Source organism: Sanguibacteroides sp. AM78-02pH3A (genome assembly GCF_027666085.1).
Lineage (GTDB): Bacteria > Bacteroidota > Bacteroidia > Bacteroidales > Marinifilaceae > Gabonibacter > Gabonibacter massiliensis.
The window spans coordinates 1-115,343 of the sequence record NZ_JAQEHX010000006.1 but is presented as its reverse complement, the minus strand read 5'-3'; the positions used below and the strand labels follow the sequence as shown (position 1 = coordinate 115,343).

The following is a 115,343-nucleotide window of genomic DNA, read 5'->3' as shown; positions in this document are numbered from 1 at the left end:
GTAGTAGATATCCCCGGATCTAAAATGAAACGGGAGATGACCAAGATTTTGAAAGAGAAAGGATATATCCTGAACTACAAGTTTGAGCAGGATGGCGTAAGAAGCAACATCAAGATTGCTTTAAAGTATCATCCGGAAACGAAGATGCCCGCCATTAAAGCATTGACACGTGTTTCAAAACCGGGTCTTAGACGTTATACCAACGTGGAGGAAATGCCTCAGGTATTGAACGGATTGGGAATCGCGATTTTATCTACTTCATTAGGAATAATGACGGATAAAGAGGCTCGCCAAAAAAATGTAGGCGGGGAAGTATTGTGTTATGTTTATTAATAGAAAGGGCTTAAGATGTCACGAATAGGAAAATTACCAATAGATATACCACAAGGGGTTACCGTTACGGTAAACCCGGACAACACGGTGATTGTTAAAGGTCCGAAAGGAGAGCTTTCTCAAAATGTAGGAACCGATATTACCGTAAACGTGGGAGAGAATCAGGTGACTTTGGAACGTCACACCGAAGATAAAAGTCATAAGGCACAGCATGGTCTTTACCGTGCTTTGGTACATAATATGGTTGTTGGTGTTTCAGAAGGGTACACGATTAAACAAGAGTTGGTCGGAGTCGGTTACCGTGCGAACGCCGAAGGTCAGGTACTTGAACTTGGATTAGGTTATTCACATGGAATATTCTTGGTGTTACCGAAAGAAGTTAAGGTGAGTGTACTTGCTGAAAAGCGGTCTAATCCGATTATTACATTGGAGAGTTGTGATAAGCAACTTATCGGTCAGGTTGCGGCGAAAATTCGTTCATTCCGTAAACCGGAGCCTTACAAGGGTAAAGGTATTAAATTTGTGGGTGAAGTTCTTCGTCGTAAGGCTGGTAAGTCGGCTAAAGTTTAATCACCTGTAAAAAAGTAATGTTATGGCTTTAACGAAGGTAGAAAGAAGAATAAGAATAAAAAGAAGAATACGTAAAGTAGTCTTCGGAACAGCAGAGAGACCCCGGATGACGGTTTTCCGTTCCAACGCGCAGATCTCTGTTCAGTTGATTGATGACAATGTCGCCAAGACATTAGTATCGGCCTCCTCTCTTTGTAAGGAGATTGCAGAGAAGAAAATCACCAAAATCGAACAGGCTCAACTTTTGGGTGCCATGATTGCCGAAAAAGCGAAAGCAGCCGGAATCGAGAACGTGGTGTTTGATAGAAACGGATATTTATATCACGGAAGAGTAAAGGCATTAGCAGATGCGGCTCGTAACGGTGGTCTTAACTTTTAATCGTAAGCAAGAATGGAACAGAAGATAAATAATACGTCTGACTTGGAATTGAAGGACAGATTAGTTGCTATCAACCGTGTAACCAAGGTTACCAAAGGAGGTAGAACCTTTAGTTTCTCTGCTATTGTTGTAGTGGGCAATGAGAATGGTGTAGTTGGTTATGGATTAGGTAAGGCCAATGAAGTAACGACGGCTATCTCTAAAGGAATAGAGGCTGCTAAAAAGAATTTGGTAAAGGTTCCCGTGTATAAAGGAACGATTCCTCACGCTCAAGAGGCTAAATTCGGCGGAGCCGAGGTGTTTATGCGTCCTGCTTCTTCCGGTACCGGTCTTGTGGCGGGAGGTGCTATGCGTGCCGTGCTGGAGAGTGCCGGGGTAAAAGATGTGTTGGCTAAATGTAAAGGTTCTTCCAACCCGCATAACTTGGTCAAGGCTACTTTTGCCGCGTTGAAAGAGTTAAGAGACGCCCGAATGGTAGCTCAACAAAGAGGAGTCAATCTCGATAAAGTGTTTAACGGTTAATTTGAATGACGATGGCAAGGATTAAAATTACATTGGTAAAAAGTAAAATCGGCAGCGATAAACGTCAAGTTAGAACGTTAGATTCTCTGGGATTGGGGAAGATGAACAGTAGCGTGGAACACGAGGCTACTCCTCAGATCTTGGGTATGGTTGCGAAAGTAAAACATCTTCTCCGCGTGGAAGAGGTAAAGTGATTGTCAAACTATTTTAATGATAATAAAATGGATTTAAGTAACTTAAAACCGGCAGTCGGATCAACTCACAATACAAAGAGAATTGGTCGCGGACAAGGTTCGGGAAAAGGAGGTACTTCTACAAGAGGACATAAAGGTGCTAAATCAAGATCCGGTTATAAAAACAAGATCGGTTTTGAGGGAGGACAGATGCCTTTGCAGAGACGTGTGCCTAAGTTTGGCTTTAAAAATATAAACAGAGTAGAATATAAAGCTATCAATGTTGGTATGCTTCAGGCTTTGGCAGAAAGAGATAATCTTACTGTGATCGATAGGGAATACTTGATCAAAGCTAATTTAATGTCTAAGAACGAACTTCTTAAGGTGTTAGGTGATGGAGTATTGACTGCCAAATTGGAAGTAAAAGCTGACAAGTTCTCGGAGAAAGCAAAAGCTGCTATCGAGGCTGCCGGCGGTACGGTAGTTGAATTGTAAGATTAAAAATTTGGGAGTTTAAAGTTGTTTTTAGAATAGATTTACTATTTTTGAAGCAACTTTAACAAAATCCCAGATTGAATGCCTTAAAAGGAAGAACTTATGAAGTTATTTGATACATTAAAGAACATTTGGAAAATCGAGGAACTCAAGACTAGAATTTTGACTACGCTTGGGCTCATTCTCGTTTATAGATTAGGAACTGAGGTGGTACTGCCGGGTATCGACCCTCACATGTTGAATGCGTTGAAGGCACAGACACAAAGTGGTGTTCTGGGATTATTGGATATGTTCTCTGGAGGAGCGTTCTCTAATGCATCGGTTTTTGCATTGGGAATTATGCCGTATATCTCAGCGTCAATCGTCGTGCAATTATTGGGAATCGCTGTTCCTTATTTTCAACGTTTGCAAAAGGAAGGTGAGAGCGGTCGGCGTAAAATAAACCAGATTACCCGGTATTTGACCTTAGTTATCCTTGTTTTGCAAGGTTCAGCGTATCTTACCAACTTATATGCTCAAGTGCCTGCCGAGGCTTTTGTGTTAACAGGTGCTTTCTTTAAGATTTCGTCCATAGTTATTATGGCCGCGGGATCTATGTTCGTTCTATGGTTAGGTGAAAGAATAACGGATAAAGGTATTGGTAATGGTGTCTCTATCATTATCATGATCGGTATTATCGCTCGTTTGCCCTTCGCTTTTTTTGCGGAGTTAACCTCTCGGGTGACGCAGCAAGGTGGCGGTTTAGTCGCTTTGTTAATCGAGTTGATACTTCTTTTCTTGGTATTCTGCGGGACGATTATGTTAGTACAAGGTACGCGTAAAGTGCCTGTACAGTATGCTAAACGTATCGTGGGTAATAAGCAATACGGTGGTGTACGTCAATATATCCCGTTGAAGATCAATGCTGCCGGAGTTATGCCTATCATTTTTGCTCAGGCAATTATGCTTTTGCCTATCTCTTTGATCAACTATGCTAATTCAGAGTCTTTATCCGGTTTTGCTTCGGCCATGTCCAATTTTACCGGTTTCTGGTATAATGGAGTATTCTTCGTGATGATCGTAGCGTTTACTTATTTTTACACGGCTATCACGGTGAATCCGATGCAGATGTCTGAAGATATGAAAAAGAACGGCGGTTTTATTCCTGGTGTGAAACCGGGAAGGAAAACAATGGAGTTCCTTGATACGATTATGTCGAGAATCACTCTTCCCGGTTCTATATTCCTTGGGATTGTAGCTATTTTGCCTGCATTTGCTCAAATTTCCGGAGTAAATCATCAATTTGCGCAGTTCTATGGCGGTACATCCTTGCTGATTTTGGTCGGTGTCGTATTGGATACGTTACAGCAGATCGAATCTCATTTGTTGATGCGTCATTATGACGGGTTGATGAAATCGGGACGTATTAAAGGTAAGAATCCGGGCGGTCCTGCTGCTTATTAATTGAAAGTAAAGGAATAGGGAATTGAAAATGAAGAAGATTGTATATTAATTTTCCATTTTCAATTTTCCGTTTTCAATTAAAAAGTATTACTTTTGCGGCATGATTTTTTTTAAGACACAGGAGGAAATCGAGCTATTACGGGAAAGTAACCGTTTGGTTGGAAGGGCTTTAGGAGAGGTATCTAAATATATACGTCCTGGAATTTCAACGTTGGAATTGGATAAGATCGCGGAAGATTGCATCCGTTCAAATGGTGGGGTTCCCGGTTTTCTTGGATATGGAGGGTTTCCTAATACGCTTTGTATATCGATAAATGATGAAGTTGTTCACGGAATTCCATCTTCTCGATGTCTAAAAGAGGGTGATATCGTTTCCGTCGATTGTGGGGTCGTAAAGAATGGTTTTTATGGTGATAGTGCTTATTCTTTTGCCGTGGGAAAAGTCAGTGAAGAGGTCGATAAACTTTTGAGGGTGACTCAGGAGTGTTTGTACAAGGGAATGGAGCAGGCAATATCTGGAATGCGTATAGGCGATATCGGGTATGCCGTACAATCTCACGCGGAAGCGAACGGTTTTACTGTCGTGAGAGAGTTAGTCGGACACGGGGTTGGCCGAAATTTGCATGAAGAGCCCCAAGTGCCAAATTTTGGAAGAAGGGGACAGGGGTGCAAGTTGACGACGGGAATGGTTATAGCCATTGAACCGATGATAAATATGGGGAAACGTTATGTTTATCAGCTGTCCGATGGTTGGACGATTCGAACCAGAGATCATATGCCCTCAGCACATTTTGAACATACCGTTGCGGTGGGTAAAGGAAGTGCTGATATTTTGTCGACGTTTGAGTATATATAGAAATTGTAAATTGTAAATTTTGGATTGTAAATTAGAAGATAAAAGGTTTAATTTAAGATCTAAAATCTAACATCTAAAATTAAATTATGGCGAAACAGCCTTCAATAGAGCAGGATGGAGTAATAACGGAAGCATTGTCAAATGCTATGTTTCGTGTTGAACTGGAAAACGGGCATATTATAACGGCCCATATCTCCGGGAAGATGCGGATGCACTATATAAAAATACTTCCGGGAGATAGGGTACGGGTGGACATGTCTCCGTATGATCTCACGAAAGGTAGGATAACATTCAGATATAAAAATTAAATTGTTGAACCATGAAGGTAAGAGCATCTGTAAAAAAGCGTAGTGCTGATTGCAAGATTGTCAGGAGAAAAGGCGTTTTGTACGTCATTTGCAAAAAGAACCCGAAGTTTAAACAACGTCAGGGTTGATTATTAATTTAAGTAAAAAGAGTAAAGAAATTTATGGCAAGAATCGTTGGTGTAGATTTACCCTCGAACAAAAGAGGAGAAATAGCTCTAACCTATATCTTCGGAATAGGTAGAAGTAGTGCCCGGACCATACTTGAAAAGGCGGGCATCGATTTTGACACTAAGGTGAAGGATTGGAATGACGATCAATTAGCTGCTGTACGTAAAGTCATCAATGGTGAGTACAAGGTAGAAGGAGAATTGAGAACTTCAGTCCAGATGAACATTAAACGACTGATGGACATCGGTTGTTATCGCGGAATCAGGCATCGTATCGGTCTTCCGGTCAGAGGACAAAGTACGAAGAATAATGCCCGTACGAGAAAGGGTAAGAAGAAAACTGTTGCGAATAAGAAAAAAGCAACTAAATAATTGAATTGAGATTGAATTATGGCAAAGAAGTCTACATCAAACAAGAAACGGCTAGTTAAAGTAGAAGCCGTGGGACAAGCGCACGTTCATTCGTCTTTTAATAACATCATTATTTCTTTGACCAATTCCAACGGTCAGGTGATCTCTTGGTCATCCGCGGGTAAGATGGGTTTTAGAGGATCGAAGAAAAACACTCCATACGCGGCTCAAACAGCAGCTACCGATTGTGGGAAGGTTGCTTTTGATTTGGGTATGAGAAAAGTGAAAGTTTACGTAAAGGGACCAGGTAATGGTCGTGAATCGGCTATTCGCGCTATCCACGCTTGTGGAATAGAAGTGGCTGAAATTATCGATGTTACCCCGCTTCCGCACAATGGATGTCGTCCTCCTAAAAGACGTAGAGTATAAGCGTGGAGCTTAATCTAAGAATTTTAAAATACAGAATAAAATGGCTAGATATACAGGACCTAAGTCTAAGATAGCAAGAAAATTTGGTGAGCCCATTTTCGGACCGGATAAAGCGTTGGAACGTAGAAACTATCCTCCTGGACAACACGGTTTGGCTCATCGTAGAAAGAAAATCTCCGAGTATGGAATGCAGCTAAAGGAGAAACAAAAAGCAAAATATACTTATGGATTGTTGGAAAAGCAATTCCGTATTTTGTTTGAAAAAGCCGAGAGCAGTAAGGGTATTACCGGTGAGGTATTGCTTCAATTGTTGGAGTGCCGTTTGGACAATGTCGTGTACCGTTTAGGTATCGCTCCTACCCGCGCCGCTGCCCGTCAGTATGTATCGCACAGACATATCGTGATTAACGGCAAGGTATGTAATATTCCTTCTTGCCACGTACGCCCGGGAGATATCGTAGGTGTGAGAGAGAAATCCAAATCTTTGGAGGTGATCAATGAATCTTTAAGAGGTTCAAAGACCAGTAAGTATTCTTGGTTGGAGTGGGATGCTGCTTCTATGAGCGGTAAACTTCTCAACGTTCCGGAAAGAACGGACATTCCAGAGAACATCAAAGAGCAGTTAATCGTAGAATTATATTCTAAGTAGTAAAATAAAAATATATATGGCAATATTAGCTTTCCAGAAACCGGACAAAGTGATCATGCTCGAATCAACGGATAAATTCGGAAAATTCGAATTCCGTCCTTTGGAGCCTGGTTACGGTATCACTATTGGTAATCCACTACGCAGAATCTTGTTGTCTTCTTTGGAAGGCTATGCGATTACCGGTATTAAAATTCACGGTGTAGAACACGAATTCGCTACAATTCCCGGAGTTATCGAGGATGTAACCGAGATCATCTTGAATTTGAAACAGGTTCGGTTTAAAAGAAAAGTGGAGGACGTGGAGAATGAGAAGCTGACCGTTGTCGTTTCTGGACAAGAGACGTTTACTGCCGGTGATATGAACCAATTCCTGTCTGGGTTTGAGATCTTGAATCCGGGACTTGTAATCTGCAATATGGACTCTTCGACCACGTTGGAAATGGAGATTACCATACAGAAAGGACGGGGATATGTTCCTTCTGCTGAAAATATGCCGGCGGAGGTTGAAATCGGATTTATTCCGATCGATGCTATATACACGCCTATCCGGAACGTAAAATACGAGATTGAGAATTATCGTGTAGAAGGAAAGACCGACTACGAACGTCTCCTTTTCGAGATTGAAACCGATGGTTCGATTAATCCGACAGATGCGTTGAAAGAGGCAGCAAAAATTCTAATTCATCACTTCATGTTATTCTCGGATGAAAAGATTACTCTGGAAACCGAAGACAAGTATGGAAATGAAGAGTTTGATGAAGAGGTATTGCACATGCGTCAGTTGCTGAAGACAAAATTAGTGGACATGGATCTTTCTGTTCGTGCCTTGAATTGTTTGAAGTCAGCTGAGGTAGAGACTTTGGGTGAGTTGGTTCAATTCAATAAGAACGATTTGTTGAAGTTCAGAAACTTCGGAAAGAAATCTTTGACTGAATTGGAAGCTTTGCTTGAGAACAATAACCTCGAGTTCGGAATGGATGTTGCCAAGTATAAATTAGACAAAGAATAAGTAAAATGAGACATAAAAAGAAATTTAACCACTTAAGTAGAACGAGTGCTCACAGAAAAGCACTACTTTCTAATATGGCTTGTTCTTTGATTCTTCACAAGAGAATTAAAACGACAGTAGCTAAAGCTAAAGCCCTTAAGATGTATGTTGAGCCGCTTTTGACAAAGAGCAAGAACGATACGACTCACTCTCGCCGAATGACATTCTCCTACCTTCGTCAAAAAGAAGTAGTGTCCGAATTATTCGGGGATGTGGCTCAGAAGATAGCTAATCGTCCGGGAGGTTATACCCGTATTTTGAAATTGGGTGCTAACCGTATCGGTGATAATTCTGAAATGTGTATTATCGAGTTAGTTGATTATAACACCACTTACACGGAGGTGAAGAAAGAAGAGGTGAAGAAAACAACCACTCGCCGTCGTAGAAGTACGACGAAAAAGGAAGAGGCTCCCAAAGCTGAGGTTGCCGTTGAGGCTCCTAAAGTGGAAGAAGCTCCTGCGGAGGAGACTCCTAAAGCCGAGTAAGTAAATTTTTACTTCGAAATATAAAAGCCGCCGCGAAAGGCGGCTTTTTTATTATTTCAGGACAGATGGGCCATAGGTACTTTCGAAAAAGAGATAGGACAGGTCGAAGGAGACGTCTTTCTCGGGTATTTTCTTTGTTTGTTAGATTAGAAACAATTTGTAAGAAGTAATGCAGGTTATTTCTTTTGTTTTTCGTATCTTAGTATCCCTAATTTATTATGAACTTAAAAAGCACAAGAGATGTATATTACGGAAGTTGTAGGAAGAGAAATCTTAGATTCAAGAGGAAACCCCACGGTAGAAGTGGATGTTATGTTAGAATGTGGAGCTATGGGACGTGCTGCAGTGCCCTCCGGAGCCTCTACGGGAGAAAATGAAGCATTGGAGTTGCGGGATGGAGATAAGAAACGTTACGGAGGGAAAGGTGTTACCAAGGCCGTAAATAACGTGAACACGGTGATTGCCGATGCTTTATTGGGCATGAGTGTACTGGATCAGGTGGAAATAGATCGTGTTTTGATCGAGTTAGACGGAACCCCGACTAAAAGTAATTTAGGTGCCAATGCATTATTAGGGGTTTCTTTAGCCTGTGCTAAAGCTGCTGCCAATGCTTTGGAGATGCCTTTGTATCGTTATTTGGGAGGAGTGAATGCTAAGGTTTTGCCTGTGCCGATGATGAATATTATTAACGGAGGTTCTCATTCAGATGCTCCGATTGCTTTTCAGGAGTTTATGATCCGTCCGGTTGGGGCAGATTCTTTCCGGGAAGCATTGCGGATGGGAGCTGAAGTTTTCCATAGTTTGAAAAAAGTATTGCACGACCGGAACCTGAGTACGGCTGTCGGTGACGAAGGAGGTTTCGCTCCCGCTTTAAAAGGAACGGAAGATGCTTTGGAGTCTATCATTAGTGCTATTAAGGCCGCGGGTTATAAGCCGGGAGAAGATGTTATGATCGGTTTGGATTGTGCTTCTTCCGAGTTTTACAAAGACGGTATATATGATTATTCTAAATTTGAAGGGCCTCAGGGTGCCAAGAGGAATTCAGAACAGCAAGCCGCTTACCTGGAGGAATTGATTACGAAATACCCGATTGATTCCATTGAAGATGGTATGAGCGAGAATGATTGGGACGGTTGGCAATTGTTGACAAAGCGTATAGGTGATCGTTGCCAATTGGTGGGGGATGACCTTTTCGTTACGAACGTACAATACTTGAAAAAAGGAATCGAATTGGGATGTGCTAATTCCATTCTTATCAAAGTAAACCAGATCGGAACATTGACAGAGACGTTGGATGCGATAGAAATGGCTCAGCGTGCCGGGTATACGACAGTAACTTCTCATCGTTCAGGGGAGACTGAGGATGCTACGATTGCGGATATCGCCGTGGCAACGAATTCCGGTCAGATAAAAACGGGTTCTTTAAGTCGTTCCGATCGTATGGCCAAATACAATCAATTACTTCGTATAGAAGAAGAGTTAGGAAATAACGCTAAATTCTACGGTCGTAAATTTAGTAAGTAAGTATAATTTATACGCGAGAGAGCCGTTCGTCATTTTTCGAACGGCTTTTATTTTGGATATTTCTATCGTTTATTTGCCTATAAAGATATTTTTTAACAAAACGGTCTTTTTAAAAGATTTTATTATAACTTTCGGGGGATTTAATTTCTGGAATTTAAACAAGGAAGGTATGAAAAAATATGTGGCAGAGATGATTGGAACGATGGTTCTCGTCCTCATGGGGTGTGGCAGCGCTGTTATCGCCGGTAGTGAAATAGGTTTCTTGGGTATCGCTTTCGCGTTTGGTTTGTCTGTTTTGGCTATGGCATATACTATCGGGAGCATATCCGGGTGCCATATCAATCCTGCCATAACTTTAGGAGTGTGGTTATCCGGGAGGATGGGCGGTAGAGACGCGGGCATGTATATGTTGTTCCAGGTCATAGGGGCTTTTATGGGTTCCGCGATTCTTTATATGATCTCTTCCGAAATGGGGTTAGAAGGAACCGGGGCTAATGTATACGCGGACGGAGATGTTCTTCCCGCTTTTGTGGCGGAACTGGTATTTACCTTTATCTTTATTGTAATTGTACTTGGTTCTACCGGCAAGGGTGCTCCTGTGGGTTTTGCCGGTTTGGCAATCGGCTTGGCGTTGGTTTTGATTCATATTGTTTGTATCCCGGTGACGGGGACTTCCGTTAATCCTGCCAGAAGCATTGCTCCTGCTGTTTTTGCGGGAGGCGAGGCCTTGTCGCAACTTTGGCTGTTTATCGTCGCTCCTTTTTTGGGAGCTGTTTGTGCTGCCGGGTTATGGAAATATTTGGGAAAAACAAGTGATTAAATGATTTAGTGATTAAGAGATTAAAGAGATTTACGATTTCGGATTTTAGATTGATGATTTAAGGATGGCGGGACTGGAGACTCAATCTAAACCGTGATTATAAATCAAAAGATAGCACTTTACCCCCGTCCCCAAGTGCTACCCAAGTGCTATCTAATCTGTAAACTATAAATAAAAAAGGAAAAAGATAAAACGAGGGGGCATAAATAGTGAACGGCGAGTGTACGTGTTCGATTTTCGGAACGTCCGGACGACGGATTGTTCGAGCGTAGCGAGTCCCGGAGGGTTAGCCCGTAACGATTGTAGATTTTAGATTGACGATTATAGATTAAAGGAGATTTACGATGTCGGATTTCTGACGTTATAGGTTTTAATGTATTAATTTGTATGTATTTATTCTTCTTCTATGTCGTTTCCCGTATTTTCTTTTTTGGGTTTTCCTTCCACGATTAATACAATTTCTCCCTTTACTCCTGTTTCGGTAAAATGTTCGATCAGCTCTCTAAGGGTTCCCCGTTGAAAATCTTCGTGTAATTTACTGATCTCTCTTGCAACGCATGCTTTTCGATCCTCTCCGAATAATTCGGCCATTTGTTCCAAAGCTTTGACGATACGGAAAGGGGATTCGTAAAATATCATTGTTCTTTCTTCCTCTGCCATCTGGGTTAATTTTTTCAATCGTCCCTTTTTTTGAGGTAAAAAGCCTTCAAAACAAAAGCGATCGCAGGGAAAACCTGAATTGACCAAGGCCGGAATCAAGGCCGTTGCTCCTGGCAGACACTCTGTTTCTATGCCTTGTTCCACACAGGTACGTACCAGTAAAAAGCCGGGATCGGAAATCCCCGGAGTTCCGGCATCGCTAATGAGAGCTATATCTTCTCCCCGTTGGATCCGTTCCGCTACTCTTTTCACTTGCTGGTGTTCGTTGAACTTGTGATGCGAGAGTAGTGGCGTGTTGATATCATAATGTTTTAAAAGTTTTGCGGAAGTTCGAGTATCTTCCGCCAAAATGACGGAAACCTCTTTTAAAAGTCTTAAAGCTCTTAGCGTGATATCTTCGAGATTACCCACGGGGGTAGGGATCAGGTAAAGTTTGGCCATATGGATATTTGTAAAATTAACCTCAATCGATTGGAAAACAAAAGTAAGGTATTTATTTGAAAAGCGGTTGCATAAAGACTAAAATGTATTAGTCGGATATTTCGAACGGAGGGTTATTTAGATGGATTTTAAGGTTCTTGATCGCGTAAAATATTGGTATATATGTTTTTATGTTTTGTTTTTAGTGAAAATTGTCTGGGGATGGAAAAATATGCAAGGATTTTTTTGGTAGGAATGAAAATTGCCGTATATTTGCATCCGCTAAAGGCAAACGATGGTCCGTTCGTCTAGGGGCTAGGACGCAAGATTCTCATTCTTGTAACACGGGTTCGATTCCCGTACGGACTACAATTTTAGGATTATTACGATGGTCCGTTCGTCTAGGGGCTAGGACGCAAGATTTTCATTCTTGTAACACGGGTTCGATTCCCGTACGGACTACAATTTTAGGATTATTACGATGGTCCGTTCGTCTAGGGGCTAGGACGCAAGATTTTCATTCTTGTAACACGGGTTCGATTCCCGTACGGACTACAATTTTAGGATTATTATAATGGTCCGTTCGTCTAGGGGCTAGGACGCAAGATTTTCATTCTTGTAACACGGGTTCGATTCCCGTACGGACTACGAAAGTTGAATTAAATTTATTTGAAGAGATGGCAAATCATCAATCATCAGAGAAAAGAATAAGGCAGACTCAGAAAAGAAGATTGCACAATCGTTATTATGCAAAAACTGCGAGAAATGCTGTTAGAAAATTGCGTGCATTGAATGAAAAAGAAACTGCTCTGGATTTGTTTCCGAAGGTTGTGGCTATGTTGGATAAATTAGCGAAAAAAAATATTATCCACAAGAATAAAGCTGCAAACTTGAAATCCAAGTTGGCTTTGCACGTGAATAAACTATAATCTTCTATTTCGTTTTAAGATATTGAGGTAACGGATTTCCCGTTACCTTCGTTTCTTTATTTGTCTGATCTTGAGATTTCCGTCTCAGGATTTTTTTTATTTCTTGAAATGGATTAACTTACCATATCTAAAATTGATCGGGTATGGATGGTAAGTATATTCCAATATCTTCATGGGCAGAAGACGATAAACCTCGTGAGAAACTTTTATCTAAAGGGGTTTCGGCTCTTTCAACAAATGAACTGCTGGCGATTTTGCTGCGTTCCGGGAGCGACGGGGAATCTGCTTTGGATTTGGCACGCAGGATCCTTTCAGACCATAATAATGATTTGAATGTTGTTGCCCGGCTTGGCGTTCGTGATTTTATGAATGTTTATAAAGGGATAGGTGTTGCTAAAGCGGCTTCTGTAATTGCGGCTTTCGAGCTTGGTCGAAGAAGAGGGCTTGTCGGAAAAACTGATGTGATGACACTTGTTTCCAGCCGGGATATTTACGAGTTGCTTCAGCCTCGTATAGGCGATTTGGATCATGAAGAGTTTTGGGTTATTTTTCTGAATACAGGTTGTAGAGTGAAATCTTGTGAACGTTTGTTTTCCGGAGGAATGGAAGGAACTCTTGTCGACATGCGCATACTTTTTCGTAAAGCATTGGAGATGAAGGCCCGTTCTTTTGTCATTGCTCATAATCACCCGAGCGGAAATATAGAACCGAGTAATCAGGATATAGAGTTAACCCGGAAGATTCGAAAAGCGGGGGATACGTTAGATATAATTTTATTGGACCATTTGGTTATTACTTCTCATGGTTTTTATAGTTTTGCGGATTACGGTATTTTGTAAATAAGAGGCTGAAACGGAGGTTTTGGTAAGATTATTGTATGATCCGGGACAAAAAAGAGATCGGTATTTATTTGTCTGTCAATGAGCAAATCTCTACCTTTGTGTCTGACAGTTGTGCCATGTTGGCATTTCGTGTTATTGTCAATGTGGCATACCCTGTTATTGGCAAAGATTTTGTTTATTAATAAAAATCACAAGAATAGAACTAAAAAAAATTATAGATATGTCGGAAGAGAAGAAAAGAAAACAGGAAGAGGAGTTGATTGGGGCTCAACATGTATCAGAATCAAAAGGTGAGGGACATGAAGAATCTTCAAAAAAGAAGGATAAGTCTTGTAAAAAGGAAGAAAAGCAATTGGAGGAGATGGGACAGAAACTGATGGAGATGAATGATAAATATCTTCGTTTGTCAGCAGAGTTCGATAATTACCGTAAGAGGACTTTAAAAGAGAGAATGGAGCTGACGAAAACGGCCGGAGAGCAGGTGTTAACAGGAATATTACCCGTGGTCGATAATTTCGAGAGGGCTTTGGCAAGCATGGAGAAGGCCACGGATGTTCGTGCTTTAAAAGAGGGGGTTGATTTGATTTATGCTAATTTTAAGGATTTTCTGATGCGAAATGGCGTGAAGGTGATTGAGACAGAAAATGTGGATTTCAACACGGATTTGCACGAGGCTGTGACCACTATTCCCGCACCTACGGAGGAGCAAAAAGGTAAGGTCATCGATTGTATCGAAAAGGGATATACGTTGAACGATAAGGTAATTCGTTTTGCGAAGGTTGTTGTTGGAGAATAATTGATTTTAGATTGTAAATTGTAAATTTATAGTGATTTACGGTGTGTGCTAAATCTAAAATTTAAATCTAAAATTTAAAATGGAAAAGAGAGATTACTATGAAGTGTTGGGGGTATCTAAAAATGCGGATGCTGCTGCGATAAAAAAGGCATATAGAAAGTTAGCATTACAATACCATCCGGATAAAAATCCCGGGGACAAAGAGGCCGAGGAGAAATTTAAGGAAGCTGCAGAAGCCTATGATGTATTGAGTAACGAAGAGAAGAGACGCCGGTACGATCAATTCGGTCACGCGGGAATGGGAAGCGGGGCCGGTGGTTTCGGAGGCGGAATGAGTATGGACGATATATTTTCTCATTTCGGAGATATTTTCGGAAGTTTTGGCGGTTTCGGAGGTTTCGGCGGAGGGGGAAGAAGTGCTCGTCGGGTAAATCGGGGGACCAATTTACGGGTGAGAGTAAAGATGAGCCTAAAAGAGATTGCTACCGGTATAGAAAAAAAGATCAAGGTAAAGAAGTACGTGGCTTGTGAGCATTGTAAAGGGACGGGAGCAAAAAATGGCACCTCTTTTTCGACTTGCAGCACTTGTGGGGGAAGCGGACAGGTAACACGGGTACAGAATACTATTTTGGGAGCGATGCAGACAACTTCGACTTGTCCGACTTGTCAAGGAGAGGGGAAGATTATTAACGATAAATGTACGTATTGCAATGGTGAAGGAGTACAGATGTCTGAAGAAGTAATCACCATAAATATTCCCGCGGGAGTGGCAGACGGTATGCAATTGTCCCTGGGAGGTAGAGGGAACGCTGCCCGTCGGGGAGGTGTGAACGGGGATTTGATCGTGATGATAGAGGAGGAGGAGCATCCGGATTTGTTGCGTGACGGCAATGATTTGTTGTATAACGTATTTGTCGGTTATCCGGAAGTCGTGTTGGGGGAGACGGTCGAGATCCCGACGGTTGACGGCAAAGTGAAGGTGAAAATTGAGCCGGGAACCCAGCCTGGTAAGATTTTACGTTTACGCGGCAAAGGATTACCCGATGTCAACGGATACGGTAAAGGCGATCTATTAGCTAAAGTAAACGTGTGGATTCCGAAAAATTTATCGAAAGAAGACAAAAAATTGGTGGAAAAGATGAAAGAAGGAGAGGGTTTCCATCCGGGAGCCAGCGATAAGAAAAGTTTCTTTTCCAAGGTGAAAGATTTTTTTGAATAGTATATAAAGTATGATTACACTCACTCAATTAGAATATATTGTTGCGGTTGACGAGTACAGGCATTTCGCCACGGCTGCGGATAAGTGTTTCGTAACTCAACCGACATTGAGTATGCAGATAAAGAAATTAGAAGAGGATCTGGGTGTAATTATATTTGACAGAAGTCGTCAACCGGTTGTCCCGACTGATATTGGAAAGAAATTGATCGATCAGGCGAGGGACGTTTTAGCGGCGAATCAACGGATCAGGGAGATTATCAACGAGGAGAAAGAGGAGGTGTCAGGTTCGTTGAAGATAGGAATAATTCCAACCTTAGCTCCTTATTTATTACCTATTTTTATTGGTAATTATATTCGTAAATATCCCGCGGTAAAGGTGGAGGTGGAGGAGCTGGTTTCCGAAGAGATTATTTATCGATTGAAGCGTGATACGTTGGATGCGGGAATCTTCGTGACTCCTTACGGGGATGAAAAAATTATCGAATGTCCCGTGTTTTATGAAGAGATGATGATTTATGCTCATCCGGAACATGAATTGTTGAAGAAAGAGATCGTGGAGGTAAAGGATATAGCAACACCCGAGATATGGATGTTAGGGAGTGGGCATTGTTTTAGGGATCAGGTGATCAATTTATGCGAGATGAATGCTGTTCAGCATAAGAATTTGCCTTTTGAGTTTGAGAGTAATTCATTGGAGACCTTAATGAAGATTGTAGATCAGGAGGGAGGGTTTACCTTGATTCCGGAATTGGCGATCCGTGATATGAGCGAAAAGAAAAAAAGGCAGGTGAGATCTTTTTCTACACGTATTCCGTTAAGAGAAGTGAGTGTAATTTATTCAAGACATTACGCGAAGCAAAAGTTAATCGATTTGCTCTGTGAAAACATTAAAGAGGTCGTTCCTTCGATTATGTTGAAAAAAGACCGTGGAGAGGTTGTTGAGTGGAGAAAAATAAATAGTTGAGAAAGGATGAATGGAATAGAAAAAAGTTTTGAAGATGCCCGGCAGCTATTAGCTGATTTTGTAGCGGATGAAGAGAATATATGTCGAATTGAAAAGGCCGGGGAGATTCTTGTCGGTGCTTTACGGGAGGGGAAAAAAGCGTTGAGTTGTGGAAATGGAGGTTCTCTCTGTGATGCGATGCATTTTGCTGAAGAATTAACCGGTCGTTTTCGTGAAAATCGTAGAGCCTTGCCGGCAGTAGCTATTGCAGATCCTTCTCATTTGACATGCGTCGCCAATGATTTTGGGTTTGAATATGTTTTTTCTCGTTACGTGGAAGCTCACGGTATGAAAGGGGATGTATTGTTAGCGATAAGTACGTCCGGTAATTCGTTGAATATAGTTAAAGCTATTCAAGCGGCCAGGGAGAAAGGGATGAAGGTTATCGGATTGACAGGGAAAGACGGGGGGAAAATGAGAGAAATGTGCGATGTGAATATTTGTATTCCCTGGAATGGATATTCGGATCGAATACAGGAAATTCATATTAAGATCATCCATATTTTGATCGAGTTTATAGAGAATAAACTTTTTTCATAAAAAAATACACAAACAATAAAGGCTAAGGCGACGAGTCTTAGCTTGTAAAAATGCAATTATAAAAGTTATGGGAAACAAAATTAATGATCCGATTGCCCGATTGATGGGCTTGAGGTATAAATCACATCCTTGGCATGGTTTGGATATCGGAGAGGAATCTCCCGCGGTCGTAACGGCTTTTATCGAGATGGTTCCTACGGATACGGTGAAATACGAATTGGATAAAGTAAGCGGTTATATAAAGATAGATCGCCCTCAAAAATACTCTAATGTCGTTCCGGCTTTGTACGGTTTTTTACCTCAGACTTACTGTGGCGGATTGGTGGCGGAATATTGTATGATGCAGTCGCAGCGGACCGGGATTCATGGAGACTCGGATCCGTTGGATATTTGCGTGTTGACAGAGAAAACGATCTCGCATGGAGATATTATTGCCGATGTTCGTCCTTTAGGAGGATTTCGTATGTTGGACGGAAACGAGGCCGATGATAAGATTATAGCCGTGTTGAAACATGATGCCACTTATAGTGTGTATAATGATATCGCGGATTTGCCACATATTGTAGTCGATCGGTTGAGGCATTATTTTTTGACGTATAAGGATCTTCCGGGTGAAGAGAGGCATACGGAGATTATTGATGTATATGGGAAGGAAGAAGCCTATGAAGTGATTCGCCGTAGTGTTGAAGACTACAAAAACCATTTCCAAGGTCTGGAAGATATCCTGAGTAGAGTGTAGGAATTGTAGATTGATAATTGTAAATTAAAGGATTAAGTGATTGGAGGATTCTGTGATTAAAAAAACATTTCCTAATCTGTAATTTGCAATGTAATGCTTCTAGTTTCCCCATCCTTCCCGGTCTAAACTTCTGTATTGAATGGCTTCGGCGATGTGTCGGGGGGAGATGAGGTTTTGATGCTCCAGATCGGCAATCGTACGGGATAATTTGATAATACGGTCATAAGCTCGGGCGGAAAGTCCGAATCTTTGCATGGCGGTTTTTAATAAAGCTATGCATTTTTCATTTAGAGAGCAGTATTTTTTCAATAGAGGAGATGTCATTTGAGCGTTACAGTATACTCCGGGATATTTTTTGAAGCGAAAGTTCTGAATCCTTCTGGCTTCAATGACTCGTTTCCGGATCAGGATGCTGGACTCACTTTCTGTCCGGCTGGCCATTTTTTCCAATTCGACGGGAATCACTTCTATATGCATATCGATGCGGTCGAGTAGAGGACCGGATATCTTGGCAAGGTATTTCTGTACGCTTCCGGAAGGGCAGGTACAGCTCTTTGTCGGATGGTTGTAGAAACCGCAAGGACAGGGGTTCATGGAGGCGATCAACATGATGTTTGCAGGATATTCTACGCTGAATTTTGCCCGACTGATAGATATCGTACGATCTTCAAGCGGTTGACGCAAGACCTCTAATACGGATCGCTTGAATTCCGGTAATTCGTCTAAAAAAAGGACTCCGTTATGAGCAAGTGATATTTCTCCCGGTTGCGGCCAGCTTCCGCCTCCTACCAAAGCGACATCGGATATGGTGTGATGGGGCGATCTGAAAGGCCGGTAGGTAATAAGTGAGGTTTCGTGTTGTATCTTTCCGGCGACGGAGTGTATTTTGGTCGTCTCGAGTGACTCTTCGACGGTCATGGGCGGGAGAATGGACGGTAATCTACGGGCTAACATCGTTTTACCTGATCCGGGAGAACCGATCATGATCAGATTATGGCCTCCGGCAGCGGCGATTTCCAATGCTCTTTTTACATTTTCCTGTCCTTTTACATCTTTGAAATCCAGCATTTCCTTGTCGGTGTAATTGTTCTTTTCTGCGAATTGATAAGAAAACGGCTGGTAATCTTTTTCTTTTTTAAGGAATGTAATTACTTCTTTCAAATGGTGAAATCCGTATACTTCAAGTCCTTTTATTACGGCAGCTTCATTGGCGTTTTGAATGGGGACAATGATCCCTTTAAAATTTTCTTGTTTCGCGTTGATTGCAATGGGAAGCACGCCTTTCACGGGTTGTAGGCTCCCGTCGAGGGAAAGTTCTCCCATGATAACATAGTTTTTTAATTCTTCATGTGGGATTTGTTCGTTTGCAGCTAAGATTCCTAAAGCTAAGGGGAGATCGTACAATGATCCTTCTTTTTTCACATCTGCCGGGGCAAGGTTAATGATGACTCTTTTGCCCGGAATTTTAAGCCCGATTTCCCTTAAGGCAGAATCAATACGTTGCTGACTCTCCTTAACGGCATTATCGGGTAATCCCACGATTATGAATTTGGCTCCCCAAAGAATATTTACCTCTATTGTGATGGTGATGGCGTTTATTCCATAGACGGCACCTCCGAAAGTCTTTACTAACATGGTCAAATAGTTTTATAGTAGGGATATCATGTTGTAAGTTAAGACTTTTTTACACGAAAACAATGCAATATACTGAAAAAATGGAAGGAAAAGATTGTAAATCGATTTTTGATTTACGATTGATTCCAGATCACACATTCATTGCAAGTTTTAAATTGTAGATTGTAATGGGACGCTGAATTTTCTAATTTACAATATTGCATCTACGATTGTCAATCATTCTAATCACCTAACTATTTAATCGTCAATTGCAAAATTTTAGTTCGACTTTTTCTCCGTCGAAGACGGCGTAACTAAAATGTGAAATCCAATCTCCCGTATTGATGTAGCGGCTGCTTTCACACAACGGGAGATCGATGGGAATATGGCGATGTCCGAAAATGAAGTAGTCGAAATGCCGTTGTTGTAAAATTTGTTTACAATAGAGGATGATCTCTTCTTTGTCCTCTCCTAAGTATTCCAGAGCTTCTATTTTGCCATTGTCTTTCAAACGGGAATGAGAAGACCAGGCATGAGCCAATTTAATTCCCCAGTCTGGATGGATAAGCCGGAAGCATTTTTGTAAAAAACGGTTATGGAAAGCTCTTTTAAGGAATAGATAACCTTTATCTTTAGGATTTAATCCGTCTCCATGACCGATCATGAAACTTTTACCGTTGATTCGCGTCTCTTCAATGGCGGTATGTAAAATTACGCCGCACTCTTTGTTTAGGTAATCGAAGGCCCATATATCATGATTACCGGTAAAGAAATGTACTTTTATGCCGTTATCCGTATAGCGGGCCAATTCTGCGAGAAAACGGACATGTCCTTTAGGGACGGAGCGTTTGTATTCGAACCAGAAATCAAACATATCACCAAGCAGGTAAAGTTCAGCACATTCCGGCCTGATCTTTTCCAGGAATGAAACAAGCTTTCTCTCTCTCTCCCTGTTGTTGTCTAAGAGTTTGGCTCCCAGATGAGCATCGGAAAGGAAATACACTTTTTTGTGCTGCATGGTGAATATTTGTTTATTTTTTCAACAGATCATTCAGTCGGTCCTCCAATCGGCTTCCCCATAGATTTTTTCCGACGATTTCCATATTTTGATCGATAATATAATTGGCCGGTATTGTTTTGACGTTCCATGTTGCGGCAACCCGACTTTGTAACGCGTATTCATCGCGTACGCATTTCCAGGTGATATTGTTTTTCTTTACAAGGTCTTCCCATAGAAATTTATTTTTGTCTAAACAGACCTGATAAATTTCTACTCCTCTGTTTTTGAATTTCTGATATACCTTTTTGAGATCGTTGATATAAGTCTGGCTCTGTTGTGCGGTTAGTACCCCGAACTCGAGAACGACAAATTTACTTTTAATGGGAAGTAAAGACAGCGAGTCTCCTTTGGCATCGGGTAATTTTATATCAGGTAAGGATTTTTCCGAATTGTTGATCGCTTCCGCTAATTGTTGATTGCGTATGGCCTGCCCTATTTGTTTCAAGTGGTTCATAATAGCCTTGGTATACTGTGATTCCGGGTAAAGGGCACTTAAAGAAGAGGCAACAACCTTGAAATAATGTAAATCGTTGATCTCGTCTAATATGAACAGGTTATTGTTTATCTTTTGATAGAGGGCATAATAGGCGGCCAACGAGGTAGCGTGTTTGATGATGAAATCACGCGTGAAATTGACTTGTTTGGTTAGGGCTTCGCTCCATGCTTTAGAGTATTCTTCCCGTTGACTATCGTAACTCTTGTCCTCGGGAAGGGTTCGATACGCCTTTTGTAATGAATCCGTCAACGTCACGGTTCGTTGAAGTTGGAAATTCAATAATTTGATCCACAACGAATTTTCTGAACCCTCAACCCAATAATTGTTTTGAATGTCTTTTAAGGTTCCGCTGATTTCGATTTTCTCATCCGGGCTGGCAATAATAGTCACCTGTTCCTTGTTTGGAAATTTCAAGGAATAAAATGAGGGATAAGTAATGTTAAGCTTGAAATTAAAATGTCCTTGTTTATTCAATTTGGCTGAATCTATGATCTTTTTTCCGGCTACGTCAATTTGTTCTAAATACACTTTTGTTCCGGCAGTAACCTCTTTAATAGCACCTGTTATTTCCACGTTGGATTTTTTCCCGCAAGAGATAACAAGGAGAATGAATAATCCTGAAAGTAATAAATTTTTCATAGTTGACTGGAATGATATAAATAATCCGTTCGTACATGTTTGGCGTTCGAAAGTAATACTTTTTTCCGTTATTTAAATATAAATAGGTGGATATGATAGAAAAAAGAGTTAATAATTTTTTAACCCTTCTTTTTATTGTTCTGTTTTTTAGGAAAAAGAATTATTTTTGTTCCGATGAGAAAGGATAGAATGAACGTGCCGGCATTATTGCTTTTATTTGCATTTCTCCTTGCAACTGTCGGGATAAATGTAATTAAGGTACAATGTCTCGGTTGTCGGATGGCCTATGTGGAGGTACGGATGTTTCCGGGTGAAGAGGTCTCTTTATGTGGAAACGATTGTTGTTCTTCGTGCAAAAAACTTCAGAAGAGTGCTTGTAAGCAAGAGAGAGCCGAACATGACTTCTATAAGTTGCCTGGAGACTGGGCTGTTTCAACTGTCGTATTTTTATGTTTTGATATTCTGGATCGGAAAGACGAGGTATATTTTGTTCCTCCAATAACGAGTCTTGCTTCCTTTTCTTTCGATACGGATCTTTCTTTCATTGGAGACTTCCGGCCTCCGGAGTTGTTATGTATTTTCCGCTGTTGATTTACGTTTTTTTCTTAAGAGGATAAACGAGATTTATCTTTGATCTTTAGTGTATTCGTAATGGAGTGATAGGCCTTTTGGATAGGCGTATTTATTGGAAAATGCAAGTTAGAAATAATAGATGAAATATATAATGATTGTATTATTGATGCTCGGAACTTTTATGGTTCGGGCTGAAATAATTAAGGGCCGGGTTATGGAAGAGACGGCCGATGGTTTACAACCGATAGCAGGGGCTAATGTATACTGGTTGGGTACATCGAAAGGTGTGGTGGCTGACGAAAAGGGTGAGTTTAAAATTAAATGGGATGATAGTGGAAAATTAGTTGCCAGTTTTATAGGATTTCAATCGGATACGGTAGAAGTAAAATCTACGGATAAGTTTGTGGAGTTCGTATTGATCGAAGGGCGTCAATTGGATGAAGTGAGTGTTGTTTCCAGAAAAAGATCTACCGTCATGAGTACGAATCGTCCCGTGATTGAACAGGTCATTACCGGTACGGAACTTTTAAAAGCTGCCTGTTGTAATTTAGGCGAGAGTTTTGAGACGAATGCTTCTGTCGATGTTTCGTATGCCGATGCGGTGACCGGAGCTAAACAAATTCAATTATTAGGATTGACGGGAAAATACATCCAGTTGATGACAGAAAATTTCCCTAATTTTCGGGGACTTTCTTCTTTGTACGGATTAGGTTATATTCCGGGGCCTTGGATGGAGGCAATCTCCATTTCAAAAGGAACGGGATCGGTGGTAAACGGGTATGAATCGATTGTCGGACAAATTAGTGTCGATTATAAAAAACCGCAGAATAGTGAAAAGCTGTATTTGAATGCTTATTATAGTGATGACGGGATGTTTGAATTTAACTCTAATTTCGGAGTCAAATTTAATGATCGTTGGAGTACGATGTTTTTGATACATGGAGATTGGTTGGATAAAGTTCATGATGGAAATAAGGATGGTTTTTCGGATATGCCGGAGAAGACCCAATACAATGTCATGAATCGTTGGGCATATAAAGACGATAAGTGGTTTTTTCAATTCGGAGGAAAGTTTTTGGATGAGGAGCGGAAAGGTGGAGAGAGCAAGCATCACTCGGTCGGTGTGAATTCGGGTTCTTCGTATCGAATCGGAATAGACACGAGACGTTACGAGGGTTTCTTAAAATGGGGTTATCTTATGCCGCGGTACGACTATACGAGTATGGCCCTTATGATAAATTATACGGATCATGATCAGGATTCGTATTACGGATTAAAAAGATACGATGCCCGTCAGAGAAATCTTTACCTGAACTATATCTTTCAGTCTATATTCGGTTCCAATCCGGATCAACAGTACGCAACGGGAATTAGTTTCAATTACGATGATTATGATGAGTATTTTCAAGACCGTTACTTTACGGATGATATTGCTACGGTTACGAATCCGGTTAATTTTGAGCGTCAGGAAAAGGCCGTGGGTGCGTTTTTTCAATATACCGGAATGTTTTTTGATAAAAAAATTACTTTTATGGCGGGTTTAAGATATGACCATCATAATTTATACGGGAATTTTGTAACTCCCCGGCTTCATCTTATGTTCAGGCCGGACGAGATGACCAATTTGAAACTTACTGCCGGAAGAGGATTACGCATGTCTAATATTTTAGCGGAGAATAGCTATTTATTAGCGTCTTCGGCAGGTATCTCTGTTAATGGAAAATTGTTGGCGGAAAATCCGGGTGAATTAAAGCATTTAAAGATGGAAGATGCTTGGAATATTGGTGTAAATCTGAACCGTAAATTCTATTTGTTTAATCGAATTTTGTCGATTTCAGCTGATTATTATCATACGAAGTTTACGGATCAGGTGGTTGTTGATAACGAGACGGCTTTTGACCGGGTGAATTTTTATAATTTGGAGGGTAAGTCTTATTCCAATAGTTATCAAATCGAAATGCAATACGAGGTAATTCCCCGTCTGGATCTTTTAGCCGCTTATCGTTATAACGATGTTAAAACAACGCTTCATGGAAGAAGAATAGAAATGTTGCCTTTGGCCAGCCGTTACAAAGGACTGTTGAATTTATCGTATCACACTAATATGAGAAAATGGCAATTTGACTTTACGACTCAATTTAACGGGGGAGGAAGGATGCCTCGTCAGACAGGAATCCCTGAAACTTATCAGACGGGAAGTAATTTTAAGGCTTTTCAGTTGATGAATGCGCAGGTGACCAAGTTTTTCCGTCGATGGAGTGTATACGGGGGATGTGAGAATATGGGGGATTTTAAACAGAAACATCCGGTGATAGCTTCAGACGATCCATGGGGAAAATATTTTGACTCCTCGAAAATTTGGGGACCGGTTCACGGGAGAAAATTTTATATCGGAATACGTTTTGCCTTAGATCGGGAATCATAGATAATGATTTTTAAATTTAAAATAGAATACATATATTTGAAGTACTTCTATTAAATAATTAATAAACAATTTGATTATGAGAATTATACAAATAATTTGTGCGTTGGTATCGTTTATAACCGTCGGTTTGACGGTTGATGCCCAGACTAAAAAAGATACGACTGTAATTTTTAAAACGGATATTCATTGTCCTAAATGTAAGGCAAAAGTAGAAAAGAACATTCCTTTCGAGAAAGGAGTAAAAGATCTTAAAGTCAATCTGAAAGATTCTACTGTTTTATTGACCTTTAGAATGGATAAGAATTCCGTAAAGGGATTGTGTGCGGCTCTCGCGAAATGCGATGTAAAAGTTTTGGGAATGTATTCTAAGGACGGGAAATTATTGCGGTGTAAGGTTTGTAAACCGAATAACTGCGATAAAAATTGTACGGGGGACTGTAATGATTCGTGCGACCGGAAATGTGAGACATCGGAATGCAAAGGAGATAAAGCATGTTCCGTCGTCTGTACAAAAGAAGATCGCGATAAGGATAAAAAATGAAAACAGGAAGAAGGGCGGAGAAATTCTTTCGCTCTTCTTCCAGATTTCAATTCTCTAAAATAAATCGAGAGATTCGATCCGCTTGTTTGGTAATGTCTTTCAGTAGTTTTACCTGAACTCTTGTTCGTTGGAGATTTTGATCCGTGTAAGTTACGGGATAGTAGAGATCTCCTTGAAGATAGTCTGTTAAAAAGCGGATAGCCTGTAAATAAGTCATTAATTTGCAAGAAAAACCGAGTGTTTCTTTTTCTTTACGGGTTAACAGGTGCTTGGTTTTTTCCATGAATCCGGTACAAAAAGCTTTGAAATACTCTATATTGAAATAAACCAGGTTCAGGTTTGTCGTTTCTTCGCCGGCTGTATTACAACAAGATCTTGCCGCATCTCCGAAATCGTAATGTACAATGCCCGGCATGACGGTGTCCAAATCGATCATGCATAAAGGATGATTGTTTCCGTCGAATAAAAGGTTATTGACTTTAGTGTCGTTGTGAGTAACTCGTGAAGGAAAATAGTGTTCGTCCTTCATGGTTTGAAAATCAGTCATTTCCGGGTCTAAAGAGGAGAGGTAGGTTACCAACTCTCGGCTCTTTTCTATTTTTTCGTCTTCTGCTTTTAAAAGGGCGTCTTGTAATTCATTTTGCTTATGGACGACATGATGAAAATCGGGGATGGTCTCGATCAGAAGCGAAGCGTCGAAATCGGATATGCGATTTTCAAATTCCCCCAACCCTATTCCGAATTCGTAAGCCATGGGAGCCGAGGTGACTACTTCGTAGTTCCTTGATCCTTTGATAAATAATGCGAGCGTCCAATAATTACCGTCGTAATCTTTGTAATACGGTTTTCCCTTATTCGTGTAAAAATAAGTGATGTATTTTCTGGTAATATCGTTAATCTTGTGTTTGATCAAGCGGTTGCGAATATGTCCGCAAACCAGCTCTTTGTTTCGGACCAATTTCGGTATATCCGTGAAAATATTCCCGTTGATGCGTTGGAGAATGTATTCAGCCTCTTCATCTACTTTCACCAGATACGTATCGTTGATATGTCCCGAACCGTATGGAGTAGCGGAAATGAATTGTCCGCTACTCTTAAAGGCTTCGTATATCCGTTTGATTCTGTCCATTATATATTAAGCTCCCGTTTTTGATTTTATTTATTTGTTTATATCCGTGTATACGCCTTCCGTTTCAAAACGGTTTAATGCCTGATTGACGAAGTCGGTATCTTCTTTGTAAGTTACTCCAAACCATTTGGCGTTTGTTTTTAAAATCTTCACTTTTATTTCTTTCCGGTTGAGAAGTGTATCCACGACACTGGGAATATAAATTTCAGCCTTTGGGTTTGTCTTGTTTTGGCGGTAAAATTCGATGAATTGTTTTTCGATCTCTTCAAATAACATAGGCGTGAATCCCCAGAAATTCATTGAAACGATATCATCGCCTCGTAGTACTCTTCCGGTTGCGATGTCTTTGATGCCGTCATTGTCCTTGATGATTTTCGTACATTCTGTAATACTTGTCATGAAAAGGTCTCGGTCGAAAGTACAAATTCCTCTTGAAACGGAACCGTTTTCAGACAAGGTGGAATCCAAGCGGTATCCAGCAAGACTGAAACAGGTGTCATCCGGATTATAAGCGATGAATTCGTGCATTTTTTGAAATGCATCCCGACCGTAAAAATCATCGGCATTAATAGCGATAAAAGGTTCCTGAATCGCCTCTTTGGCGGACCATATGGCATGAGCCGTTCCCCACGGTTTTTCTCGTTCGACGGGAGGTAGATTGCCCGGTAAACGATCCATTTCCTGAAAACAGTAATAGGTCTCCGCGTGGTTTTCGGCGTATTTCCCTACTGCTTCCCTGAATTCTTTTTCGAAACTCTTTCGGATGATAAAAACGACTTTATCGAATCCAGAATGAAGAGCATCGTAAATGGAGTAGTGAAGTAATGTTTTTTGATGAGGTCCGAGTAATGCCAATTGTTTTAAACTTCCGAATCTCGATCCCATTCCGGCTGCCATAATAAGCAAAGTTGTTTTATTTTTTCTTGTTTCCATATTTTTATATATAAACCAAACTTCTATTCATACAAAACTAATAAAAACTTTACAATTGAATAATGAAACATCAATTTTGTTTTATATTGAAAATATCCTATCTTGCCGCACATAAATCAGAGGTGTACATGTTTTGGGATATTAATATCGAAAAACTTAAAAGGGATAATCATTCTCATGGTGAATGTGTTTTCAATGCATATTCAAAAGAGTTGTATGTATTTGCTTATAGCGTGGTGGGAGGTAAAGTGGAGTCAGAAGATAACGTTCAGGATTTTTGGGGGAAATTATGGCCGTTGATTCATTATTTCTGTCAAAGGTTTTCTTTTCGTTTTTATTGTCATACTTCAATTTATCGCATGTCATTAAATGTATTACGAACCAAGTAGCGATACACGGGATTGTCTGAAAATATGATTGGTTCTACTGATATTCAATTTGAGATGGAACGGGCGGATTTACGTTTTAAACTGGAACAAGCAATTGCAACTTTACCTGAAAGATGCAGAGAAATTTTTATCGAGATATGTGTTGAAGGAAATTCTTATGCGGCTATTGCAGAGAAATACAATTTGTCTGTAAATACGATAAAAGTGCAGGTTAGTAAAGCTTATCAGATATTGCGGGAAGAACTTTCTCATGAGGAGCGATTGATCTTTTTTCTTTGGTGTATGCAGCAAAATAGCTTTCGATTTAATTCGAGTTCGGAAAGGTAAGTCTTTCAAATTGCTTTATTGTTCATTTTCCTGATAATCAGGATTGTCAATCGTCAATTGTATTTGGGATTCGTCGGAAGGAAAAACTTCGACGGAGCGGAGTTGTCGTTGGATGGCCCGGGTACGTTTTCCCATAACTTCTTCTAATTGATTGTTGGCTGTCTGAATACTTTTTTGCGCTTTTTCAAGCATGCCTCCGAATTTGTCAAATTCGTTTTTCACGTTTCCGAGGATTCTCCATACCTCACTGCTTCTTTTTTGGATCGCTAACGTCCGGAATCCCATTTGGAGGCTGTTTAGGATAGCGGCGAAAGTGGTGGGGCCCGTGACAATTACCTGGTAGTTGCGTTGGAGTTGTTCCAACAGGGAGGCCCGGCGAACGACTTCGCTATATATACTTTCGAAGGGCAGAAACATAATTCCAAAGTCCGTTGTATGCGGGGGATCAAGGTACTTGTCATGAATATCTTTAGCCATGTTTCTGATGGTTTGTTCTATATTTTTGGATGCAACATCGATTCGTTGCGGATCTGCCGATTCATAAGCATCTAACAATTGCTCGTAAGCATCTTTGGGGAATTTGGCATCGACGGGCAAAAAAACATTCTCCCGGGAATCCTCCTTACCCGGAAGTCGTATGGCAAATTCGACGATGGCGTCCGAGTTTCTTTTGGTTTTTACATTGGCCGTGTATTGTTCAGGTGCCAAGAGTTGTTCCAAGAGCATTTCCAATTGGATTTCTCCGATAGAGCCTCTCATTTTCACATTGCTCAATACGCGTTTTAATCCGCCTACGTCATGAGCTAATGTCTGCATTTCTCCTAATCCTTTTTGCACGTGTTCCAATTGTCTGCTGACTAATTCGAAAGATTGACCTAATCTTTCATGCAATGTTTTTTGTAATTTTTCTTCTACCGTCTGCCGCATATCCTCGAGTTTTTTCTCTGTGGACTGTACCAGATTTTGTTGGCGAATGGTTAGTTCCTCCATTTTTTCTTTTAGCAGGTGTTGGAAAAATTCCATATGCTCGGAAAAGTTTTTTTGAAACGAGTGGATTACTTGAGTGTTTTGATCTGAGAGGTTTTTTAGAACATCTCGATGCTCTGTTCGAAAATCGGAGAGATTTCGGGATAGTTCTTCTCTGTTTTGACCGGATCGGGCAGTTTCACACTCTCTCGAATATCGGATCTCGTCCAGCATGTTTTTTTCTAATCTGGAAAGATGTTGTTGAAGTTGTTCTATCTGCTTTTGTGTCCCTTTATCTTTAAAACGGAAAATGAGAATGATATTGATAACCAGTATGATGATAGAAAGGATTAAAATAAGAATTTCCATATTCCTGATAATTATTTGTCAAAAATAAGGAAATAAAAAAGGAGGGTAAAAATTTTCGGTAGTTATTTTGAGATAATAAGCGAAATTATTGCCTGTCAGCTACCTCTTGCTCAATTCCTTTAAGTTTATGGGGGATGAATATAAGAGCTTGGGTATCGTAGCCTCTTTTTTTAGCTCGTTTTAATAAATCGTTTAGTTTTTTCTTCGAAATTTTGGGTGACCTACTTACGATCCAAAGATGATCGATTTCGGAACTTCCAATCAGGGCAGCACTATAATCGTCTTCTACTTCCAGAATATAATAATCCGCGCTGAAGATCAGAAAAAAAGTAACTTTTAAAATTCCCGGTTTGTCTTTATCCGGAATATGTACTTTCCCTACTATTTCCCGTTTTTCTCCGTTCAGGCTGTCCTGGAATCCGCAACCGATGACCTCAATGTTTCCGTTAGATTTGATGATGTATTCTGTTGTGACCCCTACCAAACCTCGCTCGAACGGGTGATCGAAGCGGGCGATTTCATACCATAGTCCGGCGTATCTATCCATGTCCAGACTGTCTATTGCCGTGTTGTCGACTTTCCCTTCGGTTTGCCCGATTCCTCCTGAGATGCTGATTCCCGTGAACAGCATCAAAAATAAAAATAACTTCATGACATAAGTGTTGATAATTAGATGTTTGATCTAATTTCTACGAGTGTCATGGGAAAAATGTTATTGGTTTTTATTCGCTAATTGACCGCAGGCGGCATCAATGTCTTTTCCTTTGCTATGTCGTAGATTGACAACGATATTTTTGCTTTCAAGAAAGCGAATAAAAGAATCTCTATTCTCTGCCGGGCTGTGTTGGTATTTTGCTCCTTCGACTTGATTGTACTCTATGATATTGATTTTAACCGGAAATTGCCGGCAAAATGAGGCGAGTGCTTTTGCGGCTTCCAAACTGTCGTTAATCCCTTTCAAAAGAAGGTACTCAAATGTCGGACGAGTCCCGGTTTTTTCCACGAAATATTTAATGGCTTCGGCCAGTTGCGGAAGAGGATATGCTTTATTGATCGGCATAATTTGATTTCTGGTCGAGTTAATGGCGGAATGTAAAGATATGGCTAAGTTAAAACGGACCTGATCATCCGCTAATCTTTTTATTCCTTCCGGAATGCCGGATGTCGAAAGGGTGATCCGGTAGGGAGACATGGCTAATCCCTCTTCGGAGGTTATTTTTTGGATGGCTTCCATTACATTATCGTAGTTCAGGAGAGGTTCTCCCATGCCCATAAAGACAATGTTGGAGAAAATCAATCCCCGTTCTTCAGCCATTTTCTTTACGGCTACTACCTGATCGAAAATTTCTTCGGGTTGTAAGTCTCGGGTGAAACCCAATCCGCCCGTGGCACAAAAACTGCATTTTAATTTGCATCCTGCCTGAGACGAAACACAGGCTGTGGCTTTATCCCGTGAGGGAATAAGTACGGACTCTATCAATTGCCCATCATCCAACGTGAAACCTAATTTGGTCGTTCCGTCGTTGCTTTTTTGGATGTGGGTTAAGGCTATGGTTTTGATAACAAAATATTTATCCAATAGTTCCCGTGTATTTTTGGATAAATTGGTCATGTCCTCGAATCGGGTTACACCTCGTTGCCAGAGCCATTGCCAGATTTGTTTCGTGCGAAACGCCTTTTCTCCCTGCTGTTCAAGGAAATCGGAGATCTCTTTCCCGGTACATTTCCTGATATTTCGTTTTTCTACCATAATCTCTTTTCTACGAAGGCAAAGATAGAAAGAAAACGATTTCTTTTGAAATCACGTTTTATTTTTCTGGTTTCCGGATAAAAAAATCTGCTTTTGACGGGTGTCGTTTCTGTCCGTTCGTTTTTAATAACAAGTTAAATAAAAGTGAATATGCTGGCTCTAATTGATTTTATTGTATATTTGCCGACGTTTGCCTGAAAGTGTGATTAATCGGGATTCGTGTACGTGTAAATTTAAAATTGGATTATATAAAATGAATGTTTAAATGAAGCAGATGAGAAAAATTTTTATTGTTGTTTTTGCTTTGCTTTCAGCGTCTATAGCTCGGGCGGATGAAGGCATGTGGTTGTTATCCTTGTTGAACAAGAATATCGACACGATGCAAGCCATGGGTTGTAAACTATCGGCTGAAGATATCTATTCAATAAATCAAGCGTGTTTAAAAGATGCAGTAGTGGGATTAGGACGGGAAGGTCGTCCTTTTAGTCATTTCTGTTCCGGCGAGATTATTTCTCCGAAGGGGTTGGTGATGACAAATCATCATTGTGGTTTTGGTGCGATTCAATCTCATTCTACAATAGAACATGATTATCTCTCCAATGGTTTCTGGGCATATAGTTTGAAAGAAGAATTGGCGAATCCGGGAATAACCGCTTCCATTCTTCAACGGATGGAAGACGTGACGGATCAGGTAAATGCCGTGTTGAGCGATGATATGACGGAATCGGAGAGAGCCGTGGCGATCGATAGCATATCTAAATTGATCGTGGAGAAAGTAACCAAGGGTACGAATTTAAGTGCTCAGGTACAGGATATGTTTGAAGGCAATCAATTCTTTTTGTTGGTATATAAGATTTATAGGGATGTTCGTTTGGTCGGAGCTCCTCCCCAAAGTATGGGTAAATTCGGGGGAGATACTGATAACTGGATGTGGCCTCGCCATACGGCGGACTTCTCCTTGTTCCGTATTTATACCGGTCCCGACGGAGAGCCGGCTTCATTCTCGGAAAAGAATATTCCGCTAAAACCCAAGCATCATTTTCCGGTTTCTGCTAAAGGAATTCAGGATGGAGATTTCGCTATGACTATGGGATTTCCCGGTTCCACGGATCGTTTTTTAACCTCGTTCGGATTAAAAGAGACCATGGATGTTACCAATGATATTCGTTACAAGGTGCGTACGGAGAAACTTCGGGTTATGAAAGAAGGAATGGATGCTTCCCCGAAAACCCGTATTCAATATGCTTCTAAATATGCCAGTTGTGCTAATTATTGGAAGTATTCCCATGAGCAGAATATAGCATTGAAGAAGTTGAACACGATGGCCAATAAGCTTGAGATTGAAAACGAATTTACTGCTTGGGTTAATGCGGATCCTGCACGTAAAGCTAAATACGGAAACGCTTTGAACCTGATTAAGAAGGGTTACGAGGATATGGCTGATTACTCTGTAGCTATGGCCTATTTGCAAGAAGCATTGGGAGGACCGGAACTTCATATGTTTGCTTTCCGTACGAGTAATTTGCTCGAGAAGTTATCTAAAAAAGATACGCTTTCCGATGATAAAAAAGAGAAGATAAGGGAAGTTTTGAAGAAATACGCGAAGGATTTTTACAAAGATTTTAATGCTGAGATAGATAAAAATTTAGTATCTACTTTATTTAAGATTTACAGCGAGTCGGTGGGAGAAGAGATGTATCCGGAGATTATTCAATTTATAAATAAAAAGTATAAAGGCAACTATGAAAAATTCGCTCAGGATATGTTCGATAAATCGATTTACGCGAGTGAAGAGTCCTTTACGGCGTTTTTGGAAAAACCGGACATGAAGAAATTGGAGAAAGATTTGGCATATAAAGCCGGGAAGTCTTTCTTTGAGTTTTATATCGGTATGAGTGCCAAGACGAGTGAGATGAATCAAAATATAGCCAAGGGCAATCGTTTGTTTGTAAACGGGTTGATGAAGATGAATCCGGATAAGGTATGGGCGCCGAATGCTAATTCCACGATCCGTTTGTCTTATGGTAAGGTCGGTAGTTACAAACCGAGAGATGCCGTATTTTACGATTATTACACGACTCTGACGGGAGTGATGGAAAAAGAGGGACCTAAAGGCGGTGAATTCGAAGTTCCTCAACAATTGAAGGATTTGTATGCTGCTAAGAATTTCGCTCCTTACGGAACGGATAATGTCGTGGCTTGTTTTATTACAAACAATGATATTACCGGAGGAAATTCCGGTTCTCCGGTAATCAATGCTAACGGAGAATTAATCGGAGCCGCGTTTGACGGAAACTCCGAAGCGATGTCCGGAGATATCGATTTTGAAGAGAATCTGCAACGTTGTATCAATGTGGATACCCGTTATGTTCTATTTATTATCGATAAAATGGCTAAAGCTAAAAATTTGATTGACGAGATGACAATCGTATATTAATAGAGAAGTTTTTATATGGGTAAAGAGCCGGCAGATTACTGCCGACTCTTTTTATTTGGGCATACAGCACTTTTGTTTTGCCGGAAGGTTATGCTTTTTTCGACCCAAGCGTTCTTGTAGGGATTGCATCATGTAATAAAAGTTAGGCATAAACAGCGTACCGACTAACGAGCTCATCAACATTCCGGCGAAGACGGCGATGCCGAGGGATATACGGCTGGCCGCACCTGCTCCGGTGGAGATAACCAAGGGGAAAGTACCGAGTATGAAAGCGAAGGAGGTCATTAATATCGGACGTAGACGAACTCTTCCTCCTTCCAATGCAGCTTCATAGATTGATTTTCCCTCGTTATGGTAATCCCGGGCAAACTCGACAATCAGTATGGCATTTTTAGCCGTTAGTGCGATTAGCAGAATAATGCCGATTTGCGTATATACACTGATAGGCAAATTCATGATCATAACGCCGATCACGACGCCTAAAAGAGCAATGGGGAGTCCCATGATTACCGCGAACGGGGTGGTCCAGCTCTCGTATTGAGCGGCCAAAATCAGAAAAACAACGATAATGGCTAAGGCGAAAATAAGAGAGGTGGTAGATCCGGCATTCTCTTCCTGATACGCCAAGGCTGTCCATTCATGGCCGAATGAAGTACCTAATTTTTCCTGCATAAGTTGTGCCATGATGTTTAGGGCTTGGCCGGAACTGTAACCGGGGGCGGCTTCTCCGGAAATCATGGCTGCCACGTAAGTATTGTATTTGGGTAGTAATTCGGCTCCGAGTTGTTGTTTTACGGTTGTAAATGCCGAAAGGGGAACCATATTACCCTCGGCATTTTGTACGTTTAAATAAAGAACATCGTGGATTAATCGACGACTGTCGGGAGCCCCTTCCAGTTTGACCTGGTAAGTACGTCCGTATTTAACGAAATTGTTCACGTAAACGGAGCCTAAGTAACTGGATAAGGCGTTGAATATGTTTCCGATGGGGATTTGCATGAGTTCGGCCTTATCCCGGTCTATATTTAGAAAATATTGGGGTACGTTGGCGCTGAACGTGGAACGCAGGGAAGATAATCCGGGATGGGCGTTCCCTGCCTGTACCAAAGCGTCTGTCGCTTGTTGTAACATTTGGGGACCGTAACTGTTGATATCTTCTATCATGACTTGGAAACCGCTGCTTTCACCCAATCCGGGAATGGGTGGAGGAGAAACGGCGTAAGCCTCGGCTTCCTTAATTTGTAAATAGGCCATTTCGTTGAAACGATTAACGATAGATCCGACACTAAGGCTTTTATTTTTGCGTTCGTCCCAATTTTTTAGCATCACGAAAATAGATGCGGCATTGGAACTTTCGGCATTGTCCATGATGGAAAAACCGTTGATGGTAATATAGGTCTCTACTCCATCCAGTTCATCTAATATTTTGCTGGCTTTCTCAACTGCTTTAGCCGTTTGGAAGTAGGAGGCTCCGTCCATCAATTGCATGGAGATGATAAAGTACCCTTGATCCTCATTGGGAATAAAGGTCTGGGGTTCTCTCGAGAATTGAACAAAAGCGATGACGGAGAGGAGGATAAAAACGATAAAAGTCAATACGGATTTTCGCATAAAGCCTTTTACTACCCATAAATAGCCGTTCGTGGTTTTTTCGAAGAAACGGTTGAAACCTTTAAATAAAAAGAACTTGGACGGTTGTTTGGGTTTAAGAAAAAGAGCACACAGAGCCGGACTTAAAGTTAAAGCGTTGAATCCGCTGATTACCGTGGCTACGGCAATCGTCAAGGCAAATTGTTTATAGAGCGATCCCGTAATTCCTCCAATGAATGCCGTCGGGATGAATACGGCCAACAGAACCAAAACGATACCGACGATGGCTCCGGATACTTCTTTCATAGCCTGTTTCACGGCCTCTTTCATGTTGTCGTATTTCCCGGTTTCAATCAATCGGTAACTGTTTTCTACGATTACGATGGCATCATCTACGACTAAGCCGATAGCTAAAACAAGACCGAAGAGGGTTAGGGTATTAATAGAAAAGCCTAATAGCCCCATGAAAGTAAAAGTACCGATCAGAGATACCGGGATAGTAATAAGAGGTATTAACATGGCCCTCCAGTTTTGCAGGAATAGCAGAATGACAATAAGTACCAGTATAAATGCAGAACCTAAGGTTTTGTATATCTCTTTAATAGATGCTTTAATAAATTCGGTCGTATCTAAGGTGATATTGTAATGAACACCTTCCGGAAAATAGGAACCCAGTTTTTCCATCTGGGCTTTTACCCGTTCAGCTACGTCGAGAGCATTTGCCCCCGGGAGTTGGTAGATGGCTATAGCGGCTACGTTTTGTCCCTTTAAAGTGGCTTCTACATTGTAGCTTTCATTGCCTAATTCGATGGTCGCTACATCTTTTATTCGTAAATATTTTCCTCCGGGTAAAGCTTTTATGATGATGTTTCCGAACTCCTCTTCGTTCAGTAATAAGCCTTGGGTTTCAAGAGTATATTTGAATGCTACTTTTTGATTTAATGGCATGGAGCCGACCGATCCTGCTGCTACTTGTATGTTCTGACTTTTAATAGCGGCAATAACTTCTTCCGGCGAAACTCCCCGAATCGTGAGCAAATCGGGGTTTAACCAAATACGCATGCTGTAATTCCCGGCTCCGAATAGTCCTACGTTTCCGACTCCTTTGACGCGTCCCAATTCGTTTACTAAATTCAGTTCCGCGTAATTGGAGAGATAAAGTGCGTTGTAATTCGGATTGTCGGAAGTAATGGAAAGAAACATAACCACGTTTGTCGATTCTTTTGTCGTCGTGACTCCGATTTGGGTCACTTCTTGAGGTAAGGTACTAAGAGCCATATTTACCCTGTTTTGTACCAATACGGTTGCCATATCAAGATCCGTTCCAACTTCGAATGTGATGGTTAATTTATAAACCCCCGCACTTGAAGAAGTAGATGACATATAAAGCATTCCCTCGACTCCGTTGATTTGTTGTTCGATGGGGGTGGCTACCATTTGAGAAATGGTTGTCGCGTTTGCTCCCGGATAACTCGCCTCTACAACTACGGTCGGGGGAGTAATAGTGGGGTATTGTTCCACGGGTAGACTGCGGAGGGTAACCAATCCGGCCACGACGATCAATATGGATAGTACGGTGGCAAAGATGGGTCTATTAATGAAAAATGTTGACATCATAGAATTTGAAGATTTAAATTAAAATGGATCATTGACAGCGTCCGTTACTTGGGTACGGAGAGTACAGGGGTTACTTTCATTCCGGGACGAACGTTTACGAGAGCTTCCACTACATATCGTTCTCCCATTTCGACTCCCTGTGTGATTTCCCGCATTCCGTCCGGAGTGAGTACTCCCACATCCACGTGTCTGAATTCTACCGTATTATCGGGATTGACAATATAAACGAATCTTCCGCTTTGGTTGGTTCCGATAGAACCTTCCGGAATAAGGATAGCTTTGGTAACCGTTTTATATGGGATGATCACTTTCACGTATTGTCCGCTAAGAAGCTCTCCGTTAGGATTTAGAATGGTGGCTCTGAGGGTAAGGCTTCCTGTCGTTAAATCTATATTGGGAGCGGTATAGTCTAATGTTCCCACCCATGTTTTTTCAGGAGTATTTACATCTTGGATGGTAATCTGTTTTGGCGCTTGGTTCGGGGCCGTTTGCGACATTTTTACGTAATCTTGGTAAGCCATATTGAAATAGAGAAACATCCTGCTGTCCTTATAAATGGTGGCTAACGTAGTCGTTTCCGTGCCGACGAGATTGGCTTGATCTATAAGATTCCGGGATATTCTGCCCGAGAAGGGTGCTTTTATGTAACAGTAGTTCAGGTTGATATGGGCTAAATCTAATTGACTGTGGGCTTCTTCGTAAGTGGCCATGGCTTCCCCGTAATTGGCTTCTGCTTGTAAATAATCAATTTCGCTGACTGCGTTTGTTTTTACGGCATCCTTCATCTTTAGGTAGGAAGCTTTGCTATAAGCTAATTGAGATTTAGTGCTCTCCAGGGTGGCTTCTGCTTGGCGTACCTTATCTTTATAAGGTTGGGGTTCGATGACGAAGAGTAGTTGTCCTTCATGCACGCGTTGACCCGGTTTGAAATGGATCTCTTCTAAAAAACCGGGAACTCGGGCAACTAAATCTACCGTTTGTTCTGCCTCCAGATAGCCGGGGTATTCAAACGTGTATACGACTGTCCGTTGCGTGGGATTACTTACTTCGATAGAGGGAGCAGGTGGAGCCTCTTGTGTTTTGGGTTTTCCACAACCTCCCGCGATGATGCTTATCGTTATAAATGATATTCCAAGAAGATGAGTCAGTCGTTTCATTGTATGTTGTTTTTATGGATTATTTCTTTATTTCTCGAGACGGTCTCCGATCGGCCATCCGCCTCCTAATGCCTGATATAATTGGATAAGGTACCGAAGCGATATGCTTTGGGCTTGAATCAGAGAGTTCTCGTAGTTTAACAAACTTACTTGCGAGCTGAGGACATTCTGGTAGTTCGTCAATCCGCTTTTATACAGGTTTATGGCCAATTCTAACGTGAGTTTGGATTGCTGGAAAGCCTCTTTCATAGCCGAAATTTGTTGCAATGACTTGTTATAGGTGACCATGGCATTGTCCACTTCTTGAATGGCGGTCAATAGGGTTTGATTATAATTGTTAATTTCTTCTTCCAGTTGTAATTGAGCTGTTTTTTCCGATTCGACGAGATTACGACCGCTAAAAATGGTCCACTTCATCGTGGGAGCGATTTGCCATATCATGTTGTCGCGGTCTGTGAAGTTTTCAAACTGTTCCGATGAATACCCGAAAAATCCGGTAAGTAGGAATTTTGGCCACCAGTCGGCGCGACTGGCTCCGACCGCGGCAGCTAAACCGTCAATGGTTCGTTCTGCGGAACGAACGTCCGGACGTTGCCGGATAAGATTTGCCGGAATACCGAGAGCTGCTTTTCTCGGATTGGTCGGGATCGGTTCGGCTTTTAGTAATTTCTCCCGCAGGAGGTCCGAGTGTTCCCCGATTAAAACACTGATTAGATTAATTTCTTCGTTTATGGAAGATTCTATTCCGGGAATACTGGCTTTTGTTTGTAGATACAGGCTTTTGGATTGTGCGACATCTAATTGTGATACTAATCCCACGTCAAACTTAGAGACGGTCAATTCCATGACCTTTTTTTGTGATTCCAAGTTTTCTTGTGTTACCTGAAGTTGTTTTTGTGCCGTGCGTAAATTGATGTAGGCCGTTGATAATTGGGCTGCCATGGAAACCATAACTCCCCGGTAATCTTCTTGGGCTGCCAGATAGAACTCTTTTTGGGAAGAGCTCTCTTTACGAATTCTTCCGAATATATCCAATTCCCAATTTAAATTTAGTGTTGCTGTTCCGTTCCGTTCGATTATGTTTTTTTTGTCTGCGCTCAGACTGCTTTTTTCAGGAGCATAATTTACGGTAAGATCGATAGAGGGGTAGTACGGACTACGGTCTACTCTTAATTTCGATTTTGCCATTTCGATTTTACGGATTGCAATCCGTACATCATAGTTTCTATTTACAGCTTTAATAATTAGCGAGTCAAGAATCGGATCCTTGAATAATTTCCACCACTCGTCTTGTGAGGGAAGGGGTTGTTGCAGATTAGAATTCTCATTTTCTTGCTTTGACCGGATCATTTTGTTTTGGCCAAAGCTCGGGTGAAGAATCATAAAGGTAATAATCAGAAGAAAAACTCCTGGCTTCATCGGTATTGCTGCTTGTCTCATAAACGTATTGTTGATCGTTTAATACAATTCACAGAAAGTCGTCCAGATGAAAGACGACTTTCTCTTTTGCAGCTATACGGTTTTTTATTGGAAAAGTTAGAAACCGAATATCATTTTATCGACAATGATAATGACCTGGGCAGACGGATATCCCAATATTTTACTCTCGATTTCGGTTATAGGACGGATTTGGATAATATCTGCCGGATCGATATCCAAATTTCTGGTTAATCGGTTATTAATGATTAAAATCGGCTCGTCCAGTTTATCTATGTTAAAAGTATAATCCTGATGCTCGTGATTGAATTTTAAAATACCGTCGGCGTAACTGATGAATCTGCCGGCTTTTTGTTTGGTATTGATCACGACATAGGACGTTTTGGGATCTTCGGGAGAACGAACCATATTAACGGTGGCGATTTCATCCGGAATACGATTACCTATACTGTCGGCAGAAAATTCTTTTCCGTCGATTAAATAGATGATCTTCGAATTTTGAGCATTGACTTTAATCTTGGTTTTTCCGTTTTCTTGGATGACCTCTAAGCCGTTGGACATAAACTCTTCTAAGCCGTTGTCTGAAGTCGTTCCTTGTCGATATTCAAATGAATTCCCCATGTTTTCCATCATTTCTTGCATTCGTGCAAACATTTCGTCCATGCTACCCAATCGCTCACGGTGATTTTTTAAAAATCCGTTTAGCGTGGTAGAGTCATTATGAAAGGGGTTTTCTTGTAAGAATTTTTTTAAAAGTTCCTGATGTCTGTCCAGGATGTTTTCTTCTTCCTGTTCGGGTGCATTGATGTAGGCGAGAACGTCCATACCCTTTACCTGAAGGGCATTTGCCAATAGATGAATCTTGTTCAATTCGATATCTCCCCTCAGTTCGATGATCGTAGTTTTATTTTTTTCCTCATTCCATAGAACCAGGGAAGTAATCGTATCGTCATTTTGCGTGACGAAAATACGTTCGTTTCTCGTGACGCCTTGATAACTTTGCACTTGGTTGTATTTTGACTCGTTTTCTAATAGGGGATTTAACCGATGGTATATATTCTCGAGGACGTTGGCTTTTATTTGTTGGCGGTCAATCTGAAGAACATTGATTTCTTTTACCTTTTTAAGTACTTCTTCCGCGGAGAGCGAAAGATTATTCTTTTTATATAATCCGTAAAGTGACGGGTTCAGCATGGTCACGGTTATTCCTTCTTTGTTACGGAAGGTTTTCATCTCTTTTCCAATTTGTGCTTGGAGTGGGAAAATGAGAATGGTATTCATCATAATGCCCATGAATAGATTCAGAATCTTCATAACTTAAGTTTTTAATTTATATTGTGACTGATTTTCGTGTTAATTCTCCGGTAAAATTAATGAATAATCAAGATGATCGTTTATGCTTAACGTTATTTACAAAAGTTATGCTATCAGGTTAGAATTTTTATACCTTTGAGGCGTGATAAAACATCAAAGGAAATTACGGTGAAAACTATTTAAAGGAAAAAATTCTGCCGTAGAAAATATTAAATTGGGGGTAAAATCGGAGATTCATAAGTTAAAATCATAAGGTATGTCTGTATTTGTATATAATATCGGTATTGTATTTTATCTTTTTGCAATTCGTATTGCTGCTTGCTTTAATGAAAAAGCTTCTTTATGGATACAAGGGAGAAAAGGTCTTGGGGAGAAGTTGAAAAATATAGATCGGGGAGAGGGTAAATTGGTTTGGTTCCATGCTGCTTCGTTGGGGGAATTCGAGCAAGGGCGTCCTGTTATGGAGATGTTACGTGCAAAGGAACCGAAGACAAAAATAGTATTGACTTTTTTTTCACCTTCCGGCTATGAAATACGTAAAAATTACGCCGGTGCCGATTATGTATTCTATTTGCCTATAGATACTCTTTCAAATGCTCGGCATTTTCTGGATTCCATACGTCCTGATGCCGTTGTTTTTGTAAAATACGAGTATTGGTATAATTATCTGCACCAAGTAAGCAAACGTCAGATTCCCGTTTATTTGATTTCGGCCATATTCAGAAAAGAACAACCATTCTTTAAATGGTGGGGCGGTTTGCATCGGAAGATGTTGGGATTCTTCACGAAACTTTTTGTACAGGATGAAGAGTCTGTCCGGCTCTTGTCGTCTATTGGGATTACTAACGTTCAAAAAACGGGTGATACGCGGTTTGATCGGGTAAAGCAAATTGCGGATCTTGCCAAACAAATTGATCGGGTAGAGATTTTTTGTTCGGATAAACGTGCTGTCGTTTGTGGAAGTACTTGGCCCGGAGATGAAGAAATTATTCTCGATTATATTAACAGGCAAGATGATACTTATAAATGGATCATCGTGCCGCATGAAATCGGGGAGAGCCACTTGAAACAAATTATGGACGGTTGTAAGAAAAAAATAGCCCGTTTTACGGATGAGCGGGCAGATCTTGTCGCTTGTCGTGTTCTGTTAGTCGATTGCATAGGGCTACTCTCTTCTGTTTACCGTTACGGGGCGATCGCGTATATCGGGGGAGGGTTCGGTAAAGGGATTCATAACACGTTGGAAGCTGCTATTTACGGAGTTCCGGTTATTTTTGGTCCTAAATTTCATAAGTTTAAAGAAGCTGTGGATTTATTGGAATGCGGAGGGGCATTTACGATAAAAAGTACGGATGAATTTACGGCTCTTATGGATTCCTTAATAAAAAATCCGGCAATCACGGAGACGGCCGGAACGAATGCCTTGAATTTTGTTTGTAGTCGGTTGGGAGCTACCGAACAGATTATTCGTCAATTAATAAATTAATTCCTCTGATTCTTCTTCTTCGATACCTTTAATCCAACTATTCAGTTTTTTGAGTATAGCTGATTTTGTCAAGTTTTCGAAACTCTGTATTCTACACTTATGGTCCATATCTGCTTTCACGTATTTCAAACACTTCTCGTTTTTCTTTAAATCCACGGCCGTTCCACTCCAGGGATCAAGTCCCCCGTATATAAACAACATGTTTTGAGCATTCGTTTGAAGCCATTTGTTGATCGCCTGTAATTGCTTCGTGTTGAATGAAACCTTGTCGATTCCGGCAGGTAATGCGAAATGGAAATCAATGGTATTATCGGGTTCTTCTTTAAAATATTTTTTGAATCGTTTGATGTCATAAGCGTACATACCGGTTTCCGTTAAGGCTGCATAATAAAAGGGTTGAAGTTTCACGATGGATTTATCGTCGAAGAAATCGGGAGAAGATACGGTTACCAAATAGTTAAAAATTTCATTCATATCCCTGGAATCTTCTGTCGGCATATCGTTTATGTCGGCTCCCCATTGCCAGAAGGCAAACGGGAATTCCAAAATAACCAATTTGGTAGCTCTCTCTACTCCGCCTACCGTAAGGAAGGTATAGTTATGGCCCCGGGCAAATTCTTGCATCTTGGGCACGAGCGTATTTAGATTTTCAAAACATCGTTTCTGGAAATCGATGATCTGCCATTTGATATCTTTGCCTCCGCCTTCAAACAATTTCCGGTGTTCGGGAGTTCCTCCTAAATTGTCCAAATATTTTTCCAATCGGGGGTCAATAGCTTCCAAATTCATGGGAGCCACGTAAGGGACGCTTATTTCTACATCTTCCGGATAGAAATAACGGTGGTATATAGTGGTTTGCCCTCCTTTACTGATCCCTGTGGATATCCATTTGGTACCGGGGTATATTTTCCGGATGGCCTGTATGATGTTATGCTGATCGGCTGCGGCCTGTTTAATCGTGAGGTATTTCCAGGGGATTCCGGATGAGGGTACGCTTTGATTGAAAAAACGGTGTTCTATCGTAATCTGGTTTGTGTTAAAGAGTTCAGAAAGTTCACTTTCGTTTGCCGTGTGGATGCCGTACCCCTCTAAAACGGCAACCATGGGTACATTGAAATCGCGGTGTCCCAACAAAACCCTTTGTTTAAAATTCCCTTTACTCGGATCTGAATGGTCAACAGGCTGTTCGAACCAAAATTCGTAGTATTCCTTGTACGGAGATATATCCATTTTTTTGATATCGGAGATTTCTTTAATTTCTTGCAATCTTTTTAATAGAGAAGTGTCAGCTAATGAGGTAACTGACATAAATACCATTGTAATAAGAAATAGAAATAGATGTTTCATGATCCATTGTTTTATTTAGACGGCAATTTATAAAATATTTTTATTTTTTCTTCGAGTTATGATAGCTTTTCATGTAAAATCGATATACTTGCAGAATAATTTAAAAAAGGATTTATGAAAAAGATTATGATCATGGTCGTTTTAACCCTTTTTGTATGGGTTGGAACAAAAGCACAAACAACAGCACCGGCAACTCAGCCTTCAAAAGAGTATGTTGAAACATTGAAAAAAATGATGCAGATCTCGGGTGCAGACTTATCTTTTAAAATGATGGTTCCCCAGATGTTTGCAGCAATTAAGCAACAGCTTCCCAATGTTCCGGCAGATGCTCTTGATGCTATTCAAGCAGAGGTAGAAAAGACGGCATTAGATGATTTAATAACGATGATGGCTCCTGTTTATGAAAAGCAATTGACAAAGACGGATTTGGAAGAGATTATTAAATTTTACGAAACTCCGATCGGGAAAAAATTGGCTGCAGCCCAACCTCTGATTATGCAAGGTAGTATGCAGATTGGACAACAATGGGGTCAACAAGTTGTCATGAAAATTCAAAAAATGTTACAGGACAAAGGATATTTGCCCATGCAATAATACCTGTTTAACGAGACACAAAAATGGGATCATTCTTCGTTGGATGATCCCATTTTTATAAAAAATACCATATTGCCAAGTATTACTTTTGGAAATACCGATGATCTCTAATAACGTTAATTCCTTCAATATTCGCAAGTATGTGATTTACGACTTTATGATATGATATAAAGTGAGGGAATTTGTTTTTATCTATACTTGCTTGGTGAGAATATGTTTCAGATTCTTAATCCTGTGTTTGTTTACCGGCTTTAATATGTTATTGTCCCCGACGGACAATCTAATTATTTCAACAACAATAACCGTATTGGATTTTTCATGATTTTTTAATCAGATTTCACATACATACCATTAATACATACAACTCTCTACTTCATCTTATAGTCAAGATGAATAATTTCATTTCAAATCCGATATGGTTAATTATTCACATTTCATGACCTTCACGGTCTTGTCTTTAACATCAAATTTTACATCTCTGGCCGTTAACTCCAAAATTTCAAATGCTTTGGATATCTTCTCGTATTTTGGAATAAACCCCGAAAAATGATAGTCCTTAATAGATTGATTCGTATAAAAAAGATTCACATCATACCAACGGGCCAATGTTCTCATAACCACTTCCAAACGTTCGTTTGAAAAATAAAATTTATCATTTTTCCACGAAATTGAATTTACGGCATTGACTTTCTTTATTTCGATTTTATTCTCCGTAATCTCCAATGCTTGATTTGGAGTAAGCCTGTAATTTTTATCCGCTTTAGCAACTTCCACGCTCCCGCTTAACAAAACGATACGCGAAACATCGTCTTCTTTGTAATTCGATACATTAAAACAAGTTCCCAAAACTTTAATCGAGAAACCTTTGCTTTCAACAACGAAGGTCCGACTTTTATCAGATTTCACCTCAAAATAAGCTTCTCCTTCTAAATATACTTTGCGTTCTTCAGAATTGAAAACCAATGGATATCTTAATTTAGAATCTGAATTTAAATAGACGACAGTCCCATCTGGCAGTTGCACGCAAAACTCTCCTCCACGCCCGACGACTAAAGTATGAATGTCATTTCCCGCATTTGTATCCGTTAGCGATGTTTCCGTCGAATAATATAGAGTAGATGAATCGTTTTTGAAACGCATACCTGTACTATCCATCATCTGAACTTGGTGTTCCTGCCCTAATTGAATTTCTCGTTTGTCGGAAAGAATCAATGTCGCTTTCCCTGTTCCCGGTAAAATATTATTTTGGACAGTCATTACGGACACCCGTTCTTCGTTCTTTTGGTCTTGTTCAGGCCAATAAAGAAAAGCTCCCCCTATTAATAATAAAACAGAAGCAGCATATCCGACAAAACGAATCCAATGATATTGTTTCTTTTCTCGCTTTGAAATTTTACCCCAAACTTTTTCCGGTTCTATCTGTTGATAAAGTTGGTACTGTTTCAAAGCATACCGTTCATCTAATAAATGCTCGTATAATGCTCTGTTTTCGGAGGATTGTGCAATCCATTTATCCAAAACAACTTTTTCATCCATATCAATAGTCCCTTTAATCATTTTAATGATTAATTCTGATATGATTTCTATGGTTGCTTCTTTTTCCATTTTTAGTTTTGGATTACAATTCATGTATATGACAAAAAATAACGTCCCGAGGGTGACAATACTTGTTTATTTTTTTATCAAAAAAACATCAATTTATAACATATTGTATTTCAATACTTCTCGCACTTATTCATAATCTATGTATTTTTATAGATTCGGTATAAAAAGTAATAATAACGGAAAAAGGTCTTTCAGATTTTCTTTTAAAAATTTACGTGCTCGCAATCGTTGAGTTTTCACTGTGTTTTCCGAAATATCTAATATTTCGGCAACCCGATTAACTTCAAGTCCCTCAATATAACTTAATTTGAATACTTTCTTACACTCTTCCGGGAGACGCTCTATCGTATGAAAGATTTCTTCTATCACCTCATTCTCGATACGTTGTAACAAGTAATTTTTATCATCGTATTCTTCTTGATGAAATTCTTTCATTTTCTCACCAACGTAAGCTTGCTTCTTCACGTGATTAATACAAGCATTATAAACAGAACTATATAAATAAGATTTCAGTGATGTCTTTTTTGTCAGCTCTACGTTCTTATTCCACAGAGCAATAAATGTATTTTGGACAATATCTTCTGCTTCATCGAAATTTTTTACTATACGATGCGCAAAAAGGCACAATCCCGGATAAAATTTGCAAAACGTCTCTTTGCATTTTTCATCTGTCGCAAAAATTGAAGTATAATGTGTTAATTCCGCCATACATTAGATGTATTTTATAACAAATATACATATCCGTATGGTATATGACAAAAAAAATTAACAAACGGGTGACATTATATCAAAAAAATATTTTTTGGGTAACAAAAAGAATCGTTACTCGTTAATATTACAGAGATTACTACTTATTGACTTAGTGGCACATAACATTCTGCTTAGTACTGCTAAGTACAAAAATATTATTTTTCAGTTACTTCGCATAGGTAAGTTGTTGGTATGAAATCTAAGATAGATCTACAAGTCATTGAAAAAATCAAGAAACGCCGCTTGGAATTGAAAGTTTCCCAGGCAGAGTTAGCTTATGGCATAGGTGTATCCTTAGGTTTTATCGGGCAAGTCGAGAGCCTGCACTATCCGGCAAAATATAGTGTAACGCAACTCTATCAAATCGCACAGTATTTGGAGTGTGCCCCCGGGGATTTTTTTCCTCATATCGACAATGAATAAATAATGGCAATAGAAGAATTGATCTTTAACAAACTGGCGTATCAATTGGCATATTTATCGGCCGTTTGGAAAAATACAATTTATGAATACAAATATAGATCGAATTATTGGTCGAATCAGATTCAGTCTATTCAGGCCAAAGGCAAATTGGAGTTTGATACAAATCCGTATGATGTTGTCAGATGGTAGGTTTACTTATTATTTACCGCGTCAACTGAAAATCAATCCTCTATACTGGGATAATCAAAACGGTTGTGCTGTTATAGACAGTAGAGTAAATGCAGATTTAAAAGGGAACCCGATATTAAAAAAACATTTGCTGAATATAAATTCAGAAATAGAACAAACCAGAAATACACTTATTGATATTCTGCAAGAATGTCAAAGGAAAAAGCAAGTTCCTACGGTTTCACATGTAAGAAATCAAATCCGTTTCAAATTGGACCCTAAAACCAATCTCTCCTCCTCTTGCGATTTGTTAAAGTTTGTCCACTATTATTTGAAAGATGTATCGGACTATCGTCCTTCCACCTTGACAAGTCATTGGTGTAGTGTCAAGATCTTGAAAACATATTTCGATCATAAACGAAAAAGACTTCGCTTAGACCAGATAGATCTTGATTTTTATAATGATTTTACAAAGTATTTAATAGTTCACAACTACAAACTAAATACGGTCGGAAAAATTATCAAACATATAAAGACTTGGATGCGTCGTGCGTATGAAAAAGGCTTTACCGTAAGCGATGATTATAGAAAAAAAACGTTTAGAAAACCAACAGAAGACAAAGAAACAATCTATCTGTCAACACAGGAGTTGAAACAAATCGACCAATATGACTGTGCCGTCCATTTAGAAAAAGTAAAAGACATGTTTATTTTGGCTGCTTACACGGGATTACGGTTTTCCGACTTTTCCAGACTAAAAAGAGAGAATATAACCAAGAATAATACCATCCGGCTTCAAACACAAAAAACGAACGAGATCATTGAAATTCCTTTGCATCCCATCGTAAAAAGAATTATTCGAAAATATGATTTCGGTTTTCCTTCCGTACCTTCTAATAGTCTATTTAACGAATATATCAAAAGAATAGCTAAAGGAGCAGGTATAAAATCGGCTATTATTATTGAAGAGACAAGAAAAAATCAGAAAGTGCAAAAAATTTTGGAAAAATGGCAACTGGTGACAGCCCACACGGCCCGCCGCTCGTTCGCCACGAATGCTTATCTGGCGCACGTACCGACACTTGCCATCATGAAAATTACGGGACATTCTTCCGAGAAAGTTTTTTTACGTTATATCCGCATAACGCAAGAAGATAACGCAAGACAATTGCAGGAACATCCTTTTTTTAAAGGATTATAATCCATTTTGGCTTACATCATGGCCGACAAAGAATAATGTTCCAATACAACTCATTTATAATTAATGCATAAGTAATTGTTCAAATTGTCCGTCGGGGACAAAAGTATTTATTGAGAGGCTGTCGGCACCAATGAATTCGATAAAAATGCGTGAATAATTATTTATAATTTAACTACTACAAAAATGAGAAAAAACGATCATTCATTCTTTAGAAACAGATGTAGAAAGTTGTTTTATAAAGGGAGTATAGTTCTCTTTATCCAGCTTTTTACGGTCTTGTCTATTTTCGGAGAAAATCTGTATGGTCAACAAAACAAGATCGTTACAGTACATCTTAAAGATGTAACCTTGCTCTCCGCGCTGGAATATTTAACGAACGTGATAGGGTGTGAAATCCTTTACAATCACGAACAAGTAAAATCTACGAACAGATTTGATTTGGACATGAAAGAAAAGACTATCCGGGAGGTATTGGACAAATGTTTGGAAAACACGAATTTAACCTACAAGGTAGTCGATGATATCTTTGTGCTGACGGCCCGTTCGGCAGATGAAAAGAAAGAGAAAACCGTTACGGGGGAGATCATGGATGAATCGAAACAGCCGCTTCCCGGTGTTACCGTCAGAATTAAGGGAACTACCATTGGAGTTAGTTCCGATCCTCAAGGAAAATTTAAGTTGTCTGTTCCGGATACGGCAAAGTTAACGTTGGTATTCTCTTTTATCGGTATGGAGACTCAGGAGATTGTTATCAAAGATTCCCTTCATATAAAGGTGATCATGAAAGAGGCAACCGAAACATTGAAGGATGTTGTGGTCACGGGATATGCCAACATTAAGAAATCCAGTTTTACCGGAAATGCGATTCGAATAGGGAAAGAAGACTTGTTAAAGGTTTCTTCCCGGAATGTAATTAATGTGTTGCAAGTGTTCGATCCTTCTTTTCGTATCATGCGAAACAACGATATGGGATCGGATCCGAATACCATGCCGGAATTCTATATTCGCGGACGCTCCGGAATAGGTGTAAAGGAATTGGATAAATCCTCTATTTCTCAAACGGCTTTAAAGAATAATCCCAATACACCTATTTTTATCATGGATGGTTATGAGACGACGGTTGAAAAGGTGTATGATTTTGATCCCAACCGGATTGAGAGCATAACTATATTGAAGGATGCCGCGGCGACGGCTATTTATGGTTCTCGTGCTGCTAACGGAGTCGTTGTTATAGAAACAAAGGCTCCGACTCCCGGTAAATTGAGAGCTTCCTATAATTTCACCGGAGGTTTGACCGTACCTGATCTTTCGGACTACAACTTGATGAATGCCCGAGAAAAACTGGATGCGGAGATCGCTGCCGATTTTTATGAAAATGATGACGATTTACAGTATCAGCAGTTACAACAAGAGTTGATTGCTAAACGGAACAATGTTCTAAAAGGGGTCGATAGTGACTGGATCTCTCAACCTCTGCGAAATGAATTTAATCATAAGCACAGTTTATATATTGAAGGTGGTGTGAACGATATTCGTTTCGGGGTTGATTTAAGATATGATGTTCAGAACGGTGTAATGAAAGGTTCGGGCCGTAAAGTTGTGGGAACCGGTTTTTTAATTGATTATCGGAGTAAACATCTTCAAATCAAGAATAAAGTCAGTTATGATGTAAAAAAATCGACCAATTCTCCTTATGGTACTTTCAGCGAATATACAACACGATTGCCTTATGTGCCTTTTGTGGATGAAAACGGGGATTATTTGAAGACCTTACCCTGGCATTACGGTTCCAACACGAAAAATCCTTTTTACGAAGCTAAGATTTTAAATAATTATGATAAAGGAGGGTATAGTGATTTGACTAATAATTTTCAAGTCAATTGGTATGCTTTTACCGGTATGCAGGTACAGGGACAGTTCTCGATCACCAAAAAAGATGAATGGACGAAAGTTTTCACGGATCCGCTGTCGGATAAATTTAAAAGCGTGTACGAATCAAAAGCGTTACGCGGTGATTTGTCCAAAACGAAAATGGAAGCGATAAGTTGGGATTTGAAGGTGATGGCTAATTACGTACAGTCTTTTGCCAAGCATAATATAAATTTTTCTATCGGTATTAATGCCCGGGAAGAGCGTTATGACCAAACATCTACTTATTACAGAGGATTCCCCTCCGGAACATTGAGTTCTCCGAGTTATGCGGAAGAGACTCAGGAGCCGACTTACACGGATAATCATACCCGATTATTCGGTGGATTGATGGCATTGAATTATTCGTATGACGATATCTATCTGTTTGACGCTTCTTTTCGTCTGGACGGTTCTTCTGAATTCGGCTCTAAGAAAAGAACAGCTCCTTTTTATTCATTCGGTGTGGGTTTAAACATACATAATTACTCTTTTTTAAAGGGTAATCCGACGTTGAGTCTACTGAAAGTTACCGGAACTTTCGGACAAACGGGAAAAGTTGATTTCGAACCTTATGCGGCCAAACATACTTATGAGATTACCAAAAAATATTATGGGACCGGAAATGCATTACAACTCTACTATATGGGTAATGATAATTTGACCTGGGAGATAACGGATAATTATGATGTGAGGTTGGAGTTGGGCTTTTTGCAGGATGCTCTTGAATTTAAAATCGGTTGGTATAATAAGATAACCAAAGACTTAATTTCCGATGTAACCTTACCGGCCTCTACAGGTTTTACAAGTTATAAGGATAATATCGGAGAAGTTCAGAACAAAGGAATTGAGTTGGACGTTCGGGCTACTGTTTTGAGAAATCAAGATTGGAATGTGATTGTATTCGGAAATTTGGCTCATAATAAAAATAAAATCCGGAAAATCTCAGAGTCGCTTAAAGAATATAATGACCGGGTGAATGCCGAGTTTGCGGATTACGATTCAAATTGGAAAGATTCCAAGTACAGTAAACCTTTGATGAAATATACCGAGGGCGGATCATTAACTTCGATCTGGGGTATGAAGTCATTGGGTATTAATCCGAGCGACGGTAAGGAGATCTATGTCTATCGGGACGGAACAATCGGTTATGATTGGATCGCTTCGGAACAAATGATTTTAGGAGATACGGAACCTGACGTGACAGGAGCTTTTGGTGTGAATCTACAATATAAAGGATTTTCATTGTTCGCCACTTTTACTTATGATTTCGGAGGGTATGAATACAATCAGACCTTGGTGGATAAGGTAGAAAATGTGGATTTAAGATACGCGAATGCGGATAAACGCGTTCTTACTCAGCGTTGGCAAAATCCGGGAGATCGCACGAAATTGAAATCTATTAAGGAACGCGAGTACACGACACGTCCTACCTCTCGTTTTGTTCAGAAGAATAATCGGGTAGATTTCAAAGCATTGACTTTGAGTTATGATTTTAATACGGATTTGATCAACCGAATTGGACTGAGTATGTTGCGGTTACAGTTCCAGATGAATGACGTGGCCCATTTCTCGAGTGTAAAACAAGAGAGAGGATTGTCTTATCCTTTTGCCAGAAGTTTTGATTTTACATTAAACGTAAGTTTTTAAAATAGTCGGTTATGAAAATAGATAGAAATATATTTATAATCATCCTGCTGCTTGTATCACTCTCTTCATGTGATAAATGGTTGGATGTTTCGCCTAAAAATCAGGTGACGGACGAGGAGCTCTTCAAAAATGGCGAGGGTTTTAGAAACGCCTTGAACGGAGTTTATGAAATGCTCTCTTCTCAAGAGCTTTACGGACGGGAACTGTCCTGGGGATTCTTGAGTGTTTTAGCTCAAACATATGACGATAATGATATAGAACAAGCTTATTCCGGTTTGGTAAAATACCAGTACGGATTAGCGGGGAATAAAGAGATTATTTCTACGATTTGGTCGAAGTCTTATAAGGCGATAGCCAATTGCAATAAACTGATCAGCGAGATAGAGGGTAAAAAGGGGTCTTTCTTTGAATTGGGCGATGCTGAAAAGAATTTGATTATGGGCGAAGCTTTCGCTTTACGGGCCTTTATTCATTTCGATCTGTTACGTTTGTTCGCTCCGGCACCCGTTACGGGTGATGGCGGCAGTTATATTCCTTATTTTAATGTATACCCTTCTAAATTTGAAGGCAAAAAGACCGTATCCCAGATTATGGAATTGGTGATACAGGATTTTTTGACGGCAAAAGATTTAGTGGCAAGTTATGATACGGTTTATAATAAGTGGTATATGGCAAGTCCGGAAGCTCGTTTACAGGTTTCCGATGCCGCTGAAGGCGGGCGTTTCTTTACCCTGAGAGGTGGGCGGATGAACTATATGGCGATTCAGGGACTCTTGGCGCGGGCATATATGTACGCGGGAGATCTGACGAATGCCGAGAAGTATTGCCGGGGTATTTTAACACGTTACGTGTCGGATGAGGGAGGAGAAGATAGGATTGATTTCACGGAAAAGAATTTTGTTTCTACCGTTGATAAAAAATTCTACGTGAAATACTGGAACGATATTATTTTCGCTCTTTATGACGATCATTTGTTGGAAAAAATTGCGGACTTTAAAACCTCGACAAAAGCCGGTATGTACGTAAAAGATTGGGATGCCATGTTTACGGGCCGGAATGACGGGTTGGATTATCGTGCTTATCAACGTCAACCGATTCCGGGATCAAGTAATGTAGTAACTAAAAAATGGTTGGATTTGGATACCGACGAGCAGTTGGTTCATGCTCAAGAACCTTTAATTCCCGTGTTGCGTTTGAGTGAAATTTATTATATCTTGAGTGAATGTCTTGTGGCTAAAGAGGCTACAAAGGCAGAAGGAGTGGCTTATATGAATAAAGTCCGGGCGAAACGGGGAGCATTGCGGGAGATTTCTGCCGATAATTATACGGACGAATTGATTTGGGAGGGGAAGAAAGAGTATTTGGCGGAAGGACAAGCTTTTTTCTTGTTTAAACGTTTGAACCGACCGATCGTTAGCGGAACACAGATCATTCAAATGGACAAATCCAAGTTTGTGTTGCCTGTCCCTGAAAATGAAAATATTTACTAATAAAATGAAATCGTTATGGGAAGATTATTTTCTCTTTTGATAGGAATATCTTTACTGATCTCTTGCAGTAAAGAGGAGATTCCAATGTATGGTCCTGAGCATTACGTGCAGTTTACAGATATTTGGACCGATTCCCTCGAATACTCTTTTTTCTTCTATTCTTGGGCGAATGATTTGCAGATACCGTTAGCAGTAAAGTTAGTGGGTGATCCTCTGAAGGAAAAAACGAAATTTGTGATAAAGGTGGTCGAGGATGAGACAACGGCCAAACCGAGTCAATACGGACTTCCCGAAGAGATATATTTTAAGCCGAACCAAACGGAAGATACGCTTTATCTGACGTTGAAAAAAGTGGATTTAACCCGGAAAGTCAGACTCGTCGTTGAGATTCAATCCGGGGGAGATTTAATGCCTGGACAGACGATTTATACACGGAAAATCATATGGTTTAGTGATGAAGTAACTCGTCCCACATGGTGGCCGGAAGGTGGTCAGGTTGAAAAAATATTTTTAGGTCCCTATACCGTGACAAAATTCAGAAAGTTTATGGAAGTGACGAAAGTCGGAGACCTGACGGATTACAATTACGATGAGAGACGGGCATTGGCCCTCGAGTTTAAAAACGAGTTGATTCGTTTGTCGGAAATTGGAGACCCGTGTTATGATGAAGATAACTCGTTGATGTTATCGAGTGTACCGGTATTAGGGAATTAAGAATCATTAAATATAGAATGACAATGAAGACAAGATATATATTGATTTTGATAGCTGGACTTTTGGGTTTTTGGTCCTGTATCGATGATGAAGGAAATTACAAATATATTGAATTGCCGGGATTGACTATTAATAAAGGAACTATGGCTTCGTTGCAGGCGATAGTGGGGGAGCCTGTCACCTACGATCCTAAGGTCGAATATGAAGTTCCTGCCGATTCGGTTTATTTTACGTATATATGGTATGATGGGAAGGACTCTGTTTCCAATAAAAAGATATTGGAATTCACTCCTTTACAAATTCGTGAATATCGTTTTAGATTGGAGGCAACGGATACCCGTACGGGGGTTCAATATGTCGGTACGTTATTGTTGAGTGGTGTTTCTCCTTATCAGGATTGTTTTGTGGTTTTGTACAAAGAGGGAGAAACGTCAAGGTTGGGTTTTGTAAAGGTACAAGGATTTATGGAATTCGGAGATCCGAAAGATTTTAAGGATTATAAAATCTATTATCATGTTTATAAGGATGTGAACGGAACTGATTTAGGGACGGGGCCACAGAAGGTAATTCAACATATTGCAGGGATGAATAAGAGTGAGTTTTTAGTAATCCAAAAGGGCGGAGACGGATGCGTAGAGGTGGACGGGACGACCGTTGAAAGGGTGATTGCTACAAAACAAGAGTTTGTGAATGAAAATCCTCCTGCTAATCTTGCACCTGTTGATGTTTGCTATCACCCATCCATTAATGTTCTGTTGAATGCGGATGGAAAATTGTATAACCGGGAGATGTTGTCTAATGAAGGTTTCCATTCTAATGCTTACGTGAATGTACCTATGTATATAGACGTGGATAACGGAGTTAAAGGAGGTAAAATCGAACGGTTAATTCAACCGATTTACACGAATACCAATAACTTTTTATTACATGACGAAACCAATCGCCGTTTGATTTATTCGGCTTGTTTCGGTTCTAATTTGGCTGCTATGGTGGTTTTGTTCTGTGAAGATGGCTGGCCGGCAGAGAATTATACTCCTTTGGATAATTTAGGAGATATGGAGTTGACCTATGTCGCCGCTTATGGCGACTACGAATGGGACGGCGGAAGCAGTAAATACGTGATGATATTGAAAGATCCTTCCGGGAAATATAAGATTCAACAATTTGGGGTTCCGGCAAGATCAAGTGGAGGTGTGACTATTGAAGAAGCATACTTGCAAAAAGATTTTTCCGGGGGTGAATACATCACGCCGAACAGCAAATTCTTTTTGTATAAGACAGGAGAGTATTTATTCTTTAGCGGGGGAGCGAATAATGATCTCTTGTGTTGTTACCGTATGGTGGATGGCGAGACGTTCGTACATGATAATTTTAACGGGAAATCCGTAACCGCTCTTTGTCCGAATGAGGGATATACCTATTCTATGTGGTCCGGGTATCCCGGTTTAGGTGTCGGGCTTTCGAACGGGGAGTTCTATTTTTATCACATGACCGATGCTGCATTATACTATAATAAACCAGAAGTTCTGTACCGGTGCTCAGGGTTTGGAGACGGAATTGTTGATGTGATCTACAAACATACTTCGGAATTTACGTTCTGGCAGTAACGTTTGTATTAACGTGCAAAGTATGTCAAGAGCCGTCGAAACGACGGCTCTTTTTTGTGCCTTGTGAAATCGAAACAGGTAACAGGATAGAGACTATATAACATAAAATATGTTAAATAGAGGATAATAATAAACAAAAACACATACAACTAAAATAAATGTCTTAATTTTAGAAGCAAATTTGTTAGTAGACCGTGTCGTGTATTAACTTTTAAACCTAAGATCATGAAAATTAAAATTGAGCATTTGGATAAAGTTTATCCCGGAGGAAAAAAAGCCTTGAATGACCTGAATCTGGAGATTGAGTCGGGAATGTTTGGATTGTTAGGACCGAATGGGGCAGGAAAGACTACTTTGATGAGGATTATGACGCTTTTGCAGGAACCGACATCGGGGACGATATTTTTTGATGATTACGATATCGCAAAAGACCGGAAAGCCATCCGTTCTTTATTAGGATATTTACCGCAGGATTTTCGTTTTTTCGAGAAATTAAAGACTTGGGAGTTTTTAGATTACGGTGCGGGTTTAGCCGGAATCGAAAAGAAGCAACGGAAAGAGCTTGTAGATGAAATGTTGCGTAAGGTAGGATTATTCGAAGTTCGCGATCGTTGGGCTAATCGTTTGTCCGGTGGTATGAAACGAAGATTGGGAATTGCGCAGGCTATTATCGGTAATCCGAAAGTAATCATCGTCGATGAGCCGACAACCGGTTTGGACCCGGAGGAGCGTATCCGTTTCCGGAATATTTTATCCGATATTAGTGATAAAGATGCGATTATCTTATTATCGACTCATATTGTAGGCGATATTTCAAGTACTTGTAAGAATTTGGCCTTGTTGAACAGGGGAGAATTGAAATTTAAAGGTTCTCCCGATGAAATGATTTCCCAAGCCAGAGGAAAAGTATGGGAATTGTTTGTCACGGAAACGGAATACGAGGAGGTAAAAGAGAAATATCCGGTTGTATCCACGATCCCGACGGAAGGCGGCATGGAGATTCAGGTCGTGGCAGAGAAGATTGATGAAAGTTTCACTTGTAAAGCTATTGAACCGAACTTGGAGCACGCTTACGTTTATTACATGGACTTCGTCTTGAAGGACAAAATGGATATGCAGGCGGAAAAAGAACTTGCCGGAGAGTTATTCAAATAAATATAGAACGATATTTTGCTTACCATTCTTTCTGTTTATCTTTGCTCGTCAAATAAACAGAGGGAATGGTAACTTATTTTCAGCAGTATAGAAGACATTATGTAGATACGATACGTCTGGGTGTTCCTATTGTTTTGGGACAATTGGGCATCGTGTTGGTGGGGTTGGCCGATAATATTATGGTCGGACGTTACGGTACAGCGGATTTGGCGGCAGCTTCGTTTGTCAATAGTGTTTTCAATATTCCGATTTTATTCGGTTTAGGTTTTTCTTACGGGTTAACGCCCCTGGTCGGGCAATATTACGGTCGGGGTGACAAATTCCGGGTAGGAGGATTGTTAAGAAACAGTTTGTTGGCTAATCTATGTATAGGGATTTTGTTGTCTGTGATCATGTGGACACTTTATCTTTATGTGGATAGGATGGGACAACCTGAAGAGTTGTTACCGATTATTCGTCCCTATTTTCTCTTGCAGTTAGCTTCTTTGGTTTTTGTTATGATGTTCAATAGTTTTAAGCAATTTGCTGACGGAATAACGGATACGATTACTCCTATGTGTATTATGTTGTCGGCAAACCTGTTGAATATTATCGGGAATTATATTTTTATCTATGGGAAGTTTGGAGCTCCGGCATTAGGATTGACGGGAGCCGGAATTTCAACGTTGACTTCCCGCGTGCTTATGTTTGTTGCTTTTGTCATGTTGTTTTATCGTAGAAGCGGCTATCGTCGCTACTTGGTGGGGTATAAACGAACAAGTTATAATAGGGGAGATGTAGGAGTACTTAATAAAATGGGCATGATGGTCGGATTGCAAATGGGTATGGAAACGGCTCTGTTTAGCGTGAGCGGGGTTATGATCGGATGGCTGGGGACGATTGCGTTGGCTGCTCATCAGGTCGTCGTCGCCGTTTCGACCTTAGGGTTTATGGTTTATTACGGCGTCGGAGCTGCTATCTCCGTGAGGGTAAGTAATTTTTACGGGAGAGGAGATATTGTTAACGTGAGGCAAGCGACTATGGCAGGTTTTCATCTGATCTTTGTATTGGCTGCCGCTGTGGCATGCTTTTTTTTCTTTAGTAGAGGATATATCGGGTATATTTTTACGACTTCGGGAGAGGTGGTACATTTGGTCGCCGTATTAATGGTGATTATGGTTTTTTATCAATTCGGGGATTGTTTACAGATCACGTATGCAAATTCTTTACGGGGAATCGCGGATGTCACCTCCATGGCTGTCATTTCGTTTGTCGGTTATTTTGTGATTGCCCTGCCGGTTTCCTACATACTTGGTTTTGTGTTGAATTGGGGTATTGAGGGAATATGGATCGGGTATCCTGTAGGACTGACCCTTACCGGAGTGATGTTGTGTTTCCGTTATTACTATGTTTTGCGGAATCGCTAAACGGATTCGACGATACGTCTTTTGGAAGTCTTCAGTCTGTCTTTAATCTCTTGGTATGCTTTCTCTTTATCCGTGAAATGTACGGTATGTATCCCCATCTTTTGAGCTGCCTGAATATTGGCTGGCAAATCGTCAATAAATAAGGATTCTTCTGCTTTCAAATGATAACGATTCAGAAGCAATTCGTATATTTCTCGATCCGGTTTGACCATCTTTTCGATGGCGGAGATGATTTTTCCTTCGAAATAACTGAAAACTTTTCTTGGCTTCAGGTATTCATAAAAATCTTCGGACATATTAGAGAGGCAAAATAATTTATAATCCCGTTGGGATAATTCTTGAATCAGCTTTTCCGTTTCCGGTATATTGACTAATGAAACTTTCACGAATTCTATAAATTCATTACAATCTTCCACGGAACAGCCTGTTAAAGGTGCGATTTTCTCTATAACCTGTTCTCTGGTCAGGATGCCTTTGTCGTATGCCGACCAATAGTTGGAGAAAAAGCCGTTCGCGTGAATGTATCGAATGAGATCCGGATTACCGGGAAAGGTTTGGAGGATGAGTTTGGGATTCCATTCTACGACAACTCCGCCTAAGTCGAAAATAATGTTCTTTATCATATGGTTCTTGTGTTTAAAAATCAATAATAATTCCAATGGATGGAAGTAGTGTACCTGTATCGTTTTTAATATATCTCATGATATAATGGTCCGGATTGTTTTTATCTACGATGTAACTACCATCCGGGTTCTCTGCTGGAACTAATAAATCCGGACTTTTGGTTTTATGGTTATAGATATTTTGAATATCAGCGTATAAGATCAAAGACCAACGATGGAAATAAAAACTTCGATCGACCCGTATGTCCAATTGGTGGAAGGCCGAGGCCCGTCCGCTGTTGAAACGAGAATAGTCGTAATAGGGTTGATGTTTGGCGTCCCATGCGACGATTAAAGAACTGGTCTTTGCATCGTAAGGGGTGGAAGGAGCCCCGTTCGCGTAACGCCACTTCATCCCGATATCCCAATTCCCGAATTTCCGTATCGCTGTTAACGAGAAAATGTGTCGATTGTCCCAGCTACTCGGAATATAAACAGATGTCGGTCGAAAATTTTTATCCATTTTTTTAAATTCCGAGTAATAATATGTATAGGCAACAGAAGCCGTGAGTCCGAAAAGTTTCTGGGTTCGTAACATGAATTCGATTCCGTATGCCCGGCCTTCTCCTGAAGATTTTACCGGTTCGTCTCCCACGGCGACATAATCCGTACCTTTATTGGCCAAGACGATACTGTCCAACAAAGAGACAGGATAATGATCGTATTTTTTATAGAAACTTTCGAGGGTTATCCGGGTAAGGTCTCCTATACGGAATTCGATACCGGCAACGTAATGATCGGTTGAAATGTATTTTAAATGATTGTCTTTATTCACGAGGAGGCCTTCCGCATTCGCGTATCCCATGGTTGTGTAGGAGGGTAACTGGTAATAGCGTCCCACGTTGAAATTGATGTACCAGAATGGTGTTAATCCGTAGGATAAAGAGAAACGGGGGGAGAGTTGCTTGAAAGGATTTTGCATATCGGAAGAGTAATTGTTCCCGTCTGCCCGAATGCCCAAAGAGAGGGTTAACTTTTCATCTCCGAATATTTTACTTGCTTGTCCGAAAAAGGACCATTTAAAAAAATGGAAATCGTGATTGTAATGAATGGAGGAAATATCTCCTTGCGTGAATAATGTTTTGACGGTTTTATTCTTGTAGGCCGCATGCTCGATACCCGTACCTAAATTGAGTTGGATGCTGGCTTTTAGCAACCGTTGATGTTCGAAACGAAATTTGTTTTCGGTTTCACCCGAACTATAGTCCGTTGATTTCGGACGGTTTTGGTTATTGTCTGTATACTTTTCGATTTCATTTTGTAGGGTACTTCTGCTCAGCACGAAGAGGTTGTTCCAATGTTTGCCGTAATGCCTGTAAGTGATGCCTATGGTATAACTCCATTGTTTACTTTCCGGTAAATAACGGAGTAAATATTTTTGATTGTCGTCAGGGTGCTTCATCCCTTTATTCAAATGATTTACATCGTAAGCTCCTATACCGATAACGGTCAGTTTGTCCTTGCCGTCGATTGTTGTTTCTGTTTTGAACTGGAAGTCATTGTATACGGGTAAAAATGGCAGTCCGATGATATTGAACAACATTTTAAGATAGCTCCGGCGGGCCGAGGCAATGAATGTCGTTTTGGGAGTTAGAGGTCCGTCGATGGAGAGACCGAAATCGGTTGCTCCTAAAGTGCCCCTGAATTTTAATTTATCCGGATTTCCCGCTATTTGTTTGAACTCCAATAAAGAACTCATCAAATTACCCCTCGATGCCGGGAAAGCTCCGGCATAAAAATCGACTTCCTTGACAAAATCCACGTTAATGATACTTACTACTCCCCCGGAGGAACCTTGGGTGGCGAAATGATTTAGATTAGGTATTTCCACATTATCCAAGTAAAAACGATTTTCACTTGGACCTCCTCCTCTGACAATGAAATCGTTTCGGAATGCGGGAGAAGAAAGGACTCCCGGCATCGATTGCAATACCTTGGAAATATCCCGGTTACCTCCCGGATTTTTCTCGATTTCGGCAATCCCGATCCGTTGCAGAGATATGGGACTGTTGCTGGTTTTACGAAAGGGATCGGCTTTTATGGTCACCTGATCTAAAGCGAAGCTACTCTCTTCCAGTTCAATATTAATGGTTTTTTCCGAAGCCGTATTTACCATAAACTCTTCAGACAGGATCGTTTTGTAGCCTAAACTGCTTACTTCGAGTCGATTAAAACCGAGTGGGATTTTTTCGATTCGGAAATAACCATTGGTGTCGGTAGTAACTCCGATAGTCGTTTTCCAGATGATTACATTGGCAAAAGGAATGGGTTCATTATTTTTACGATCGACTACTCGTCCTTTTACTACCCCTTTTTCCTGTGCAAAAGAGGAAAAAAGGAAAAGATTAAAAAAAAGAAAAAGAAGTATTCGTCGGATTTTCATAACGGTTTATTTGAGTTCGGAATTCACAAATATAACTAAAAATATCCCGTTTACCTCCATTCATGGACCTTAATCGTGTTGTAAACTGAATTCTTTATGGGATTTCAGACGAAAATGTAAAGAATATCTATAAAAAAGAATCATTTTGTTTGGAAATTTGAAGAAAAGCACTACTTTTGCACCCGAGTTCTTGCCCAGGTGGCGGAATTGGTAGACGCGCTGGACTCAAAATCCAGTGTCCCTTAAAGACGTGCGGGTTCGATTCCCGCCCTGGGTACAAAGCCTCCGAGAAATCGGAGGCTTTTTCTTTTCGTAAAATGGTGGCGTTTCCATGCGAATTGTCTAATTTTGTAGGGAGGGTTTTCAATAAAGATAATATGGATTATAATAAGATTTTTTACGAGGAAGCGACAGAACGCCTGAAGGAGGAGATATGTGATATCGGGAAGAGGATGTGGCAACGAAATTACGTGGATGGAAATGGAGGTAATATCAGCGTACGCCTGAACGAGAGTATGGTGTTATGCACTCCTACTTATATCTCTAAGGGATTTATGAAACCGGAAGATATGTGTATGGTGGATATGCAGGGACGACAGCTCGCGGGAGAACGACCGAGCACGAGTGAAATAAAAACCCATCTTGCTGTTATGCGCCGGAATCCGAATGCATGGGCTTGTGTACATGCCCATCCGCCTTATACGACCTCTTTTGCTTTGTGCGGACATCTGCCGAAGGAGGGGGTGGTTTCGGAAGCGGAGATATTTTTGGGAGAGTTAGGATTGGCGTCGTACGCGAGACCGGGGTCGAAGGAGATAGAAGAGGCGGTTGGCGCTTTGGCTTTGGGGCGTAACGCAATTATAATGCAAGGACACGGTGCTATTACCTGGGGAAAAAGTGCGGAAGAGGCCTATTGGAAGTTGGAAAACCTCGAAGCTTATTGTCAGGTAGTACATTTGGCGGAATGCCGTAAGGATATTTTAATCCCCTTTTCGGAGGAAGAGAGGGAAGATTTGAAACGTTTGCGGGAAAAATTTGAGCAATGAATACGATTTTCGATATAGTGACTGTTCGGGCGGATTATGAACAAGGGGCATTGATCGTTATCGATCAAACGCAACTTCCGAACAAGGAAATATACCTGACGTTGAAAACTCCGGAAGAGATATGGGAAGCGATATACTCGTTGAGGGTGAGAGGGGCTCCGGCGATCGGGGTGGCTGCCGCTTGCGGGATTTCGGTGTGTATGCAGAACTACCGGGAAGAGGATGTGCAGGGTTTTCATAAAGAGTTTGACCGGATAAAGAGCCACTTGGCAACTTCTCGTCCGACGGCCGTAAATCTGTTTATGGCTTTAGATAGGATGGAAAATTGTATCCGGGTGCATGAACCCGATGGCGTACGGGGGATGAAAGATGCTATGCGGCGGGAGGCGGAGGCCATTCGTTCCGAGGATGCAGCAGCCTGTCGGCGGATAGGGGAGTGGGGGTTATCGTTATTATCTCCCGGAATGGGTCTGCTGACTCATTGTAATGCCGGTCATTTGGCAGTTTCCGAATATGGAACTGCATTGGCTCCGATCTATTTGGGGCAAGAGAACGGATATGATTTTAAGGTGTTTGCGGATGAAACTCGTCCGTTGTTGCAAGGGGCCAGGCTAACGGCTTTCGAACTAAAGAGAGCAGGAGTGGATGTCACTTTGATATGCGATAATATGGCGTCGATTGTAATGCAAAAAGGGTGGGTTCAAGCCGTTTTGGTCGGATGTGACCGGGTGGCCGCCAATGGAGATGCGGCGAATAAGATAGGAACTTCTGGAGTCGCTGTTTTGGCAAAACATTACGGGATTCCTTTTTACGTGTTGGGACCGACTTCTACGATCGATTTGGCTTGTTCGACGGGTGAGCAAATCCATATAGAAGAGCGTCCTCCTGAAGAAGTTACCGAGAGGTGGTATGTTCATCGAATGGCACCGGATAAGGTAAAAGTATATAATCCTGCTTTTGATGTTACTCCTCGTAATCTGATAACGGCCGTTATTACGGAAAAAGGGATTGCATATCCTCCTTTTACCGATTCTTTCCGAAAATGGCTGGAATAGAAGACTTTTAACAGTACATAAGACATTTTGGCATTTATTTTTCCTTAATTGTGACAAAATGTCTTATTTGCGTGGGCGTTTTGAACTATTCGGTTTCGGCATAGAGGCGGGAAAAATTTTCTATGTATTGATAGTCATGGTTTTATCTTGTGCGTCTTTTTGTAGAAGGAAATGTGAAACTTTTAGTTTATAGATTCGGTATACCCTTTGTATTCCCTTAAACACGAAAGGAGCATGAGACTATGAACATGAATAATTATACAATTAAGTCGCAGGAAGCCGTGCAGGAAGCCGTGCAGATTGCGCAGGAAAAAGGGCAACAGGCCATCGAGACGGGGCATCTGTTGAAAGGTATTATTGCTAAAGGTGAAAATATCACTAATTTTATTTTTAACAAATTGGGTGTTAACGGACGGAACGTGGTTTCGGCTTTGGATCGGATGATTGATTCCTATCCGAAAGTTTCCGGAGGATCGCCTTATCTTTCCGAAGATACCAATAAGGTGCTGGAAAAAGCAACGAAGATTGCGGGGGAGATGGGTGACCAGTATGTCTCTCTGGAACACATTATATTGGGCTTGTTATCCATCCGGGATCAAGTTTCGCAATTATTGAAAGATAGCGGAATGACAGAGAAGGAAGTCAAAGCTGCTATCGAGGAGTTGAGGAAGGGTTCGAAAGTGAATTCGCAGTCGGCCGAAGACAATTACGATGCATTGGGGCGATATGCCATTAATCTGAACGAGCGGGCTCGCGACGGTAAGCTGGATCCGGTGATCGGGCGGGACGATGAGATTCGTCGGGTATTGCAAATCTTATCCCGGAGAACGAAAAACAACCCGATTTTGATCGGGGAACCGGGGGTCGGTAAGACGGCTATAGCCGAAGGGTTGGCTCAGCGTATCGTTAACGGGGATGTCCCTTCGAATTTGGCATCCAAGAGCATCTATTCCTTGGATATGGGAGCTTTGGTTGCCGGCGCTAAATATAAAGGAGAGTTCGAAGAGAGGCTAAAGGCCGTGGTGAATGAGGTTTTGGCGTCGGAAGGGGATATCATTCTCTTTATCGATGAGATCCACACGTTGGTGGGGGCCGGGAAGTCGGAAGGGGCGATGGATGCGGCCAATATTTTAAAGCCGGCGTTGGCGCGGGGAGATTTAAGGGCTATCGGAGCGACGACTTTGAACGAGTATCAGAAATATTTTGAACAAGATAAGGCTTTGGAACGTCGATTTCAGAAAGTGATGATCGATGAACCCGATGTCATGAGTGCTATCAGTATCATGCGGGGATTGAAGGAGCGATATGAAAACCATCATAAAGTGCGGATTACGGACGATGCCATTATTGCTGCCGTTGAGTTGTCGCACCGGTATATATCCGATCGTTTCTTGCCGGATAAGGCAATTGACTTGGTGGATGAAGCTGCCGCAAAATTACGGTTGGAGATGAATTCCGTTCCTGAAGAGATCGATGAACTGGATCGTAAGATCAAACAGCTTGAGATAGAGAAAGAGGCGATCAAACGGGATGGAAAAAGCAAGAAGTTGGATGAGATCCAAAAAGAATTAGCCGATTTGAATCAGGAGCGTACGAAATTGCGGGCTCAATGGGAGTCTGAACGGTCTTTGATCGATGAGATTCAAAAAAATAAAGATGCCATCGAACAGTATAAATTTGAAGCTTCCCGTGCGGAGCGGGAGGGAGATTACGGAAAGGTGGCCGAATTGCGTTACGGTAAAATAAAATCTGCGGAACAGCGGATTGAGGAGATTAAGGCGAAGCTGGCCGATATGAAGCATGGAGATTCTTTGATTCGGGAAGAGGTTACGGAGGATGATATAGCTTCGGTCGTGTCTAAATGGACCGGAATACCGGTAAGCCGGATGATGCAAAGCGAACGTCAGAAATTATTGCATTTGGAGGAAGAGTTGCATAAACGGGTAGTCGGTCAGGACGTGGCTATTGCCGCTTTGGCGGATGCCGTGCGTCGTAATCGGGCCGGATTGCAGGATGCCAAACGACCGATTGGTTCGTTTATCTTTTTGGGAACGACCGGAGTCGGTAAGACGGAGTTGGCCAAAGCGTTGGCCGAGTTCCTGTTTGACGACGAGTCTTTGATGACCCGCATCGATATGTCCGAATACCAGGAGCGTCATTCTGTCTCTCGTTTGATCGGGGCACCTCCCGGATACGTGGGATACGATGAAGGCGGTCAATTGACCGAAGCCGTACGCCGGAAACCCTACTCTGTTGTTTTGTTGGATGAGATAGAGAAAGCGCACCCGGATGTATTCAATATCCTTTTGCAAGTATTGGATGACGGTCGGTTGACGGATAATAAAGGCCGGGTGGTGGATTTTAAAAATACCATTATCATCATGACTTCTAATATCGGTGCTCATATTATCCAGGAGAAGCTAAAGGACTTAAACGATAATAACCGGGATGAGGTATTGGAAAAGACCAATGACGAGGTATATGAATTGTTGAAGAAAACGATTCGTCCGGAATTTCTGAATCGTATCGATGAGGTGATTATGTTTACTCCTTTACAAAAATCCGAGATTGTGGATATCGTTCGATTGCAGGTTAATGGTGTCAATAAAATGCTTGCTAACAATGGAATTATTTTGGACGTAACGGGTAAAGCGGTCGAGTGGATCGCGGAAGCGGGTTATGATCCGCAGTTCGGGGCGCGTCCCGTTAAACGAATTATCCAACGAAACTTGTTAAATGACCTTTCCAAACAGATATTGGCCGAACAGGTTTCCAAAGATAGCCATATCGTTGTGGATGTTGAGAACGATCACTTGATTTTTAAAAATAAATAAAAAATGGCGTTGAAACAAAAAGCCGGTCGAAAGTAAAATTTCGACCGGCTTTTTGTTTCATGTGGTACTCGAGGCGGGACTTGAACCCGCACAGCCGCAATGGCCACGGGATTTTAAGTCCCGCGTGTCTACCGATTCCACCACTCGAGCAACATTGAAAAAGAACGAGCGAAAAACGGGACTCGAACCCGCGACCCTAACCTTGGCAAGGTTATGCTCTACCAACTGAGCTATTTTCGCAAATATAATCAATAACACTTTTGGCATCTTTAAACCTTACCAAGGTTGCATCGATGACGCTTCGCTTTGGGCAAGGTTATGCTCTACCAACTGAGCTGTTTTCGCAAATGCGAACGCAAATATAGGGCATTTTTTCTATCGTACAAACGAATTCTCTTAAAAATATAAGGAATTATTTCGGTTTTATATATTAAATTCTGTTTCTCATGTAGTTATTGAACGGATTTAGAGGCCGTTTTTTTTGTTTTTTTTATTGAAATGATTGTTCTCGGGTTTAGAATGATTATATTTGTCGTGTTTTTTAAAGAAAAGAGATGTCTCATACAGGAAGTAGAAGGGTAAAAGGATCATACTTTGTTTCTACGATCAGTATTGCTTTGGTGCTCGTGGTCGTGGGTGCTCTCGTATTTATTCTATTGAATGCCCGCATGGTGTCGGATCATGTTAAACGTAATATCGGTTTCGTTGTCATAATTAAGGATAATACAAACGAAGCTGAAATTAAGCGGGTGCAAAAAATCTTGGATACCCGTCCCTATACTTATTCTTCTCAATATATAACGAAAGAGCAGGCTGCTGCTGCTTTCAAGAAAGAGATGGGAGAGGATTTCGAAGCTATATTAGGTGCGAATCCGCTTTTGCCTTCTATCGAGATTAAATTGAATCCGGCTTACGCGAATAACGATTCTTTGGCGATGGTCGAAAAAGGATTGGCCAAATTCGATATCATTCATGATGTTTATTACCAGAAGTCGATGATACAAAGTATCAATGAGAATATTCGTCGGATAAGCGTATTCTTTTTGATTGTCGGGGCCGTTCTGATGTTGATATCGTTTACCTTGATCCGGAATACGATACATCTGGCTGTGTATTCACAGCGTTTTTTAATAAAGACGATGCAGTTAGTAGGGGCAAAATCTTTCTTTATTTGCAAGCCGTTCGTGTATGACAGCATGTGGAGGGGGTTCTTCGGAGCTATGATCGCGAACTTGGTGCTGTTGGGTGCTATATTTTTTCTACAAGAGAATATAGGAAGGGTGATGAATATTATACATCGGGATACGATCGTTGTTATGGTGGCGTTTGTCGTTCTTTGCGGTATGTTTTTATCGTTTATATCGGCTTGGTATTCTGTTCATCGATATTTGAACAGGGATTTAAATGAATTGTATACATAAAAAAAGATATATGGTAAATGATTTGAAAGAAAAGAAGGATGGTTTCCCGATACCCAAGAGTAACTATAAATTTATTTTGATCGGTTTCGGGATTGTCGTGCTCGGATTTTTATTGATGATGGGAGGCGGATCTGATTCTCCGGATACTTTTAACTATGACATTTTTAGTTTTAGGAGAATTACCTTAGCCCCGATGGTTGTTTTATTCGGTTTCGGTTTCGTGTTCTGGGGCATTATGCGTAAACCTAAAAAAGAGGAGAAATAGATGTAGTATTGAGGTAGGACGAAGAGATGTTATAGGAATTTTCCCGTTCTCAATTTAATATAGATTTATGGAGTGGTTTGAAGCATTGGCGCTCGGTATAATTCAAGGATTAACAGAATTTTTACCTGTAAGCAGTTCCGGACATTTACAAATTTTCGGTGCATTATTTGGAGTTGAGGCTGAAAAGAATCTGACGTTTGCCGTTGCGGTTCATGCGGCGACCGTATGCAGTACGATTGTGATCTTGTGGAAAGAGGTTTCTGTTTTGTTCCGGGGATTTTTTAGTTTCAGGTATAATGACGAGATGGCTTACGTGTTGAAAATATTTATATCGATGATTCCGGTGGCGATTGTGGGGTTTTGTTTTAAGGATTTTGTAGAAGAGATATTCGGTTCGGGCTTGTTGATCGTGGGTTGTATGTTGTTAGTGACCGCGTTGCTGTTGACTTTTGCCTACTACGCCAAACCTCGGGAGAAAGCCAATATCTCTTATAAGGACGCTTTTGTGATAGGTTTGGCACAAGCGTGTGCCGTATTGCCTGGATTATCCCGTTCCGGTTCGACGATAGCGACGGGTATATTGTTGGGGAATAAAAAAGAGATTGTTGCCAAATTTTCTTTTTTGATGGTTTTGATACCCATTTTGGGAGAAGCTATGCTGGATTTGGTAAAGGGGGATTTTTCTTCCGGCGACGGTGTACCTGTTGTATCTTTGATTGTCGGGTTTATCGCTGCTTTTGTTTCCGGATGTATCGCTTGTAAGTGGATGATAAGCATTGTAAAGAGAGGAAAATTGATTTGGTTCGCCATTTATTGTGCTATTGTGGGAATATTGACAATTGTGTTGGGATGACAGAAGTTTGGAGTAAGATTCGATTTCGAGAAGAAGGAGATTTTCAGGCGGGAGCTGTAATCGTGATCGATAAGCCTTTGCGTTGGACCTCTTTTGACGTGGTGAATAAGGTTCGGATCTGTTTGAAAAAGAAATTCGGTAAGATAAAGGTAGGGCATGCGGGGACATTGGATCCGTTGGCGAGTGGGGTCGTGATCGTATGCGTTGGAAAGGAGACGAAGGAGATCGAAAGATACATGGGAGAAGAGAAAGAGTATGTTGCGGAGATAACTTTCGGACACACGACTCCTTCTTACGATCTGGAGACATCTTTTAACGGGACCTTTACGTATGAGCATGTGAACCGTATGTTGATGGAAGAGGTCATTACTCGTTTTGTCGGTGAGATTGAGCAATATCCCCCGATTTTCTCCGCTGTACGAGTAGATGGGGTTCGTGCTTACGAGAAAGCCCGTAAGGGTGACGAGGTGGAGATGAAGAGTCGTCGGGTGACGATTCGGGAGATTGAGATTGTGAAAATGGAACTTCCCGTGGTTGAGTTAAGAATCGTGTGTAGTAAAGGAACATATATACGTTCGTTGGCACATGATTTAGGACAGGCCTGTGGAAGCGGTTCGTATCTTTCTGCTTTACGGCGAAGCCGGGTGGGCGGATTTAAAGTGGAAGATGCTTGTAAAATGAATGAAGTAGTTGAAACGTTGCAGGAAATGCTGTGATTTTCAAAATTTGATAAATAATAAATTAGTTTACTCATATGAAACTATCGAAATTTAAATACAAGTTGCCTACGGAATTAATAGCATTACATCCCATGCAGAATCGGGACGAGAGTAGGTTAATGGTATTGGATAGAAAAACAGGAAAGATTGAACATAAAGTATTCAAGGATGTTATTGATTATTTTGAAGAAAAAGATGTTTTTGTGTTCAACGATACAAAGGTATTTCCTGCGAGGTTGTATGGGAATAAGGAGAAAACCGGAGCCGAGATCGAAGTGTTTTTGCTGAGAGAGTTGAATCGGGATCTTCGGATTTGGGATGTTTTGGTAGACCCTGCTCGTAAAATCCGGATCGGGAACAAATTGTATTTCGGGGAAGATGACAGTATGGTTGCCGAGGTTATCGATAATACGACTTCCCGCGGTAGAACGTTACGTTTTTTGTTTGATGGGGAGTATGATGAATTTAAGAAGGAACTGTATGCTTTAGGAGAGACTCCGTTACCTCGTTTTATCACTCGAAAGGTAGAACCGGAAGATGCGGTACGTTATCAGACTATTTTTGCGAAAAAAGAGGGAGCGGTCGCTGCTCCTACAGCCGGGATGCATTTTAGCCGGGAGTTGATGAAGCGTATGGAGATCAAAGGAATCGATTTCGCTTATATCACACTGCATGTCGGATTAGGGAATTTCCGGGAAGTTGATGTGGAGGATCTGACAAAACATAAGATGGATTCCGAACAGATTATCGTAGGGTCCGAGACGGTGAAAATAGTGAATGATGCCAAGGATGAAAAACATAAGGTTTGTGCGGTGGGTACTACTGTCGTTAGAACGTTGGAAAGCTGTGTTACGACAAAGGGTCGTTTGACGGAATTTGACGGATGGACGAATAAATTTATTTTTCCTCCTTATGATTTTAGTGTACCCGATGCTTTTGTATCTAATTTTCATCTGCCCTATTCGACCTTACTGATGATGGTGGCAGCTTTCGGAGGTTATGATTTTGTTATGGAAGCTTATAATCAAGCTGTTAAAGAAAAATATAGATTCGGAACTTATGGGGATGCCATGTTGATCCTGTAAAATGAGATTGTCCGAGAATCGTTTTTCAGGCGACTCTATGCCAATGAATTAATTAAGAGGAGGGAGGCTTTGGGCGAGAGGATCGTTCCTGGAAATTTTTGAGACATCTTTTGAAAAAACAAGAGAGGGTGCATCCTGACGAATGGGAACACCCTCTCTTTTCAAAATAAATAATGTTGGAAGCGAGAGAATTATTACAGTTATTTCAAAAACATCCTGTTGTGGACGAAATTCGAAAATCTTTGAATGAATGTCCGGATGTTAAATTGAAAATAGAAAATGGAGTCGGTTCGGTACTCTCTTTTATCGCGGCTGTTCTTGGAAAAGAGAGCGAGGGAGTACAATTGTTCGTATTGAATGATAAGGAAGAGGCGGCCTATTTTTATAATGATCTGTTATTTCTTTTGGGGGAAGAAAAACTTCGTTTTTTGCCTGCTTCCTTTCGTCGTTCCGGTAATTTTGAGGATAAGGATAATGATTCGATTCTGGTGCGGACGGAGGTGTTAAACGCGTTGGTGGATAAGCAGGTCGGTTGGGTGGTGACTTACACGGAGGCATTGGCTGAAAAGGTAGTGAATAAAGAGGTTTTAGCCGATATGTCGATGCCTGTTTCTAAAGGAGATAAGTTGTCGATCTCTTTTCTGGAAGACCTGCTTTCGGAGTATAATTTTGAAAGGAGTGATTTTGTATATGAACCCGGACAATTTTCAATACGGGGGAGTATTGTCGATATCTACTCTTTCGCGGAAGAGCGTCCTGTACGTTTGGATTTTTTCGGGGACGAGGTAGAGAGTATTCGTTATTTTGATGTGGAGACCCAACTTTCGGAACAACAAATAGAACGTATCGTGCTCGTGCCGGATTTAAGTGAGACCGTAGATGGCGGCAAATCCGGGACGTTGGCCGAATTCCTCGGGAAAGGAGTGATTTGGTGGTTAAAAAACACTTTTTTGATCCGTGATCGTTTGAATACATTAAAACAGGATGATCCGGGTGATTTGTTGGTTGTTGCCGATGATCTCCTGCAAATGGTCGGGAAGTGTCCGGTTGTTGAATGGGGATCGGATCTTTATTTTCGGGGGCAGGTTCTGAGAATGGAGACTGAATTACAACCGGCAGTAAACAAGCAATTCGATTTGTTGGCGGAACATTTGCAAAGTAAACAACGAGAGGGATACACGCTTTGCGTTTGTTCAAATAATGAAATGCAGCTTCAACGGTTACGGGATATTTTTTCGGACAAGGGATATATCGTAAATTTTAAGTCCGTGGAGGGGACTATACACGAGGGGTTTTGTGACGTACAATTGAGGATTTGCATATATACGGAGCACCAGATTTTTGATCGTTATCATAAGTATCGATTGAAAACGACACAGATAAGAAAAGGGAGGGAATCTATTACGATTAGTGAATTGCAAAATTTACATCCCGGTGATTATGTCGTTCATGTGGATCATGGGATCGGCCGGTTCGGCGGGTTGGTCAAGATTAATAACGACGGCCGTGAACAGGAGGCCATACGTTTAGTCTATAAAAATAATTCGGAATTGTATGTCAGCCTTCACGCTTTACATAAGATCTCTAAGTATAAGGGAAAGGACGGTGTTCCTCCGGTTGTCAATAAATTGGGGGGAGATGCTTGGAACCGTTTGAAGCAGAAAACGAAATCCAGGGTGAAAGATATTGCCCGGGAGCTGATAGCGTTGTATGCCAAACGTCGTAAAGAATCGGCCTTTGCCTATTCTAAGGATAGTTATTTGCAGGAAGAGATGGAAGCTTCCTTTATGTACGAGGAGACCCCCGATCAGATGAAGGCGATTCAGGCCGTAAAAGAAGATATGGAAAATCCGCACGTGATGGATCGGTTGGTGTGTGGAGATGTCGGCTTCGGAAAGACGGAGGTGGCGATAAGAGCTGCTTTTAAAGCCGTTGCGGATAGTAAGCAGGTGGCCGTTTTGGTACCTACTACGGTTTTAGCTTATCAGCACTATAATACTTTTATCAAAAGGCTTGCAGGGATGCCTTGTCGGGTGGAGTATATCAGTAGAATGAAAAAAAGTTCCGACATAAAACGGGTACTGAGAGAGTTAAGCGAGGGGAAAGTAGATATTATCATCGGGACTCATCGTTTAACGAGCTCCGATGTGCATTTTAAGGATTTGGGGCTATTGATTATTGATGAAGAGCAGAAATTCGGGGTGGCCGTAAAAGAGAGGCTGAAACATTTGAAATTGAATGTCGATACGATTACCATGACGGCAACGCCAATTCCCCGGACCTTGCAATTCTCTTTGATGGGAGCAAGAGATATGTCGATTATCCGGACGCCGCCTCCCAATCGCTATCCTATTGTTACCGAATTGCATCGTTTTGATGAAAAAGTTATAAAAGAGGCGATCTCTTATGAACTGGCACGTGGCGGACAGGTATTTTTCATTCATAACCGGGTGGAGAATATCCGGGAGATTCAATACCTGATTCATCGTCTGATTCCGGGAGTGAAGAGCTGTGTGGCCCACGGGCAGATGAACGGAGAGGATTTGGAAACCGTGATGCATGATTTTATACGGGGAGATTATGATGTATTGATAGCTACGACTATTGTGGAATCCGGTTTGGATATTCCTAATGCCAACACCATGATTATCAATCAGGCACAAAATTACGGATTGAGTGATCTGCATCAATTGAGGGGACGGGTGGGGCGTTCTAACCGGAAGGCATTCTGTTATTTGTTGACTCCTCCGTTGGAATTGATCAATCAAGATGCCAGACGACGCTTGAAGGCGATAGAGGATTATAGCGGACTCGGGAGTGGTTTTAATATTGCGATGCAAGATTTGGATATTCGCGGTGCCGGCAATATTTTAGGTGGAGAGCAGTCCGGATTTATTGCCGAGATCGGTTACGAGACCTATCAACGGATATTGAATGAAGCTTTGTTGGAGTTGAGGGATGAAGAATTTCCGGAATTGGAAGAAAGAAAATCGGAAAATAACGAGTATTTTTCGGTGGATTGTGTTATCGATACGGATTTTGAGATTTTGATTCCTGAAGCTTACGTGGAGAATGTAAGCGAACGGATTCGTTTATACAGGGAGTTGGATAATATCACGGATGAGAATACGTTACAGCGATTTGAAATTGAATTGCGGGATCGTTTCGGAGAGATTCCGGTACAAGTTGAGGCTTTGATGGAGGTGGTCCGAATCCGGAGAAGGTGCGTGAACTTGGGAATAGAACGTTTATTGGTTAAAAACGGTAAGATGGTGGCTTATTTTATCGGCGATCAGCATTCTTCTTATTACGCTTCTGCTATTTTTACGGCCGTTTTGAAGTTTGTACAAAAACAGGTTGTTCCTTGTAAAATGAGTGAACGAAACGATAAATTGACACTCGTGTTTACGGGTATTGAAAATATTGGGCGGGTATCCGGGATAACAAAGGCCATGGAAGAATTTACGGAGAAAAATTAATATGAAATGAATCTGGTTGTTGACATAGGAAATACGCGGACCAAATATGCCGTATTCGAAGATAATCTTTTTGTCGAGAGTGGGACGGGAGTCCCTGAATTGTACGAGAAAGCTCTCTGCTGGCGGAAAAGAGGAGAAGAGGTTAATGTAATTATGGCCAGTACCGGGGCGATATCGACAGGATTAAGAGCTTGTCTAAGCGATATCGCAACTTTTTTTTGTGAAGCTAATCCGCTCATGGCGTTGCCCATTCGTTTAGGATATGATACTCCTCAAACGTTGGGAATAGATCGTATTGCCGGATGTGTTGCCGCCGCTTTTTTATTTCCGGGTAAAGATATACTGGTTGTCGATATGGGAACAGCCATTACTTTCGACTTTATGAATGGGGAAGGTGTGTTTCTGGGGGGTAATATTTCCCCGGGCATGCAAATCCGTTTTCGTGCGTTGAATGAATTCACGTTAAGCCTTCCTTTGGTCGAAGGGTCCGATACGTATGAATATATAGGAAAAAATACTCCGGGGGCCATATTGGACGGAGTCATGAATGGTATACTTTTTGAAGTACGTGGTTACATAGATGAATTGCGTCGCGAAAATCCGGAGGCAATAGTTATCCTTACGGGAGGAGCCAGTCATTTCTTAAAAAAGTCTTTAAAGCGGGAAGTTTTTTTTGATGAAAAATTAGTAATTGTGGGATTAAATCAGATGTTAGAATTTCAAAAGAGGAGATAATAATTAAAATATGCATATAGAAAAAGTCGTTGAAGCCTTTACTTTTAAAAAAAATAATGGTAAATTTGCCCGGGATGAAATTATTTAGGGGAATATAAAAGCAAATTGTTTCTTAATTTAAACTTAAAAATAGAGGGATCATATGAAAAGAATTGCTGTATTAGCGTTTGGGATATGTATACTTACCGTTGGCGGTTTAAAAGCCCAAAGTGAATCAAAATTTGGGAAAGATAGTATACAAACGTTGTATAATGCTTCAATTTATACGGAATTATGGAGACAGAAGAATTTCAAGGAGGCGTTGCCTGCCTGGAGATACGTGTTTCTTAATGCTCCGGCATTTCAACAGAATACTTACGTGCGGGGAGAAGATATTATAGAATATATGTATAAAAGTACTCAAAAGAAAGAGTATTTGGATACATTGATGATGATTTACGATCAACGTATAAAGTATTTCGGGGACGATCCCAAAGCGGGAGAAGGATATATTTTAGGACGTAAAGGTTTGGCTTTGCTTCGCTATGGAGATCAGGGAGTGGAAAACAGGAAGCAAGCGTATAATTATTTGCTGAAATCCGTGGAGATGAAAGGAAACGCTTCTCTTCCGGATGTCGTTGATCGGTTGATGTGTACGGCTTGTGAACTGGCTAAGGAGGAGCAACTTTCGGCCGATGAGGTGTTGCACTTGTATGACGATTTATCCCGGCTTGCTAAGGAGAACATTTTGGGAGGCGGAAAAATCGGTGAGAATTTCGAGAAATGTCAAAAAAACTTAGATGCCTTCTTCTTTGCTTCCGGTTTAGCGAATTGTGAAACTTTAGCTGGTTTGTTGACGGCGAGATATGAAGCGAATAAAACCAATTTGGACGAATTGAAGAGTATTTCTTCTCTGTTGAGAAGACGTGAGTGTACGGATCTTCCGATCTATACAACCGTTGCCGAGACAATATATCAGTTAGAGCCCTCTTCCGATGCGGCTTATGGTTTGGCCGTTATGTTTTTGGGCAAGCGCGATATAGAGAAGGCCGAACGATATTTTAAAGAGGCGATAGATAAAGCCGAGAATGTCGAAGAGAAGGAGAATATTTATATGATGTTGTCCCAGCTTTATTTAACGACAAAGAATTTTCCTCAAGCCAAAAAATACGCTCAGGAAGTGTTGAAGATAAACCCGAATTCCGGAAAGGCATATATTCTTATAGGAAAAGCTTATGTTTTCGGAAGTAAAGGTTATAGTCAGGATGATTTTGAACAGCATACCGTTTTTTGGGCTGCAGTAGATAAATTTATTAAAGCCAAACAAGTGGACCCTGAGGTTTTGACAGAGGCGGATGAGTTGATAAAAACCTATTCGGTTTATTTCCCTACCTCTGGAGAGGCTTTTTTCAACTCTATAAAGAGTGGGGACACGGTTAAAATCGGAGGTTGGATAAATGAAAATACGGTCGCAAGATTTAATAAAGAATAGTGTGGTTTTGTTTCATCATGTATGGAAAATACAAAGCGTTACCGTCCTTATTTTAGGGACGGTAATGCTTTTTTCTTGTAAAACAGACCAAAAAGAGATCGATCGGATTGTAAGTCGGACTGATAGACCGGAAATGTCGGGAGAAAATCTTACATTGCTCTATTCGGACTCTGCCCGCATTAAATATAAAGTGATTACACCCGTGTATGATAAATACAATAAAGAGGGGCAGAAATACGATGAATTTCCGAAAGGTATACACGCTATATTGTATGATAAGGAGGGAAACGAAGTGGGTTCCCTGGTGTCGAAATACGCGAAAAAATTAGAAGATGAGATGTTATGGGAGATTCGTAATGAGGTAGTTGTAGTGAATTCCGAGGGGAAAAAATTGGAAACGGAGTTGTTATATTGGGATATGAAAAAAGAGTTTCTTTATACCGATCGATACACACGTTTTACTTCCGGGGAACAGATGATAGAGGGAAATAACGGATTTGAGTCGGATCAGCAATTGAATAATCCACAATTTAAGAATGTTACGGGTAAAATAGCCGAATCAGAAAATCAAACTAAATGACCGTTTTTGTTGCCATAATAACTTGTTTGCTACTGTCCGCTTTTTTTTCCGGGATGGAAATAGCCTTCGTGGCATCCAATAAATTACGTATCGAGATTGACAAATCCAATAAGGGGATTACCCAAACACTTATCGATTTGTTTGTATCTAATTCCGGAATGTATATTACCACGATTCTGGTCGGAAATAACGTGGTCATGGTTATTTACGGTATTTTCATGTCGGATTATTTGGATCCCCGTTTGGAACAAATAGGCATCTCTTTAGGATTCCGAATGTTTGCCGTCACGTTAATTTCGACTTTGATCATGTTGGCCGTTGCGGAGTTCTTGCCTAAGGTTGTCTTCAGGTTACGTCCCAATTTATTTTTACGTATTTTTGCCGTACCTGTCTTTTTGTTTTACATCTTATTTTTTCCTATATCCTATTTTTCCGTTTGGTTCGGGGGATTGTTGTTGCGGGTTTTCACGGGAAAGAAATTGGCACACAAGGAGGAAGATAGAGCTTTTGGAAAGATTGATTTGAATAACCTGATAGAAGAAGGAGAGGCTTCGGGAACGTTAAACGAAGATGAACATGATATAAAGCTGTTCCGGAATGCTTTGGACTTTTCCGAAGTAAAGTTAAGGGAATGTATGGTTCCCCGTACGGATATCGTGGCCTTACCGTTGGACGGAAGTTTGGATGAATTGAGAGATCTCTTTGTGCAGACGGGTTTTTCTCGTATTTTGATTTATAAGGATAGTATAGATAATGTTATAGGATATGTACATTCATCGGCCCTTTTCCATCATCCGGAGACGATTGTTAAGGCTGTCAGTAAGATTTTGATCGTCCCGGAAACCATGTCGGCTTTACGTTTGCTGAATCTTTTCACGAAAGAACAAAAAAGTGTAGCTGCCGTGGTTGATGAGTTCGGGGTAACGGCAGGAATGGTGACGATAGAGGATATCATGGAGGAGATTTTCGGGGAGATCGAGGACGAACATGATCATCTAAACCTGAAGGAAGAGGTGCTGGCACCTAACGAATATCTTTTTTCCGGCCGTCTGGAGGTCGATTATCTGAACGAGAAATACAATCTGGATCTTCCTGAAAGTGAAGAATACGAAACATTGGCCGGATTAATATTGTATTATAATGAAGATATTCCGAATGAAGGAGAGCAAGTTGTCGTTGAAGGAATTACTTTTGAAATATTGCAGGTAAAAAGTGCACGTATTGAAGAGGTTAAAGTTATGATATGAAAAGGAGCTTTATTTTAAAGCTCCTTTTTGTTTCAACATATCTTCAAAGTGTCTGATGTTGTTTTCATGCTCCCGGGTACAAATCATAAGGTAATCGTTTTGTTCCGCGATGATGCAATTATCAATACCCTCTACGATTACTTTTTTCTGGTGAGGAACGCACACGATACACTCCTTGGAGTCGATAAAAAGTACGTTTCCATTATTACTTACATTTTGATTTTCGTCCTTGGGACTTATTTCGTGAAACGAGTGCCATGTTCCGACGTCCGACCAGCCAAATTCACCTTTGATCACATAAACTTTAGAAGATTTTTCCATGATGCCGAAGTCGATGGATACATTTGGACTTTGGCTGTAAATATGAGATATGTTTTCGGCGGAATCGGGCTTTTCTGCATTTTTATATTCATTCTCGAACAGAAGGTAAAGATCTTCCAAATGATTTTTAAATTCGTTGATAATTTCTTTTACTTTCCAAATAAAAATACCCGCGTTCCAAAGGAAATCACCTGACTCCATAAATACTTTTGCCAATTCTTTATCCGGTTTTTCCGTGAAAGTCTTGACTTTGGAAACGTATTCCGTGATTCTGTTTTTTTTGATTTGGATATATCCGTAACCGGTTTCCGGTCGGGTCGGTTTTATTCCGATGGTAAGCAATCCTCCGTATTGTTCGACAAAATCCAGACCCTTCGTGATGTTGTCGATGTATTCTTTGTCGTTGAATATAAAATGGTCGGAGGGGACGACTACCATCGAGGCTTCGGGGTTTGTTCTCGCGATCTTATAGGCGGCATAGGCTATGCAGGGGGCGGTATTCTTGCCGAAAGGCTCTTTTAAGATATTTTCGGTCGGAATTTCCGGTATTTGTTCTTTTGTGATGCCCTCGTAGGCCGTTCCTGTAACGATAATGATATTCTGTAGGTCGAAAATTTGATTTGCTCGTTCAAAAGTTTGTCTCAGAAAACTTTTACCTGTATTCATGATGTCGCAAAACTGTTTTGGACAAGCCTTGTTGCTGACTGGCCAGAATCGTTTTCCGAGTCCACCTGCCATGATTACGCAGTACGAGTTTTTATTCATATTCAATCGAAGTTTTGAAATTTAATTCCTCTTATTGTTGTCGAAATTAGTAATAAATCCGTGAATAATTTCTATTTTTACGATAAAATTTGGAGAAAGGATTGGAGACGGGTATTAATAAAGAAGTTAGTATTGATGAAAATTTTAGATCGGTTAGGAGCTTATATACTATTTCTGGGGAAAATATTCACAAAGCCTGAAAAAAAACGAGTTTATTTAAAGGAGTTGCTCAATGAATTTGAAAAATTGGGTTTGAACTCGATCGTATTGGTAATGATTATTTCCTTTTTTATTGGAGCTGTATTGACGTTACAAACGGCATATAATATGTCAAGCCCGCTTTTACCCCGTTATTTGATCGGTTATTTGACGCGTGAAACGTTGTTGTTGGAGTTTTCTTCGACCATTGTAAGTTTGATTCTGGCAGGAAAGATCGGTAGCAATATTGCTTCGGAGATCGGTAGTATGAAGATTACGGAACAGATAGAAGCGCTGGAATCCATGGGGGTAAATTCCGTTTCTTATTTGGTCGGTCCTAAGATTGCGGCCGCTTTGGTTATCAACCCGGTCTTATACGTGTTTAGCGTGTTCGTCGGTATTATCGGTGGAATCCTTTCCGGGTTGGCGTCGGGAGTCGTGAATTATGATGATTATATTCATGGGTTGCATTTTTCGTTTAACCCGTATTATGTGACTTATTCGATTATAAAAACCCTGTTTTTTGCGGTTATTTTTACTTCTATTCCTGCATTTTACGGTTATAATGTTCAGGGAGGGGCTTTGGAAGTCGGACGTGCAAGCACGAAAGCCGTTGTGGATAGCAGTATTGCGATATTAGTCTTTAATTTGATATTAACTAAAATCTTATTGTAATGATTCGGGTTGAACATGTATATAAATCATTTGATAAGAAAGTTGTATTGTCGGATATCAATGCCGTTTTTGAAGAGGGGAAGGTCAATTTGATTATTGGGAAAAGCGGTTCCGGTAAAACGGTATTGTTAAAGTCTTTGATCGGTTTACATCCGATCGATTCCGGTCGGATCCTGTATGACGATCGTGATATTACCTCTATGGATACGAAACAGGTAAAGAAGATCAGAGAGGAATTGGGGGTCGTATTTCAGGGGGGAGCCTTGTTCGATTCTCTTTCCGTTTTGGAAAATGTAAAATTTCCGTTGAATCTTTTTTCTCGTATGAGTGAGAAGGAAAAAGAGGAACGAGCCTTGTTTTGTTTGAACCGCGTTAATTTGGATAACGTGGGAAAATTATATCCGGCAGAGATAAGTGGAGGAATGAAAAAAAGGGTTGCTATTGCCCGGGCGATTGTCATGCAGCCGAAGTATTTGTTTTGTGATGAGCCCAACTCGGGTTTGGATCCTTTAACCTCTATTGTTATCGATAATTTATTATCGGAATTGACTCACGAATATCAAATGACGACGATTATTAATACTCATGATATGAATTCCGTGTTTGAAATAGGCGAGAACATTCTATTCATTCATGAAGGGAAAAAAGAGTGGGAGGGCAATAACGCGGAGATAATGAATGCTACTAACAAAGCTTTGAATGAATTTTTGTTTACTTCGAAATTTAATCAATTGATAAAAGAAAAATGGGAGGATCGTGGGGAGTCAAAACCTAAAGATAAGGTATAGCGTATGAAAAATGTATTGTGGATTATATTGATAGTAACCTGTATGACGGCCTGTTCGGAAAAAGTCCCTTTAGACAGAAAAGAATTCACGTCATTGTTGATCGATATGCATACGGCAGACGGAGCTCTCGTGGTATGGATGGAGGAGGAGGGAAATGACCGTAGAGATGACCGGAAAAAATACATGTATTATAATGACTTATTCGAGAAGTATGGAATCACGCGGGCGGAGTTTGACTCATGCGTCCATTATTATTCGGCTAAAACGGCTCTCTTTACTAAAATATACGATGTCGTTATTGATTCTTTGAATCGCAGGTTAACGGAGAAAACGCGTATTTATAAGCAATTGACGGGTCAGGACTCCTTAAATTTAATGCCGGGTTATAAAATGTGGGTATTCGATACTTTGGATTGTGATTCTGTCCGGATTGAAGATGAATTCATTGGTTTATTGTGTGCCGGGAATTGGACGAAAGAGATTGTTATGACGGATACGGTTACGTTAGATAGACAGAATCCGTATGTCGAGATCGAATTGGATAGTATTGCTCCCGGAATGTATAATTTTGAGACAAGTCTGAAATTTGAACACCGGGACAGGAAAAGGAGTAATAAAATCCTTTCTTATTTGCTTTCGGATCAGAATGATACGCTGAAGATCAGTGATACGTGGGTGGTGATGGATTCGATTAAACGAGATTATAAGTGGTCTTATTACGTGGCCGATTCCACCTATAACAGACTTCGCATCCGTATTCTGGCCGGGGAAGAGACAAAAAAGGGAGAAAAAGAATGGAACGGAAAGGTTTGGAATACGGGTATATTTAAACTGTATCAAACTCCGAAAGAAGAAGAGCGTAACAAGGAACTCTATCGATTGAATAAATAATGAGAAAAATTGCGGCTAATTATATTTTCTTGCCGGGTTATCCTTTGGTGAGGAATGGATATGTTGTTATTGATGGTCAGAATGTCGTAGACGTGGTAAACACGGGAGGTTTTATTCGTGAGATTCCCGGTTTGGAATTTTATGGGGGAATGATTGTCGCTGGGTTTTTAATGAGCGATAAACGGGATTGGTGTCCCGGGGATGATTTGTTATCGTGTATTGTCGATATGTATGATAAAAGATGTGATTGGAGAACTGGATTGGCTCTTGTGCAAGGAGCTGATTGGGAGCACTTCAGATGGTCAGAGAAGGCTTCTGTTTTACGTTTGGTATAATACTAAAATAAAGAACGATGAGTAAATTGTATTTGACACTTGTTTTATTTTTTATTTGGGGAGTGTTATCTGCGGGTCCCCTTTGGATGCGTTATCCGAGTATCTCTCCGGATGGTAAACAAATTGTATTCAGTTACAAGGGAGATATTTATAAAGTTTCTGCAGATGGAGGGCGAGCTGAGCAATTAACGACGAATCCCGGGTATGAAACTTACCCGATCTGGTCTCCTGACGGTAAATACATCGCTTTCGCGAGTGATCGTTACGGGAATCTGGATATATTCATTATGCTTGCAGAGGGAGGAACTCCTAAACGGTTAACCACTTATTCGGGTAAGGAGATTCCGTATGCTTTTACTCCTGATGGAAAAGAAATTGTTTATGGGGCTCAGATACAGGATCCGACTGAAAGCGCTTTGTTCCCTTCCCCGGCTTTAACGGAACTTTATGCGGTTTCTGTCAATGGAGGAAGGCCCCGACAGGTGTTGGGAACGCCTGCGGAAAGCATTTGTTTTTCCAAATCGGGTAAACGGTTTCTGTATCATGATAAGAAGGGTGGAGAGAATGAGTGGCGTAAACATCATACCTCTTCGGTCACTCGGGATATTTATCTCTATGATATAAAAAGTAAGAAACACACGAACCTGGTCGGTTGGCAGGGAGAGGATCGAAATCCTGTTTTCGCCCCGGGAGACGAGAAAGTTTACTTTTTAAGTGAACGCGGAGGTTCTTTCAATATCTATTCGTTTAACCTGACCGTTCCGGATCGGGTCGAGCCCGTCACTTCGTTTAAAAATCGTCCCGTGCGTTTTTTGAGTATTGCCAATACCGGACGCTTATGTTTTGGGTATGACGGAGAAATTTATATAAAAGACGAAATGTCGAAACCTAAAAAGGTTGCGGTTGAAATTCGCGGAGATCAGGCCATTGATGACAGAGAAGAGCTTCTTTTTACTTCGGGTGCGACGGATGCCGAAGTTTCACCTGACGGTAAGCAGATTGCTTTGATTTTACGCGGGGAGGTGTTCGTTACATCTACGGATTACGTGACGACAAAGCAGGTTACCGAGACTCCGGAACAGGAGAAATGGTTGAGTTTTGCTCCTGATAACCGGACATTGGCTTACGCTAGCGAACGCGATGGAAATTGGAATATCTATACGGCAAAGATGGCCCGAAAGGAGGAGATTAATTTTCCGAATGCCACGTTGATCGATGAAGAAGCCGTATTACCCGCCTCTTCCGTGGAGCGTTTTGCCCCTCAATTTTCTCCGGACGGTAAAGAGTTGGCTTTTATAGAGGACCGTAATAAATTAATGGTGGTCAATCTGCAAAATAAGAAAGTTCGGCAAATTACCGATGGAAGTATGCATTATCGAACAGGAGACGGTTTCACTTATAAATGGTCTCCGGATGGTAAATGGTTCGCCTTGGAATTTATTGGAAACAAACATGATCCTTATGGGGATATCGGGATCGTTCGTGCGGATGGAGGAGGGCAAATTATCAATTTGACCCGTAGCGGCTATTCGAATGGTAATCCCCGGTGGGTGTTGGATGGAAATGCGATACTGTTTTCGAGTGAACGCTACGGGATGAGGAATCATGCTTCGTGGGGCTCTTTGGAAGACGTGATGATCGTTTTTTTAAATCAGGATGCCTACGATAGGTTTAGGTTGAGTAAAGAGGATTACGAGTTGCTGAAGCAAGAGGAGAAGTCGGCTTATAAAGAAGAGGAAAAATCGGAGAAACAACAACGGAAAGCGATTGTCGTGGAGTTGAAAGGAATAGAAGATCGGATCGTACGATTGACTCCGAGCTCTTCCGAATTGGGAGATGCCGTTTTGAGCCGGGAAGGGGAGAAGCTGTATTATCTGGCTTCTTTTGAGGGCGGCCTTGGTTTGTGGGAGATGAATCTGCGTAGTAAAAATACTCGTCTGATGCATAAATTGAACGGGAACTGGGGTTCTTTAGTGCTGGATAAATCGGGTAACAATCTCTTTTTATTAGGTAGTCGGAATATGCAGAAGATTAATCTGCAATCCGATAAGCAAACACCTGTCGTGTATAGGGCCATGATGGAATTGGATAAAGTGGCCGAGAGGGCTTATATGTTTGACCGGGTGCGTCGGCAGGAGGCTAAGCGATTCTATGATAAAGATATGCATGGGGTGGATTGGCCGGCCGTGACGAAGGATTATGAAAAATTTTTACCGTATATCAACAATAACCATGATTTCTCGGAGTTGTTGAGTGAACTGCTCGGTGAATTGAATGTGTCCCATACTGGCGGTCGTTTTTATCCGGAAGAGAGAGGAGACGAAACTGCCGAGACGGGGTTGTTGTTTGAATGGAACGAGCGTCGGCCGGGTTTGATCGTTACGGAAATATTGGAAAAGGGACCTTTCGATAACGCCCGGTCGAAAGTACGGGCCGGAGACGTTTTGGAAAAGATTGACGGAAAAAAAATCGAAATCGGGATGGACTATTTTCCTATGTTAAATAAAAAGAGAGGTGAGAAAACGTTATTCTCTTTCTATAATCCGGAATCGAAAGAGCGTTGGGAAGAGGTCATCAAACCGATCTCTAAAAGCAGTATGCGGCAGCTGTTATACAGACGTTGGGTTAAACAGAGGGCCGCGGAGGTCGATCGTCTTTCCGGCGGCCGGTTGGGCTATGTGCATATCGCAAGCATGAGCGATCCGAGTTTCCGTTCGATTTATTCCGATATATTGGGGAAATACAATGATCGGGAAGGAATTGTTATTGATACTCGTTTCAATGGCGGAGGACGTTTACACGAAGACATCGAGGTGTTGTTTAGCGGAGAAAAGTATTTTACTCAGGTTGTCAGAGGACGGGAAGCCTGTGATATGCCCAGCCGTCGTTGGAACAAACCATCCGTTATGATTATAGGCGAAGCGAATTATTCGAATGCTCACGGAACCCCTTGGGTCTATAAATATAAAAATATAGGGAAGTTAGTCGGGATGCCTGTTCCGGGTACCATGACAAGCGTTTCCTGGGAGCGCTTACAAGATCCGACGTTGGTTTTCGGTATCCCTATTGTCGGATATCGTCTGGCAGACGGTTCTTATTTGGAGAACAAACAGTTGGAGCCGGATGTGAAGGTGGCTAACTCTCCGGAAAAGGTCGTTTCGGGAAAGGATGAACAGCTGGAAAAAGCTGTGGAGGAGTTGTTGGGAGAGATCGATCGGAAATGAATAAGAAAAGGGCGCTGCAACGCCCTTTTCGTCAATCAATAGAGAAGTGTTTAACTAAAAACCAATTATCAGTATTCTTTTATCTGGCCTTCGAGATAATAAAATTTTAGATCCCTGGGTACGTTTTCCGTAAATTCTATTTTGCAATGGCTGGGTAAGAGAATCCTGATATACAGCTCTTGTCCCCTCCACGGGCCTTCGATTTTGAAATAATTATCCATTCGTAAGGTATCGTTCTTCAACTCCCAGTTGATTTGGATACCTTTATCTTCCGCGTTAAGATAGTCCGAGGCATTGGTACTCCGATTGAAAAATATTTGGGGTTCCTCGACATCTTTTGACGCGTAGATGGAAAATTTAACCGGAGAAACCAAAAAGGATGCTTTTGTATCTCGGACTCTAAAAATCGATCGATATCTATTAGTATTGTAACCTGTATTGTAGCGATCCTTGAGATCTATGACGATTTTATTCGATAACGGACTGAGAAGCGTTGAGGTGTTGGTTCTTATTGTTCGTTGCGTATAATTCTGTGCTTCCGATAATCCGACAATGAGCAGTAGAAATAAACAGACTAACCATATTACTCCGGCCGGCAACAGAATAGTTCTATTGTTACTTTCGAAAGAGATCAATATTTTAAGTGCCAGAAAAATGATGAATAAACAGGGAATGACGGTTAGGAAGAAAAAGCAGATTTTAAGGATGAAAAGATGAAAAGGAGAAACCATGCAGGTGGCTTCTTCGTACGCTTCCGCCCACGGCATTAAGTTGGGTAAAAATAGTATCGATATGAATGTAAAGAGCGATACGATACCGAATAAGAGAACGGATAAACCGAAGAGAAAAGCGATGGCTTTCCCTATCCCGCCGAAAAATCTACTTATGAGCTCTCCTATCCTTCTGAAAAACCGATGTATCGGAGATATTTTTATTTCCTGATACTCTTCTTTTACCGAACGTTCGATGTTGGGGATGTTGATATTTTTACCTTTCATTTCTAATTTTTCTCTGGAGTTCTTGGCTTTGGGAATAACTGTCCAGAGTACGATATATACTAAAATGAAAATGCCGTAGTATAGTGAAAAAAGGATAAAGCAGATACGTATAAGTATCATGGAAATTCCCCAATAGGAAGCCAAACCCGAGGCGACACCCCCCAATACCATGTGATCCGGATCCCGGTACAGTTTATGTGTGGGTTTCCCTTTGGATTCTTCTGCTTCTTCCTCGTCGTCTATGATATCAGCCGGTTTCCCCATGGTCGTGATTGCTTTCTCGACGTCTTCCAAAACGATGGATTCCCGGAAGTTTTCTTTTTGATATTGCATGAAAAGTTCGGCAATACGGCTTTCGATATCATACATGATTTCGGTCCCGTCTTCTTCCTTTATGTAATGATTCTTAAGTGTATTGAGGTAATCCTGAAGTTTTTCAAAAGCATCTTCATCGATATGAAAAACCTTTCCGCTCAGATTTATGGTGTATGTTTTTTTCATGGTAATAGGATTAAGCGTTGTGATTTTCTTTAATATGATTTACAGCAGAGGTTAACTCTTCCCAAGAGTTTTCCAACTCTTTTAAAAAAAGACGTCCTGATTCGGTAATGCTATAATATTTCCGAGGAGGCCCTTGCAAAGATTCTTCCCATCGATAGGATAGGAGGCCTGTGTTTTTTAACCTTGTCAATAAGGGATAGATTGTTCCCTCGACAACGATCATCCTGGACTCTTTTAATTTGTTGATAATATCAGGGACGTATACGTCTTTTTGTGAGATAATCAACAAAATGCAATACTCCAGGATTCCTTTTCGCATTTGAGCTTGTGTGTTTTCAATGTTCATGTCCTGCGTATTTGTTTTTGTGTATGGCAAAGATATAAATAAAAAATAGTATTATGCAATACATGGTACTATAAAAATAAAAAATATTTTTTTAAGCATGAATTTATCTCTCGGACAAGAGGCAAACGTTTCCGTGGATTTTACTTGAATAGAGTGAATTAAACTTCATAATAAAGATTAACTTTGCATCGAAAAAATAAGGAAACGATAAAAAAATAGATATGAAAAAGGTATTATTGATGATTTTGGATGGTTGGGGAATCGGTAAACATGATCATTCGGATGCAATAGGGAGTACCCCGACTCCTTGTATTACGGCTTTGGCCAATAATAATCCCCGCTCTTTATTGTATACCAGCGGTGAGAATGTCGGGTTGCCGGACGGACAAATGGGAAATTCGGAAGTGGGACATTTGAATATTGGAGCCGGTCGGGTAGTGTATCAGGATTTGGTGAAAATTAACCGGGCTTGCCGGGATCATTCCATTGCTCGAAATCCGGAAATTGTAAAAGCTTTCACCTATGCTAAAGAAAACGGTAAACGGGTTCATTTTATGGGGTTGGCTTCCCAGGGCGGTGTGCATAGTTCTTTGGATCATGTATTTGCCCTTTGTGAGCTGTCAAAGGAATACGGTATTGAAGATACTTTCGTGCATTGTTTTATGGACGGCAGGGATACGGATCCTCGTAGCGGAAAGGAATTTTTGCAACTTCTGGAGGCGCAAATGGCTGAATCTACCGGAAAGATAGCTTCCGTGATCGGTCGTTATTACGCTATGGATCGGGATTCTCGTTGGGAACGGATTCGTGAGGCTTACGATCTTTTGGTAAGAGGTAAGGGAACACCGGCAACGGATGCCATTGCTGCGGTACAGGAATCCTACGAGGGAGGGGTAACGGATGAGTTTATAAAACCGATTGTCAGGGTAGATGAAAACGGGAATCCGATAGGGACTATTCGGGAAGGAGATATGGTTATCTTTTTTAATTTCCGAAATGACCGGGCTAAAGAATTGACGGTTGTGTTGACACAGGAAGACAAGCCTGATTTCGGAATGAAAACCATTCCTTTGTATTATTGTTGTATGACTCCTTACGATGCTAAGTTTCAGGGATTGCATATTCTTTTTGATAAAGAGAACGTGGTGAATACCATTGGGGAGTATGTCGCGTCTTTAGGTTTGAAACAGTTGCGTATTGCTGAAACTGAAAAATATGCCCATGTTACCTTCTTTTTGAACGGGGGACGCGAGGAGCCCTTTGCCGGAGAAAAACGGATACTGGTCCCTTCTCCCAAGGTTGCTACTTATGATTTGCAACCGGAAATGTCGGCCCCGACCGTGACTGAAAAAATAGTGGAAGAGTTGAAACGAAAGGAGGCGGATTTTATTTGTTTGAATTACGCTAACGGGGATATGGTAGGGCATACGGGTGTTTATGAAGCTATTCAGAAAGCTGTTGCAACGGTTGACGAATGCGTCGGAAAGACGGTGGCGGCCGCTCGGGAAAACGGGTACGATGTATTGATCATTGCCGATCATGGAAATGCGGACAATGCGGTGAATGAAGACGGATCTCCCAATACGGCCCATTCTCTGAATCCGGTTCCATGTATTTGGGTGACGGATTCTAAATGTGATCATCTCCGGGATGGAGTTTTAGCCGATGTCGCTCCGACGGTTTTAACTATTATGGGATTACCTATCCCGCCGGAAATGACAGGAAAACCATTGTTGGTCTGAATATCCCCGGGGAGGATGTGTTATTTAGTTGTGAATGATCAGATAAAAGGATTCTGAGATATAAGGATTGGGTGATTAAGGGATTGGGTGATTGTAGATTTTAAATTGTAAATTAAACAAATCTAAAATTTACAATGAATAGGGGATTAATATGATGGTCGATTTAGAGGAGGTAATATCAAGACTCACTCGTAAATTATAAATTCGATCTGGAATTTACAATGAAGTGATTCAATTTAATGATCCGGTTTCGCTAATCTGTAATTGCGGGTTTGGCGTATGGATTTATTGGTCGGGAAATTGTCGGGTAATGAGAAATGACTAAATTTGCCCGTTTTATTTCAATTTTCAGTTACATGATACAGATAGGGGATACGATTGTCAGCTTGGACGTGATCAAAAAAGAGTTTTGTTGTGATTTATCGGTTTGCAAAGGTATTTGTTGTGTTGAAGGCGATGCCGGGGCACCTTTGGAAGAAGAAGAGGAGAAATACATACGGGAGAATTACGAGAACATTAAATTATACATGAAACCGGAGGGGATACAGGCTGTAGAAGAACAGGGATGGGCCGTTATTGATGTGGAAGGCGATTTGGGTACGCCTTTGATTCATGGAGGGGAGTGTGCCTATGCTATTGAAGAAAACGGAAGTTGTTGGTGTGCTATTGAAAAAGCCTGGACGGAAGGGAAAAGTACTTTTCGCAAACCTATTTCCTGTCATTTGTATCCGGTTAGGATCACCAGATACCCCTCGTATCAAGCAGTTAATTACGATGAATGGAAGATTTGTGCGGGGGCGAAAATAAAGGGAGAAAAAAAAGGTATTCCTCTTTACATTTTTCTAAAAGATGCTTTGATTGAGAAGTATGGAACGGAGTGGTACGAACAGCTATGCTATGTGGCAAACGAGATAAAACGGGGGAAAATCAAGTTTAAGCTTTGAAAATTTAGATGCTTTTCTTTGTAGAGAAAAAAAGTTATTTTATCTTTGCAGCGCAAAAGCAAAATGGTGGATGTAGCTCAGTCGGTTAGAGCGTCGGATTGTGGTTCCGAAGGTCGTGGGTTCGAGCCCCATCTTCCACCCGCCTATAAAAACGGTTGATTTTAACCGTTTTTTTTTTTGTATTTAATACGGAGTTCAATTCGATTTTCCCAATCCCTTCCATGCATTGTAGATTTTAGATTTATTTAATTTACAATTTACGATTTAAAATCTACAATCTACAATCATCTATCGTTTCAATCACCCAATCCTTATATCTCAGAATCCTTTTATCTGATAATCTACAGCTACGATAAGCTGTCGTATCCCTTTCCGTGTGCTATCATTGTCTGTTTCCATTAAATATCGAGAGATATTTTGTCTCCAATAGAATTTTAGTTACTTTTACACAATCGTTGACGAAACGAGTGAATTGAATATAAACTATTAATAATCAGAGTAAAATAAATGGCTACAGAAAAATTTTTGTGGAGGCACGTCGGACCACGTCCTGAAGATATCGAGGATATGCTGAAGGTAGTCGGTGTCAAATCTCTTGATGAACTAATCGATCAAACTGTTCCAGAATCCATTCGATTGAAGAAAGAGTTGGATTTACCTTCTCCTTTAACGGAATCCGAGTTTTTTGCGCGGATGAGGAAGGTTGCGTCTAAAAATAAATTATATCGTACCTTTATCGGGCAGGGATACTATGATACGATTACCCCGGCTGTGATTCAGCGTAATATTCTGGAGAATCCGGCTTGGTATACTTCTTATACTCCTTATCAGGCGGAAGTTTCACAAGGACGTTTGGAGGCTTTGTTAAATTTCCAGACGATGATAGTGGAATTAACCGGTATGGAGCTTTCCAATTGCTCTTTGTTGGATGAGGCTACTGCTGCTGCCGAGTCTATGACCATGATGTTTGGTTTGAGAAGTAAAGAGATGAAGAAAGCTGGAGCCAATAAATTATTTGTCGATAACAAGATATTCCCTCAAACGAAGGATGTATTGGTAACCCGTTCCGTTCCGCAAGGCATCGAATTGGTGTATGGAGATTACGATACATTTGAATTTACTCCGGACGTTTTCGGTGCTATCATTCAATATCCTGCTGCTGACGGTGAGGTTCGCGATTATAAGGCGTTTGCCGACCGGGTACATGCCAACGGGGCTTTATTGTCCGTCGTGGCGGATTTGATGAGTTTGGTATTGTTGACCCCTCCGGGACAATGGGGAGCGGATGTCGTGGTAGGAACTACTCAACGTTTCGGTATTCCGATGGCGTACGGAGGTCCTCATGCTGCTTATATGGCGACCAAGGAAGAGTATAAACGTAATATCGTGGGCCGAATCATCGGAGTGACGATAGACGCTCAGGGAAACAAGGCTCTTCGGTTGGCTTTACAAACCCGCGAACAACATATTAAGCGAGAAAAGGCTTCTTCGAATATCTGTACTGCCAAGGCGTTAAATGCAACGATGGCCGGTTTTTATGCAGCTTATCACGGACCGGAAGGTTTAGTGAGGATTGCTCGTCATATACATTCCGCCGCTGTTATTCTGGCTACGGAGATTCAAAAATACGGTTATAAACTGAAGCATAATAAATTCTTTGATACGTTACGTTTCGAGTTACCGGAAGGCGTTTGTCAGGAAAACGTTAGGGATGCGGCATTGGAAAAAGAGATCAATCTTTTTTATTGCAATTGCGGCTGCGGTAAGGTTGTCGGTTTATCTACCGATGAAAAAATCAACGAAGAAGAGATCAATACGATTATCGGAATTTTTGCCAAAGCTGCCGGTAAGGTGGCGGAGCGGGTTGAATTCCTTGACGACCGCACGATTCTTGAACCTTCCATGTTGCGCGAGGATGAGTTCTTGCAACAATCCGTATTCAATATTTATCATTCTGAAACCGGAATGATGCGTTATATGAAAAACTTAGAACGTCGGGATATTTCATTAGCTACCTCTATGATTTCATTGGGTTCTTGTACCATGAAGTTGAATGCGGCCGTGGAGATGTTGCCGATTACCTGGCCGGAAATAGGTGGGGTGCATCCGTTTGCTCCGCTTTCACAGGTTGAAGGTTATCAGCAGATGATCCGTGAAACGGAGGAGATGTTATGTAAGGTGACCGGGTTTGCCGGTTGCAGTTTAATGCCTAATTCCGGAGCTGCCGGAGAGTACACGGCTTTGATGGTTATTCGTCAGTATCATATTTCTCGCGGAGAGGGACACCGGAATGTTATTTTGATTCCTGCTTCCGCTCATGGAACGAATCCTGCTTCCAGCTCAATGGCCGGGTTTAAGATTATCGTGACGGCAACGGATCCGGAAGGTAATATCGATGTGGAAGATTTCCGTCAGAAAGCGATCGAGAATCGGGATAATCTAATCGGAGCGATGATTACCTATCCTTCTACTCATGGAATTTTTGAAGAGTCCATTAAAGAATTATGCCAAATCATACACGAAAATGGAGGACAGGTATTTATGGATGGTGCCAATATGAATGGACAATGCGGTTTGACGAGTCCGGGTACTATCGGTGCAGATGCTTGTCATTTGAATTTGCATAAAACTTTTGCAATGCCTCATGGCGGCGGCGGTCCTGGTGTCGGACCGATTTGTGTCGCACCTCATCTGGTAGAATTTTTACCGACTCACACTATGGTGAAGACCGGAGGTGAACATGGAATCCATGCGGTGGCTGCTGCTCCGTACGGTTCCGTGGGTATGTTGCCTGTAACGTACGGTTATTTGTTGATGTTAGGCGGTAAGGGATTAAAGATGGTTACGGAGATGGCTATATTGAATGCCAACTATTTGGCTTCTTCTTTCGAGAAGTTGGGCTTTAAGATCTTATTTAAAGGTAAACGGGGACGTGTTGGACACGAGATGATATGGGATTGCAATATGTTTAACAAAGAGTATGGAATATCCGAATTGGATATAGCCAAACGCTTGATGGACTTTGGTTTCCATGCTCCGACGTTGTCGTTCCCGGTTCATGGAACCTTGATGGTTGAACCGACGGAAAGTGAACCGAAAGAGGAACTGGATCGTTTTATCGAAGCTCTGAAAACCATTCGCGAGGAGATGCTTGAAGTGGGGGAAGGAAAGGCCGATAAAACGGACAACGTGTTGAAAAATGCCCCTCATACGCATAAGGTCTTGACTGCTGACGAGTGGAACCACTCCTATCCGCGCAGTAAGGCCGCTTACCCGTTAGCTTGGGTGGCTGAAAATAAATTTTGGCCCCAGGTGGGTCGTGTAGACGATGGTTACGGCGATCGTAACCTGATGTGTACTTGTGATCCGATTGATGCTTATGCCGATCAGAAATAAGCTGGTTCTATGATAAAAAAAAAGCTGCGTTACTTACGCAGCTTTTTTTATGATTTTAAAATCCGTTTAATGGTATGGTGGCTGTCGGAATCAGGAGGATAAAGCCCATAAGAATGAGTAGTATTAAAAACTTCCAGAAAAATGTAATCCATTTATCGTAAGGGATACGGGCGATACCCAAGGCTCCTATCAGTACACCGGAAGTCGGAGTAATCATATTCGTGAAACCGTCTCCGAATTGGAAAGCCATTACCGTGGCTTGTCGCGAGAGGCCGATAACATCGGAGAAGGGAGCCATAATGGGCATGGTTAAAGCGGCTTTCGCGGAACCTGATGGGATAATGATGTTGATAAAAGTCTGAATGATATACATGATCCCGACGGCAGCCACTTTCCCGACCTCACTCATTAAAGTAGCCAAAGCGTGTAAAATAGGATCGATGATATGTCCTTCCTGTAAGATGATGATAATGCCTCCTGCTAATCCCACGATCAGGGCCGCAGACAATATATCTTTGACACCCTCGATAAATAATTTTACGATGCTGTCTGCATTCTTACCCGCGGCAAATCCGGAAAATATGCCCATGGCTAAAAACAGACCGGAAATTTCGGGAAGATACCAGCCATAGCCCATGACACCGATAATCAGGAAGATAATGGTAAAACCGAGGATGGTGAGAATTAAGAAATGGTATGATTTCCGGATTCCGAAAAAGCCGGAAATCGCGAACAATATCGTGAGAATAGGAACGATACAGGTTGTGAGACTTGTATGTTCTCCGATACTCAATGTGCTTGTCGGATAATTGAACGAGAAAATAATGAGACTGGTCAAGATAAAAAAATAGACGAACCAGCCGGATTTTGTGGATGAGTATTCAATTTTTTCGTCGTTTTTTATCTCTGTACGGCGCCAATAATTGGTATCTATTTCATACACGATCGAAGATGCGGGACAGGACTTTACTTTTGCCGCGTAGCGGAGGACAAAAGCGATAAGTACGATATTTAGAATAACCCAACAAAGTAATCTGTATTCAAAACCGGAGAATAGAGGCAAGTCGGATAATCCCTGGGCAATACCGATGGTGAATGGATTTAGAATCGCTCCTGCAAATCCGACGTGGGCCGCTACATATACCAAACATAAACCGGTAATGGAATCGTATCCCATGGAGATGGCCAAAGGAATGATGATAACGATGAAGGCAAGGGTCTCTTCACTCATTCCGAAAATGGCCCCGAAACTACTGAATAATAACATGATCATTGTCATGATGATATTATTAATTCCGATCTTTTTTAAAAATGAATAATGTTCTAAACTGGCGGTAAAGTGTAAGAAAGAGAAAATACCCACGTCTATGGCCCGGCTGTTATTCATGATCCAGAAAGCTCCTCCGATGATTAAAATAAAAGCAATAATGCCGGCTTGTTTTTCAAATCCGTTGAACAATGCCGAAAATATTTCCCAGGTTTGAGGTGTTTTAGTTACTTCATGGAAAGAATCGCTTTTAATTACCGTGCGTTCTATCCCGTTGACATCGACGGTTTCTCTGGCATACTCGCCTCCCGGAATGATCCAAGTTAAAACGGCGCAGATGATAATAATTGAAAATACAATAGTATAAGTATGGGGAACTTTTTTCAGCATAGGTTTGATATTAGATTGAGTGGCCAAATTTACAAATAATTACGAGAGTGAAATAGGATGTTTATTAGAATTCTTAAATTTGCATGCAGATGAGGATAGGAAATAGAGGTACGAGTGGTTGATGGAAGATGACTGGAGCAGATGGGGGATGATCGGACGGGAAAAATGAAATGAAGAATGGTAACAGAAGAAAAACAAGACAAGGTATTTATGCGTGATTTTTTCCGTAAAGTGGGAAAAGCGATATATGATTATGATTTGATTGCGGATGAGGATCGTATTTTGGTCGGGGTATCGGGGGGAAAAGATTCCTTGGCCTTGCTCGAAGTTTTAGCCTTGAGGGCGAAAGATCCCAAACAACATTATACGGTCGTGGCGGCCCATATCGATGTGGAGAACGTGGAGTACGAGGTAGACAGTGAATATTTGAGATCCTTTTGTGAACGTTTGGGCGTGGCGTACATCCATCGGACGATCCGGGTCGATATGGAGCAAAACCCTAAAAAACCGGCTTGTTTTGTTTGTTCCTGGCATCGCCGGAAAATGCTTTTCGATATTGCCAAGGAACAACATTGTGGCAAGTTGGCATTGGGACATCATCGGGATGATGCGGTAGAGAGCCTGTTAATGAGTATGATATTTAACGGAACAATCAGTAGTATGCCTGCTCGTCTGGAGATGTTCGGACATACCTTTATGATCATTCGTCCTTTGATTTATCTTGGTAATGCCGAAACATTAAAATACGCGACGCTCCGGCAATTCAAACAACAGAAAAAATACTGCCCTTTCGAGAAAGCAACGAACAGAGATGCGGTCGGAAAGATTATAAATCAATTAGAGACCTTATCCCCTCATGTGCGAAATAATCTTTTTGCGGCAATGCGAAATATTCAAACGGAGTATTTACCTTGAAAGAGAGAATCGTTAAAAACGGGGAAATCCTATCTTCTCTCCGTTTATGTAGATATATTCGTCTATATCTTCGCAATCGGTTGCCTGATCTTCTTCAAATCGAATGGAAAGGTTGTTGATGTATGCGAACCGACGGCAACTATGGAAATCGGCGTAGCGTTCTTCAATCTCTTCCCGAAACATATCCGTTCGTTCCCGAGGAGATAACTTTTCCAATTCATCCGCGTGTTCGAGTAATATATCTAAAATAAACTCGGCAGCCCAACTTCCCAGTTCTTTTTCTTTTACCCATTCCGGATTTTGTTCGTCTAAAATATGAAATATTTCTTGTAAATAGGGGGAATCTCCCCAATCTTCATAAAGTTGGATCAGATCGTCATTGTCTTGATATTCGGTCTTAATTGTTTCCAACACGTGTTTCTCCATTTGTTTGTTTTTTGAATTGACCTGCAAATTAAGAAAATAAACGCCAATTTACCATATATGTCTCGGCTTCTTTTTGTACACCGTCTTTTTTTGTTCGATACGGAGGCCAAATAATCGACATATAGAAGAAAAGTATAACTTTTTAATGGAAAGTTTGGTTTATAAAAAAAAAGGTTTTAAATTTGTAGGCAGGAGGTGAGGATTCCGGAGAAATGGAATTCTTTTTTAGATAAAGGCACTTATTGGAGGATAAGTGTCATTTATTTTTTTTTATATAGTAATTAATAAAACCATATAATTATGACGAAAAAGGTATCTTATATTACAAAAGAGGGCCTGAAAAAGCTGCAGGATGAATTGGATAATCTGCAAAATGTAGAACGGCCCAAGATTTCTAAAGCCATAGGTGAGGCAATCGAAAAAGGTGATATCTCCGAGAATGCCGAATACGATGCGGCAAAAGATGCCCAAGGTTTATTGGAGGCAAAAATCGCTCAGTTGCAAGATATTGTTTCGAATTGCCGGATTATTGATGAATCCCAGATCGACACCTCTAAAGTACAAATATTGAATAAAGTGACGATTCGCAATACGAAAACGAATGCCACAATGACTTATACTTTGGTGTCCGAAAGCGAAGCGGATTTTAAGGCTGGGAAATTATCCATTACAACGCCGATAGCGAAAGCATTAATCGGTAAAAAGCTGGGCGATAAGGTGGAGGTACAGGTTCCGGCCGGATTGATGGAATTTGAGGTTATGGATATTTCTATTTAACTAAGATCGGATTTGGCTTATGTCTTCCTTATTTACTAAAATTGTGCAAGGAGAGATCCCTTCCTATAAGGTGGCTGAAGATGAGCATTATTATGCTTTTTTGGATATTGCACCCTTGCAAAAGGGACATACTTTGGTAGTTCCTAAAAGAGAAGAAGATTATATTTTTGACTTGACGGATAAAGAGTTAGCCGGATTGATGGTATTTGCCAAAAAAGTCGCTAAGGCCATCCGGGAGTGTGTCCCGTGTAAACGGGTCGGAGTCGCGGTGTTGGGATTGGATGTACCTCATGCTCATATTCATTTGGTCCCTTTGAAGGAAGGGAATGAATTGAATTTTGCAAACCCGAAAAAACAATATTCAAAAGAAGAGATGGAAGCTTGTGCGGAGTTAATTCGTCGTCATTTTAAAAATTAAACGGTAAATGAAATCTTTATAAGATTTAAGGAGGCTCCTAAATTATTTAGCGAGCCTTTTTTTTAAAGTATGGAAAGAAAGAAGTTATATAATGCTTATGAAGTGCACGAGGGATATTATTGTTTCGGTTGTGCTTCTGCGAACGAGTACGGTTTGCGGTGTGAATTTTACGAGGAAGGTGATTATATCACCTGTCAGTGGATGCCTCGTCCTGAATTTCAGGGTTTTTTCAATGTTTTGCATGGCGGGATACAGGCTACGCTGATGGATGAGATTGCTTGTTGGAATGTGTTTGCGAAGGTAAAGAGTGCGGGGGTTACGATCGAGATGAACGTAAAATACCGTAATACCGTGTACACGGATAGGGGTGAGTTACTGATACGTTCTAAAATAGTAGAACAAGGGAGCCGTTTGGTTAAAATGCATGTGGAGTTATTCAACGCCGATGGACAACTGGGAAGTGAGGCGGATGTGGTCTATCGCGTATTTCCTGAGGAGGTTGCGGCGAAACGTTTGGGATGGACAGGCATAGAGGCTTTTTATAAAGAAAATGAAGAGAGATGAGATATAAAAATATTGTTTGGGATTGGAATGGGACATTGCTGGATGATATCCGGATTAGCGTGGAGACTTTAAATCGGATGTTAGCCGGAAAAAATTTAAAAAAAATAACCAAGGAGCGTTATCGGGATCTGTTTGGCTTCCCGGTGAAAGGATTTTATGAGTCTTTAGGGTATGATTTCGATAGAGACGATTGGGACGCTGTTTCTCAAAAATTTGTGGATGTATACGGGAGTTTAAGTCATGGTGTCGAATTAACGGCGGGTATCGTTCCGGTTCTTTCTGCAATACGGGGTCAAGGAATTCGGCAATATATATTATCGGCATTGCAGGAGAATTTGTTAGAGGAGATGTTGGAACGTTTTCAGATCCGGAATTACTTTGACGGAATATGCGGTTCCGACAACATATATGCCGGGGGGAAAACAGCTATGGGAGAAAAAATGGTTTCCTCGTATTCCATTGTTCCTCGGGAAACTTTAATGATAGGGGATACTTTGCATGATGCCGAGGTTGCGAATGCTTTGGGATTTGACGTCCGTTTGTACGTCGGAGGACATAATAGCGAGCGGCGTTTGCGAGAAGTTGCCCCTGTCCTTCTTTGCATGGAGGAGATAATTAAAGAGATTGAGTGATTCAGCGATTAAGTGATTTTTCAATCACGGAATCACTTAATCGCTGAATATAATCATAGTTCGTATTGGTATAATTGTGCCAATAGATTGTAGTAATCCCGTTCGACATCAAGGAAGCTTTGCAGGCTGTCGTATAGGGTCGTTAATTCCGTAAAGTAGTCGACGATGGAAAGTTGACCGGCTTGAAGTGCTTTATTCAAAAGCTCCACGTTACGTTGATGTTTTAATAAGGCGGCGTATTCGTTGCGTGAGGTTTGCAACGTTTCCGCTTGTTCGTATAGTTGTTGCAGTGAAGAACGAAGATTAAGACGACTCTCTTCAATGGTCGTGGTGACAAATGCGGCTTGCGCCTTGGCTCTTTTTACCGTATTCTTATTTTCAAACAACGGGATAGAGATGCCGATAACAAAACCGTTGGCGGAAACATTGTTACCGGAAGCATTGCGTTTGTAGCCTAAGTCGAATTTGGGTAAAGTCAGTGATCGGCTGACCTTCACTTCCTGATTGGCAACTTCCTGTTCCCCTATAAGATTCTTCATATTCGGATCCGTAGCGAGATAAGCTCTGTAAATGGCATCCAAGTCAAGAATTACAACGGTTTCCGGATACTCGAAGTCATTGAATTCTATGGGGATATTTCCGTTTAAATTGTATAGTTGTAGTTCTGCCGTGGAGAGAGCCGCCGCGTTAAGACGGCTTTGATTGCGTGCTGCAAGCAGTTCCAGTTGAATTTTGTTTATCTCTAATTGGTTCGCGTCTCCGCTTTCAACTCTTCGTTGATAAATAGTTGCAAGTTGTTCGGCATTCTTCAATCGTTTGTCGAGCAATTCCTTTTGCTTCCTGAGATAGATGATTTCGATACAGGTTTGTTTTGCTGTTAAAAGTAGTTGTTGCCGGTAAGCTGCCAATTGGTAATCGAGAGTAGTCGATTTCAATTCGGCTAATTTGTTTTTTTGTCCGTATACCGAAGGGAAATCGAGAGCTTGTTTGAAGGTAAAAGAGTATTCCGATTCCGGATTATTGCGATTCCCCCACATTTTCTCGAATTCGGCGGTAGGGTTTTCCAGGTATTTACCCGTTTGGGTTTCTAATTTCTGGGCGTCCGTCAATTTTTCTTTTGCCTGAAGGGTTTTATTATTTCCTTCAATCTCTTTCAAAACCCGGTGAATGGAATTTTGGGCGTGGACTCCGGTTGTTAGCATTGCCAGACCGGTTATGATTAACGATAGATAATAATTTCTCATGTGTATTATTTATATATTGTTTGATTCAAGGTTTTCCTGTTTTTTTTCTTTATGCTTCAATAGAAGATACATGATGGGGACAACGAATCCGTTTAATAGGGTTGAACTTAACAAACCGCCCAATATCACCTGGGCCATGGGACTTTGGATTTCGTTGCCGGGAAGATCGCCGCCCACGGCTAAAGGGATTAAAGCTAATGCGGAGGTTAAAGCGGTCATTAATATGGGATTCAGTCGGTCGAGGGAACCGTGAATAATACTGTCATATAAAGAGTAACCTTGTGCTTGTAAATAGTTGTAGTGTGATACTAACAATATTCCGTTTCGAGTGGCGATACCGAACAACGAAATAAACCCGATAATCGCGGGAATACTGATGATTCCCGATGTCAGCCATATGCTGATGACTCCTCCGATAATAGCTAATGGTAGATTGATCATGATGATTCCCGACAGGGGAAGGCTATGAAATTCATTGAATAGAAGGAGCAGAATGATCAGGATGGAGATCAAAGAGGTGATGAATAAGGTCCGGGAAGCTGCTTGTTCGCTTTCGAATTGTCCCCCGTATTCCACGTGATACCCTTCCGGTAGGGAAATTTGTTCTTTTACCGTTTTCTGGATATCTTTCACGACTCCGTTCAAATCGCGTTCTGCAACATTGGCGGAAATAACGATTTTACGTTGGACGTTTTCCCGGCTGATCGTGTTCGGTCCCACGAAAGGAATGATTTCTGCCACGTAATGTAACGGTATTTTTTTGCCGTTGGCGTCTATCATCAGTTCCCCTATTTCTTCCCTATTTTTCCTGTTTTTATCGTCTACTTTTATGGTAAGATCAAAAACTTTCCCCCCTTCGTATACTTGAGAAACTACCTTTCCGGAAAGGGCGATATTGATGAATTCGGAAAATTGCGGCAAGGTGATTCCTTGCTTGGCAAGCATATCGCGTTTCGGTTTGATTTGTAATTGGGGTCGTTCTACCTGTTGTTCCAATGATAAATCGGCAATCCCTTCTACTTTTTCAATGGCATTTTTGATTTGACTGCCGATTGCAAACAATCTATTCAGGTCATCCCCGAACAGTTTGATCGCTATGTTGGCTTTTGTTCCGGATAACATGGCGTCGATTCGGTGAGAGATGGGTTGACCGATTTCAACATTCACTCCTTTCAACTCGTTTAGTTGATGACGTACATCTGCTAAAAACTCATTGCGACTGCGTTTATCCAATAGGAAAGGAGCCTCTATTTCCGATACATTTACCCCTAAAGCGTGTTCGTCTAATTCTGCCCGGCCGGTTTTGCGGGCAACGGTTTGGATTTCCGGAATATTTAATAAAACATTTTCCGCTATTTTCCCGATGTTGTCAGACTCTTCTAAAGATATTCCCGGCATCCCGCTAATATTTATTGTTAAAGAGCCCTCGTTAAAAGAGGGGAGGAAACTTCTTCCCAAATGAGCTATGACGATAATGGTGAAAATCAGTAGAGTTATACTGGAACCAACGACTAATTTTTTGTGTTTAAGAGTCCACTCGAGAGCTTTTTTATAGACTGTTTTAAGGGCTCTGGCTACGATCGGTTCCCGTTCGTTTTTCTTTAGAGCTTGGGGAGTTGTCAGTAAATAGCTACATAATACGGGTGTAAGGGTTAAAGCTACTACGGTAGAAGCAAATAAGGCCACGATAAAAGCAATTCCCAATGGAATGAGCATACGTCCTTCCATACCTGAGAGGAAGAACAGCGGAAGAAAACAGGCCACGATGATTAACGTAGAATTTAAAATGGGCATTCGTACTTCTTTCGAGGCTTCGAATACGATCTTTAAGGATGAGAGGCGTTCCTCCGCCGGTTTCGATTGATTTTCTCGTAGTCGTTTGTACACGTTCTCAACGTCTACGATGGCGTCATCCACTAATGAACCGATGGCGATAGCAAGTCCTCCTAAACTCATGGTGTTTATCGTGAGTCCTAACGCATGTAAGACAAGAATAGCCACAAGCAGGGAAAGCGGAAGGGCTACTAATGAAATAACGGTCGTCCTGATATTCATCAAAAAGAAAAAAAGTACGACAATGACAAAAACGGAGCCTTCGAACAAGGCTTTCTGAATGTTTGAAATAGAACTTTCGATAAAACGGGATTGCCGGAAAATATCCGAGGATATGTTTACGTCGGCAGGTAATGTTTTTTGTAGTTCGCTGAGAGCCAGATCCACCTTGTCGGTTAATTCCAGCGTATTGGTGTTGGGTTGTTTCGTTACGGTCAACAGTACGGCAGGTTTTCCTTTTTCGGAAGCTAATCCTAATTTCGGAGTTTTTGCTCCGATCCGGATATCGGCGATGTCGCTTAAAAGAATAGGACGATTGTTGATTGTCTTTACTACGGCTTTCCCTATATCCTCCAAATTGTTGGTTGAGAGAAGTCCCTGAACGATGTATTCGTTTCCGTATTCATAAAGAATACCTCCCGTGGAGTTTTGATTCATCTCTTGTACCACGGGTAGTAACTCTTCCATGGTGATATTGTAATATTTCATCCGGGCAGGGTGAAGCAGAATCTGGTATTCTTTTATATCGCCGCCAATGACGGTAACTTGTGCAACGCCTCCGGTAGATAGGAGTCTGGGACGAATTGTCCAATCTGCTATTGTTCGCAAATCCTGTAACGTGGTGCTATCGGCTGTAAGACCGAGGATCATCATTTCTCCCAGTATGGAAGATTGCGGTCCTAAGGTCGGTTGTCCGACGTTATCCGGTAAGGTCTCTCCTAAAGTGGCTAATTTTTCCGAAACGATTTGCCGGGCGGTGTAGATATTGGTTCCCCACTCGAATTCTACCCATACCACGGAAAATCCGGTGGTGGAAGAGGAACGTACCCTTCGTACGTCCGTTGCCCCGTTTACCGCGGTTTCTATTGGAAAGGTAACGATACGTTCCACCTCTTCCGGAGCCATTCCGGTAGCCTCTGTCATGACGACCACTGTTGGAGCGTTTAAGTCCGGAAATACATCTACTTCCATGTTTTTTGCCGTGTAGGAACCCCATAAGAGCAAGCCTACGGCTGCAATCATAACGATTAGACGATTATGAAGAGCATACTGTATGATCTTATTTAACATAAATATAGTCTATAAATCTGAGTATTTGATACGATGTTGTATGTCAGTGGGTATGTCCATGGGGGATTGTACCTGAATTGGCGGCCATCTTTACTTGATAGGCTCCTTGAGTCACTACTTTGTCTCCGGTTTTTATTCCTCTTATAACCTGAACCTCTTTACCGTTATTGGCCCCTAAGGTTACTTCCTGCTTACGGTATCCTTCCTCGTCCAATTGGATATAAATATAAAATATGCCCATCTCGTTTGTCAAGGCGGACACGGGTACTGTCAATGCATTGGCGATAGGAGAGGAAATAAGAAATACTTCCACGAAAGAACCGGGAATAATCTCTCCCTTGTTATCGAATTCAAAAGAGATAGGCACATAGAAAGAGTCCTTATCGGATGTTTTTCCATAAGAGAGCAATCGTCCGTTTAATTCTTTCAAGGAGTATATTTTATTATCGTAGGAAGTCTGAAAATTGGCACTACTGATATTTTTAAGTGCATTGTAGTATTTTTCGGAAACCTCCGCCCTGAGTACTAAACGTTTGTTCTGGGATAATGTTGCTATGGGTTGCCCTACGGTAACGTATTCCCCTTCCCGAATGAGTATGTTTTTCACGTAGCCGCTGATGGGAGCCGTTATCCCGACACCCTTGGCCGTTTTATTAACAGCGATGGCATCGAATGCGATCTTAGCATTTTTATATTCCATTTGCAATGTCTCGTATTCCTTTTGGGAAATGATTTTGTCGTCGATAAGGGATTTTGCCCGTTCGTAGTTGTTTCTTGCCGTTTCGTAGGCAATTTTCAATTTGCTGTAATAATCCCCTTCGGCCATGTTGCGGGAGGAGATGTGGAATAATGTCTCTCCTTTTTTTACGCTGCTTCCTTCCAATAACTGTTGCGAATTATAAGAGACTACTCCGTTACTTGTGGCTACGATTATGGCTTCGTCCCCCGGAGCCGATAATATTTGACCGGTTGTTTTTACTATTTGATGAAAGGTTTTGGGATGAATTTCCTGAACTTCAAAATTAGTTTTGGCGGCCTGTGCTTTTGTGAAGATGATTTCATCTTCGTTATGCTCCGTGTTTTTCGGAGTCTCCTTATCACAGGACGTATTTTCATCGTGATTGTGCTCCGCCTGCTGGGCGGATATCGTTTCTTGTTTTTCAGATTTCTGATTCTGACATGCCGTAAATAAGATAGCGAGCAAGAGTAATAAAATAGATATATTTCTCATGTTAATTAGATAAAATGATATAAACTCCTTGCAGTAAAGGATTGATATGAATTAAAAATGCTGAGAAATACGGATTCCGTGAATACACGCAAATTTCCGTTATACCATAACGGGAGGTGCTCGTCCGGCAAGGGTTGAATTGACGAATAGGGGATAGAGTCGTTCCTGAAATGGAATGATGTATTTTCGAGAGATGTGGTCGTCATGAAAGTCATCAAGCATTTCGGTTAAAAGAAACGGCGGAAGGAATAAGATATCCGGAGTAAAATGCGAACAACAATTGCAATCTGTTTGATGTTGTTTTATAATATCCAATTGAAATAACGATCGGACCTCACATTCTTTGTCGCAAGAATTCGAGTTGTGAATATGTCCGCAGTTCCCGGTTTTTTCTTGTTGGATACAATGCGTTTGGATAAAGCATATCATCTCCCCGTGATGGTGGTGGGGAATGGCGATGTAAAATAGCATGATAATGCTCGCTACAATGAGTGGAATAAATGCTACACGCCGTTTTTTCATGATATACGAATTCTGATCTTTTGCAAAGATAACGCTCTGAACTATAATTTGCAAACGATTAGAAAGCTTTAGGAAAATGTTGATAATTTTATTTATTGATCACCTCAAAGCCTCTCAACATCAATTCGGCGGAGGCCGGATTCGTGGCAAGGGGAACATCATGGACGTCACATACCCGCATTAACATCTGAACGTCAGGTTCATGCGGGTGTTTATCCAATGGATCCCGAAAGAAGAAAACCATTTGTACGTTGTGCTCTGCCACGAGGGCTGCGATTTGGGCGTCGCCGCCAAGAGGGCCGGAAAGCAATCTCTCGACATCGAGTCCGGCTTCCTGTACGTGTTTTCCCGTCGTTCCCGTGGCTACGATATGAATGTTGGCCGAATGTAAAAATTCGAGATGCCTGTTCAGGAAGGCTACCATCTCTGCTTTTTTCCCATCGTGGGCAATAACTGCTAATTTCATGTTTTATCTATTAATGTTTGAGTTATTTGTTACGATAATTTAAATATTTTGTTCTTTTATTTTTTCGATCTGTTTCAATAATGAATCCAAGTGAAGAAAATATTTTTTGCTGGAAATGGAATAATTGCCTTTTACAATGGAGTCGGCCATAGGTTCCGGGACAATGTAATACTTCCTGACGCCGTTTTCATACGGCCGATACAGGTAATGCCCAAGGTATTTCATCCGGTAACTGAAAAGGCCGTCCGCTTTTCTGGTTAGCGTTAATCGGACCGATATGCCTCCATCCGTATAACGGTAATGTTGATTGGATATGAGATTGCCTAACGAGTAAACGGTAATGCCTACCGTGTCTTTGCCGTTTATCGCGTATTCTGCGGGTTGCACGACATGCGGGTGAGAACCGATAACGATATCGACACCTTGCCGGTGCAGCCATTCGTTCAGTTTTTTTTGAGTGGCGTTGGGAGTTGAGTGATATTCGTATCCCCAATGCATGAAAACGATGATGTTACTGGCTGAGTCCTGTCGGGCTTTTTGAATATGTCGTTTAATGCGACTGGTGTCGATAAGTGAAACCACGCATCCTTTAGGCACGGGTAAGCCGTTGGTTCCATAGGTATAATTCATTAAGGCGATCTTAAATTTCCCTTTTTCGAGATAGAGGGGAAAACGATCCTGATAACTGGCCGTATCCGAGAATGTTCCCATGTGTTCGATGTGTAAAGAATCTAAATAATGGATGGTCTTTTTTATGCCTTGTTCGCCTTGGTCACAGCAATGATTATTGGCTGTCACAAAGGTGGTGATGCCGCATATATGCATGTCCCGCACTAATTGCCAGGGAGAGCAAAATCTTGGATAGCCGCTGAAGCCTTTGTCGGAAAGAGTCGTTTCCAGATTGGCAATTGTAAAATCTGTCTGGATCCAGTAATTGGCCATGTATTTGAATGAATTCATGTAATTGTGTTCTTTCCGGACAGAATCGTATGCACTGAGAATCTGTGGAAAGTGCTGCATGATATCCCCGCAAAAGAGTAGAGATACCTTCTCTTCTTCCGGAAAAACAAACGGTTTGACGGGAGTAGCTTCCCGGCAGGCCATCAGGCCGACTAAAAATATAATAACGTATGCTTTCATGGAAAAAGGGCCGTCATTACTGGCGGCCCTGAAGATTATTTTTTCAAATCGAATTCGAACTCTTCTTCCGAGGGTGGAACACATTGTCCGTCGGAGCAAGCCATATATTCAACGTAGCCGACTAATTTAGCCTTCTCTTTGGTCAATCTGACGCGTTGAACCATGGTGACTGAATCTTTGAAATATCCTAAATTCATGTTGAAAGCGCTACTCTTTTCCACCAATGCTTTGGTTGTCGCTTTAAATTCTCCTACCAATTCGATACCGGAAGTTTCATCTTTATCTATATGGAAGGTAGTCGGTTGAGGACCTCCTTCCGGAAGTTTCGTGTCGTATAAATGCCATCCGTTTTCAATCGTGGCTTTGCAAACGATGTCGTAAATTCCTTCGCTGACCTTCTTTACGGAAATTTGCCATTTTACGGGTTTTAAAACCTGTGCGCTTGCTATTACCGTCAAAGCCAAAACGACTGTAAGAATCAATACTTTTTTCATATTTCAAATTTTTAAAGATTCAGGATTGGCAAATTACTAAAATATTAGGAAATCACAATGTTTTTCCGGAATATTATAGTGTTTTCTTTACGGCTACTTCTTCGAATCCTTCTATCATATCTCCGACTTGGATATCGTTAAAATTATTGATGTTTAATCCGCATTCGAATCCTTTACTGACTTCTTTTACATCGTCTTTGAACCGTTTCAATGAACCGAGCTCTCCCGTGTTGATCACAATACCATCCCGAATAACGCGTATTCTCGAATTACGGGATATTTTTCCGTCTCTGACGATACAACCGGCGATAGTACCCACCTTGGAAATCTTGAAAGTTTCCAGTACTTCAACGGTTGCCGTGATCTCCTCTTTCATTTCAGGGGAAAGCATCCCCTCCATGGCGGCCTTAATCTCTTCGATCGCCGTATAGATGATAGAGTACAACCGGATATCGATTTGTTCTTTCTCTGCCAGTTTACGCGCACCCAATGACGGGCGAACCTGGAATCCGACGATAATAGCATTTGAAGCGGCAGCCAACATGACATCTCCTTCCGAGATCTGTCCTACAGCTTTGTGGATCACGTTTACCTGAATCTCTTGAGTCGATAATTTTATTAACGAATCAGAAAGGGCTTCAATAGAACCGTCAACATCTCCTTTTACGATGATATTCAATTCCTGGAAGTTTCCGATAGCGATTCGTCTTCCGATTTCATCCAACGTAATGTGTTTTTGAGTTCTCAGACCTTGTTCGCGTTGTAATTGTTCCCGCTTGTTTGCCAATAGTCGAGCCTCTTTCTCGTTCCCCATCACGTTAAATTTATCCCCCGCTTGCGGAGCTCCGTTCAGACCAAGTATCAATGCCGGGGTTGAAGGACCTGCTTCTTCCATTTTTTGTCCCCGTTCGTTGAACATCGCTTTCACGTGCCCGAAATATTGTCCGGCCAATACGACATCTCCCACGCGTAGGGTTCCCGATTGAACCAATACGGTAGCCACATACCCCCGGCCCTTGTCTAATGAAGACTCTATAATGGATCCGGTCGCTTTTTTATACGGGTTGGCTTTTAGTTCCAGAATTTCCGCTTCTAACAATACTTTTTCCAATAACTCTTCAATATGAAGTCCTTGTTTGGCTGAAATCTCCTGACATTGGTATTTACCTCCCCACTCCTCAACCAAATAGTTCATGTTAGCTAACTCTTCCCGTATTTTATCTGGATGCGCACCTGGTTTGTCGATCTTGTTGATAGCGAATACAATCGGTACGCCTGCTGCACTGGCGTGGTTGATTGCCTCAATGGTTTGGGGCATGACATTGTCGTCGGCAGCTACGATGATAATAGCGATATCCGTTACCTGTGCTCCTCTGGCACGCATGGCTGTAAATGCCTCGTGTCCGGGCGTATCCAAAAACGTTACCGTTCTTCCGTCCTGTAATTTCACGCTATAAGCCCCGATGTGCTGGGTAATACCTCCTGCCTCACCTGCGATGACGTTAGCTTTACGAATATAGTCCAATAAGGATGTTTTACCGTGGTCGACATGTCCCATTACCGTTACGATAGGGGGACGAGCCTCTAAATGTTCCGGTAGATCCTCCTCCTCTTCCTCGATGGCTTCTTGTATATCGATGCTGACGAATTCGACGGCAAATCCAAACTCTTCCGCCACAACGTTGATCGTTTCCGCGTCCAAACGTTGGTTGATAGAGACAAATAAACCGAGGGACATGCAGGCGGATATAATTTCAGTCGCGGAGATATCCATCATGTTGGCCAATTCGCTTACTGTAACGAATTCCGTCAATTTCAGGATGTTCTTCTCGATCTCAGCCTGTTCCATCTCAGCCTGCATTTTTTGATGTACAGCCTCTCTCTTGTCTTTCCGGTGTTTGGCCGCTTTCGTTTTACCTTTACTACCTAAGCGGGCAAAAGTATCCTTAATCTGCTTTTGAACGTCTTCTTCCGTAATTTCGGCTTTTGTCGCTTTTTTCTTTTTGAGCTTTTTGAGTTTCTTTTTATTCTCCTCTATTTTTAATGATTTTGGAGAATCGACAGCTATCTTCTCGTCTTTCTTTAATATTCTTTTCCTTTTTTTCCGAATCTCCAGCTCGTCTCCCGATTCCAAGGAATCATCCTCCGGAGTATCAACTTTAGCCGGAATGATTGTCTTATTACGTTTAAGTTCTTTTTTGTCACGTTCTCTCTCCTGTTTGCTTTTCTTCGGAGGACGAGTCCGTTGGTTAATAGAGTCCAGATCAATAGAACCGACAACCTTCACCTCTTTCAGCGTGGGAGTCGGGGATTTGAAATTTATTTCCGTGTTGGTCTCTTTTTCTACAGGCTTTTCCGGTTCTTGTTTTCTTGCCGGAGGTACTACTGTTGCCGGACGATTCTCGACTTTGGGCGTTTGACGAATAACTTCCTTTACCCGGGGTTGTTCTACCGTCTTACTCTCTTTTTTCTCTTCGGCTTTCTCTTCCTGGCGAGGTTTGTTTACGCGGTTTAAATCGATACGATCGATAACTTTGATTTTATTCTCGATCTTAACCTCGTCCTTTATTGATATGAATTTATTCTCTTCTTCCTCTTCCTGACTATTGGTTAACGTATCTATAGTCACGGCCTCTTTTTTTTGTCGGCTCGTTTTTAAATCAACTTTAATAGATTCTTTTTTGGCCTCGCTATCCGTTGAAAATTCTTTTGCAACCAAAGCGTATTGCTCTTCGGTCAATTTTGCGTTTGGATCAGATGAAATCTTAATCCCCTTATCTTGTAGGAAATCTACAATGGTAGACAGGCCTACGTTAAATTCTCTAGCAACTTTACTTAATCTTACTGCCATATTAAGATTTTAATTTTACAAGCATTATACTTCAGGTCTTATTATTCAAATTCAGCTCTTAAGATTTTAAGAACTTCTCTGATTGTTTCGACCTCAAGATCGGTTCTGCTCTCTAATTCTGATTCGCTTAATTCTAATACACTTTTAGCCGTGTCACAGCCTACTCGCTTCAATTCGTCGATTACCCACGGTTCGATCTCATCTGAGAACTCGTCTAAGTTGACGTCTTCTTCCTCGGCTTGATCCAATTCGCGATACACATCTATTTCGTACCCGGTAAGTTGGCTCGCCAGTTTAATGTTCAATCCTCCTTTACCGATGGCCAAGGAAACCTCTTCGGGATTCAGGTAGACATTAGCTCTTTTGCTCTTTTCGTCAATCTCTATTTTGTTGATCTTCGCCGGATTAAGAGCTCTTGTGATGTATAGTTGAACGTTGTTCGTGTAATTGATAACATCAATGTTTTCGTTTTTCAATTCCCGGACGATACCGTGGATTCTGGATCCTTTCATTCCGACACAGGCTCCTACCGGGTCGATACGGTCATCATAAGATTCGACAGCCACTTTGGCTCGCTCTCCCGGAACGCGAACTACATTTTTGATGGTAATCAAACCGTCGAAAATTTCAGGAACTTCGTTTTCAAACAATCGCTCCAGAAATACGGGAGAAGTTCTCGAAAGTACAATGTAGGGAGATGCATTTCTCATTTCCACGCGAATGACAACAGCCCGAATCGTGTCTCCTTTTTTGAAGAAATCACTTGGAATCTGCTCTTGTTTCGGCAAGATGAGCTCGTTTCCCTCATCGTCCAACACCAGAATCTCTTTTTTCCATACTTGATAAACTTCACCGGTGACGATTTGTCCCACCCTTTCCTTGTATTTCGTGAAGACATGATCTTTTTCCAACTCCAATATGCGGGCAGAAAGATTTTGTCTTAATGCCAGAACGGAACGACGTCCGAAATCCTTGAATTTGACCTCGTCGGTCACCTCTTCGCCTACTTCATAATCGTTATCGATTTTTTTGGCTTCAGTAAGTGAGATTTGCGTATTGGGATTTTCAAATTCTTCGTCTTTCACAACGATACGATTTCTCCAGATTTCCAAATCTCCTTTGTCGATGTTGATAATGATATCAAAATTTTCGTCTGTTTCGTAACGTTTTATAAGCATACTTCTGAAAATATCTTCCAATACTCTCATTAAAGTCGCTCTGTCAATATTTTTTAGTTCTTTGAATTCCGCAAATGAATCTATTAAATTAATATTTTCCATCTTTCTCTTATTATTAGAAAATAACAATATCTTTAACCTCCCTTATCTCTATGAAATCTATGTTTTTTTCAACCCGAACGGTCTCTTTCTTTTTTTTCCCTTCGACACTCTGCTTCTCCTCGCATTCCAGAACAATGCCTTTTTCGGAATAGGCTTTTAATTTTCCCTGCAATTTATTACCGTTTTGTAAACGTACTTCTACCAGATTGTTCAGGTTTTTTTCATACTGCTGGGGAACTTTAAACGGGTAACCGATGCCGGCACTTGAAACTGTTAAGTCGAAATCTTCACTTTCCCTATCGAGAAGGGCTTCCAGCTCTTTGCATACCGTACGGCAAGTGCCCACGTTTACTCCTTTTAGCGAATCGATAAAAACTTCAATCTTATTCTCCGGAGAAACCGTCAGATCGACTAAAAATAAATTTTGCTCTTGAGCGATACGCTCAATCATGCTCTTAATTTCCTCCTTGCTTTTCATTCCTCTTCTTTCCTTTTTAAATAACACAAGAGGGGACATATCGCCCCCTCAGTGTTTAACCGTGGCAAAGATAGTATTAATTATTTTAAAAACAAAGAGTTCTCCTCCAATTTTCTATACGATTCGTTTTTAACGTGCGTTTATATCCGAATCCTTAAGGATAGGATTTGGATCGTGTGATGAGATGAATTTTTAGTGTTTATGTCGGTTTTTCAGGTAAAGGGCAATAGGAGAAAGATCAAGTACCGGGGAAATTATGAAACATATTCGTAATAAATTTACATAGTTCGAAATAAAATTTGTAAGTTTGCCGAAATTTTTGAGTTATGGAGTTTAAAGCAAAAGATATTGCAGCTCTGCTAAATGGGGTTGTAGAAGGGGATCCTGAGATTTCTGTGAATAATGTGTCAAAAATTGAGGAAGGCCGGCCGGGTACTTTGGCCTTTTTAGCCAATCCGAAGTACGAGCATTACATTTATACGACAGAGGCATCGATTGTTTTGGTGAATAAAACATTTGAACCTGCTCAAGAACTTTCTTGTACGATTATCCGGGTGGAATCGGCTTATGATGCGATAGCTACTTTATTGCAAATGTACGAGAGCATGCGTCCGAAACCGGTAGGGATAGAGCAACCTTCTTTTGTTAGCGATTCTGCTGTTGTGGGAGAAAATCCCTATATCGGAGCCTTTGCTTATATCGGGAAAGGCGCAAAAATTGGAAATAATGTAAAAATATATCCTCAGGCTTATATCGGCGATGGCGTTTCGATCGGAGACAATACGATTATCTATTCAGGAGTAAAGATCTACCAGGGTTGTGTTGTCGGGACTTCTTGCATCCTTCATTCTGGGGCCGTAATCGGAGCCGATGGATTCGGTTTCGCTCCTGAGGGCGATCACTATAAAAAGATTCCGCAGATCGGCAATGTTGTGATTGAGGATGACGTTGAAATAGGGGCGAATACCTGTATTGACCGGGCTACCATGGGATCGACTTTTATCCGTAAAGGGGTTAAATTGGATAATTTAATCCAGATCGCCCATAATGTGGTCGTGGGTGCCAATACGGTTATTGCGGCCCAATCGGGTGTGGCCGGGACAACTAAAATCGGGGAAAATTGTGTGTTTGGAGGTCAGGTAGGCCTTATCGGTCATTTGACTATAGGTGCCGGAACACAGATAGCGGCTCAAAGCGGTATCACGGCAAATATACCCGAAAAATCCGTGCTTCGCGGGTCTCCCGCTTTTGATCTTCCTAAGTATCAGAAATGTTATGTCGTTTTCCGTAAATTGCCAGAACTTTACGGGCAGATAAAAGATTTGGAGAAAGAGATAAAAACCTTAAAGTCGAAATAGAGATGACAGTAAAGCAAAAAACTTTGAAAGGAGAGTTTTCTCTAAGTGGTAAAGGGTTACATACCGGCAAGCATGTTACGGTTACCTTTAAACCTGCTAAAGAGGATTTCGGTTATAAGATACATCGGATAGATTTAGACGGAACTCCTGAAATTCCAGCTTTAGCTGAATACGTGAAATTTGTAGATCGGGCGAGTTGCCTTGAAAAAGATGGAGTGTATATATATACGATGGAGCATGCAATGGCTGCTTTGTATGGTAGCGGAATAGACAACTGTTTGATTGAGCTGGATGGAGAGGAATTTCCGATTTTAGACGGAAGCTCTAAAATGTATACGGATGAAATCGCCAAAATAGGTTTGGAAGAACAGGCAGCGGAACGGAAATATTTTGTCGTGAAAGAGCAGATGGAGTATGTGAGTGAAGACGGTTTGACCAAATTGACCCTGTTGCCCGATAAGGATTATAACGTGAATCTGGTAGTGGCTTATGATTCTCCCTATTTAAAAATGCAATATGCAACTTATTCGGAAAATAACGTTGATTTTGCCAAAGATTTTGCTCCTTGCCGTACTTTTGTTTTCTTGCGGGAAATTGAAATGTTATTGCAACATAACCTGATCAAGGGAGGGGATTTGGATAATGCTATTGTTATCGTGGATCGCAAGATATCTCAGGAAGAGGTCGATCGATTGGCAAAGTTGTTCAATTACGATTCGATAGAGGTAAAAGAGGGTATATTGAATAACTTGACCTTGTATTTTGATAATGAGCCGGCTCGTCATAAATTGTTGGATGTTATTGGTGATTTGGCTTTGTGCGGGCGTTTTATCAAAGGACGGGTAATTGCGGAAAGACCGGGACATAAAGCAAATGCCGCTATGGCCCAAAAAATATACAAGGCTATTCTTCATGCGGAACGTGGGGATGTTTGCCCCGATGTGGATGTTACATCGGAACCGTTGATGGATATCAATAAGGTAAAATCCTTGTTGCCTCATCGTCCTCCTTTCTTGTTAGTGGATAAAATATACGAGGTGACCGACGATATTGTGATCGGGTGTAAGAATGTGACCATGAACGAACCTTTCTTCGTGGGACATTTTCCGGAGGAGCCGGTGATGCCCGGTGTGCTGATCGTGGAGGCAATGGCTCAATGCGGGGGAATTTTGGTGCTCAATCAAGTAGAAGATCCGGAAAACTATTCTACTTATTTTGTGAAAATTGATGGAATAAAATTCCGTCGGAAAGTGGTTCCGGGAGATACCTTGGTATTTAAATTAATAAAAACCGCCCCGATTCGGCGCGGGATTGTAACAATGAAGGCTTATGCTTTTGTTGGGAAAAATTTGGTGTGTGAAGTCGCGGAGTTCATGGCGCAAGTTGCAAAAACCAAGAAGTAATTGTATACTTGCATCGTGAATTTTAATGATAGTGTGTAAAAAATAGATTTTAAATCAAATAAAAAACGAATGAAACAACCGTTAGCATACGTTCATCCGGAAGCGCAGATCGCCGATAATGTGGTGATTGAGCCTTTTGTGACGATAGATAAGAACGTGGTGATAGAAGAAGGAACGCGTATCGGGTCGAATGTAACCATATTGGAAGGTGCGCACATTGGAAAAAATTGTAAAATATTTCCAGGAGCCGTTATTTCGGCGGTCCCGCAAGATTTGAAATTTAAAGGAGAGAAATCGATCGTAATGATTGGTGATAATACCACGATTCGGGAGTGTGTGACCGTGAATCGCGGAACGGCAGCCAAGGGCATCACTAAAATCGGTAATAATTGTTTGATTATGGCGTATGCTCATATTGCTCACGATTGTGAAATCGGTAATAATTGCATTATAACGAATGCCTGCCAGTTGGCGGGTGAAGTTGTGGTGGACGATTTTGCTATTTTGGGAGGTATGACTGCCGTACATCAGTTTGTGCATATCGGGCGTCACGTGATGATTCAAGGTGGTTCCTTGATCGGTAAGGATGTCCCTCCTTTCGTGAAGGCCGGTAGGTTGCCGCTTTCCTATGCCGGGGTAAACTCTATCGGGTTGCGCCGCAGGGAATTTACCAACGAGAAAATTAACGAGATACAAGATATCTACCGGATTCTGTATCAATCCGGTTTAAATAATTCCGATGCGATAGAGCGAATTGAAGCGGAGATGCCCGCTTCCAAGGAAAGAGATGAAATCATTCTTTTCGTTCGTAATAGCAAACGAGGAATTATGAAGGGATATTTAGGTTAAAAAAAAGCGCCGATCGGCGCTTTTTTTATTGGTTCAATTTTATTCCTCTTGTCTATACGGAATTTTAGTTTCCTCTTCTACTGTATCGGTAGTGTATATCTTGTCGAGAAAGGAGGGAGCGTATGATTTTGCAGGTCCCGGAGGGGGAGGACAATCTAATCTATACGAAATATCATAATCATCGTCCCGAATCTCGACGGTAACAGATTTAGAAGGATCTCCTAAACCGTATCTTGTTTCTACGCGGGCTCTGAAGGCATAATCGTAACCAGGGGTTAAATCCGTAATTTTGATGGTTGAAATAAAAGATTTGACGGGAATCCATTCCGTCTTATCAAGTCTACGGTATTCGACAATGTATCTCTCTATGGGAGCTGGATAATATCGAACTTCGGCTGTTATGGTTACCGATGTTACAGCAAATAGTGATACATTGATACATAACAATGCGCATAGTATTACCCATTTTTTAATTGATATTATAATATTTTATTTAATTAATAAAAATATGTGTCAAATATAAGGTATTGTGTGTATATATCCAAAATAAATCATTATTATTTTGATAAAAAATAAAATAGTTATATAA

Annotated in this window: 102 protein-coding genes and 8 tRNA genes (1 of these 110 running past the window's edge); 74 read left to right on the top strand and 36 right to left on the bottom strand. The window is 41.1% G+C overall.

Annotated features, from left to right (window positions below; all coding sequences use genetic code 11):
* The 17 genes from rpsH to PGR74_RS10285 all read left to right on the top strand — a co-directional run.
* Positions 1-333, top strand: partial view of a 30S ribosomal protein S8 gene (rpsH, locus tag PGR74_RS10365; RefSeq protein ID WP_041503062.1) — the 3' portion only. The gene continues 63 nt to the left of window position 1, outside the view; 333 of the gene's 396 nt are visible here — the last part of the coding sequence; its start codon lies beyond the left edge, outside the window; its stop codon occupies positions 331-333.
* 15 nt (positions 334-348) lie between these two features.
* A complete protein-coding gene (rplF, locus tag PGR74_RS10360) occupies positions 349-903 on the top strand; it encodes a 50S ribosomal protein L6 (protein ID WP_041503061.1) in 555 nt (184 codons plus the stop codon).
* 22 nt (positions 904-925) lie between these two features.
* Entirely contained in the window at positions 926-1,282 is a 357-nt protein-coding gene (rplR, locus tag PGR74_RS10355) for a 50S ribosomal protein L18 (protein WP_041503060.1), read from the top strand.
* 12 nt (positions 1,283-1,294) lie between these two features.
* On the top strand, positions 1,295-1,804 hold the full coding sequence (gene rpsE, locus PGR74_RS10350) for a 30S ribosomal protein S5 (protein WP_041503059.1): 510 nt from the start codon (positions 1,295-1,297) through the stop codon (positions 1,802-1,804).
* An 11-nt stretch (positions 1,805-1,815) separates the two neighbouring features.
* The gene (gene rpmD / locus PGR74_RS10345; RefSeq protein ID WP_041503058.1) at positions 1,816-1,998 is read left to right on the top strand and encodes a 50S ribosomal protein L30; all 183 of its coding nucleotides are present in this window, start codon (positions 1,816-1,818) and stop codon (positions 1,996-1,998) included.
* Between the two features lie 27 nt (positions 1,999-2,025).
* Positions 2,026-2,472 (top strand): 50S ribosomal protein L15, encoded by a 447-nt coding sequence (rplO, locus tag PGR74_RS10340; RefSeq protein WP_041503456.1) that lies wholly within the window; start codon positions 2,026-2,028, stop codon positions 2,470-2,472.
* A gap of 102 nt (positions 2,473-2,574) precedes the next feature.
* Positions 2,575-3,915 (top strand): preprotein translocase subunit SecY, encoded by a 1,341-nt coding sequence (gene secY / locus PGR74_RS10335; RefSeq protein ID WP_041503057.1) that lies wholly within the window; start codon positions 2,575-2,577, stop codon positions 3,913-3,915.
* A 100-nt stretch (positions 3,916-4,015) separates the two neighbouring features.
* Positions 4,016-4,771, top strand: coding sequence for a type I methionyl aminopeptidase (map, locus tag PGR74_RS10330; protein WP_110688541.1), 756 nt, complete (start codon positions 4,016-4,018; stop codon positions 4,769-4,771).
* 86 nt (positions 4,772-4,857) lie between these two features.
* Positions 4,858-5,079 (top strand): translation initiation factor IF-1, encoded by a 222-nt coding sequence (infA, locus tag PGR74_RS10325; protein ID WP_009137817.1) that lies wholly within the window; start codon positions 4,858-4,860, stop codon positions 5,077-5,079.
* An 11-nt stretch (positions 5,080-5,090) separates the two neighbouring features.
* Complete coding sequence (ykgO, locus tag PGR74_RS10320) at positions 5,091-5,207, top strand: type B 50S ribosomal protein L36 (protein WP_072025884.1); 117 nt, start codon at positions 5,091-5,093, stop codon at positions 5,205-5,207.
* 33 nt (positions 5,208-5,240) lie between these two features.
* Positions 5,241-5,618, top strand: a complete 378-nt coding sequence (gene rpsM / locus PGR74_RS10315) for a 30S ribosomal protein S13 (protein ID WP_041503055.1) — start codon at positions 5,241-5,243, stop codon at positions 5,616-5,618.
* 18 nt (positions 5,619-5,636) lie between these two features.
* Complete coding sequence (rpsK, locus tag PGR74_RS10310) at positions 5,637-6,026, top strand: 30S ribosomal protein S11 (RefSeq protein ID WP_041503054.1); 390 nt, start codon at positions 5,637-5,639, stop codon at positions 6,024-6,026.
* A gap of 40 nt (positions 6,027-6,066) precedes the next feature.
* On the top strand, positions 6,067-6,675 hold the full coding sequence (rpsD, locus tag PGR74_RS10305; RefSeq protein WP_041503053.1) for a 30S ribosomal protein S4: 609 nt from the start codon (positions 6,067-6,069) through the stop codon (positions 6,673-6,675).
* Between the two features lie 16 nt (positions 6,676-6,691).
* Positions 6,692-7,684, top strand: a complete 993-nt coding sequence (locus PGR74_RS10300; RefSeq protein WP_041503052.1) for a DNA-directed RNA polymerase subunit alpha — start codon at positions 6,692-6,694, stop codon at positions 7,682-7,684.
* Positions 7,685-7,689: 5 nt separating this feature from the next.
* Positions 7,690-8,208: a 50S ribosomal protein L17 gene (rplQ, locus tag PGR74_RS10295; RefSeq protein WP_270517098.1), complete on the top strand. Its 519-nt coding sequence runs from the start codon at positions 7,690-7,692 to the stop codon at positions 8,206-8,208.
* Positions 8,209-8,448: 240 nt separating this feature from the next.
* On the top strand, positions 8,449-9,732 hold the full coding sequence (eno, locus tag PGR74_RS10290) for a phosphopyruvate hydratase (protein WP_041503050.1): 1,284 nt from the start codon (positions 8,449-8,451) through the stop codon (positions 9,730-9,732).
* Positions 9,733-9,901: 169 nt separating this feature from the next.
* A complete protein-coding gene (locus PGR74_RS10285) occupies positions 9,902-10,552 on the top strand; it encodes an aquaporin (protein WP_041503455.1) in 651 nt (216 codons plus the stop codon).
* A 393-nt stretch (positions 10,553-10,945) separates the two neighbouring features.
* Here the strand turns inward: PGR74_RS10285 and rsmI are convergent, their stop codons facing one another.
* On the bottom strand, positions 10,946-11,653 hold the full coding sequence (gene rsmI, locus PGR74_RS10280) for a 16S rRNA (cytidine(1402)-2'-O)-methyltransferase (RefSeq protein WP_041503049.1): 708 nt from the start codon (positions 11,651-11,653) through the stop codon (positions 10,946-10,948).
* 276 nt (positions 11,654-11,929) lie between these two features.
* Here rsmI and PGR74_RS10275 point away from each other — a divergent pair.
* The 11 genes from PGR74_RS10275 (at position 11,930) to PGR74_RS10225 (ending at position 17,700) form a co-directional block, all read left to right on the top strand.
* Positions 11,930-12,001, top strand: a tRNA-Glu gene (locus PGR74_RS10275).
* A gap of 21 nt (positions 12,002-12,022) precedes the next feature.
* Positions 12,023-12,094, top strand: a tRNA-Glu gene (locus PGR74_RS10270).
* A 21-nt stretch (positions 12,095-12,115) separates the two neighbouring features.
* Positions 12,116-12,187: transfer RNA gene (locus PGR74_RS10265), tRNA-Glu, on the top strand.
* A 21-nt stretch (positions 12,188-12,208) separates the two neighbouring features.
* Positions 12,209-12,280 (top strand) — tRNA-Glu (locus PGR74_RS10260).
* A 29-nt stretch (positions 12,281-12,309) separates the two neighbouring features.
* Positions 12,310-12,561, top strand: coding sequence for a 30S ribosomal protein S20 (rpsT, locus tag PGR74_RS10255; RefSeq protein ID WP_041503454.1), 252 nt, complete (start codon positions 12,310-12,312; stop codon positions 12,559-12,561).
* 143 nt (positions 12,562-12,704) lie between these two features.
* Positions 12,705-13,400, top strand: a complete 696-nt coding sequence (gene radC / locus PGR74_RS10250; RefSeq protein WP_041503048.1) for a RadC family protein — start codon at positions 12,705-12,707, stop codon at positions 13,398-13,400.
* A gap of 223 nt (positions 13,401-13,623) precedes the next feature.
* Positions 13,624-14,199 (top strand): nucleotide exchange factor GrpE, encoded by a 576-nt coding sequence (locus PGR74_RS10245; RefSeq protein ID WP_041503047.1) that lies wholly within the window; start codon positions 13,624-13,626, stop codon positions 14,197-14,199.
* 79 nt (positions 14,200-14,278) lie between these two features.
* The gene (dnaJ, locus tag PGR74_RS10240; protein WP_041503046.1) at positions 14,279-15,418 is read left to right on the top strand and encodes a molecular chaperone DnaJ; all 1,140 of its coding nucleotides are present in this window, start codon (positions 14,279-14,281) and stop codon (positions 15,416-15,418) included.
* A gap of 10 nt (positions 15,419-15,428) precedes the next feature.
* On the top strand, positions 15,429-16,382 hold the full coding sequence (locus PGR74_RS10235) for a LysR substrate-binding domain-containing protein (protein ID WP_041503045.1): 954 nt from the start codon (positions 15,429-15,431) through the stop codon (positions 16,380-16,382).
* A gap of 6 nt (positions 16,383-16,388) precedes the next feature.
* On the top strand, positions 16,389-16,961 hold the full coding sequence (gene lpcA / locus PGR74_RS10230; protein ID WP_041503044.1) for a D-sedoheptulose 7-phosphate isomerase: 573 nt from the start codon (positions 16,389-16,391) through the stop codon (positions 16,959-16,961).
* Positions 16,962-17,028: 67 nt separating this feature from the next.
* Complete coding sequence (locus PGR74_RS10225) at positions 17,029-17,700, top strand: inorganic pyrophosphatase (protein ID WP_041503043.1); 672 nt, start codon at positions 17,029-17,031, stop codon at positions 17,698-17,700.
* 99 nt (positions 17,701-17,799) lie between these two features.
* Here the strand turns inward: PGR74_RS10225 and PGR74_RS10220 are convergent, their stop codons facing one another.
* From PGR74_RS10220 to PGR74_RS10210, 3 genes are all read right to left on the bottom strand, one after another.
* A complete protein-coding gene (locus PGR74_RS10220; protein ID WP_041503042.1) occupies positions 17,800-19,335 on the bottom strand; it encodes a YifB family Mg chelatase-like AAA ATPase in 1,536 nt (511 codons plus the stop codon).
* Between the two features lie 244 nt (positions 19,336-19,579).
* The gene (locus tag PGR74_RS10215; RefSeq protein ID WP_270517089.1) at positions 19,580-20,332 is read right to left on the bottom strand and encodes a UDP-2,3-diacylglucosamine diphosphatase; all 753 of its coding nucleotides are present in this window, start codon (positions 20,330-20,332) and stop codon (positions 19,580-19,582) included.
* 13 nt (positions 20,333-20,345) lie between these two features.
* Entirely contained in the window at positions 20,346-21,509 is a 1,164-nt protein-coding gene (locus PGR74_RS10210; RefSeq protein ID WP_041503040.1) for a redoxin domain-containing protein, read from the bottom strand.
* Positions 21,510-21,683: 174 nt separating this feature from the next.
* On the opposite strand from PGR74_RS10210, the gene PGR74_RS10205 reads away from it, so the two are divergent.
* The 3 genes from PGR74_RS10205 (at position 21,684) to PGR74_RS10195 (ending at position 25,048) form a co-directional block, all read left to right on the top strand.
* Positions 21,684-22,100 (top strand): hypothetical protein, encoded by a 417-nt coding sequence (locus tag PGR74_RS10205; RefSeq protein WP_152616161.1) that lies wholly within the window; start codon positions 21,684-21,686, stop codon positions 22,098-22,100.
* A gap of 121 nt (positions 22,101-22,221) precedes the next feature.
* Positions 22,222-24,507: a TonB-dependent receptor gene (locus PGR74_RS10200; RefSeq protein ID WP_041503038.1), complete on the top strand. Its 2,286-nt coding sequence runs from the start codon at positions 22,222-22,224 to the stop codon at positions 24,505-24,507.
* Positions 24,508-24,583: 76 nt separating this feature from the next.
* Entirely contained in the window at positions 24,584-25,048 is a 465-nt protein-coding gene (locus PGR74_RS10195) for a heavy-metal-associated domain-containing protein (RefSeq protein ID WP_052634517.1), read from the top strand.
* 46 nt (positions 25,049-25,094) lie between these two features.
* On the opposite strand, the gene PGR74_RS10190 is transcribed toward PGR74_RS10195, so the two are convergent.
* A complete protein-coding gene (locus PGR74_RS10190) occupies positions 25,095-26,177 on the bottom strand; it encodes an aminoglycoside phosphotransferase family protein (protein WP_270517083.1) in 1,083 nt (360 codons plus the stop codon).
* A 30-nt stretch (positions 26,178-26,207) separates the two neighbouring features.
* Positions 26,208-27,110: a sugar phosphate nucleotidyltransferase gene (locus tag PGR74_RS10185; RefSeq protein WP_041503036.1), complete on the bottom strand. Its 903-nt coding sequence runs from the start codon at positions 27,108-27,110 to the stop codon at positions 26,208-26,210.
* Between the two features lie 413 nt (positions 27,111-27,523).
* Between PGR74_RS10185 and PGR74_RS10180 the strand changes: the two genes are divergently transcribed.
* Positions 27,524-27,826, top strand: coding sequence for an RNA polymerase sigma factor (locus PGR74_RS10180; protein ID WP_052634516.1), 303 nt, complete (start codon positions 27,524-27,526; stop codon positions 27,824-27,826).
* A gap of 15 nt (positions 27,827-27,841) precedes the next feature.
* Here PGR74_RS10180 and PGR74_RS10175 read toward each other — a convergent pair whose 3' ends face one another.
* The 3 genes from PGR74_RS10175 to rlmN all read right to left on the bottom strand — a co-directional run bounded on the left by PGR74_RS10175 (position 27,842) and on the right by rlmN (position 30,911).
* Positions 27,842-29,161, bottom strand: a complete 1,320-nt coding sequence (locus tag PGR74_RS10175; protein ID WP_270517081.1) for a DNA recombination protein RmuC — start codon at positions 29,159-29,161, stop codon at positions 27,842-27,844.
* A gap of 85 nt (positions 29,162-29,246) precedes the next feature.
* On the bottom strand, positions 29,247-29,813 hold the full coding sequence (locus tag PGR74_RS10170; RefSeq protein WP_052634514.1) for a lipocalin family protein: 567 nt from the start codon (positions 29,811-29,813) through the stop codon (positions 29,247-29,249).
* A gap of 60 nt (positions 29,814-29,873) precedes the next feature.
* Positions 29,874-30,911, bottom strand: a complete 1,038-nt coding sequence (rlmN, locus tag PGR74_RS10165; protein WP_181416494.1) for a 23S rRNA (adenine(2503)-C(2))-methyltransferase RlmN — start codon at positions 30,909-30,911, stop codon at positions 29,874-29,876.
* 274 nt (positions 30,912-31,185) lie between these two features.
* Here rlmN and PGR74_RS10160 point away from each other — a divergent pair, with 274 nt between their 5' ends.
* The gene (locus PGR74_RS10160; RefSeq protein ID WP_270517078.1) at positions 31,186-33,348 is read left to right on the top strand and encodes a S46 family peptidase; all 2,163 of its coding nucleotides are present in this window, start codon (positions 31,186-31,188) and stop codon (positions 33,346-33,348) included.
* Between the two features lie 51 nt (positions 33,349-33,399).
* Here PGR74_RS10160 and PGR74_RS10155 read toward each other — a convergent pair whose 3' ends face one another.
* The 4 genes from PGR74_RS10155 to PGR74_RS10140 form a co-directional block, all read right to left on the bottom strand.
* Positions 33,400-36,555, bottom strand: a complete 3,156-nt coding sequence (locus PGR74_RS10155) for an efflux RND transporter permease subunit (protein ID WP_041503032.1) — start codon at positions 36,553-36,555, stop codon at positions 33,400-33,402.
* A gap of 44 nt (positions 36,556-36,599) precedes the next feature.
* The gene (locus tag PGR74_RS10150) at positions 36,600-37,712 is read right to left on the bottom strand and encodes an efflux RND transporter periplasmic adaptor subunit (RefSeq protein WP_041503031.1); all 1,113 of its coding nucleotides are present in this window, start codon (positions 37,710-37,712) and stop codon (positions 36,600-36,602) included.
* Positions 37,713-37,739: 27 nt separating this feature from the next.
* Positions 37,740-39,152, bottom strand: coding sequence for an efflux transporter outer membrane subunit (locus PGR74_RS10145; RefSeq protein WP_270517075.1), 1,413 nt, complete (start codon positions 39,150-39,152; stop codon positions 37,740-37,742).
* Between the two features lie 96 nt (positions 39,153-39,248).
* Positions 39,249-40,463, bottom strand: coding sequence for a DUF4252 domain-containing protein (locus tag PGR74_RS10140; protein ID WP_270517074.1), 1,215 nt, complete (start codon positions 40,461-40,463; stop codon positions 39,249-39,251).
* 256 nt (positions 40,464-40,719) lie between these two features.
* Between PGR74_RS10140 and PGR74_RS10135 the strand changes: the two genes are divergently transcribed.
* Positions 40,720-41,949: a 3-deoxy-D-manno-octulosonic acid transferase gene (locus PGR74_RS10135; RefSeq protein ID WP_041503029.1), complete on the top strand. Its 1,230-nt coding sequence runs from the start codon at positions 40,720-40,722 to the stop codon at positions 41,947-41,949.
* Here the strand turns inward: PGR74_RS10135 and PGR74_RS10130 are convergent.
* Positions 41,938-43,296 carry a S28 family serine protease gene (locus PGR74_RS10130; protein WP_041503028.1) on the bottom strand — a complete coding sequence of 453 codons (1,359 nt, stop codon included), beginning with the start codon at positions 43,294-43,296 and terminating at the stop codon, positions 41,938-41,940. The genes PGR74_RS10135 and PGR74_RS10130 overlap by 12 nt on opposite strands.
* Positions 43,297-43,410: 114 nt before the next feature.
* Between PGR74_RS10130 and PGR74_RS10125 the strand changes: the two genes are divergently transcribed.
* On the top strand, positions 43,411-43,890 hold the full coding sequence (locus PGR74_RS10125) for a DUF2059 domain-containing protein (RefSeq protein ID WP_041503027.1): 480 nt from the start codon (positions 43,411-43,413) through the stop codon (positions 43,888-43,890).
* 423 nt (positions 43,891-44,313) lie between these two features.
* On the opposite strand, the gene PGR74_RS10120 is transcribed toward PGR74_RS10125, so the two are convergent.
* Complete coding sequence (locus PGR74_RS10120; protein ID WP_041503026.1) at positions 44,314-45,495, bottom strand: FecR family protein; 1,182 nt, start codon at positions 45,493-45,495, stop codon at positions 44,314-44,316.
* 147 nt (positions 45,496-45,642) lie between these two features.
* Positions 45,643-46,203 carry an RNA polymerase sigma factor gene (locus tag PGR74_RS10115; RefSeq protein ID WP_052634512.1) on the bottom strand — a complete coding sequence of 187 codons (561 nt, stop codon included), beginning with the start codon at positions 46,201-46,203 and terminating at the stop codon, positions 45,643-45,645.
* Positions 46,204-46,437: 234 nt separating this feature from the next.
* Between PGR74_RS10115 and PGR74_RS10110 the strand changes: the two genes are divergently transcribed.
* From PGR74_RS10110 to PGR74_RS10075, 8 genes are all read left to right on the top strand, one after another.
* Complete coding sequence (locus tag PGR74_RS10110; RefSeq protein ID WP_041503025.1) at positions 46,438-46,668, top strand: helix-turn-helix domain-containing protein; 231 nt, start codon at positions 46,438-46,440, stop codon at positions 46,666-46,668.
* Positions 46,669-46,750: 82 nt separating this feature from the next.
* Positions 46,751-48,037: a site-specific integrase gene (locus PGR74_RS10105; protein WP_041503024.1), complete on the top strand. Its 1,287-nt coding sequence runs from the start codon at positions 46,751-46,753 to the stop codon at positions 48,035-48,037.
* Positions 48,038-48,220: 183 nt separating this feature from the next.
* A complete protein-coding gene (locus tag PGR74_RS10100; RefSeq protein WP_082027566.1) occupies positions 48,221-51,595 on the top strand; it encodes a SusC/RagA family TonB-linked outer membrane protein in 3,375 nt (1,124 codons plus the stop codon).
* 11 nt (positions 51,596-51,606) lie between these two features.
* Positions 51,607-53,085, top strand: a complete 1,479-nt coding sequence (locus PGR74_RS10095; protein ID WP_041503022.1) for a RagB/SusD family nutrient uptake outer membrane protein — start codon at positions 51,607-51,609, stop codon at positions 53,083-53,085.
* A gap of 15 nt (positions 53,086-53,100) precedes the next feature.
* Complete coding sequence (locus PGR74_RS10090; RefSeq protein WP_041503021.1) at positions 53,101-53,799, top strand: DUF4843 domain-containing protein; 699 nt, start codon at positions 53,101-53,103, stop codon at positions 53,797-53,799.
* Positions 53,800-53,822: 23 nt separating this feature from the next.
* Positions 53,823-55,406, top strand: a complete 1,584-nt coding sequence (locus tag PGR74_RS10085; RefSeq protein WP_041503020.1) for a PKD-like family lipoprotein — start codon at positions 53,823-53,825, stop codon at positions 55,404-55,406.
* A 225-nt stretch (positions 55,407-55,631) separates the two neighbouring features.
* Positions 55,632-56,561, top strand: a complete 930-nt coding sequence (locus PGR74_RS10080; RefSeq protein WP_041503019.1) for an ABC transporter ATP-binding protein — start codon at positions 55,632-55,634, stop codon at positions 56,559-56,561.
* A gap of 65 nt (positions 56,562-56,626) precedes the next feature.
* The gene (locus tag PGR74_RS10075) at positions 56,627-57,967 is read left to right on the top strand and encodes an MATE family efflux transporter (protein ID WP_041503018.1); all 1,341 of its coding nucleotides are present in this window, start codon (positions 56,627-56,629) and stop codon (positions 57,965-57,967) included.
* Here PGR74_RS10075 and PGR74_RS10070 read toward each other — a convergent pair.
* Positions 57,964-58,590: an HAD family hydrolase gene (locus tag PGR74_RS10070; protein WP_270517065.1), complete on the bottom strand. Its 627-nt coding sequence runs from the start codon at positions 58,588-58,590 to the stop codon at positions 57,964-57,966. The two genes, PGR74_RS10075 and PGR74_RS10070, sit on opposite strands and share 4 nt — an antisense overlap.
* A 13-nt stretch (positions 58,591-58,603) precedes the next feature.
* Complete coding sequence (locus PGR74_RS10065; protein WP_270517063.1) at positions 58,604-61,012, bottom strand: TonB-dependent receptor; 2,409 nt, start codon at positions 61,010-61,012, stop codon at positions 58,604-58,606.
* Between the two features lie 192 nt (positions 61,013-61,204).
* Between PGR74_RS10065 and PGR74_RS10060 the strand changes: the two genes are divergently transcribed.
* From PGR74_RS10060 to clpB, 4 genes are all read left to right on the top strand, one after another.
* Positions 61,205-61,289, top strand: a tRNA-Leu gene (locus tag PGR74_RS10060).
* A gap of 100 nt (positions 61,290-61,389) precedes the next feature.
* Complete coding sequence (locus PGR74_RS10055; RefSeq protein WP_270517062.1) at positions 61,390-62,058, top strand: class II aldolase/adducin family protein; 669 nt, start codon at positions 61,390-61,392, stop codon at positions 62,056-62,058.
* On the top strand, positions 62,055-63,113 hold the full coding sequence (gene mtnA / locus PGR74_RS10050; protein ID WP_270517059.1) for an S-methyl-5-thioribose-1-phosphate isomerase: 1,059 nt from the start codon (positions 62,055-62,057) through the stop codon (positions 63,111-63,113). The genes PGR74_RS10055 and mtnA overlap by 4 nt, the downstream gene beginning before the upstream one ends.
* 242 nt (positions 63,114-63,355) lie before the next feature.
* Entirely contained in the window at positions 63,356-65,947 is a 2,592-nt protein-coding gene (clpB, locus tag PGR74_RS10045; RefSeq protein ID WP_270517058.1) for an ATP-dependent chaperone ClpB, read from the top strand.
* A 62-nt stretch (positions 65,948-66,009) separates the two neighbouring features.
* On the opposite strand, the gene PGR74_RS10040 is transcribed toward clpB, so the two are convergent.
* Positions 66,010-66,097 (bottom strand) — tRNA-Leu (locus tag PGR74_RS10040).
* A gap of 17 nt (positions 66,098-66,114) precedes the next feature.
* Positions 66,115-66,187 (bottom strand) — tRNA-Gly (locus PGR74_RS10035).
* Between the two features lie 314 nt (positions 66,188-66,501).
* Between PGR74_RS10035 and PGR74_RS10030 the strand changes: the two genes are divergently transcribed.
* The 10 genes from PGR74_RS10030 (at position 66,502) to PGR74_RS09985 (ending at position 77,802) form a co-directional block, all read left to right on the top strand.
* Positions 66,502-67,368, top strand: a complete 867-nt coding sequence (locus PGR74_RS10030) for a cell division protein FtsX (RefSeq protein WP_041502728.1) — start codon at positions 66,502-66,504, stop codon at positions 67,366-67,368.
* 10 nt (positions 67,369-67,378) lie between these two features.
* The gene (locus PGR74_RS10025) at positions 67,379-67,633 is read left to right on the top strand and encodes a DUF3098 domain-containing protein (RefSeq protein ID WP_041502729.1); all 255 of its coding nucleotides are present in this window, start codon (positions 67,379-67,381) and stop codon (positions 67,631-67,633) included.
* A gap of 67 nt (positions 67,634-67,700) precedes the next feature.
* On the top strand, positions 67,701-68,486 hold the full coding sequence (locus PGR74_RS10020; RefSeq protein WP_041502730.1) for an undecaprenyl-diphosphate phosphatase: 786 nt from the start codon (positions 67,701-67,703) through the stop codon (positions 68,484-68,486).
* Complete coding sequence (truB, locus tag PGR74_RS10015; protein ID WP_052634455.1) at positions 68,483-69,202, top strand: tRNA pseudouridine(55) synthase TruB; 720 nt, start codon at positions 68,483-68,485, stop codon at positions 69,200-69,202. Before PGR74_RS10020 ends, truB begins: the two co-directional genes overlap by 4 nt.
* Positions 69,203-69,240: 38 nt before the next feature.
* The gene (gene queA / locus PGR74_RS10010) at positions 69,241-70,290 is read left to right on the top strand and encodes a tRNA preQ1(34) S-adenosylmethionine ribosyltransferase-isomerase QueA (protein WP_041502731.1); all 1,050 of its coding nucleotides are present in this window, start codon (positions 69,241-69,243) and stop codon (positions 70,288-70,290) included.
* A gap of 173 nt (positions 70,291-70,463) precedes the next feature.
* Positions 70,464-73,769: a transcription-repair coupling factor gene (mfd, locus tag PGR74_RS10005; RefSeq protein ID WP_270517052.1), complete on the top strand. Its 3,306-nt coding sequence runs from the start codon at positions 70,464-70,466 to the stop codon at positions 73,767-73,769.
* A gap of 6 nt (positions 73,770-73,775) precedes the next feature.
* Positions 73,776-74,504: a type III pantothenate kinase gene (locus tag PGR74_RS10000; RefSeq protein WP_041502732.1), complete on the top strand. Its 729-nt coding sequence runs from the start codon at positions 73,776-73,778 to the stop codon at positions 74,502-74,504.
* A 142-nt stretch (positions 74,505-74,646) separates the two neighbouring features.
* Positions 74,647-75,975, top strand: coding sequence for a tetratricopeptide repeat protein (locus PGR74_RS09995; protein WP_041502733.1), 1,329 nt, complete (start codon positions 74,647-74,649; stop codon positions 75,973-75,975).
* A complete protein-coding gene (gene lptC / locus PGR74_RS09990) occupies positions 75,941-76,555 on the top strand; it encodes an LPS export ABC transporter periplasmic protein LptC (RefSeq protein WP_082027569.1) in 615 nt (204 codons plus the stop codon). The genes PGR74_RS09995 and lptC overlap by 35 nt, the downstream gene beginning before the upstream one ends.
* On the top strand, positions 76,552-77,802 hold the full coding sequence (locus PGR74_RS09985) for a hemolysin family protein (protein WP_041502734.1): 1,251 nt from the start codon (positions 76,552-76,554) through the stop codon (positions 77,800-77,802). Before lptC ends, PGR74_RS09985 begins: the two co-directional genes overlap by 4 nt.
* A 9-nt stretch (positions 77,803-77,811) precedes the next feature.
* On the opposite strand, the gene PGR74_RS09980 is transcribed toward PGR74_RS09985, so the two are convergent.
* Entirely contained in the window at positions 77,812-78,888 is a 1,077-nt protein-coding gene (locus PGR74_RS09980) for a mannose-1-phosphate guanylyltransferase (RefSeq protein ID WP_041502735.1), read from the bottom strand.
* A 135-nt stretch (positions 78,889-79,023) separates the two neighbouring features.
* On the opposite strand from PGR74_RS09980, the gene PGR74_RS09975 reads away from it, so the two are divergent.
* From PGR74_RS09975 to PGR74_RS09955, 5 genes are read left to right on the top strand one after another with little or no spacing between them, the layout of a single operon-like run.
* Entirely contained in the window at positions 79,024-79,761 is a 738-nt protein-coding gene (locus PGR74_RS09975) for an MlaE family ABC transporter permease (RefSeq protein WP_181416495.1), read from the top strand.
* Positions 79,761-80,549: an ABC transporter ATP-binding protein gene (locus PGR74_RS09970; protein WP_041502736.1), complete on the top strand. Its 789-nt coding sequence runs from the start codon at positions 79,761-79,763 to the stop codon at positions 80,547-80,549. The genes PGR74_RS09975 and PGR74_RS09970 overlap by 1 nt, the downstream gene beginning before the upstream one ends.
* 3 nt (positions 80,550-80,552) lie before the next feature.
* Positions 80,553-81,440, top strand: coding sequence for a DUF4296 domain-containing protein (locus PGR74_RS09965; RefSeq protein ID WP_041505505.1), 888 nt, complete (start codon positions 80,553-80,555; stop codon positions 81,438-81,440).
* On the top strand, positions 81,440-81,775 hold the full coding sequence (locus tag PGR74_RS09960) for a hypothetical protein (RefSeq protein WP_041502738.1): 336 nt from the start codon (positions 81,440-81,442) through the stop codon (positions 81,773-81,775). The genes PGR74_RS09965 and PGR74_RS09960 overlap by 1 nt, the downstream gene beginning before the upstream one ends.
* A 17-nt stretch (positions 81,776-81,792) precedes the next feature.
* Entirely contained in the window at positions 81,793-84,999 is a 3,207-nt protein-coding gene (locus tag PGR74_RS09955) for a S41 family peptidase (protein WP_110688556.1), read from the top strand.
* A gap of 68 nt (positions 85,000-85,067) precedes the next feature.
* Here PGR74_RS09955 and PGR74_RS09950 read toward each other — a convergent pair whose 3' ends face one another.
* On the bottom strand, positions 85,068-86,498 hold the full coding sequence (locus tag PGR74_RS09950; protein ID WP_270517048.1) for a PspC domain-containing protein: 1,431 nt from the start codon (positions 86,496-86,498) through the stop codon (positions 85,068-85,070).
* Between the two features lie 10 nt (positions 86,499-86,508).
* The gene (locus tag PGR74_RS09945) at positions 86,509-86,844 is read right to left on the bottom strand and encodes a PadR family transcriptional regulator (RefSeq protein ID WP_041502741.1); all 336 of its coding nucleotides are present in this window, start codon (positions 86,842-86,844) and stop codon (positions 86,509-86,511) included.
* A 221-nt stretch (positions 86,845-87,065) separates the two neighbouring features.
* On the opposite strand from PGR74_RS09945, the gene gpmI reads away from it, so the two are divergent.
* The 4 genes from gpmI (at position 87,066) to gcvP (ending at position 92,926) form a co-directional block, all read left to right on the top strand.
* Positions 87,066-88,586, top strand: coding sequence for a 2,3-bisphosphoglycerate-independent phosphoglycerate mutase (gene gpmI / locus PGR74_RS09940; RefSeq protein ID WP_041505508.1), 1,521 nt, complete (start codon positions 87,066-87,068; stop codon positions 88,584-88,586).
* Positions 88,587-88,942: 356 nt separating this feature from the next.
* The gene (locus tag PGR74_RS09935) at positions 88,943-89,530 is read left to right on the top strand and encodes a DUF3109 family protein (RefSeq protein WP_041502944.1); all 588 of its coding nucleotides are present in this window, start codon (positions 88,943-88,945) and stop codon (positions 89,528-89,530) included.
* Positions 89,531-89,595: 65 nt separating this feature from the next.
* Positions 89,596-89,671: transfer RNA gene (locus PGR74_RS09930), tRNA-His, on the top strand.
* A 366-nt stretch (positions 89,672-90,037) separates the two neighbouring features.
* Complete coding sequence (gene gcvP, locus PGR74_RS09925; RefSeq protein WP_041502743.1) at positions 90,038-92,926, top strand: aminomethyl-transferring glycine dehydrogenase; 2,889 nt, start codon at positions 90,038-90,040, stop codon at positions 92,924-92,926.
* Between the two features lie 55 nt (positions 92,927-92,981).
* Here the strand turns inward: gcvP and PGR74_RS09920 are convergent, their stop codons facing one another.
* Positions 92,982-94,583 carry a YfcC family protein gene (locus PGR74_RS09920; RefSeq protein ID WP_270517044.1) on the bottom strand — a complete coding sequence of 534 codons (1,602 nt, stop codon included), beginning with the start codon at positions 94,581-94,583 and terminating at the stop codon, positions 92,982-92,984.
* A 177-nt stretch (positions 94,584-94,760) separates the two neighbouring features.
* Here PGR74_RS09920 and PGR74_RS09915 point away from each other — a divergent pair, with 177 nt between their 5' ends.
* Positions 94,761-95,498 carry a tRNA lysidine(34) synthetase gene (locus PGR74_RS09915; protein WP_041502745.1) on the top strand — a complete coding sequence of 246 codons (738 nt, stop codon included), beginning with the start codon at positions 94,761-94,763 and terminating at the stop codon, positions 95,496-95,498.
* A 12-nt stretch (positions 95,499-95,510) separates the two neighbouring features.
* On the opposite strand, the gene PGR74_RS09910 is transcribed toward PGR74_RS09915, so the two are convergent.
* Positions 95,511-95,924 carry a hypothetical protein gene (locus tag PGR74_RS09910; RefSeq protein ID WP_041502746.1) on the bottom strand — a complete coding sequence of 138 codons (414 nt, stop codon included), beginning with the start codon at positions 95,922-95,924 and terminating at the stop codon, positions 95,511-95,513.
* A 300-nt stretch (positions 95,925-96,224) separates the two neighbouring features.
* Here PGR74_RS09910 and greA point away from each other — a divergent pair, with 300 nt between their 5' ends.
* From greA to PGR74_RS09890, 4 genes are all read left to right on the top strand, one after another.
* Complete coding sequence (greA, locus tag PGR74_RS09905; RefSeq protein ID WP_041502747.1) at positions 96,225-96,701, top strand: transcription elongation factor GreA; 477 nt, start codon at positions 96,225-96,227, stop codon at positions 96,699-96,701.
* A gap of 19 nt (positions 96,702-96,720) precedes the next feature.
* Positions 96,721-97,119, top strand: a complete 399-nt coding sequence (locus PGR74_RS09900; protein WP_041502748.1) for an HIT family protein — start codon at positions 96,721-96,723, stop codon at positions 97,117-97,119.
* A gap of 69 nt (positions 97,120-97,188) precedes the next feature.
* A complete protein-coding gene (locus tag PGR74_RS09895; protein WP_041502749.1) occupies positions 97,189-97,683 on the top strand; it encodes a PaaI family thioesterase in 495 nt (164 codons plus the stop codon).
* Positions 97,680-98,315, top strand: coding sequence for an HAD family hydrolase (locus tag PGR74_RS09890; RefSeq protein WP_270517037.1), 636 nt, complete (start codon positions 97,680-97,682; stop codon positions 98,313-98,315). The genes PGR74_RS09895 and PGR74_RS09890 overlap by 4 nt, the downstream gene beginning before the upstream one ends.
* Positions 98,316-98,368: 53 nt before the next feature.
* On the opposite strand, the gene PGR74_RS09885 is transcribed toward PGR74_RS09890, so the two are convergent.
* From PGR74_RS09885 to rimP, 10 genes are all read right to left on the bottom strand, one after another.
* Positions 98,369-99,559 (bottom strand): TolC family protein, encoded by a 1,191-nt coding sequence (locus PGR74_RS09885; RefSeq protein WP_041502751.1) that lies wholly within the window; start codon positions 99,557-99,559, stop codon positions 98,369-98,371.
* Between the two features lie 9 nt (positions 99,560-99,568).
* Positions 99,569-102,682, bottom strand: coding sequence for an efflux RND transporter permease subunit (locus PGR74_RS09880; RefSeq protein ID WP_041502752.1), 3,114 nt, complete (start codon positions 102,680-102,682; stop codon positions 99,569-99,571).
* 43 nt (positions 102,683-102,725) lie between these two features.
* The gene (locus PGR74_RS09875; protein WP_270517034.1) at positions 102,726-103,913 is read right to left on the bottom strand and encodes an efflux RND transporter periplasmic adaptor subunit; all 1,188 of its coding nucleotides are present in this window, start codon (positions 103,911-103,913) and stop codon (positions 102,726-102,728) included.
* Between the two features lie 99 nt (positions 103,914-104,012).
* A complete protein-coding gene (locus tag PGR74_RS09870) occupies positions 104,013-104,435 on the bottom strand; it encodes a DUF6769 family protein (protein ID WP_041505512.1) in 423 nt (140 codons plus the stop codon).
* A gap of 88 nt (positions 104,436-104,523) precedes the next feature.
* Positions 104,524-104,901: a methylglyoxal synthase gene (locus PGR74_RS09865; protein WP_041502754.1), complete on the bottom strand. Its 378-nt coding sequence runs from the start codon at positions 104,899-104,901 to the stop codon at positions 104,524-104,526.
* Between the two features lie 39 nt (positions 104,902-104,940).
* Positions 104,941-106,041: a CapA family protein gene (locus tag PGR74_RS09860; protein ID WP_041505513.1), complete on the bottom strand. Its 1,101-nt coding sequence runs from the start codon at positions 106,039-106,041 to the stop codon at positions 104,941-104,943.
* 35 nt (positions 106,042-106,076) lie between these two features.
* On the bottom strand, positions 106,077-106,535 hold the full coding sequence (locus tag PGR74_RS09855) for a protein-disulfide reductase DsbD domain-containing protein (protein ID WP_041502756.1): 459 nt from the start codon (positions 106,533-106,535) through the stop codon (positions 106,077-106,079).
* Between the two features lie 73 nt (positions 106,536-106,608).
* Complete coding sequence (gene infB, locus PGR74_RS09850) at positions 106,609-109,386, bottom strand: translation initiation factor IF-2 (RefSeq protein ID WP_041502757.1); 2,778 nt, start codon at positions 109,384-109,386, stop codon at positions 106,609-106,611.
* Between the two features lie 41 nt (positions 109,387-109,427).
* Positions 109,428-110,666, bottom strand: coding sequence for a transcription termination factor NusA (gene nusA / locus PGR74_RS09845; protein WP_041502758.1), 1,239 nt, complete (start codon positions 110,664-110,666; stop codon positions 109,428-109,430).
* A gap of 13 nt (positions 110,667-110,679) precedes the next feature.
* The gene (gene rimP, locus PGR74_RS09840) at positions 110,680-111,144 is read right to left on the bottom strand and encodes a ribosome assembly cofactor RimP (RefSeq protein WP_041502945.1); all 465 of its coding nucleotides are present in this window, start codon (positions 111,142-111,144) and stop codon (positions 110,680-110,682) included.
* A 326-nt stretch (positions 111,145-111,470) separates the two neighbouring features.
* On the opposite strand from rimP, the gene lpxD reads away from it, so the two are divergent.
* The 3 genes from lpxD (at position 111,471) to lpxA (ending at position 114,754) form a co-directional block, all read left to right on the top strand.
* Positions 111,471-112,502 carry a UDP-3-O-(3-hydroxymyristoyl)glucosamine N-acyltransferase gene (lpxD, locus tag PGR74_RS09835; RefSeq protein ID WP_041502759.1) on the top strand — a complete coding sequence of 344 codons (1,032 nt, stop codon included), beginning with the start codon at positions 111,471-111,473 and terminating at the stop codon, positions 112,500-112,502.
* Between the two features lie 2 nt (positions 112,503-112,504).
* The gene (locus PGR74_RS09830; RefSeq protein ID WP_041502760.1) at positions 112,505-113,905 is read left to right on the top strand and encodes a bifunctional UDP-3-O-[3-hydroxymyristoyl] N-acetylglucosamine deacetylase/3-hydroxyacyl-ACP dehydratase; all 1,401 of its coding nucleotides are present in this window, start codon (positions 112,505-112,507) and stop codon (positions 113,903-113,905) included.
* Positions 113,906-113,974: 69 nt separating this feature from the next.
* Entirely contained in the window at positions 113,975-114,754 is a 780-nt protein-coding gene (gene lpxA, locus PGR74_RS09825) for an acyl-ACP--UDP-N-acetylglucosamine O-acyltransferase (RefSeq protein ID WP_041502761.1), read from the top strand.
* Positions 114,755-114,793: 39 nt separating this feature from the next.
* On the opposite strand, the gene PGR74_RS14140 is transcribed toward lpxA, so the two are convergent.
* On the bottom strand, positions 114,794-115,201 hold the full coding sequence (locus tag PGR74_RS14140; protein ID WP_041502762.1) for a fibronectin type III domain-containing protein: 408 nt from the start codon (positions 115,199-115,201) through the stop codon (positions 114,794-114,796).
* Between the last annotated feature and the right edge of the window lie 142 nt (positions 115,202-115,343).

Coding starts and splice junctions, on each gene's coding strand:
- PGR74_RS09980 (WP_041502735.1), bottom strand. CDS start 78,888: ATGAATAAAAACTCGTACTGCGTAATCATGGCAGGTGGACTCGGAAAA.
- PGR74_RS10200 (WP_041503038.1), top strand. CDS start 22,222: ATGAAATATATAATGATTGTATTATTGATGCTCGGAACTTTTATGGTT.
- ykgO (WP_072025884.1), top strand. CDS start 5,091: ATGAAGGTAAGAGCATCTGTAAAAAAGCGTAGTGCTGATTGCAAGATT.
- PGR74_RS09875 (WP_270517034.1), bottom strand. CDS start 103,913: ATGAGAAATATATCTATTTTATTACTCTTGCTCGCTATCTTATTTACG.
- PGR74_RS10120 (WP_041503026.1), bottom strand. CDS start 45,495: ATGGAAAAAGAAGCAACCATAGAAATCATATCAGAATTAATCATTAAA.
- infA (WP_009137817.1), top strand. CDS start 4,858: ATGGCGAAACAGCCTTCAATAGAGCAGGATGGAGTAATAACGGAAGCA.
- PGR74_RS10235 (WP_041503045.1), top strand. CDS start 15,429: ATGATTACACTCACTCAATTAGAATATATTGTTGCGGTTGACGAGTAC.
- rplF (WP_041503061.1), top strand. CDS start 349: ATGTCACGAATAGGAAAATTACCAATAGATATACCACAAGGGGTTACC.
- PGR74_RS10100 (WP_082027566.1), top strand. CDS start 48,221: ATGAGAAAAAACGATCATTCATTCTTTAGAAACAGATGTAGAAAGTTG.
- queA (WP_041502731.1), top strand. CDS start 69,241: ATGAAACTATCGAAATTTAAATACAAGTTGCCTACGGAATTAATAGCA.
- PGR74_RS09985 (WP_041502734.1), top strand. CDS start 76,552: ATGACCGTTTTTGTTGCCATAATAACTTGTTTGCTACTGTCCGCTTTT.
- eno (WP_041503050.1), top strand. CDS start 8,449: ATGTATATTACGGAAGTTGTAGGAAGAGAAATCTTAGATTCAAGAGGA.
- PGR74_RS09880 (WP_041502752.1), bottom strand. CDS start 102,682: ATGTTAAATAAGATCATACAGTATGCTCTTCATAATCGTCTAATCGTT.
- truB (WP_052634455.1), top strand. CDS start 68,483: ATGACAGAAGTTTGGAGTAAGATTCGATTTCGAGAAGAAGGAGATTTT.
- PGR74_RS10085 (WP_041503020.1), top strand. CDS start 53,823: ATGAAGACAAGATATATATTGATTTTGATAGCTGGACTTTTGGGTTTT.
- PGR74_RS10225 (WP_041503043.1), top strand. CDS start 17,029: ATGGGAAACAAAATTAATGATCCGATTGCCCGATTGATGGGCTTGAGG.
- nusA (WP_041502758.1), bottom strand. CDS start 110,666: ATGGAAAATATTAATTTAATAGATTCATTTGCGGAATTCAAAGAACTA.
- PGR74_RS10170 (WP_052634514.1), bottom strand. CDS start 29,813: ATGAAGTTATTTTTATTTTTGATGCTGTTCACGGGAATCAGCATCTCA.
- PGR74_RS10130 (WP_041503028.1), bottom strand. CDS start 43,296: ATGAAACATCTATTTCTATTTCTTATTACAATGGTATTTATGTCAGTT.
- PGR74_RS10175 (WP_270517081.1), bottom strand. CDS start 29,161: ATGGAAATTCTTATTTTAATCCTTTCTATCATCATACTGGTTATCAAT.
- PGR74_RS10140 (WP_270517074.1), bottom strand. CDS start 40,463: ATGAAGATTCTGAATCTATTCATGGGCATTATGATGAATACCATTCTC.
- PGR74_RS10055 (WP_270517062.1), top strand. CDS start 61,390: ATGGATTATAATAAGATTTTTTACGAGGAAGCGACAGAACGCCTGAAG.
- PGR74_RS10195 (WP_052634517.1), top strand. CDS start 24,584: ATGAGAATTATACAAATAATTTGTGCGTTGGTATCGTTTATAACCGTC.
- infB (WP_041502757.1), bottom strand. CDS start 109,386: ATGGCAGTAAGATTAAGTAAAGTTGCTAGAGAATTTAACGTAGGCCTG.
- dnaJ (WP_041503046.1), top strand. CDS start 14,279: ATGGAAAAGAGAGATTACTATGAAGTGTTGGGGGTATCTAAAAATGCG.
- PGR74_RS10095 (WP_041503022.1), top strand. CDS start 51,607: ATGAAAATAGATAGAAATATATTTATAATCATCCTGCTGCTTGTATCA.
- clpB (WP_270517058.1), top strand. CDS start 63,356: ATGAACATGAATAATTATACAATTAAGTCGCAGGAAGCCGTGCAGGAA.
- rimP (WP_041502945.1), bottom strand. CDS start 111,144: ATGAAAAGCAAGGAGGAAATTAAGAGCATGATTGAGCGTATCGCTCAA.
- mtnA (WP_270517059.1), top strand. CDS start 62,055: ATGAATACGATTTTCGATATAGTGACTGTTCGGGCGGATTATGAACAA.
- rpsK (WP_041503054.1), top strand. CDS start 5,637: ATGGCAAAGAAGTCTACATCAAACAAGAAACGGCTAGTTAAAGTAGAA.
- PGR74_RS09860 (WP_041505513.1), bottom strand. CDS start 106,041: ATGAAAGCATACGTTATTATATTTTTAGTCGGCCTGATGGCCTGCCGG.
- PGR74_RS09910 (WP_041502746.1), bottom strand. CDS start 95,924: ATGGAGAAACACGTGTTGGAAACAATTAAGACCGAATATCAAGACAAT.
- rpsE (WP_041503059.1), top strand. CDS start 1,295: ATGGAACAGAAGATAAATAATACGTCTGACTTGGAATTGAAGGACAGA.
- PGR74_RS09965 (WP_041505505.1), top strand. CDS start 80,553: ATGAAAAATGTATTGTGGATTATATTGATAGTAACCTGTATGACGGCC.
- PGR74_RS09900 (WP_041502748.1), top strand. CDS start 96,721: ATGTCTTCCTTATTTACTAAAATTGTGCAAGGAGAGATCCCTTCCTAT.
- PGR74_RS09975 (WP_181416495.1), top strand. CDS start 79,024: ATGAAAATTTTAGATCGGTTAGGAGCTTATATACTATTTCTGGGGAAA.
- PGR74_RS10155 (WP_041503032.1), bottom strand. CDS start 36,555: ATGATGTCAACATTTTTCATTAATAGACCCATCTTTGCCACCGTACTA.
- PGR74_RS10000 (WP_041502732.1), top strand. CDS start 73,776: ATGAATCTGGTTGTTGACATAGGAAATACGCGGACCAAATATGCCGTA.
- PGR74_RS10125 (WP_041503027.1), top strand. CDS start 43,411: ATGAAAAAGATTATGATCATGGTCGTTTTAACCCTTTTTGTATGGGTT.
- PGR74_RS09960 (WP_041502738.1), top strand. CDS start 81,440: ATGAGAAAAATTGCGGCTAATTATATTTTCTTGCCGGGTTATCCTTTG.
- PGR74_RS10075 (WP_041503018.1), top strand. CDS start 56,627: ATGGTAACTTATTTTCAGCAGTATAGAAGACATTATGTAGATACGATA.
- PGR74_RS10190 (WP_270517083.1), bottom strand. CDS start 26,177: ATGGACAGAATCAAACGGATATACGAAGCCTTTAAGAGTAGCGGACAA.
- lpxD (WP_041502759.1), top strand. CDS start 111,471: ATGGAGTTTAAAGCAAAAGATATTGCAGCTCTGCTAAATGGGGTTGTA.
- rlmN (WP_181416494.1), bottom strand. CDS start 30,911: ATGGTAGAAAAACGAAATATCAGGAAATGTACCGGGAAAGAGATCTCC.
- PGR74_RS10180 (WP_052634516.1), top strand. CDS start 27,524: ATGATTGGTTCTACTGATATTCAATTTGAGATGGAACGGGCGGATTTA.
- mfd (WP_270517052.1), top strand. CDS start 70,464: ATGTTGGAAGCGAGAGAATTATTACAGTTATTTCAAAAACATCCTGTT.
- PGR74_RS09970 (WP_041502736.1), top strand. CDS start 79,761: ATGATTCGGGTTGAACATGTATATAAATCATTTGATAAGAAAGTTGTA.
- PGR74_RS10030 (WP_041502728.1), top strand. CDS start 66,502: ATGTCTCATACAGGAAGTAGAAGGGTAAAAGGATCATACTTTGTTTCT.
- PGR74_RS10115 (WP_052634512.1), bottom strand. CDS start 46,203: ATGGCGGAATTAACACATTATACTTCAATTTTTGCGACAGATGAAAAA.
- rpsM (WP_041503055.1), top strand. CDS start 5,241: ATGGCAAGAATCGTTGGTGTAGATTTACCCTCGAACAAAAGAGGAGAA.
- PGR74_RS09870 (WP_041505512.1), bottom strand. CDS start 104,435: ATGAAAAAACGGCGTGTAGCATTTATTCCACTCATTGTAGCGAGCATT.
- PGR74_RS09915 (WP_041502745.1), top strand. CDS start 94,761: ATGGTAACAGAAGAAAAACAAGACAAGGTATTTATGCGTGATTTTTTC.
- PGR74_RS10150 (WP_041503031.1), bottom strand. CDS start 37,712: ATGAAACGACTGACTCATCTTCTTGGAATATCATTTATAACGATAAGC.
- PGR74_RS09950 (WP_270517048.1), bottom strand. CDS start 86,498: ATGAAAAAAACATACACCATAAATCTGAGCGGAAAGGTTTTTCATATC.
- PGR74_RS10065 (WP_270517063.1), bottom strand. CDS start 61,012: ATGAAAATCCGACGAATACTTCTTTTTCTTTTTTTTAATCTTTTCCTT.
- PGR74_RS09935 (WP_041502944.1), top strand. CDS start 88,943: ATGATACAGATAGGGGATACGATTGTCAGCTTGGACGTGATCAAAAAA.
- PGR74_RS10185 (WP_041503036.1), bottom strand. CDS start 27,110: ATGGAAACAAGAAAAAATAAAACAACTTTGCTTATTATGGCAGCCGGA.
- radC (WP_041503048.1), top strand. CDS start 12,705: ATGGATGGTAAGTATATTCCAATATCTTCATGGGCAGAAGACGATAAA.
- PGR74_RS10135 (WP_041503029.1), top strand. CDS start 40,720: ATGTCTGTATTTGTATATAATATCGGTATTGTATTTTATCTTTTTGCA.
- lptC (WP_082027569.1), top strand. CDS start 75,941: ATGAAAATACGGTCGCAAGATTTAATAAAGAATAGTGTGGTTTTGTTT.
- lpxA (WP_041502761.1), top strand. CDS start 113,975: ATGAAACAACCGTTAGCATACGTTCATCCGGAAGCGCAGATCGCCGAT.
- greA (WP_041502747.1), top strand. CDS start 96,225: ATGACGAAAAAGGTATCTTATATTACAAAAGAGGGCCTGAAAAAGCTG.
- rplO (WP_041503456.1), top strand. CDS start 2,026: ATGGATTTAAGTAACTTAAAACCGGCAGTCGGATCAACTCACAATACA.
- rplQ (WP_270517098.1), top strand. CDS start 7,690: ATGAGACATAAAAAGAAATTTAACCACTTAAGTAGAACGAGTGCTCAC.
- gpmI (WP_041505508.1), top strand. CDS start 87,066: ATGAAAAAGGTATTATTGATGATTTTGGATGGTTGGGGAATCGGTAAA.
- PGR74_RS09890 (WP_270517037.1), top strand. CDS start 97,680: ATGAGATATAAAAATATTGTTTGGGATTGGAATGGGACATTGCTGGAT.
- PGR74_RS10220 (WP_041503042.1), bottom strand. CDS start 19,335: ATGTTAGTAAAGACTTTCGGAGGTGCCGTCTATGGAATAAACGCCATC.
- rsmI (WP_041503049.1), bottom strand. CDS start 11,653: ATGGCCAAACTTTACCTGATCCCTACCCCCGTGGGTAATCTCGAAGAT.
- PGR74_RS10020 (WP_041502730.1), top strand. CDS start 67,701: ATGGAGTGGTTTGAAGCATTGGCGCTCGGTATAATTCAAGGATTAACA.
- PGR74_RS10145 (WP_270517075.1), bottom strand. CDS start 39,152: ATGAGACAAGCAGCAATACCGATGAAGCCAGGAGTTTTTCTTCTGATT.
- rpmD (WP_041503058.1), top strand. CDS start 1,816: ATGGCAAGGATTAAAATTACATTGGTAAAAAGTAAAATCGGCAGCGAT.
- PGR74_RS10090 (WP_041503021.1), top strand. CDS start 53,101: ATGGGAAGATTATTTTCTCTTTTGATAGGAATATCTTTACTGATCTCT.
- PGR74_RS09920 (WP_270517044.1), bottom strand. CDS start 94,583: ATGCTGAAAAAAGTTCCCCATACTTATACTATTGTATTTTCAATTATT.
- PGR74_RS10160 (WP_270517078.1), top strand. CDS start 31,186: ATGAGAAAAATTTTTATTGTTGTTTTTGCTTTGCTTTCAGCGTCTATA.
- PGR74_RS10300 (WP_041503052.1), top strand. CDS start 6,692: ATGGCAATATTAGCTTTCCAGAAACCGGACAAAGTGATCATGCTCGAA.
- PGR74_RS10215 (WP_270517089.1), bottom strand. CDS start 20,332: ATGCAGCACAAAAAAGTGTATTTCCTTTCCGATGCTCATCTGGGAGCC.
- PGR74_RS10285 (WP_041503455.1), top strand. CDS start 9,902: ATGAAAAAATATGTGGCAGAGATGATTGGAACGATGGTTCTCGTCCTC.
- PGR74_RS10025 (WP_041502729.1), top strand. CDS start 67,379: ATGGTAAATGATTTGAAAGAAAAGAAGGATGGTTTCCCGATACCCAAG.
- PGR74_RS09945 (WP_041502741.1), bottom strand. CDS start 86,844: ATGAACATTGAAAACACACAAGCTCAAATGCGAAAAGGAATCCTGGAG.
- PGR74_RS09865 (WP_041502754.1), bottom strand. CDS start 104,901: ATGAAATTAGCAGTTATTGCCCACGATGGGAAAAAAGCAGAGATGGTA.
- rplR (WP_041503060.1), top strand. CDS start 926: ATGGCTTTAACGAAGGTAGAAAGAAGAATAAGAATAAAAAGAAGAATA.
- map (WP_110688541.1), top strand. CDS start 4,016: ATGATTTTTTTTAAGACACAGGAGGAAATCGAGCTATTACGGGAAAGT.
- PGR74_RS09830 (WP_041502760.1), top strand. CDS start 112,505: ATGACAGTAAAGCAAAAAACTTTGAAAGGAGAGTTTTCTCTAAGTGGT.
- lpcA (WP_041503044.1), top strand. CDS start 16,389: ATGAATGGAATAGAAAAAAGTTTTGAAGATGCCCGGCAGCTATTAGCT.
- rpsT (WP_041503454.1), top strand. CDS start 12,310: ATGGCAAATCATCAATCATCAGAGAAAAGAATAAGGCAGACTCAGAAA.
- PGR74_RS09855 (WP_041502756.1), bottom strand. CDS start 106,535: ATGAAAAAAGTATTGATTCTTACAGTCGTTTTGGCTTTGACGGTAATA.
- PGR74_RS09955 (WP_110688556.1), top strand. CDS start 81,793: ATGAGTAAATTGTATTTGACACTTGTTTTATTTTTTATTTGGGGAGTG.
- PGR74_RS10080 (WP_041503019.1), top strand. CDS start 55,632: ATGAAAATTAAAATTGAGCATTTGGATAAAGTTTATCCCGGAGGAAAA.
- rpsD (WP_041503053.1), top strand. CDS start 6,067: ATGGCTAGATATACAGGACCTAAGTCTAAGATAGCAAGAAAATTTGGT.
- PGR74_RS10205 (WP_152616161.1), top strand. CDS start 21,684: ATGAGAAAGGATAGAATGAACGTGCCGGCATTATTGCTTTTATTTGCA.
- gcvP (WP_041502743.1), top strand. CDS start 90,038: ATGGCTACAGAAAAATTTTTGTGGAGGCACGTCGGACCACGTCCTGAA.
- PGR74_RS09995 (WP_041502733.1), top strand. CDS start 74,647: ATGAAAAGAATTGCTGTATTAGCGTTTGGGATATGTATACTTACCGTT.
- PGR74_RS10110 (WP_041503025.1), top strand. CDS start 46,438: ATGAAATCTAAGATAGATCTACAAGTCATTGAAAAAATCAAGAAACGC.
- secY (WP_041503057.1), top strand. CDS start 2,575: ATGAAGTTATTTGATACATTAAAGAACATTTGGAAAATCGAGGAACTC.
- PGR74_RS10210 (WP_041503040.1), bottom strand. CDS start 21,509: ATGAAAAATTTATTACTTTCAGGATTATTCATTCTCCTTGTTATCTCT.
- PGR74_RS10105 (WP_041503024.1), top strand. CDS start 46,751: ATGAATACAAATATAGATCGAATTATTGGTCGAATCAGATTCAGTCTA.
- PGR74_RS10070 (WP_270517065.1), bottom strand. CDS start 58,590: ATGATAAAGAACATTATTTTCGACTTAGGCGGAGTTGTCGTAGAATGG.
- PGR74_RS09895 (WP_041502749.1), top strand. CDS start 97,189: ATGGAAAGAAAGAAGTTATATAATGCTTATGAAGTGCACGAGGGATAT.
- PGR74_RS09885 (WP_041502751.1), bottom strand. CDS start 99,559: ATGAGAAATTATTATCTATCGTTAATCATAACCGGTCTGGCAATGCTA.
- PGR74_RS10245 (WP_041503047.1), top strand. CDS start 13,624: ATGTCGGAAGAGAAGAAAAGAAAACAGGAAGAGGAGTTGATTGGGGCT.